Origin of the sequence: Pseudobutyrivibrio ruminis CF1b (assembly GCF_000424005.1) — a bacterium.
GTDB lineage: Bacteria > Bacillota > Clostridia > Lachnospirales > Lachnospiraceae > Pseudobutyrivibrio > Pseudobutyrivibrio ruminis_C.
The window spans coordinates 57,672-173,014 of record NZ_AUJB01000010.1 but is presented as its reverse complement, the minus strand read 5'-3'; the positions used below and the strand labels follow the sequence as shown (position 1 = coordinate 173,014).

Below are 115,343 nucleotides of genomic sequence, written 5' to 3'. Positions count from 1 at the left end.
GGATTGCATAAGCTGTCATTGCAGAGAAGTATGTTGCAAGACCTGCTGTCAAAATTGCAATAACAAGCGAATTAATTAATCCATTAAATATAGGAAGTGTTCCATTTCTTAAGTTAGTCCAGTTCTCTACCAGGTGTGTACTTGGAAGTGGAGTAAATCCTAAACTAAGTTCTGAATTACTTCTTGTTGCATTAATAAATAATACGTAAAACCAAAACAGGCACAAGAAGGAAATTAAAATAAGCACTACGTATGATACCACACGTCTAGCGTGAACAGAAGCTCCATTGTCTTTCTTTCCCGCTATAGTTGCGTTTGCTGCCATATCCATAATATATTTCTCCTTATTTCTATCTAAACATTACAATAGAAGTTTCTACAAACTATTTCACTTTATCTGAATTTGTAAACTTGAATACAATCAAGCTCAGGATACCAGTTATGATAAACAGGAATACTGAAAGCGCACCAGCTAAACCGTAGTTCTTGCTGAACAGATGCTTGTTCAAGTACATGATAAGTGTCATTGATGAACGCATTGGATCTCCAGTTCCGTTTGTTAAAATCTGTGGAACATCGAACATCTGCAGACCACCAATAAGTGATGTAATCATAACAAAAATAAGAATTGGTCGAAGCAGCGGTAATGTAATTCTATAGAAAATCTGAGTAGATGTAGCGCCATCTACCTGTGCAGCCTCAAAGAGTGATGGGTCAATACCCAACATTCCGGCCATCAGAAGAATTGTCGTATTTCCAAACCACATAAGGCAGTTCATTGTAGCTACCAGTGTTCGAACTGTCCATACATGACTCATAAATTGATAAGCCTTACTAATAACTCCAATCTGTAAAAGCATTGAATTAATTGGACCGCTATCTGCAAACAATGTAAAGAATAACATCGCAAAAGCAGATGCCATGATTAAGTTAGGTAAATAGATTACTGTCTTGAAGAATGTCTGACATTTCAATCTAAGAGATGGATCTGTAAACCATGCTCCCAACAGTAATGAAAGAAGAATCTGTGGAATGAATCCCATTAACCACATAATCATTGTGTTAGCAAAATATGTTGGCAAATCACCGTTTGCGATAATTGTGCCATAATTCTGAAGCCCTACGAAGTTAGGGCCAATCTGAGTAAGACCTGAACGGTAATTCTCAAAAAACGAATTGTAAATAGTTGTAGCCAATGGCACCAACTGGAAAATTAAAAAGATTACAGTAAATGGTATTAAGAAAATGTAGCCCCATTTGTTGTAGCTTACTACTTTGCTCTTCTTGTTCATAAGTGCTCCCTTTTGTATTTCTTTAATATAGGGCGCACAGGCCTAACCCATGCGCCCCCATTATTATATTTCCCGCAATGTAATTTTCGAATTACTCTGCTGTAAGCTCTGGATACTTCTCAACAACTGCCTTCTTGAACATATCAAGTGCTTCGTCCTTTGTAGCGTTGCCAAGGAAGTAATTCTTAACTGCCTTCTGAAGCTCTTCGTTACATCCCTGGTCATATGCAGAAATGTTTGAAAGATCTACCTTCTCAGCACCATCAGCAAGCTGCTTGTATGGGTTCTGTCCGCCAAGAAGATCAAGGTTACCTGAATCATCAGATGCAAGTTCTGCAAGAACTGACTTGCTGTTTACACAGTCAGCATCCTGCTGAGCGATATCCTTAAGGATACCCTTATCTGTTGTCATCTTAAGGATGATATCCTTAACAAGGTTTGCATTGTCTGTACCTGTTGCAGCGCAGATCCATGTACCACCACAGTAGTAAGACTGTGGTCCTACACAGTATCCCCAGCCACCCTGGCCAGCGATTGAAGCAGGATCATCTGCGTTAAGGCAGAAGTTGAAGAACCAAGCTGGTCCGAAGTAGCAGAATACCTTTCCTTCAGGATTCTTACCCTTTGCCCAGTCATCACCCCAAAGGTCTGTTGTGCTCTCAGCCTTTGCGTCTACAAGCTCCTTAGAATCATCAATCCACTTCTCGATGTTCTTATCAATTACAACCTTACCATCCTGTACCCACTTGCCAGATACGTTGTTAGAGTATGTACGGAATGTATCGTTTGCTGAACACATTGTGTAACCAGCCTCTACAGCCTTAGCTGCTGTCTCATTGAACTTGCTCCAATCAGATACAGCTGCCTGTACTTCATCAGGATCATCTGTTCCGAGAATTTCCTTAGCTGCTTCTCTGTTGTAGATAAGACCAGCTGAGCAAGCCTGCCATGAAGAACCCTTTAACTTACCCTTGCTATCTGTAACGATGCTCTGTGTATATGTGTACTGATCTGCAAGATCTGCATCTGTAATGCCGAGGTCTGAAAGAGCCATAGCATAATCTGTATCAACATACTTAAGAGCGTAATCAGCTTCTACTAAGAATAAATCAACCTTATCATCAGCTGCTGCTGACTCCTGAGCGAGGAGTGCCTCGTCAAGGTTGTTCTGGTATGCGTTGTCTGTTGAAGGAGTAATTGTCCAAACTACCTCAACATCACCAATCTTACCATGAGTAGCGTCAACTTCCTCATATCCTGGATAGTGTGACTTAAGTCTTGACTGGAACTCATCATTCCAGCACTGGATATTAAGTACCTTACCTGTGTCTGCAGGTAACTCTGCTGCTACTTCAGCATCCGCTGTCTCTGCAGCTGCGCTGTCTGCTGGAGCTTCTGTGTTAGCTGAATCAGAGCCGCCACAGCCAGCAAACATTGTTGCTGTCATTGTTGCTAATACAAGCAAACTAACAATTCTTTTTTTCATTTTGTGTTCCTCCCAAAATTTTTACGTGTCTCTCACGTATTTTTTTAAGTAACTGCATTTATTTAAGTTGATTTCTCAACTAAATGCCTAATTTAGTTTCTTAAGAGTATCACCCTCAAGCAACCAGCCCTTCACCGTAATCTGCTGAATCAATGTTGTCTTAGGCTTTTCAATTAACGCAACCAGGCTCTTCGCTGCCAGAGTGCCAAGCTCCTCAGTATTCTGTCTGTAGGTTGTTAAACGAGGTCTGATATGTCTTGCAACTTTAATTCCATCAAATCCTATTACCGAAATGTCATCCGGAATTTTAAGTCCTCGTTCTGCTATAGCTCTCATGCCGCCGTATGTAGCGTAATCGTCTGGATAAAAAATACAGGTTGGTCTAGTTCTAAGCTTAAGAAGCTCTAGCGTTCTTTCGTAAGCACCGTGAGTATCTCTATAAGGAGATTCCTTGATGTATTCTTCAGGAACTTCTATCCCGTATTCTTCAAGTTTTCTATTAAATGTAACTAGTCTTAGATTTGTTGTAGCAGATTCAGCGCCGTGAATATATGCTATTCTGTTATGTCCATTCTGCACTACAAAATCGACCAAATCTGACATTCCGCCAACATTATCGGAAAGGATTGTTGTTGTTTCATTATAGATATGATCAATTGTGACCACCGGAATGTTGCTCTTTACCAGTTCAACTACCTCCGGATCATCAAAATGAACGTTTGCTATAATTACTCCATCAAATCGTCTGTATCTTGCATGTTCAAGATAAGATGCTCTTCCCGGTCTGCTTCTATCATTCGATATAAATGTTATATCGTACCCCTCTCGTTCTACTTCCCTCTTAAAGCTTTCCAGAACTCCTGCAAAGAAATCATGTGTCAATCCGCTGTTCGCATCATCCATAAAAAGAACTCCTATATTATGGGTGCGATTTGTTTTCATTGATTTCGCAGCTGCATTAGGAACATATCCCATATCTTTAGCAGCTTTTCGAATTCTGGTCTTTGTTTCTGCACCAATATCGCTATGGTCGTTCAAAGCCTTACTAACAGTAGCTATTGATACGCCACACTCAGATGCAATGTCTTTCAGTGAAACCATTGCTCTCTCCCAGCTGTATATTTTGTTTCTCCCTTAATCGTTTTCGCAACTTAAATATAGCTCGATTTAAGTAGATAAACAAGTCTTTTTCGAAAATTTGGATTTTCGTTAGATTTTCTTGCTACAGTTTAGTGCATTTTGCACAAAAATTCAATATGTATTTGCTTTTTAAGCCCGTTATGATATTCTTTAAGTGAAATAACCATGTTTATTTACTTAAACGTTTTAGGTTATTATATCTCGAAAACGGCTTATGTATAGGCTCTCAGCTACTTAATCGTTTACTTAAATTTTATACAAGCCGTGCTTTGAGATAATATAAATTAGATTACTAAAAGGGAGGAAAACATGAAATACGGATTTTTCGATGATAACAATAAGGAATATGTTATCACAACTCCAAAGACTCCTTTGCCATGGATTAACTATCTGGGCTGCAAGGATTTCTTTACATTATTATCAAACACTTGCGGAGGTTATACCTTCTACAAAGATGCAAAGCTTCTTCGCATGACTAGATATCGTTACAACGATACTACACCAGATACAAATGGTAAGTATTTCTATATTAAGGATGGTGATACAATCTGGAACCCAGGTTGGCAGCCAACAAAGACTGAACTTGACTCTTACGAGTGCCGCCATGGTATTGGCTACAGCAAGTTCACAGGTGTTAAGAACGATGTCGAAGCAGCTCTTGTTACTTTCGTTCCTTATGATGATCCTGTAGAGCTTACTAAGGTCACTCTTACAAATAAAGGAAATGCAAAGAAAGATATTACTCTTTTCTCATATGTAGAGTGGTGCCTCTGGAATGCTGATGATGATATGAAGAACTATCAGCGTAACCTTTCAATCGGTGAGGTTGAGGTAATTGATTCTACAATCTATCATAAAACAGAATACAGAGAGCGTCGTAATCACTACGCTGTTTACTCTGTAAACGCTAAGATTGATGGTTTCGAAACAAGCCGTGATGAGTTCAGAGGAGCTTACAATGGTCCTGATAAGCCAGCAGCTGTTATCGAAGGAAAGCTTCATAACACTATCGCTTCTGGTTGGTATCCAATCGCTTCACACCAGCTCAACGTTAGCTTAAATCCAGGCGAGTCAAAGACATTTGTATTCGCACTTGGTTATGTAGAAAACGCTGAGGATGACAAGTGGGAGAAGCCAGGCGTAATCAATAAGAAGAAGGCTACTGCTCTTCTTTCTAAATACCAGACTACAGAGGATTTCGATAAGGCTTTTGCAGCTCTCAATGCTTACTGGAATGACCTTCTTAGCAAATTCCATATCGAGTCTAAGGACGAGCATGTAAACCGTATGGTTAACATCTGGAATCAGTATCAGTGTATGGTTACATTCAACATGTCACGTTCTGCTTCTTACTACGAGACAGGTATTGGTCGTGGAATGGGATTCAGAGATTCTTGCCAGGATCTTCTCGGATTCGTTCACCTTATTCCAGACCGTGCAAGAGAGCGTATCATTGATATCGCTTCTACACAGTTCCAGGATGGTTCAGCTTACCACCAGTATCAGCCACTTACTAAGAAGGGTAACTCTGATATCGGTTCTGGATTTAACGACGATCCACTTTGGCTCATCGCTGGTACATCTGCTTACATCCGTGAGACAGGTGATACATCAATCCTTAATGAGACTGTTCCATATGACAATGATATGTCAGTTGCAACATCTCTTATGGAGCACTTAAAGCGTTCATTTGATTACATCGTAAATCACAAGGGTCCACACGATCTTCCACTTATCGGTCGTGCTGACTGGAATGACTGCTTGAACCTTAACTGCTTCTCTGAGCATCCAGGCGAGAGCTTCCAGTGCTTCGGCCCTTCAGAAGGACCAGTTGCAGAGTCAGTATTCATCGCTGGTATGTTTGTAAAATATGGTCGTGAGTATGCAGATCTTTGCAAGCTCATGGGCGACAATGCTGAGGCTGAGAGAGTTCTTGCTGAAGTAGATAAGATGATTAAAGCTATCGAGAAAGATGGCTGGGACGGCGAGTGGTTCGTACGTGCTTATGACGCTTACAGCCACAAGGTTGGTTCTAAAGAATGTGATGAGGGACAGATTTACATCGAGCCACAGGGTATGTGCGTAATGGCTGGTGTTGGTGTTGAAGATGGCAACGCTAAGAAGGCCCTTGATTCAGTTAAAGAGAAGCTTGATACAAAGTATGGTGTTATGATTCTTCAGCCAGCTTACACAAGATATCATCTCGAGCTTGGTGAAATCACATCATATCCACCAGGATACAAGGAGAATGCAGGTATCTTCTGCCACAACAATCCTTGGATTTCTATCGCTGAGACTTGCATTGGTCGTGGCGACAGAGCATTTGAAGTTTACAAGAAGACATGTCCATCATACATCGAGGACATTTCTGAGATTCATAGAACTGAGCCATATGTTTACTCACAGATGGTTGCTGGTGCTGACGCTAAGTTCCATGGTGAGGCAAAGAACAGCTGGCTTACTGGTACAGCAGCATGGACGTTTACAAACATCTCTCAGTACATCTTAGGTATTTACCCAACACTTGAGGGACTTTCAGTAAATCCATGTACTCCAGCTGAGTTTGGTGATTTCAATGTTACACGTGTATACCGTGGTGTTACATACAACATCGAAATCAAGAACCCTAACAAGGTTCAGAAGGGTGTAGCAAGCTTACTTGTTGATGGTAAGGAAATCGAAGGAAACATAATTCCATTCGATGGTAGCAAGAAGACAGTAAGCGTAGTTGCTACTATGAAATAGTTTCTTTTCATTTTCTTCATATATATTAATTTATTCTCCTTCGAAAAAAGAGCCGACGTTGACCGTTCGGCTCTTTTGCTGTTTAATGATGAGTATGAATCGAACACTTACTTACACAATCCCAACTGAATATGATGGATTTCAAATAGATAAATTTCTTAAAACCCAGGGCTATTCTTCTGCCAATATCACCGCAATTAAGAAAATGCCAAATAACGTAGTTATAGACGGCGAGTGGGTTCATATGAACCGCAAGCTAAAGGCTGGAGAAGTTTTAACTGTGAACATTTCTGAGGAAGAGTCTTCTGAAAAGATTCCACCAGTAGAAATGCCTTTAGATATTGTTTATGAAGACGAAGATATTATTGTGATTAATAAACCCGCTGGCCTTTCCATACATCCAAGCCTGAATCATTATGAGGATTCTCTGGCTAATGGTCTGGCTTACTACTATGAGGTCCAGGGGAAACCTTTTATATTCAGATGTGCAAACCGATTGGATAAGAACACGTCTGGTCTCACCGTTATTGCCAAGCATCTTGTCAGTGGCAATATTCTTTCTACAATGGTAAAAAAAAGAGAGTTTCACAGGGAGTACTACGCAATTGTGCGAGGCCACCTAGAGCAATCAGAGGGCACTATTGATGCTCCTATCGGACGTGTCAGTGATTCCATCATCACCAGACAGGTTGATTTTGAATATGGAGAACGCGCCATCACCCACTATAAGGTTATAGAAGAAAAAAATGGGCACAGCCTCATCTCAATTCATCTTGAGACAGGCCGCACTCATCAGATTCGTGTTCATTTTAAATATATAGGACATCCTCTTATTGGGGACGATCTATATAATCCTGATTATGAGTATATGCAGAGGCAGGCTCTTCATTCTCATAGAATACAATTCGAACACCCTATAACAAAAAAGGTAATGGAGTTTGTGGCTCCATTACCTGATGATATGTCTACAATATTTAGTTCATCTGAGACTTAAGGTCCTCGTACTCTCTGTTGATTTCAGCTACTGTAGCTGTATCGCCAGCATCTCCATCTGGATGATAAATCTTAATGAGATCCTTGTAGCGCTTCTTAAGAGCCTTCTGAGTAGATACACCAGAGAAGAACATTTCTCCGTGGACAATATTGTCTGATGTTGTGACAGAATAGGATTCCTGCGCATTATTAGCCTGAACCTGATCATAAAATTTCTTTTTGCGTTCAAACTGTTTTTTGTCATCAGCAAGCTGTTGAGTCTCGCGAATGAGCATTTCCCATTTCATCTCAAACTGCTTTTCCTGCTGCTCGAGGGTGTGAATTCTAGCTTCCACCTCTCTCTTTTCTTTTAATAAATCGTTCCATGCTTTTTCTAACTCTTTATGTCGCTTCTCAAGTGCCTGCATGTCGATCTTATCCTGACATGTGAGATTCTTCGCCATAATATTTCTCCCGCTTAAATTACCATTAACTTGGTTTGCTTTATTCTAACATGGTAACTTAAGCATTGTAAATTAGAACATTGGTCAAGTATTTTTAAATTCTTTTGTACACTATGCCCGAATATGGTCCAAGTGCAATATGAAGATTTCCACCCTCAACAGTTATATCGGTCGGCATGATAGAATACCCAACCTCATTACTTAAAATCAATCGTTCAAGTTGACAATTTAATGGAACGCCAGCCATCCAAACAGGCACATCTACGCTGATTTCATTGCCATTTGAATTAATCAAAACAATGATTTGTTCATTGCTGGTAAATCTTCCGTAACTGATAAATCCCTGTCCACAATTCAGGAATCTGAATGAGCCTTCCTTAATGGCATGGCTCTGCTTGTGAATCATGATAATGTCTCGGGTATAATCAATCAAATCGTAATTTGCACTGCCCCAAGGATATGTACGGCGGCTGTCAGGATCTGTAAATCCGCACACACCAGCCTCATCTCCATAATAGAGAGTAGGGGCACCCGGCCATGTAAACTGAATCATCTCCGCCAGCTTCATTACAGGGATGCTGACACCGTCTTCTGCAGCCTGTGCTCCCTTTGTAGCAATTCTTCCCACCGTATGATTGGTTCTGGTGAGGAAACGGGAATGATCATGATTTGAAAGCTGATTCATAGCACATAGCAACGATGGTGTCTTAAGTCTTGCCATGAAATGAAGCATAGTATTTTTAAATCTGTCACCATCTCCCAAAGCACTTGGCTGGAATTCATCGGAATGCTTTTCCATACCTGTCAGGAAATAGGTGAGAGGCTCCATAAAAGCGTCATAATTCATTACAGTATCCCACTGGTCACCTGAAAGCCAGGCGGTAGGATTTCCGTAATGTTCAGCCAAAATAATAGCATTAGGATTAGCGCTTTTTACAGCATTTCTGAAATCACGCCAGAACTTGTGGTTAAATTCCTCGGAATGACCCAAATCAGCCGCAACGTCAAGACGCCAGCCATCACAGTTATATGGCTCGCTAACCCATTTCTTGCCTATATTCAAAATATACTCATACAGCTTAGGTGAATCCTCATAATTTAGCTTAGGAAGGGTGTCATGGCTCCACCAGCCGTCATAGCTCTTATTATCTGGCCAGCTGTCCTCATAGAACTTAAAGAAGCTGTTATAAGGGCTGTCCTTACTCTCATAGGCACCAGGGGCATAGCCTTCGTCCTTTGAGTAAATCTTCTCGCGATTCAACCACTTGTTGAAGGAACCGCAGTGATTAAATACGCCGTCGATAATTACACGTATACCTTTCTGGTGAGCCTCATTAACAAAGTCAGCAAAGAATTTGTTGCTGGCCTCAAGGTTCTCCTTGTTGGTAACACGCAATTTATACTTTGTAGCGTGAGTATTGTCATAATCAGATGGATCAAGACATTCTCCGCCATCATTTTTAATTACTGTAAGGTGTGGATCAATATAATCGTAATCTGAAGTGTCGTATTTATGATTTGAAGGCGACACAAACAGTGGATTGAAATAGATGACCTCCACGCCAAGACTCCTCAGGTAATGAAGCTTCTGGCGTACGCCCTCTAAATCTCCACCGTAAAATCTGCCTATATCAAGATTTGCTGGCAGGGAACTCCAGTCCTTCACGCCCTCTACAGGCGCGCCAACATAATGATATTCGTTTGTCTCCACATCATTTGAAGGGTCTCCATTGTAGAATCTGTCCACAAGGATTTGGTACATAACCGCACCTTTAGACCAGGCTGGTGTGGAAAAACCTGGCATAATAGAAAATTCGTAGTGCTCCCTGTAATCTCTCCACAGACCTACACGGTCATAGTAATAGTGATCAAGGCCCACTACGAGCTCAAAATAATATCTAAATTCCTTTTCGCCCAGTTGTACTGTACAGGAATAGAAATCGAACTCACCACGGGTTCTGTCCAGGTGCATTCGCTGACTAAGATTGTCAGTTTTTGACATCAAAAAAACATCTACATCTTCCTGGTGATAAACTCTGATGCTGATAGTTACCAGAGAATTCTCATCCGGCTCCATGGGATATCTATATTCAGCTGTTCCATCCGAGTATATTGCGTGGATATTCATGTGAATCCCCCTGGCTGAATAGCAATATTTTTAGATAGTAAAAAAGACAGCAACGATCGCTGTCTTTTTAGGAGAAGGTATTTTTACTATGGGGTTAGTAAAAATTATATAATGTATTGGGGGGTTTTTACGATGTTTATTATATGGCGATGCAACACTCAAGTGTGCACAAACATACCAAAACTCCACAATATTTTTTGTGCATATTGCACTAATTTTCCCAATTAATACCTTCTACAGCGACTCCCTCGAGGCTTTCTTCGGTATCATCATCCTTTAATTCATCACCAAATAGAGCTTCGAACTCACTTCTGCTAATCTTTTCTTTCTCTAATAATAGATTAGCACATTTGTGTAGGATAGGTTCATACTCTTTCAAAAGTTTCACAGCTTTTTCATAACATTCATCGATGATCATCTTTACCTCATCATCAATGGCTTTAGCTGTGGCATCTGAAAATCCCTTAGTATGAGCCAAATCTCTTCCGATGAAGACTTCTTCGTCATCATCGCCATAATGAACCATACCAATATTCTTTGAGAAACCAAATTTAGTAACCATATTTCTGGCTGCCTGAGTAGCCTGCTTAATATCCTGTGATGCACCAGTAGTAATATCATCAAAGATAAGCTCCTCAGCAACACGTCCACCTAACGAAACAATAATATCCTGAAGCATCTTGCCCTTGGTATTGAACATCTCGTCATTTTCATTTATAGGCATTGTATATCCTGCTGCGCTAGCGCCGGTAGGAATAATAGAAACTGAATAAACAGGGCCTACATCTGGAAGCACATGGAATAAAATCGCATGTCCACTCTCGTGGTAGGCTGTAATCTTCTTTTCTTTGTCAGAAACCACACGGCTCTTCTTTTCCTTACCAATACCAACCTTTACAAAGGACTTCTTAATATCGTCATTTGTAATATATTGTCTGTCTTCACCTGCTGCAAGAATGGCTGCCTCATTAAGAAGGTTCTCCAAATCTGCACCGGTAAATCCAACTGTAGTCTGGGCAATCTGATGTAAATCTACATCTGAACCAAGCATCTTATTAGATGCGTGAACCTTGAGGATTTCCTCGCGGCCCTGAACATCTGGACGGCCAACAAATACCTTTCTGTCGAAACGTCCTGGACGCATAATAGCATGATCCAAAATATCAACACGGTTTGTAGCTGCCATAACGATGATGCCCTCATTAACACCAAAACCATCCATCTCAACAAGAAGCTGGTTCAATGTCTGCTCACGCTCATCATGGCCGCCACCCATACCTGTACCACGGCGTCTTGCAACCGCATCAATCTCATCAATAAATACAATACATGGTGCATTCTGCTTTGCCTCAGCAAAAAGATCTCTAACTCGGGATGCACCTACACCGACAAACATCTCCACGAAATCAGAACCTGAAATGGAGAAGAATGGAACACCTGCCTCACCTGCGATAGCCTTGGCAAGAAGTGTCTTACCTGTTCCAGGAGGGCCTACAAGAATAACTCCCTTAGGGATACGTGCTCCAAGCTTAGTATATTTCTTAGGATCCTTGAGGAAATCAACAAGTTCCTCAACTTCTTCCTTTTCTTCCTTAAGACCAGCAACATCATTAAATCTGGTGCTAATGTCTTCTTTTGTAGACATCTTGGCACGACTCTTGCCGAAATTCATCATTTTGGCATTGGCGCCGCCACCGCCTGCACCCTGAGCATTCATCATTATCATGAAAAGGATGAATACTGCTCCAAGGACTATTAACATAGGTAAAAGCTCAGAAAGCCAGCTGTCATGTGGAATATCACTGACGTTGTAGGCAATATTAGCCTCTGTAAGTATCTGCTGTAAATCATTTACATCTGATACATACAATGTGACAGTATCTCCAGTAGATAGTTTGATAGTAGCGGCACCTGTAGGTACCTCCTCATTCTGAGTAATGTTAACAGCCTTAACCTGCTCCCTCTTGATTGCAGATTTCAACTCCGCCATTGAATAGGTGGTAGTTTTGTTGCCCATACTGCTATAGAGAATAGCTAAAACAACCACAACAAATAGGGCATAGATTATCATTCCTGAAGCTCTGTTTTTCTTCAAAATGTCCTCCTAGTCTAACTCTACAATGCCGATGTATGGAAGGTTGCGATACTTCTGGTCATAATCAAGACCATAACCAACTACAAACTGATCTGGAATTGTAAAGCCTGTATAGTCAACATGAACATCAACTTCTCTGCGGTCTGGCTTATCAAGCATTGTAACCATGCGAACTGACTTTGCACCGCGGTCCTTGAAGAGCTGACCGAGGTAGTTAAGTGTATTACCACTATCAATAATGTCCTCAACAATGATTACGTTCTGACCTGTTGGGTCTAAATCAAGGTCCTTCTTAATCTTAACTACTCCGGATGATACTGTGCCTCCGTCATAGCTTGATGTAGCCATGAAATCGATGATAACTGGCACTGTAATTCTCTTAGCAAGCTCACATGCAAAGAATGAAGCTCCCTTAAGGATGCAAACCAAAAATACTGTCTCACCCTCGTAGTCCTTACTAATCTGTGCTCCAAGCTCAGCAATACGTGCTGCTAATTCATCCTCTGGTAAAAGGACTCTGATGTTCTCACTCATTTCCTGTTCCTCCGTAAACTATCTCTAATACACGAGTGGTATTATTAGAGATTTTATAATATTCGCTGATTCTATAGCCTACCACCCACATTACATGGCTGCCATCACACACCAGGATGATTTTATCCCTCTTGTGACGAGGTATTTTTTCATCCACAAAGTAGTCCTGAATGGACTTGTGATTTCCAGCCGAATCGATAGTAAGATAATCCCCTTCAGCGCGGGTTCGTATAACAACATTATCCGATATTTTATCACAATCAAACCATTTAGTATAGGTTCCTGTAGGGTATTTCATGCCCGGCTCAAGGTCGAATTCTCGGTAGGAAATGGTACCTTTTGGCTCATCATCCTCCTCATCAATCACATATAAATGCTCATAGGAAATGACAAGAGTTTTTTTGTATGGAAGCTGCACCTGGCGTTCTCCCTCCTCCTGTAGGAGTCCCAGAATGCTTTCTATATGAACTGCGCTTACATCCTTCTGATTTGGCATAAATCCGCTGAGATACTCCTTCAATGCCTGGCTGGCAATAACACGGGGTGCGGTAATGAACGCCCGCTTTCTCAGCTTATCACCTTCATCTTTAGCGATAGCTAAAAGCCCTTTCGCCTCAAGTGAGATATAATCCGCAACTTCCATCAATCTGTTAGTCATATCGGTAATATGCTCCAGGGCCTTAGGATTTATTTCTGAAAGTTCTGGTAAAATATTGTGTCTTATCCTGTTCCTGTCATAGGTCACCTCAGCGTTGGTTTCATCCACGCAATAAGCAATCTCATTATCATGGATAAATTCAAGGATTTCCGCTTTTGGAACCTCAAGCAGTGGCCGGATGATTCGGCCTCTGGTAGGAACAATTCCACACATTCCATCTAGTCCTGTACCTCTTGCCATATGGAAAAGTACTGTTTCTGCGTTATCGTCCGCATTGTGGGCTACAGCGATTTTTACCGAGCCCTCTTCTTCCTCTGCTTCCAACTCCATGGCGTAGGCTTCAAAGGTCTCATATCGGGCCATACGGGCCTCCTCTTCGGTAGAGCGGCCTGATTCTGCAACCATAGCCGGTATATCCGCTCTGACTACCTTTAAAGGCACTTCAAAGTCCCTGCAAAGGCTCTCCACATATGCCTGATCCTCATCGGCATCACCTTCTCTTATGCAGTGATTTACGTGAATGGCATGAATATCTAAGTCGTACTCCTCCTTTAGAGCAAGGAGTACAAAAAAAAGGCATACAGAATCAGGTCCTCCGGATAAACCTAAGACCACCCTGTCGCCTTTGTTTAACATATTATGTTTTTGAATATAATCTCTAATCTTCTTTTTGTCTAAAAATGATCCAATTGTCATGTGTCAATCCAAGCTTCTGTGAAGCCTCATTTTCTATGTATTCGTCACTACCGACGTATTCTTCCTGTTCCTTAAGCTGCTGACTTTTTTCGTTAGCTGCATCCAGCTGAGTCTGTAGAGTCTCCTCCTTCTTCTTGAGCTCCTCATTCTTATCGTAAAGGCGCACAATCTGAACTGTCATTACGCCAATCATAAAAAGCATAATGACGGCTACATATATTCTACCTGTGGAGGTTTTCTTTCGTCTTCTAACTTGTTTTCTTTTTTTTGCCATAACTATAAATACTTAAAAAGATCTGCAGCTGCATCCTTCTTTGTAGTGTCCTGAATATCAAGGACCTCAACTTTCACATTTTTATTTCCAAATGCTATTTCTATTATATCACCAACTTTAACGTCGGTGGAAGCTTTCGCAATTTTTCCATTAATTTGTACACGACCGCTGTCGCAAGCCTCATTGGCTACTGTGCGTCGTTTAATCAATCTACTTACTTTTAAATACTTATCTAGTCTCATAGCGTACCTCTTATCTCAACATAAGCTGGTAGGAAACAAGCTCTTAGGTTTCTGAATGAAGCATTCTTAGCTGAATGAAGAAACACTAAGGCTTGTATCCGTAACCAGCGTAGGCTTTAGAATAAATAAAGGGGCTCGGAAACCCGAACCCCATAATGATTCTAAAAATCAAGAAATTAATTAGTTGATAGAATCCTTAAGAGCCTTACCAGCCTTAAACTTAGGAGCCTTAGATGCAGGAATCTTCATCTCAGCGCCTGTCTGTGGATTTCTACCTGTACGAGCTGCTCTCTTAGAAACTTCGAATGTACCGAAGCCAACGAGCTGAATCTTCTCCCCCTTCTTAAGCTCTTCAGCTACAACCTCTGTGAAAGCCTTTACAGAAGCCTCAGCATCCTTCTTAGAAATGTTAGCCTTGCTAGCGATAGCTGCTACTAATTCTGTCTTGTTCATTACTTATTCCTCCTCGAGAATTGTTATTTTTATTTTAGGACCAAAATCCTTAATAACTACAATATCCTTTATAATTGTTTTATATAACAGTGTCAACACAAAAACCCCAAAAAATCCCGATTTTATAAGGGTTTTATGAAATATTACAAATTTCTAACGTGATTTTTAACTATAATTACTATTTACAAACCCTTGATTTTCTAGGATGTTCACATCTTTTTCACACAAATTAGTTCATTAAGTTGCTTATAAGGTCGGAAATCGTTGATAAATAGTCAACTTCGTAGTCATAATCACTCTTAATTGAGCTGCCTGCAGTCTCTTCTTCTGGACCATTTGAAACAGTTTCGTCAATAATTTCCTGCGCCTGTTCAGACGCCTCTCCAGCAGTTTCATTTGAAGTCTCATTTGTAGTTGTTCCGCTTTCAGTTTCAGCTTCCATGGCTAGTGTTATCTCAGCTGTCTCTGAATTGACCACCAGGGTCTTCCTCCAGGCTTTGTAGCCGGAGCATTTTACAACCAGTTTATGGCTTCCGTACTGGACATACTGAGGCTCGTTTGTATCCACAATCTTTCCATCTATATATACGTAGGTTTCCGGCACAGTCACAAGGAATGTCATCAGACAATATGACGGGCCATCTCCTTTCATTAAGTCCAAATCAACCAGAATGTTCTCATCACGGTTAACAGTTATTTCCTGAGAACCGCCCCAACCGTTGTTTGCCACGGTAACAAGGTAAGTTCCCTCAGGCACCTCGATAGTCTCGTTTCCATTTACCATGGAAACAATCTTGTTTCCTATAAATATCAGACTGCCATCAAAAACTGAAGTATTCACAAGGCTGATAAAGCCGTGTCCTGTAGTTATTGCAATAGAAAGAACTTCCTTATCCTTTCCTGTTACAGTAATGGCGTCATCTTTTCCTATATTCTCCAAAAGAATCTTGGCACTGTCGGAATAGACTTTGGTCTTATCCGTAATCTTGTAGTTCTTGCCATCGATAGTTATTAAATTTCGTGATGCATCAATAGAATACTTTGAAATATCCTCGTACATCCATACATCTGCTGATTTCTGCACCTGACTAAGTGCTCCGGAAGCCGGCAGAAAATCCCCGATAGAAACAACCGTGCCGGTGGTAAACTCGGCCCAGGTGTCGGTGCTGCCGTATTTATTTAAGAATTTAGTGGTCATGTTATATTTGTAGCGAAGCTGCTGGTCAGAATCTATAGAATAGAGAGCTATCGTCTCATCTGTCATATCCAGATTCTCGACAATATACAGCTCAAGTGCCTCAGGCTCTGCTTCAGTCTGAGCTTCCTGATTCTCCACCTCTCCAGTATCCTGACTGGAATTCTGCAAAGCGGACCCAGTATAGTTAGTAACAGTGGCATTGTTACGATATCCACATCCCAGCAATGCCCCTGCACAAATAACTGACAACACTATTAAATTAGACCATTTTTTCGTAAAAATCCCTCTCATGGGATTATTTTATCATACTTTTAGCCATGTTTAACAGAGTTTCCCTCTGATTAAGTTCTGGATTTTCCACAACTGAGTCGAAAATAGTGGATAAAACCTCTCCAATTCTCTGTCCCTGTGGAAGGCCCATGGCAATTAAATCCTTGCCATTTATCTCTAAATCTTTGATTCGAAGGCAATCACCTGCTGCAACCACCTCATTAAATACCTTTTCAAGCTCATCTATATAAGAAAGCTTTTCCTCACGATGATACATGCTCTGAGCCAGAGTATCTGCTCTTTTAACAGCTAGAAGATCATTGAAATTCTCCTGACCTACACGAATAATCATTCTGCGAACATTGCGATGGTTAATCTCAGGTCTATCATCATGATTCTTTACAAGATTACAAACCTTGTCTGTAGTGTCATTATCAAACTTCAGTCGACGAAGCACAGTACGGGCCATATCTGCGCCCTTTACTGGGTGTGTCTTGAAATGATTCTGGCCGTTTTCATCGGTAGTCTTGCATACTGGCTTTGCTATATCGTGAAGCATCATTGTAAGACGAATCACCTTATCATCAGGAGCCAGCCCCATAGAAACGATAGTGTGCTCTCCTACTGAGTACATGTGGTGTTTGTTCACCTGGTCGCATTCCATCATGGCGTCAAACTCTGGGAAGAAAATCTTTGTAAGGCCTGTGGCATACACATCTCTGATGCGCTCTGGATGAGCAGATGTCACAAGCTTTACCATCTCCACCTGAATACGCTCAGCGCTGATTTTCTCAAGAGTAGGCGCAAGAGTCTTGATAGCCTCGTAAGTATCCTTCTCAATCTCAAAACCAAGCTGTGCAGAGAAACGAAGAGCTCTAAGCATACGAAGGGCATCCTCTGTGAAACGCTCGATAGGATTTCCTACAGCTCTGATGATACCAGCCTGTAAATCAGCCTCTCCACCAAACAAATCCACCAAACCCTTTGTATCATTATAGGCCATGGCATTGATAGTGAAATCGCGGCGCTTTAAATCCTCCTCTAAAGAAGCTGTGAATGTAACCTCCTTAGGGTGGCGGCCATCCTCGTACTTTCCGTCTACACGGTAAGTAGTGACCTCGTATCCAATGCCGTGCATCAAAACTGTCACCGTGCCGTGCTCGATTCCAGTATCAAAAGTGCGCTCAAACAGAGCCTTCACCTGTTCTGGCAAGGCCGATGTGGTAATGTCCCAGTCGTGTGGAACTTTCCCCAGAATGCAGTCACGGACACAGCCGCCTACTGCATAGGCTTCGTGTCCGTTAGATTCTAATACCGATATAATATTTTGAACGTCTGCTGGTAAATTCATATTAATAAGCTTTACCCCAATATACTAATTTCTTAGCTGGCTTGCCGCAGCATGCACATACGTCAGAAATCTGCTCCTGATCCTTGAATGGCATACAACGTGAAGTAACAGCTAAATCTTCTTTAATCTTGTTCTCGCAAGCTACATCACCGCACCACATAGCGCGAATGAAGCCTGGCTTGTTGTTAGCGATTTCTGTGAACTCAGCATAGTTGTGAGCATCCCAGATATGGCTATCACGGTGAGCCTTTGCTCTTTTAAACATATCCTTCTGGATTGTCTCAAGAAGCTCTGCCACCTTTGTCTCCACCTGATCAAGTGGGCACTCGATTTTTTCACGTGTATCACGGCGAACAAGTACGCACTTGCCTGCATCGATATCCTTTGGTCCAAGCTCTACACGAACAGGGATACCGCGCATCTCTGCCTCAGAGAACTTCCAGCCTGGTGACTTGTCTGAATCATCAAGCTTAGCACGCATAGTCTTGCCAAGCTTCTCACAAACCTCTGCAGCCTTTTCAAGTACGCCTTCCTTCTTCTGCTGAATAGGAATAACAACTACCTGTGTAGGTGCGATACGTGGTGGAAGTACAAGACCACTGTCATCACCATGTACCATAATGATAGCACCAATAAGACGTGTAGTCATGCCCCAAGATGTCTGGTGAACATACTGAAGCTGATTGTTCTTATCTGTGTACTGAATACCAAATGGCTTAGAGAAGTTCTGGCCAAAGTTGTGTGATGTACCAGACTGTAAAGCCTTACCGTCGTGCATAAGTGCCTCGATTGTATATGTAGCCTCTGCTCCTGCGAACTTTTCCTTTTCAGTCTTCTGTCCGCGAACTACAGGCATAGCAAGAACTTCCTCACAGAAGTCTGCGTAAAGGTTGAGCATCTGAACTGTACGCTCCTCTGCCTCCTCAGCTGTAGCATGAGCTGTGTGGCCCTCCTGCCATAAGAACTCTCTAGAACGAAGGAATGGACGTGTCTCCTTCTCCCAACGAACTACTGAACACCACTGGTTGTAAACCTTTGGTAAATCTCTGTGAGAGTGAATAATATCTTTATAGAAATCACAGAAAAGAGTCTCTGAAGTAGGACGAACGCAAAGACGCTCCTGAAGCGGGTTAAGACCACCGTGTGTAACCCAAGCTACTTCTGGTGCAAATCCCTCTACATGGTCCTTCTCAACCTGAAGAAGACTCTCCGGGATGAACATAGGCATGTAAACGTTCTGTACGCCTGTCTCCTTGAATCTTCTGTCTAACTCGTGCTGGATATTTTCCCAAATAGCATACCCATCGGGCTTAATGATCATGCATCCCTTTACTGATGAATATGCAATCAAATCAGCCTTAACAACTACATCGGTATACCACTGTGCGAAATCCTCTGACATGGAGGTAATCGCTTCTACCAGCTTTTTTTCCTGTGCCATTTTTTTCTCCTTTTCAATTCTTTAAAAATCTTTTCAAGCTTCACTATTATAAAGGATTATACAAAACAAGTCCACCCCTTAGATGGAGTGGACCTGGAAGTATTTTTATTAATTTTTCTACAAATATAATTCCTCGAACTTCTTAACTGGAAGTGGCTTGTTGAAATAATAGCCCTGAAGATAATCAGCACCAGTTCCCTTAAGGTAATTCAGCTGATCTTCATTCTCAACACCCTCGATTGTAACCATCATTCCAAGGGCCTTTGCAAGAGTGATTATGGTATTTACAATCTTGCGGCCTCTGGTGATATTTTTATCCATAGCCAGGAAAGCCATGTCCATCTTAAGAATATCAGCAGGAACCTCCTTAAGCATATTCAGTGATGAATATCCGCTTCCGAAATCATCGATTTCAATAAGGAATCCATAATCCTTCAAGCTGGACATAATGTCAATCTGACGTTCCTTCTCCGTCATGAAAATGGTCTCTGTGATCTCAAGCTTCAATCGTGATGGCTCGATGTGATACTTTTCAACAATTGAAACCAGGGTCTCATAAATATCCATGTAATAGAAATCCTTAACAGAGATATTTACTGAAATGGATAACTCCTCATGTCCAAGGGATGTCCAGTAAGCAAGTCTCTTTGCTGCCTGCTCCCAAATGTACTGATCAAGCTTGTAAATGTAACCTGTCTTCTCCAAAAGCGGAATGAAAGAAAGTGGAGCAATGATTCCTCTGTCAGGATGTATCCAGCGAACCAGAGCCTCTGCCATGGTAATTCTGCCATCAACAGTAACTACTGGCTGAAGGAACATAGCAAACTGACCAGTCTGAAGAGCTGTCTCAAACTCAGCCAGAATCTTCTGCTCTGTCATATATTCGTGGCGCAGCATGTCGCCGTAGTAAGCAATGGCATTCTTAAAGCTGTCCTTGATTGATTCAATGGCAAGGAATGCACCATCACACATTGAAACAATAGGAGCATCTCTGTCGTAGATGTCATAAACACCTGCGAGAATTACCATTCGATACTGGGAATTATCCAGAGAATGACTGATCTGGTTCATTCCTGTCATAAAGATTTCTTCACTGTATCGGCTCTTTGGAACCAATACTGCGAAGCGGTCCGCCTCAAGTCTTGCAAAGGTAGCGCCCCCTGCAATTCTGTCACGAATGGTATCAGCACAACGAACCAGAAGTTCATCGCCTTTATCTACACCAAAGACATCATTTATAAGCTTAAAGCCCTTGATGTCACAGCAAACCATTACATAGTCAATCTCAGGATTCTCATCCAGAATATTTCTTGCTTCCTCGTAAAAGCTCTCTCTGTTAAGAGCGCCTGTAAGAGCATCGTGGCTTGAACGATATTTCTCCTCCTCGTATGCAAGGAAATCTCCAGTTACATCGTAGAATGAGAAATAGCATCCGCAGTAGAAGCCCCTCTTATCGTAAATTTTATTGAAGTGGATATCAAAGCGATATTCCTCTCCATTAAAATTATAAATCTCGTTCCAGCTGGTATTGGAAATGGAGTTGGTCTCTCTTCCCTCTCTCCATCTCTTGAATCTGTCCTCAATAAGCTTTGTATCTCCACCTGGAGAAAACATTCTGTTAGCCTGCTGATTTGAATAGATACAATTGTCATTCTCATCAAATGAAACAAGAGCACATTCCATTCTCTCAGTGATGGTACTAAGCATGTATTCAACGAAGGTCTTTGGATTATACAGTAGCGTGTAGTAGCTTACGAATATCGACGCAACTGAATACAGGCAAATGGAAATATCCACCGGATAATCAAAGAACAAATACACCACATCAAGCAGAATAATACCCACAAAGATAACCAGGATTGAAAGATATCGGTTTCTATGGAATCCGCTTGTCAGGTATGATTTCTGAATAAAAATCATAATTATCATGGCTACAATTATGTAACAGAATACAAGATGCACCACGTAATAATCGTTGATTTTAAATACGTAGAACCATTCTCCATCAAATTCTTTTTTTACCAGGTAAAATGCATGATGCCATTTGTAGTTGAAGAATAAACTGATAGAATCAAGAACTGCAATGGTAGCCGTAATCAGGGCTGATGCATACTGATCAATCCATATTCTCGTGTACTGTCTGGAATAAAAAAGAAATGTGATAAGAATCCAGTCTATGCTTATAAAATAAAATGCATAACCAAATTCAGCTGCCAGCTCTGTACGCACGGAAATAGCGTGAGTGTAAGTCAGGCACGCAACAATTCCCACAGCTAGCAACTGCATAATTGAAATATTAAGTTTGTTTTGCTTTATTGTGTGTTTGGTAGCTATGTAGACTCCACACACAAGCATTATAAATGCTGTAAGCAAAAAAACTGCTACGTAGAGTTTAATCAATTGAAACCCCCTGTTTTGTCAATTAATTTGCAACCTTACTATCTAAAAAATCCTCTCCCTTTGGCTTAACCTGAAACTCCACTGGAGCCCCAGACTTAGGATGTGTAAATCCAATTGAATATGAACACAGCGCTAAATTATGTCCTGTAGAAACTCCGCCATATTTAATATCCCCTAAAATAGGCGCTGTTCTGCTGGCAAGCTGTATTCTAATCTGGTGATGACGGCCTGTAAAAAGCTCTACATCAAGAAGCTTTCTGTCATCCCACTCATCAACTGTATGATAACGAAGAGATGCCTTCTTTGCTCTAGGATCGTTCTGTGAAACCACCTTAGAAAGATTAGTGCGATTGTCCTTTACAAGGTAATCCACTAAGTCGCCCTCGTCCGGGAAAGACTCTCTTGTAATGATTGCATAATAATGTTTTTTTAACTGATGCTCAGCAATCTGTCTTGTAAGATTGTTGGCTGCGGCCTTTGTCTTTGCAAAAACCATAACACCCTCTACTGGCTGATCCAGACGGTGAACCACGTGAATCTCAGGGCTCTCCCCCTTGGCCTTGAGATAGTTGGAAAGCTCACTTTCCATATCCTTTTCACCTATATTTCTGGTCTGTGTAGCCAGCCCTGCAGGCTTATAGCATACTACGATGCTGTCGTCTTCAAATAATACTTCCATTTCATTACACCCCCTCAAGTGATAATTAAAGTTTATCACACTTTGAAGCGGTACCCCACCATTTTATGTGATTTGCAGGCAAATCACACTTTAAAGCGGTACCCCACTCCCCAAATTGTCTCAATATACTGAGGCTTTGAAGTGTTCAACTCAATTTTTTCTCTAATCTTATTTACATGAACTGTAACTGTGGAGATATCTCCAATTGATTCTTCTCCCCAGAGCGTCTCAAACAACTGCTCCTTAGAGTAAATCACATTAGGATTCTCTGCCAAAAATGCCAGCAAGTCGAACTCCTTGGCTGTGAAAACCTTTTCCTCACCGTTAATCCAAACCCTGCGGCTGGCCTTATCAATTCTAAGACCACGGATGCTGATTTCATCTTTCTGAATATTTGGCGACTGCACCAGTCTCTCATATCTTGATAAATGTGCCTTTACGCGGGCTACAAGCTCACTTGGTGAAAATGGTTTTGTAATGTAATCATCTGCGCCAAGGCCAAGACCTCTAATCTTGTCGATTTCTTCTTTCTTTGCTGTAACCATAAGAATTGGTACATTTTTAACCTCACGGATGCGCTTGCATAGCTCGAAACCATCAATGCCAGGAAGCATCAAATCCAAAATGTACATATCATAGTTTCCAGCCAAAGCTTTCTGCAGGCCCTTCTCGCCATCTCCCTCAATATCTACTTCGAAATTGGAAAGCTCAAGGTAATCCTTTTCAAGCTCAGCAATGGATTCTTCATCTTCGATAATAAGTATTCTACTCACTGTAAACCTCCTCCAGGTATTTACGTATTACAAAGTACATTGTTGTACCTTCATTTTCTTTGCTGGTAACCCAAATCTTACCGCCGTGGTCTTCCACGATTTTCTTTACTATTGAAAGACCTATTCCACTACCACCTGCTGCAGAATTTCTAGACGCATCAGCGCGATAGAATCTGTCGAAAACATATGGCAGGTCGTGGGTGGCAATACCCTTGCCATTGTCTGAAATCTCAATCTGAACGAAATCACCAACATCCTTAACCAATATGCTGATTCTCGATGCCACATCTGCTCTCATGTATTTCACTGAATTGCTGACGATGTTGTGAATGATACGACCAAGCTGCTCTGGATCTGCGATAATCTGCACATCCGGATCAACAAAGTTGGAATAATCCAGGCGGATATGCTGATTCTCCAAATCCATTCCAAGCTCCTCGATACAATCTGAAAAATATGCGCTGAGATTCAGCTTCTGGAAATTGTATGGAATCTTGTTGGTATCAATATTTGAATACAATGTAAGCTCATTGATGAGTGTGTTCATCTCGTTGGCTTTATTGTAGATTGTGCGAATGTATTTTGCCTGCTTCTCCGGAGTGTCTGCCACGCCGTCAAGCATCCCCTCTGCATAACCCTTAATGGCTGTGATAGGGGTCTTAAGATCATGGGCAATGTTTGATATCAAAGCTCTCTGCTCTGCCTCATCCTCCAGACGATCCTTGGCATTATTTTTAAGACGAACTCGCATATCCTCAAAGGAATTGCAAAGCTCACTCATCTCATCTGTTCCTGCACTGGCAACGCTGTAATCCAGATTGCCCTCTTTGATATTATTAGCTGCTCTTATCAGCTTTTTTAGCTGGATAACAACACCACTGTAAATCCAGGTAACCATCATAAATGCGGTAAAAGACATGATAAATAATTCCGCAATTACGAATTTAAGTAAAGTGCGGTCAAATCTTCCACTCAAGAGTAAAAGGACATACATGATGATTGGAACGACAGCGATTATAAAGAATGAAATTATTAGTCTATGTTTAAGTTTCAAAATTACACCTCATCCACCGCTAAATAACAAAAGCAGCCCTATATAGGACTGCTTTCATTATATCATATTGATAATTTTAAAGATATTTCTTTAATGCTGCAGCTTTGTCTGTCTGCTCCCATGGAAGCTTAACATCTGTACGGCCAAAGTGACCATATGCTGCTGTTGGACGGTAGATTGGACGACGAAGGTCGAGCATCTTGATAATTCCAGCTGGACGAAGATCAAAGTTCTCGCGAACGATCTCTACAAGCTTTGTATCTGATACCTTTCCTGTACCAAATGTATCTACCATTACTGATGTTGGCTCAGCTACACCGATAGCGTATGAAAGCTGAATCTCGCACTTGTCAGCAAGGCCTGCTGCTACGATGTTCTTTGCAACATAACGTGCTGCATAAGCACCTGAGCGGTCTACCTTTGTGCAGTCCTTTCCTGAGAAAGCACCGCCGCCGTGACGAGCATATCCACCATAAGTATCTACGATGATCTTACGGCCTGTGAGACCTGCATCACCGTGTGGGCCACCGATAACAAAGCGGCCTGTTGGATTGATGTAGAACTTTGTCTTATCATCAATCATGTCCTTTGGAAGGACTGGATCGAAGACATATTTCTTGATGTCTGAGTGAATCTGTTCCTGAGTAACGTCTTCATCATGCTGAGTAGATAAAACTACTGCCTCAAGTCTAACTGGCTTGCCAGCTTCGTCATACTCTACAGAAACCTGTGTTTTTCCGTCAGGACGGAGGTACGATAATGTACCGTCTTTGCGGACATTTGCAAGCTGTAGAGCAAGTCTATGAGCAAGAGAAATAGGATAAGGCATGAGCTCTTCTGTTTCGTTTGTAGCGTAACCGAACATCATACCCTGGTCACCGGCGCCTGTATCCAGGTCGTCTGTAAGTGAGCCTTCCTTTGCCTCAAGAGCCTTGTCAACACCCATTGCAATGTCTGCGGATTGTTGATCAAGAGCGACCATAACAGCGCAAGAGTTTCCATCAATGCCTTTCTTTCCATCGTCATAACCGATTTCAAGAAGAGTCTTGCGAACAATAGCTGGAACATCGAGTGTAGCCTTTGTAGTGATCTCACCTGTAACAAGTACGAAACCTGTACATGAGCAAGACTCACAAGCTACTCTACTCATAGGATCTTCAGCTAAGCAAGCATCGAGGATGGCATCAGATATGGCATCACATACCTTATCTGGATGGCCTTCTGTTACTGACTCTGAAGTAAAAAGTAACTTTTCCATTTTCGACTCTCTTTCTATATAAAATTAAAAATGAAATACACCTAAGCGCATACTTAGGTACGTTAAGTATACTCCCAATTTACCTACTTAACAATAGTATTTTTTCCTAATTTGTCTTTAATCACGGACAAATTCATACGTTTTAATTTTGTAAGTACTGTGAACTATATTGTCTTTAGATTTTTCAATCATTATAATTAAATTGTATATACAATAGATGAGGTCTAAATATGACAACTTTAACTGTAGACAAACTTGAACCTAATATGATTGTAGCCGAGCCAGTGGTCACCAAACGAGGTCAGATCATTATTAAAGCTGGTGAAAAACTTACTCCTCAGATGATTGCAAAGCTCACTTTTTATAAGATAGAGTCTGCCACTGTTGAGGATGTGGAAGAAGAGGCTCCTGTAGAAGTAGAACCAGAGCCAGCTCCTGAACCTGAAAAGCCAAAGGCTGCCCATAAGGAGAAGAAAAAAACAGACCTTTCAAAACCAAAGGAAACTGTAAAGGCATCTAACTCCCAGATTCCTTACACTCAGAGATTAAAGGCATCACCTCAGTTCCAGAAATTCCAGTCAGATTATGCTATCAATATAGCTTTTCTTCAAAAGAATTTTGATGACATCCTGGCCGGAAAGAAATGTTCTACCGATGAGATGCTGAAGAATTGTGAGTCTCTATTTAAGTCCAAGACTACAATCGAGCTTTTAAATATGCTCAGCAATATGAGAAATCTTGAGGATCCTATTTATTCTCATTCTTTAAATGTCGGGCTTATCTCACGTGTCATTGGAAAATGGCTGAAATGGCCTCTTGCAGATGTTAATCTTTTAACTCTTGCAGGCTTGCTCCACGATATAGGAAAGACTCAGATTCCTCTTGAGATTCTTAATAAACCGGGCAGATATACTGACGAAGAATTTGCCGTAATGAAAACCCACACAACACTGGGCAAAAAGATTCTTAACGATAAGGGCTTTGACCCACGAATCCTGTATGCCGCATTACAGCATCATGAAAGATGTGACGGCAGTGGTTATCCAAGAGGTTTGGAGGAAGATGAAATAGACGATGTAGCCAGCATCGTAGGCATCGCCGATGTATACGACGCCATGACTTCAGCCAGAGCTCATCGCGATCCACTCTGCTCTTTCCAGGTAATCAGTGAATTTGAACACAAGGGTCTTCAGAAATTTAATACGAAGTTTATCCTTACCTTCCTTGAGCATATAGCTAACACCTACAACAACAGCAGAGTCATGCTGAATAATGCAAAAACAGGCCGCGTGGTTTATATCAATAAATCTAACCTTTCACGACCTGTAGTTCAGCTTGATGAAGGCGAAATCATCAACTTAGCTGATAGCGCCTATAGCGATATATTTATAAAATCGATTCTCTAAAGGCTTCCTCTATCCTGTCCTTGAGACCAGAATAGCGCTTAGCCTGAGAAACATTATCTATCATTGAATAGAAAACATCTGCGTCGCCTACCATGGTGACGCATTTTTTTGCTCTGGTAATAGCTGTGTAAAGGATGTTACGATTCATCAGCATCCTTGGTCCCTCCATAATAGGCATTACCACAGCGGGATACTCAGAGCCCTGTGACTTATGGATGGTGATGGCATATGCCAGCTCCAGCTCATCCAGATTGGCAAAAGGATAAACTACCTTTCTGCCTTCTTCAAATTCTACTGTCACAGTCTTTGCCCAGTCATTTATATCTTTAATGATTCCCACATCACCATTGAAAACACCCACACCTTTTTCCAGCGTGATGTTGTAATTTCCAGTGACTTCCCACTCCAGCTGATAGTTATTCTTAATCTGCATAACCTTGTCGCCCTCGCGGAAAAGACGGGTTTCACCCTTCCACTCATTCTTACCAGGAGCTTCCGGATTAAGGAATCGCTGCAAAATAGTATTCAGTCGCTCCACTCCAATCAATCCCTTTCGGGTAGGAGTAAGCACCTGAATCTCACTGATTCCCGCATCTACATACTTTGGCATCTTGTCCCTTACAAGCGTGAGCATAACATTGATGATTGTGTCAGCTTCATCTCTCTTAAGGAAAAAGAAATCCTTTGATTTATTATCCAGTACCACATGCTCGCCCTGATGAATCTTGTGAGCGTTCATGACAATATCACTTTCCTGAGCCTGACGGAAAATCTTCTCCAGAGTAACGGAGCAGAATTCTCCCGAAGCCAAAATATCCTTTAAAACATTTCCAGGACCGACACTTGGAAGCTGGTGCTCATCACCAACAAGGATGAGTCTTGTTCCAGGTGAAACAGCCTTTAAAAGTGCGTACATAAGAGAAACATCTACCATGGACATCTCATCGATAATGATAACGTCGCACTCTAAAGGGTTATCCTCATTTCTCTCAAACTTGGCAAAACTGGTAACGTCATCGTCGTCATCTCCCACTCTGCCGGAAACCTCCAACATTCTGTGGATGGTACGGGCCTCATATCCTGTGGCCTCGCTCATTCGCTTTGCCGCACGGCCAGTTGGTGCTCCAAGGAAAATGTTGTAACCCTCTTCCTCGAATATATGAATCATGGTGGTGATAGTGGTGGTCTTTCCTGTACCAGGTCCACCAGTTAAAACGAAAAATCCTCGCTCCACTGCTGCAAGCACTGCATCCTTCTGGAGCTCATCCAGCTGGAATTCTCCGTCCTTTTCAATACGGCGGATGACCTTTTCCAAATCTTCCCTGTCCACCTTATAGGTCACATTCAAATCCTTCAGCATTCCTGCGATGGATTCCTCCATGCGATAAAATGCTCTGGAATAAATCTGGCGATTGCCCTCTGGGTCACGCTTGATAATAAGCTTTTTATCCATGGCCAGATTCATAATCTGTGCAGATATTGATTCAGCATCCACCTTAAGCAAATCCACTGACATATCTACCAAAGTATCCTCTGGAAGATATGTATGACCAAAGCTGGCGCCCTGAGTAAGGACGTACATAATGCCGCCCTTGATTCTAAACTCTGAATCTACCTTTATTCCCACCTGGCTGGCAATCTCATCAGCAGTCTTAAATCCGATTCCTGAAACCTCGTCTGCCAGCTTATATGGATTACTCTGAATGATGTTGTAAATCTCATTTCCAAAGCGATTGTAAATCTTGATAGCCTTGTTACCATGAAGCCCATATCTATCAAGGAAAATCATGGCATTTCTGATGTCCTTTGCGCCAACAATCTGGTCGGAAATCTCCATAGCTTTATTAATGGAAATTCCCTTTACCTCTGCAAGACGCTCAGGCTCTTCCTCTATGATTCTGAAGGTGTCAGCGCCAAACATCTTTATGACTCTGGAAGCAAGCTTTGGTCCGATTCCTCTGATTGCACCTGAGCCTAAATATCGTTCCATAGATGCTGCATCTGTAGGAGCCACTGCGTCATAGCTTGATACCTTAAACTGCTTTCCGTAAGTAGGATGGTCTACATATTCACCTCTTAAAAGAAGGTTCTCTCCCTCACCTACTGTTGGAAACAGGCCTGTGCAGGTAATCAAAAACTCGTCTACCACGAAATCCAGCACTGTGTAACCATTGTCCGCATTTCTATATATTATATTTTCAACGTATCCTGTTATTTCTTCCATGGGATATATATTAACACATTACTTCTTTTTATTGGCAAAAGATGTAGTGCAATCTTTCTATTGTTTTTTAGGGGAGTTTATCGCAAAGCAATGAACTTCCAAGAACACCTCGGCATACAGCGATATTTTGAAATGAAATTTTTAAGTCCTCTTATCGCAAGGAAACAAGAATATACTAGCTTGAGGTTTTCTTTGCGATAAAAATCTGTTTAAAACTCTCTTTTTAATTAAGATTTTAAAGATTTTTTGATGTTTTTTATCACAAGGCCTCAAGCAAATCCATTGTTTTCAATAGTTTGCGATAGCATTACATTTATGATGTTGACATTATCTATCGCAGAGAATTATCTAACAAGCTATGGTTCATGTTTTTGCGATAGTAACTACAATGATAAAGTAAGACAATATACTAAAGTCACATTTTTAACTGCTTTAATGTAGCCTCAGCATCAAAATATGTGAAAGGTTTAGACTTAGTTTCAAATGTCATAATTAGATTCTCTCCCGGAATCAATCCATGATTATAAAATAGCTTTAATTTGCTGAATGCATTTCTAGCATAATCCTCATCATCCATCATTCCAAAATGCTCCCAATAGATGATTTCTCCATTAGCAGGATTGAAGATTGTAAAATCCGGATAGAATATATGATTATCAATTACCAGCTCGCACTCATATCTAAACGGAACTCCATGTTGAGTCAGAGCCATATCTATGAACACTTCAGATTTTGATCTAAGATAATTTCCAGATGAGCCAAGATTTGTCAATTGCTCCGGGTATTTTGGATTGTTTCGATATTCTTCATTTGCCCAAACAGACTTAGATTTTTCTGCAAAGCTATCTCCACTCAGCAAATGCCCAATCAATTGTATATAGCCCTCATTATTTAAGAACTTATGTAGCTTTTCGTTATCGTCATATGATTCACACTGCCTTTTCATAATGTTCTCTCGCTTTTCAAGCAAGGCATTCTTTTTCAATTGATAATATTTCTTTAATGCTAAGTCTTCTGCTATCTTATTCTCTTTTCTCGGAAGATACTGTCTTGCCTCCCCATCAACTAAATACCATCTATATGAATCATTATTGGGATACACCTTTATTTCCCCTGATGGAAGTTTTTGTATCTCGTCATCTATTGCTGATAGTTCTTGATTTATCGACTCTATTTGGTTTTCAAAATATTTTTCTATAGCTTATCGCCTCCTGTTATTTTGTTTTAATTTGTAAATTTTACAATGGGAAAAATTTGATTTTCTTGAAGAAATATTTTAGAAATTAATGACGTAGATTAAGATAGCATAGATTTTTTTCTGGGTCAACAGAAAGTTATATTATTGCAACCAATCGTCTTATCGCCAACTTTTAATAACTCTAGCTTCACATAATATATAGGACATTATTTTTTTCTGCCAAAAAGACTATCAATTTAAAATGGCGGCCTTTAAATAATCTGTTTTTTAAATCTATTATTGTAATGACATTAATGAATTAATTATTTTGTCATTTTACATTCCAAAAGAGTTTTTCGTTTCGCGTTATATATTACCCCCCACCAATGCAATTATAGTCAATATTTAGATTGAATTGTGTGTATTATCGTTGTTTGCTATCGCAAATTTACAGTATTTCACCCATAATAGCCATTCATGTGATAATCAGCGTCTAATTTTATTCTTATCCATATCACAAATCCACGAGGTTATACTACTTTCAAGCTACTCCGCGATAGATATTTACAATATTTCAAACTTTTCATGAGGATTTTATAAGAAAATACATAGATTTCTATCACAAGAGCTCCTATAAAACCAGTAAAGTGACTAGTTTGCGATAATATTTATAGAATCAAGACCGATATTTTATCGCAAAGTACCTCTAATGCAGTACAGCATCGTTACTTTGCGATAACTACGATATTAATGTGAAACTATTCATCTATATTTTTTGTCTCCAATCATTCCAAAACCCAAAAATGCCACCCAGAATCTCTGGGTGGCATGTAATCAAAATCATATTAACTTTGAACTGACTGCACTGTAGAAGAATTAGCCTTTGCTATATCGTCAGATACATCTTCATTGTTGAGACCTGTGTTCTCGACAGCCTGATTAACTGTTCCAGTAATTCCATAGTTTCTCATAATCTGCTCTACGAAGTCATCTGTTACCGAACCGCCTATCTGGTCCACAAGCTGTGAAGCAATATGTGTAATAGCTTGATCAAGATAAAGATCCTTGTACTGCGACATTGTTGTATCTTTATCCTCATCCTCGTTTACGAAGGTCTCCTTCATCTGCTTGATGACCTGCTCCATCATGTAGGTCTCGAAATCCTTTACCGCCTTGGTGATTTCTTCCTTGCTGGAATCCTTCGAAATGCCGTTGACAGATTTGGCAGTTGCATCAGCATTTGCCTTTGTTTGATTCGCGTATTGAGTTTGTAAATACGTGCTCATTCCTGTTACATCCATTTTTTTGTCCCCTTTCGTGACAACAACTACTATCCCTTTTTAACTACTTTTATCTCTTAAGGTTGTTAGCCTGCTCCAGCATAGTATCTGAAGTGGTAATAGCCTTTGAGTTCATTTCATATGCACGCTGAGCAATGATAAGATTTACCATTTCATCAGCTACATTTACGTTTGAGCCTTCCAAATAGCACTGAGCAATCTGGCTTCGAATAACTCCCTGAGTGTTCCATTCGCTGATAGGTTCGCCAGAAGCATCTGACTCGTCGTAAAGATTCTCGCCAATCTTATTAAGTCCTACTCGGTTAGTAAACTGATATAAAGCTATAGACTGGCCTGTCTGAATAATATTACCTGCTGCGTCCTTGTAAGATAAAGAACCATCATCAATATTTACTGCAAAACCAAGCTCACCTGCTGTTGCTGGAAGTGTTACTACCTGTCCGGCCTGATCAAGAACCTGATAGCCTTCAGCTGTGGTAAGTACCTTATTTCCACCAGGACCAATTGCCCAAGTAAAATTACCATTTCTTGTATAATGAGTTTCTTCTCCATCCTGTACTGCGAAGAAGCCCTCACCTATGATGCACATTGCTGTCTTGCTATCGTTAGCCATCTGGGCACCCTGGGTAAAGTTTGCATTCAATGATGCTACTCTTGTTCCCAAACCAACCTGTGCGCTTGTAGGCTTTGACTCGCCTTGAGCATTTGTACTTGTTGCCTCAAGTGTCTGATAGAGCAATGTCTTAAACTGGGCTGACTGCGCCTTGTAGGCTGTGGTGTTAACATTTGCAAGGTTGTTTGCAATTGTATCTACCTGGACCTGCTGGCCCTTCATTCCGGATGCGCCGGACCATAACGATCTTACCATCTAGCTACCTCCTATACATTGCCTACCTGATTACATGTCTTTTCCAAGGTCTCATCCTCAGCCTGAATCATCTTCTGTCCAGCCTCGTATGCTCTTGCGATTGTAATCATGCTAACCATTTCATCAATTACGTTTACATTTGAGGCCTCCAGCATACCCTGCTGCACTGACGCCTCACTTTCAATAATGGTACCTCCATCGATTAAATCATATAGGTTCTCACCATATTTATTTATGTAATCGTAATCCTCAATATCTACAACACCTATAGTGGTAACTTCCTCTCCGTTCTGTCTGATTGTTCCATCTGGAGATATCTGATATTTGAGATTAGGATCAATCTGTACGTAATTATCTTCTCCACCCTGGGAATTCATCGCTCCATCCTGAGTAAGGACATAATCACCATCCACTGTTCTGAGATATCCATCTACATCTACTACAAAGGCGCCGTCTCTTGTGTATTTGATAGATGTCTCACCAGCCTTGTTAGTGAATTCAATGGCGAAGAATCCTTTTCCAGCCAAAGCCACATCCGAATCCTTATCGGTAATCTGGAATGCACCCTGATCCCAATTTGTATAGGTCTCTCCAACCTTTGTTCCAAGGGAAATATATCCGATTCCCTCTGGGGCATTGTGTAAATGGGATGTATCTTTGATTTTGATTGCTAAACGCTCATCGAAAGCCTGGGCAATCATAGCTTCCTTCTTATATCCTGTGGTAGCAGAGTTGGCAAGATTGTTAGTCATAACATCCATTCGTCTCTGCTCATTAACCATGCCGGTATAGCCTGTATAGAGTCCTTTTACCATGTGAGCCCCCTACTAAAAAGCAATCTTTACAATATTCTACATCTAGGTTATCGGAGACTTTAAAATAAAAATAACCCCAACTGTTAAAAATTTTAACAATTGGGGTTATAAATATTTACCCGTATATAATTAATCTGATAAAAGCTCTACGTAACGGCCTGTACCGATAGCTACGCAAGTCATAGCCTCGTCAGCTGTCATTGTGTTGATACCTGTGCGGTCCTCGATAAGCTCCTCAAGACCACGAAGAAGTGCACCACCACCTGTAAGAACGATACCTCTGTCGGCAACGTCAGCTGCAAGCTCTGGTGGAGTCTTCTCAAGAACAGAGTGAATAGCCTCAACGATCTGCATTGTAGACTCCTTAAGAGCCTCCTCTGTCTCCTCTGAAGAAACTGTAATAGTCTTTGGAAGACCTGAAACAAGGTTTCTTCCTCTAACATCCATAGTCTCAGCCTCGCCAAGTGGGAAGCAACGACCAATCTTAATCTTAATATCCTCGGCTGTACGCTCACCAATAAGAAGATTGTGCTTCTTTCTCATGTAACGAACGATAGCCTCGTCGAAATCATCACCAGCAACCTTGATAGATGTGCTGACAACTGAGCTACCAAGTGAGATAACAGCGATATCTGCTGTACCACCACCGATATCTACAATCATGTTACCCATTGGAAGTGAAATATCGATACCAGCACCGATAGCTGCTGCGATAGGCTCTTCGATGATAGATACCTCACGTGCGCCTGCTGCAAAAGCTGCATCCTCAACGGCACGCTTCTCTACTTCTGTAGCACCAGAAGGTACGCAAACAGCAATACGAGGCTTGCGGTAGCTCTTTTTGCCCATAGCCTTCTGTACGAAGTACTTAATCATCTTTTCTGTAACTGTGTAGTCAGAGATAACACCCTGACGAAGTGGACGAACTGCCACAATATTACCAGGAGTACGTCCAATCATAAGACGTGCCTCCTCACCGATTTCCTTAATCTTGTTAGTATCTCTATCAAAAGCCACTACTGAAGGCTCTTTTAAAACAACGCCCTTGCCCTTTGCATATACAAGAACGCTAGCTGTACCTAAATCAATTCCGATATCTGAACCTGCCATTTTCTTATTCCTTTCTAATTTCTGTATATTCTAGAACTGTCCGATTTGGACAGATTTACGCATTTTTACTTTTCTATTATATACGAAATTCTTAAGGATTCAAGTATTCTTTCAGATACTGTCCTGTATAGCTATTTTTAACCTTCACAATCTCCTCTGGAGTACCCTTGGCAATCACAGTACCACCTCTGTCTCCTCCGTCTGGTCCCATGTCGATAATGTAGTCTGCACACTTGATAACATCAAGATTATGCTCAATAACCACAACAGTGTTTCCTGAATCAGAAAGCTTTCTCATGATTTCTACAAGCTTGTTTACATCATCAAAATGCAATCCTGTTGTAGGCTCATCAAGAATGTAAATTGTCTTTCCAGTAGCACGGCGTGAAAGCTCAGTGGCAAGCTTGATTCGCTGAGCCTCTCCACCCGAAAGTGTAGTAGATGGCTGACCAAGCTTGATATAGCCCAGTCCTACATCGTAAAGACTCTGAATCTTATTGAGAATGCTAGGTACATTCTTAAAGAACTCTACCGCCTCTTCTACTGTCATATCAAGGATATCGTAGATGGTCTTGCCCTTGTAGTGAACCTCAAGAGTCTCACGGTTATAACGCTTTCCACCACATACCTCACAAGGAACATACACATCCGGAAGGAAGTGCATCTCGATTTTGATAATTCCGTCTCCAGAGCATGCCTCGCAGCGACCACCCTTCACATTGAAGGAGAATCGGCCCTTACTATAGCCACGCTCCTTTGCTTCGGTAGTACCGGCAAACAAATCACGAATCAGATCAAATACACCTGTATATGTGGCAGGATTTGAACGAGGTGTACGTCCGATTGGCGACTGGTCGATATCGATAACTTTATCAAGAGCTTCTGTGCCGATGATGTCATCATGCTTTCCAGAAATCTTTCTTGCTCTGTTCAGGCGCTTTGCCAAATCCTTGTAAAGAATCTCGTTAATAAGCGAGCTCTTTCCAGAACCTGAAACGCCAGTAACAACTGTCATTATTCCAAGTGGAATATCTACATCAATATTCTTAAGGTTGTGCTCCCTTGCCCCCTTGATTGTGAGCCAGCCCTTTGGCTCTCTTCTTTCAGAAGGAACAGGGATGCAAAGCTTTCCGCTAAGGTACTGACCTGTAATGGAATTTGGATTAGCCATAATCTCTGCAGGTGTTCCGGCGGCAACCACTTCTCCACCATCCTTGCCGGCGCGAGGGCCGATATCCACAAGATAATCCGCAGCCTTCATGGTATCCGCATCATGCTCTACCACAATCAGCGTATTTCCAAGGTCTCTCAATCCCTTAAGGGACGCTAATAACTTGTCATTATCCTTCTGGTGCAGACCGATAGATGGCTCATCCAAAATGTAGGCAACACCCACCAAACCTGAGCCAATCTGGGTAGCAAGTCTGATTCGCTGGGCCTCTCCACCTGAAAGGGATGCAGTAGCTCGGCTAAGTGTAAGATAATCAAGACCTACATCCACCATGAATTTAAGTCTGTTTCTAATTTCCTTTAATACTACAGCACCTATCTTCTTCTGCTGCTCTGTAAGCTGAAGATTCTCAATCAAATCATAAAGCTCATGGATAGGATACTGAGTCATCTCAAAGATATTTTTGTCGTCGATTGTGACAGCCAGTGATTCCTTCTTCAGACGCTGACCATGGCAGCAAGGACACTCACTGTAGAACATGAACTCCTCGTACTCTCTCTTGGCAGACTCTGAGAATGTCTCCTTATATCGACGATTTACATTTTCAATAAGTCCCTCGAATACTGTAGGGTAAACACCACGTCCTCGCTGTCCTTCATAGTGAACATCCACCGACTTATCAAAACCATGGATGAACATGTGGCGAACCTTCTCAGGTAAATCCTTGTATGGTGTATCAAGGGAGAACTTGTACTCCTTTGCAAGAGCTTCAAGCAAAGCGTGGGCAAAGCTTGATGCCTTGTTGGATGACTGCCAGCCCATTACCTGAACACAGCCATCATTAAATGAAAGGCTCTTATCAGGAATCATAAGGTCCTCGTCAAACTCCATCTTATATCCCAGACCAAAACACTCTGGGCAGGCACCGAATGGATTGTTGAAAGAGAAGCTTCGTGGCTCCACCTCATCAATGCTGATGCCACAATCTGGACATGAGAATCCTTCTGAAAATCTGATAGGCTCACCATCGATAACATCTACTATCATCAGTCCCTCTGCCAGCTTTAGCACTGCCTCGATAGAATCTGTAAGACGTTTCTCGATGCCTTCCTTGATAACGAGACGGTCTACAACTATCTCGATGTTGTGCTTGATATTTTTATCTAAAAGGATTTCCTCTGATAAATCGTAAACATTTCCGTCTACGTTTACACGAACATAACCTGACTTCTTTGCCTTCTCAAAAAGCTTCTCATGGGTACCCTTTCGGCCTCTTACAACTGGAGCAAGGAGCTGGATTCTGGTACGTTCTGGAAGAGCCATAATCACATCTACCATCTGGTCAACTGTCTGCTTGCTGATAGGCTTGCCACAGTTTGGACAGTGTGGCACACCGCAGCGGGCATAGAGAAGTCGCATGTAGTCGTAAATCTCTGTAACTGTTCCTACTGTAGAACGTGGGTTGTGGTTGGTGCTCTTCTGATCAATAGAGATGGCAGGTGGCATACCTTCCATATGCTCTACATTTGGTTTTTCCATCTGGCCTAAGAACTGGCGGGCATAGGATGATAATGATTCCATGTAGCGACGCTGTCCTTCGGCGAAGATTGTATCGAATGCCAATGAGGATTTTCCTGAGCCGGAAAGGCCTGTTAGCACCACAAACTCATCACGTGGAATGTCGATGCTGACATTCTTCAGATTGTGTTCGTTGGCTCCTTTTATTTTGATGTATTTTCGTTCTTTCATTTTATAACTCCAATAACATGTTCTTTAACTCTACCATCTTGTCACGATACTCAGCCGCAGCCTCGAAGTTCAGCTCTGCTGCAGCTTTCTGCATCTTCTTCTGGATGTCTGCAATAAGCTTCTCAAGCTCCTGCTTATCCATCTCTTCTGGTTCCTTCTTAAACTGCATTTCCTTCTTGGCAATATCCTTGGAAATGGAGATAAGCTCGCGGACAGATTTCTGGATAGTGGTAGGCGTGATTCCATTGGCCTCGTTGTATGCCTTTTGAATCTCGCGACGACGCTCCGTCTCAGAGATAGCCTTTTCCATTGATTCTGTCATGGTGTCGGCATACATGATAACGTGACCTTCTGAGTTTCTGGCAGCACGACCGATGGTCTGAATAAGGGAACGCTCACTACGAAGGAAGCCTTCCTTATCTGCATCCAAAATAGCCACCAGTGTAATCTCTGGGATATCCAGACCTTCTCGAAGAAGATTGATTCCAACAAGTACATCAAACACGTCCAGTCGCAGGTCACGGATGATTTCCGCACGCTCCATAGTGTCGATGTCGGAATGCATGTATTTAACCCTGACACCAAGCTCTGCAAGGTAATCCGTAAGGTCTTCGGCCATGCGCTTGGTAAGGGTGGTAATCATTACTTTATTTTTCTTAGCTGTCTCTTTCTTAATCTCGTTGAACAGGTCGTCAATCTGTCCCTCAACCGGGCGAACTTCCACCTCTGGATCCAAAAGTCCTGTTGGACGAATAACCTGCTCGGTACGAAGCATCTCGTGCTCCTCTTCGTAGTCGCCAGGTGTGGCCGACACGAACATAATCTGGTCTATCTTTGACTCGAATTCACCAAAGTTCAGTGGCCTGTTATCAAGTGCTGATGGAAGTCTGAAACCATACTCAACAAGGGTACGCTTTCTGGCCTGGTCTCCCGCGAACATACCACGAACCTGTGGCAATGTAATATGGCTCTCATCCACGATAATAAGGAAATCATCACCGAAGTAATCGATAAGACACTTAGGTGGCTCCCCAGGCTGCTGATTGGTCATATGACGGCTGTAATTCTCGATGCCAGAACAGAAGCCTGTCTCACGAAGCATCTCTATATCAAAGTTAGTACGCTCACCAATTCGCTGAGCCTCGATTAACTTATCCTCTGATTTGAAATATTTGATTCTCTCATCCAGCTCTGCCTCAATGCTGGCGCAGGCTGAATTAATCTTGTCCTGAGGGATAACATAGTGACTGGCTGGGAAAATAGCCACATGCTCCAGCTCTCGCTTCACCTGACCTGTCATGATTTCTGTTTCGCATATACGGTCTATCTCATCACCGAAGAACTCAATACGGATACCATAGTCGCTGGTGTTGGCTGGAATAACCTCAAGAGTATCTCCACGAACACGGAAGGTACCACGGGCAAAATCCATATCATTTCTCATATACTGGATATTAATAAGCTCATGGATAACATCATCCCTGTCCTTCATATCTCCCGGACGTAAGCTAACCATCATGTTCTGGAAATCATCTGGCTCACCAATACCGTAGATACAAGAAACCGATGACACGATAATAACGTCTCGGCGCTCAGACAAAGATGCTGTAGCAGACAGACGCAATTTATCTATCTCATCATTAATAGAAGAATCCTTTGCGATGTAGGTATCAGTGCTAGGCACGTAGGCCTCAGGCTGATAGTAATCGTAGTAGGATACAAAATATTCAACTGCATTCTCTGGGAAAAATTCCTTGAACTCGGAATAAAGCTGGCCTGCCAGTGTCTTATTGTGAGCAATAATCAAGGTAGGCTTATTCAGCTGTTCTATAACATTGGCCATGGTGAAAGTCTTTCCAGAACCAGTGACGCCTAAAAGTGTCTCCATCTGATTTCCCTCTTTGAAACCACGGACCAAATCTTCTATAGCCTGAGGCTGATCGCCTGTAGGCTTAAACTGTGAATGTAATTTAAAGTCCATATTCTCACCTAAAAAAAGCTGCATTAAATGGGATAGTCCCATTATAACACAGCTTTAATATAAATCAAACATCTGTTTGCTTTGACACAATTAATTGTTTGCGCGGCTGATTTCCAAAATCGCATGAAGAATATCTTCTGTATTCTTCATATCATTCTCGCAATCCTCGCTAATTGTGATGCTGGACTCTGCTGATGCAGCAACCTCTTCTGATGTAGCAGAAAGATTACTGATTGCATCCATAACCTTTGTATTTGCATCTACGCAGGAATCAACATCCTCAGAAATAACTGTGGCACGTCTTGTTAAATCAGTTACCTTCTCAAGAATCTCCTTGAACTTATCTCCAGTCTCCACAATCATCTCACCCTGCTGATTTGCAGAATCTACGGAACGCTGCATATTGTCAGATGCGATAGTTACCTTCTTTATAAGCTCATCGATAGTGTTTGCAATTTCCTCTGCAGATTCCTTTGTATGTTCTGAAAGAGCTCTAATCTCATCAGCAACTACTGCGAATCCCTTTCCTGCCTCACCGGCACGGGCTGCCTCGATAGAAGCGTTAAGAGCAAGCAAATTTGTCTGTCCACTGATATCGAGAATCGTACTTACGATATCCTTTACTGTATCTGCTGACTGCTGCAAATCTGCTGTCATTGTAGCTGTCTCTGCATTGATAGCAGACGATTCCTCCGACTTCTTTCTAAGCTCCTGTACAAGGGAATTACCATCGCTGATATTTTCTGTAACCTCATCAGCATTTCGTCTCATTGCCCGGGACTGATGAGCTATATTTTCAAGAGACTCTGTGATATTTGCATTCATCTCCGTCTGTGTCTGTACAGCCTCTGCTGTCAATGTAACAGACTCCGAAATCTGCTGAGCACTTTCAGCAGAAGACTGAACTTTTGATGCCAATCCTTCCATTGCCTCATTGGCATCCTCAAGCTTTGATGCAATCTGCTCACCAATCTCCTTCATTACTCTTGCATTTTCTTCCTGCAGTCTGGCTCCCTCCTCAATCTCTTCTACCGACTCCGCATTATGTCTGCTGTTAAGTAGAACATAGAATACTGACATAAGTGCAATAAGAAGCGAGAATACAGTATCTGTATAAACGGCATATTGTCTGTCAGCAACCTCTACCGAATATTTAAAGAACAGTGGTATATAAATAACATTAATACCTACAACTGAAACTGCAGTTACCAGCGTCAACTTATTATCAGCAAACAGTAACACCAAAACCAAAATACCTGGTCCAAAGGCCCAGATATAAGTGATGTGAACACTACCAAGCATTACTACAAGATAACTGCCCAAAAGCGCCATCATCATTAAATATTTTCCGCGATTTCTCTTACTATAACGTAAGTAACTATAAACAAAAAAACCTGCAATCAATATTTGGCACACTAACATCACCGTCGTGGTAAGAAACCCAACTCTGGCGGCACGATAAACTATTGTGGACAATAGTTCAAAGCCCATAATGATACTACCAAACTTGAATGCAAGTTTATTTCTTTCGTATACGTGTCTATCCTTAAGTTCCATATTGCCTCCTATCACAAAACAATATGCTCCCACTTAAAGAATATAAAGAAAATTTCAATTGTACAATTGCTTTCACAAAAATTTCGTGATTATTCCATAAATTCTACTAGTTTTTCTACGGTTATCGCTGTCTGCTCCTCCACAGTGATAGATGGTTTACCATCACCCTGCTGTGGGCCATAGTCGCCAAAGTATGCATGACATCCACCCTTGATAATCACTTCTTCATAGTCTTTAGGAAGATTTTCAAGACTACTATTGTATCTTTCCGGATTGAGTACCTCGTCCTGATCACCTCTCATTAGAAGTACTTTGATGTCTTTATCTGAAATATCATCTGTGGCATAAGAAGCCAGGAAAACTAATCCCTCATATTCATCTGTATGTCTGGCTCCGTACATAGATGCCATAGCACCACCAAGGCTATGACCACCAAGATACCATTTTTCAATTTCTGGGTACTGTTCTATAATTCCTCTGGCACCATTTGCATCTAAAAGCGCCATATAATGTGGCATCCTTACCACAATACATTTAATACCATGCTCTGCCAGCTGTTCCATCAACGGCGCATAGGCATCTGGTTCTACCAATGCACCTGGGTAAAAAATAAATCCAATTTTTGCATTTTCAGGTGTAAACTCAATAGTCTTTGTTTTATCAATTATGGTAACTCCAGGTGCCGGATTTACAATATAGCTACGAGCGTTATCTGTTGCTTCATATACTGTCTGGAGAACCAGGGTAGTTTTGACAATTAAAACCGCCCATATCAAGAGAACGATAATCGCTTTTCGTATTTTGTGCTTATTAAAAAACTTGTTCATTAAACTATCTTTCCGCCAATCTATTAATCTGTGTAGCTATGTATCCCGCTCCATAGCCATTATCTATATTTACCACTGAAATCCCGTTTGCACAAGAATTAATCATAGTAAGTAAAGCTGAAAGACCTCCCAAATTCGCCCCATAACCAACGCTTGTAGGGACTGCAATAACTGGAACTCTGACAAGTCCACCTACAACTGAAGCAAGTGCACCTTCCATTCCTGCAACTGCCACAACACAGTTAGCCTGATTCAATGCATCTGTATTTGCCAATAGACGATGAATACCGCTAACGCCCACATCAAACACTCTTGTAACTTTGCTACCAAAATATTCTGCAGTCTGGGCAGCCTCCTCCGCCACCGGAATGTCTGCAGTACCCGCTGTCACAACAGCGATATTTCCAATCAGCTCCTGACTCCGTCCATCCTTAGGTGCTACTTTAAGAATTCTGCTGATTTTGTCATATGACGCATCTGGCAATATCGTATTTACGATATTATACTGATGCTCAGTAGCTCTGGTTCCAAAGACCTGACCGTCTCTGTCGTACATTTTCTTATATATATCCACCAGAAATTCATCAGGCTTTCCCTCGCAAAAAATAACCTCCGGAAATCCTGTACGGTTCTGACGATCAAAATCTAAATTCGCGTGTTCCATAGCTTCATTCCCTCACTTTTTCTCAGTATACCATAAAACGGGAAGACGCACCCATTATAATTGCACTTTGTGCAAAGTGGGGTGCGTCGTGGATAATCAAAAAGACCAGCTTTCTAGCTGGTCTTTTTAATGATCATATCATTTCCATATAAGCTTCAGCAACTCTGTTGTAGTCAACCTGGTTTGTGATTTTCTCTACCTTAAAATCTTCTTCACCAACCTTAACTCGATAAATGAAACAGCCTTCATCACTAACTGTGTCACCATCAACCAGTGCAGCTGCGACATAACCTTTGTTCTCAAACTCAAACTGGTCAATGACTGCCATTTCCACTTCATTGCCATCCTTGGTCTTCACCACAAAAGTAATATACTCTCTAAATTCATTGTTCATTGCGGGTGCCCTCCTTAAGTTTCAGGATTGTAAATCCCCCCGTTTTATGGACATTATATTACATTATAATTGTGTAAAGAGTAAGCAAAAAATATGAAATATTATAGAAATGCGCCCTCAGGTGGGGCGCATTTCACATTTTTTCCAAAGTATGTGCACAATTTAAATAATTTAGGGTAATTTCTAGCCCTTAACAGCACCGCCAGTAACACCTTCTACGTAGAACTTCTGCATGATGATGAAGAGGATAGAGATTGGCACCGCAATCATCAAACCACCGCAACAGAAATATGCGAAGTACTGGTTAACAAGAGCACGCTGTAATAAGTTGAACAGTCCGAGAGCCATTGTCCAGTCCGATGCATTCTTTGACTTAATCATAAGACGAACCATTACGAAGTCCATCCAAGGATTAAGGAAGGAGTTGATAACTGTATAAACAATCATTGGCTTTGAAAGTGGCACTACAATCTTTGCGAAGATTGTTGCCTCTGATGCGCCCTCAAGCTTTGCTGCTTCGTGAAGTGAAGTAGGAATTGTATCAAAGAATCCCTTCAAAATCAGGTAACCAAGACCTGATGCACCTGAATAAAGGATAATAAGTCCTACTACACTATCAGTAAGTCCAAGCATCTTCAAAATGAAGTACATAGCAATCATTGAAAGTACGCCTGGGAACATTCCAAGGATGAGTGAAAAGCTCATAAGCTTCTTTCTACCCTTGAATTCAATAAATGAAAATGCGTAAGCTGTCATGATTACAAATATTGAAGAAACAAGACAGCTAAAGACACCGATAATCATTGAATTCTTAAACCATGCAGGGAAATTTGCTGCTGCATCTGGCTCAAAGAAAAGCTGATGATAGTTTGCAAGTGTCCAATGTGCCGGGAAGAAGTGATTTGTATTAATTCCCTTTTCCACACCAAATGTTGTTACTACCAACCAAAAAACTGGTATCAACCAAATAAATGCAAGTACTGCAAGAACAATATGTCTTCCGACTATTTTCCATGTTTTTTTCATTATCTGTATACCCCCTCTTTATCTCCACCTATCATTCTTGAGAAAGTAAGAAGTGAAAGGGCCGCACAAACTACGAATGTTACAATACCAATTACTGATGCCATCTTGAAGTTACTGTACTCATTTGTAAGTCTGAATAACCAGGTGATAAGCAAGTCAACCTCGTTGGCATGTGAATTAGCCATAGCCATATTTGTTGTCTGGTAATTGTATGTAAGTAAGTAAATAACATTAAAGTTATTAATATTACCGATAACTGACTGAATAAGTGATGGGCCTGTAATAAACATTACATAAGGCATTGTTATCTTCCAGAAAATCTGGAACTTGTTTGCACCATCAATCTTTGCAGATTCAATCTGGTCTGATGGAATATTCATAAGAATACCTGTAGCAACAAGCATCTGATAAGGAATACCTACCCATATATTTACAAGAATAATTGTTATGTGTGCCCAACCTGGACGTGATAAAAATGGGATGCATGCATCGCCTGCATTAAGCAATCCAATATTCTTGAAGAAATCAAGTATTCCTACATTTGAACAAAACGTATTTACGATACCATTATCACCAAACATCTTACTGATAAGAAGAAGTGTAACGAACTGTGGAATACCGATTGTGATTACAAAAAGTGTTCTCCACATTCCCTTGAATTTAGTGTCCTCATGGTTGATAAACTGAGCAAGAAGAATACCGCCAAGGAAGGTTGTTGCTGTTGCAAGAACAGCCCAAATCAATGTCCAAATTAATACTCTTACAAAAGCGTAACCAAATGTGATTGTCTGGCTTGTTGTAAAAAGATTTACGAAGTTTTTAATACCCACCCATGTAAACAGATATGTTGGTGGCTGATGATTTTCATCATAATTCGTAAATGCGATACATACCATGAATAAGATAGGTATGATGTTGATAAGAATTACGCCTAAGCTTGGAAGAGTAAGGAGTGTGATATGGAATCGTTCATTTTTAAATGAAACAATGTCATCTAAAAATGTATTTAGCTTTTCACCGTTCTCCTGCATCTTCTGAATGCGATAGGTTGCCTTTATATTTCCAATATATAATGCGATAAATGCAATAATTACAAGGATTCCAATGATTCCATAAAGAAGAATCAAAAGCGAATTATCGTAATTATTTACAGTTTTTTTCATAGTTACAATATCAAAAATCTCTTCTCTCTGAACCGTTCCAAGAGTATTGAGCTTTGACATATAAGGTGCGAATACACCAAAGATTGATGCTAACACTCCAACCTGAAGTAATGTCATTAAAATACCGCGCATAATCTGCTTTCTTCCAAAGTAGCCTGCGCCCATGATTATAAGAGATAATTTTACCCAGATGTCACCGTGAGCGACAGCATGACCAAAGTCTTTAAAATACTTAGCAATTTTTTTCATAGGCTCTTCCTTAAAAAAGGCTCATGATATTCTCATGAGCCTTATGAATTTATTTATTTGGGGTTTAAACTGCTACAAATTATTCAACAGGCTGTGTAATACCTGCTACAGCATCATCAAGTACCTGCTGGCTTACCTTGCCCTCAAGGATGTTCTTTCCAAGTGACTCTGCTGGTGTCCAGTAGTTGCCACCAACTCTCTGAAGCTCTGCGAACTCAGACTGAGCTGCAAGTGCCTCAAGTGCTGGAGAAGAAGCCTTTGCAAGTGCCTCTGTGTTTGAAGGGCCCTCACCTGTTGCTTCGTAAACAGCTTCCTGAGATGTTGCGTTTGTAAGGTACTCAGCAAGAAGCATTGACCAACCTGTGTTCTCTGCGTATGCGTTAACACCTACGAACTTGTATCCTGAGTAAGAAGCCATCTGCTTAGCTTCGCCATTTACTTCGAATGTAGGAAGCTTTGTAGCTGCATAGCCATCACCATAAGCCTCTGAGAATGCGTTTACATTCCATGTACCAGATACATAAGCTACAACCTTGCCATCGTTAAGGTTTGCAAGAAGGTCATCGTTTCCGTAGCTCTTGTATGCCTTAGAAGAAGCGATTTTCTGAAGTGCCTCTGCTGCTGCAAGACCTGTCTCATTGTTCCAATCACAGTTGTTTGACTGATCTTCGTTCTCTGTAAGGTTGCAACCAGCGCCCTTGAAAAATCCATATAAGTACCAGCCGTTTGCTGTCTCACAACCAACTTCCTTGCCAAGCTCCTCAGCCTTAGCTGTAAGTGCCTCCCAAGAAGCTACGTCCTCATCAGATAACTGATTCTTATCGTAATATAAGAAATATCCGTTAGAAGCTGTGAATGGATAGCCATACTGCTTTCCATCATACTTACCAGCGTCAACTGTTGCTGGTGTATCAGTTTCATTCATATCATATGTGTACTGAGCTGCAACTTCGTTAAGTGCGCCAGCCTTTACAAGTGCCTCGAGCTGATCATCAGGGAATACGAATACGTCAGCTGCTGCCTCAACGTCCTCAAGTACTCTATCCTTCATATCTGCCTCTGAAACGGCACCAAGTGTGATATTGAAATCTACGTCTGGATACTGTGCTGCGAAATCATCACAGAGCTTCTTCATAACTGTCTGATATTCTTCTGTCTCTGAGCACCAAAGGTCAATATTTACTGTTCCCTCTGTTGCTGCAATAAGGTTTGCAATTGCATCATCTGTAGATGCCTCTGCTGTTTCCTCTGTAGCCTCTGTTGAATCTGCTGCTGGTGTTTCCTCAGCTGCTGCACCACATCCTACGAATGCAGAAACTGCCATTGTAGAAACAAGAAGTGCTGAAACTAACTTTTTCTTCATGATTATTCCTCCATTTTTTACATGTTATTTATACTCCCAGGTTGTCACTTCTGTGCAACCGGTTGTTCTACATACATAATCCTATCCTTTGTAGCGTTTTTCGTCAACATAGCAAATTGAACGACTATTGTAGATAAATTTTATGAATTTTTACTAAGTTGTGCTGTCGCGCATCTGGATGTTAAAGTCTGTCACAACCATATTTGTGACACTTTCTCCATCTAAGTTGCGCATAAGAAGCTCTAAGCATTCAGATCCCAGTCTCTTTGCATCAAAATACAAGCTGGTAATCGAAGGCTTAGATGTGGATAGTAGATTAGAATCATAAAATGAGCAAAGCTTTACGTCCTCAGGTACTGCGATTCCATCATTGTGAAGGCAATTCAAAACAGAGTTGCAAAGCATATCATCCATACAGACAATACATTCTGCCCCTTCCGAAATTGCCTCGCGCAATACTGAGTCCATCCTTGCACTTTTATGCATGTTTAAGAAAATCAGACTTTCGTCTGCCTTAAGACCTTTGTTTTTAAAGCCCTCTCTAAAGCCCTGTAGACGGCTGTGGGTTACATTGATATTTTCACCACCGCCAATAAGAGCCATACGGGTAATCCCTTTATCTATAAGGGTTTCAATCATTCTTGCTGCTGCGCCCTGGTTGTCATGGTCCACATAGAGAACTTTGTCATCCATAGGATTTCCCACAACAATATAAGGGATATTAGAATCCTTTAAAAATGAGATAACCTTGGAATCTCTCTCGCAACGGCTGACAATAACTGCGTCAATTTTGCGGTTCTGAACAGCGTGCTTAAGTGGTGTAATTCCATCGTTATCAGCAAGCAGAATAAGGACATCATAATCGTAATCCATAGCTCTGTCGCAAACTCCTGTCATAAGAGTCTGGAAGTATGGCATCTCGCCAAGAGCTGAATCTGCAGGCACTACGAGACCTACGTTGAATGTGCGATTGGCCGCAAGAGAGCGAGCCACAGCGCTAGGTCTGTAGTTAATCTCCTTGATGTATTTATTAACTTTTTGTCTTGTTTCCTCGGAAATGCGGCCTTTACCAGAAATTGCACGGCTGACCGTGGTCTTTGAAAGACCAAGCTCCTTAGCTATTGAATCTAATGTGTATCCCATATATTTTCCACCTCAGTACAAACCCTAGCACAACCTGTTGCGCTTTGCAATCGGTTGCGCTAATTTTGTAAAAAGGGCACAAAAAGAGCCCCTGAATTTCGTCAGAGGCTCTAAATAAATTATTTAATTAAAAGTCATCACGATATTCTGGAATTCCACCAGATGAAGGTGATGTTACCTTTGGGCCACCTGGCATTGTGACGAACCTTGAAGTCTTATCCATCAGGGCATTTGCCTCTGCAGAAAGCTCCTCAAATATCATCCTCATTTCATCCATATCAGTTGTCTCATTAATACCCATAGCATAGCTTTGTAAATTGATTGCTGAGAACTGAATATCTGAAATAATATCGTTGAAGGTTTCCTTGATTGAATTAACTGACTTGGCAATCTGATTCAATTCTCCTGGGAAGTTCTCAATATCCTCCACAATAAGATTTCCATTTTCCATCTCAGAAAGCACATAAGCCTGCTTGTCAATTACCTTTGACAAAGCCGCTAACACAATAGCTAGTTCATCCTGTAAATCACCAATCTCATCATTTGCTTCAGCGAAATTTAGCTTGGTAGAGAAATCGCCTTCAACGATTTTTCGCATTGCCGGATTAATCTTACCTAGAGGCTTCAGTACTCTGCTAACTGTAACTGTAATATCACCAACTGCTAGAATTGCACACAGTATTGCCACAAACAAACTAATTCGAATTCCTCGATCCACATGCGAAAGAAAGTTAGACTCTGGATAGGCCACAGCCACTGTCCACCTGCTACCCTCAAGCGTTTGAGCTGAATATACCATTCTTTTACCTGTATAGTCAGGAGCTGTTATATATTTATCCTGCTTTGAAGTGGATAAAATATCATCCAGTTCAGGCATAACATCCACTGCTGATGTTATGTTTCCATTCTTTGGATTAAAATCGGCGTTTGGATGAGCGATTATATTATTTTTGCTATCTAAAAGGAACCCATAGGAACCATTTTCAAAATCTATCGAATTAATAAAATCCTGAACAGTTGCAATATCTGCATCAACAGCAACAACTCCAACTAGCATTGTTCCCCAATAAACAGGGGTGGCAACTGTTACCATCATAATGTCTGGTCGCGATACGCTGGAATAAGGATCTATTACTACCGTATGGCCTAGCGCTTCTGCAGTCTTATACCAAACTCGTTCTCTAGGGTCTACCCCTTCAGCAAACTGAACTCCTCTAGCCATAGTCGCATTACCCAGTCTGTCTGAGAAATATACATAATAGAGCTCAGGATGATTCAATGCCACTCTGTCTACGACGGCTCGCACGGTAACCTCATTCAAATCACCTAAAGCAGTAAGAGAACTTGCCATATCTTCTGTAACAGTAGACATGTCCCTAATCCAATTCTGCACTTCGCTAGCACTCATTTGAGTAGCAAGCTCCAGCTTCATCTCCTGCTGCTCGATAATTCGTCGAGACAAATATATAAGATTAACAATAGTCATAACCGTGATAGTTATTGCAATTGCAATTACTACATGCCTAGTTATTCTTCTTCTGACTGTTGTACGCTTATTCTTTTTCATTTTTACCCTCTTTTTAAAGACACGCACACTACTTGTGTTATATATCATTGATTTTAGTATAAAAATAAGGGTATTCCGTGAACAAAAAATGCCATTTGATGAATTATACTCAAAGGCCCTTTATCTTGCGTAAACCATGCAATCGTACCTAATAGCTTTCCCCTCTAAACTGTAGCTTGGCTTTCTGTCAGCCAGATATGGTCCCTTGAGAGGACGTTTGATTACTATTCGCTTAGGTCCAGCCATCTCAGCTGCTTCTAACAGCTCATTTTCAGTGCTACATGGACTTTCAAGCCTTTGAATCAGCTGGAATTTCTTTTTAATCAGCCCGCTCTTCTGACGTGCTGGAAACATTGGGTCAAGAAGAACAATATCCGGCGTATAATCCAGATTCTTCATGCCCTCCACACTGTCTCCACAAATAAGCTCCATGCGACCTACTGCCGCCTTTAGCTCTGGAATTTCCGCTGCTCTTTCCATGCAATCCTGCAGCAACACTGCGATTATTTCATCAAATTCATATAGACGAACCTGGAATCCAGCGGCCGCTAATATAAGGGAATCCTCTCCAAAGCCTGCCGTGGCATCCACTAGAGTCTGAGGCATCTCCTGCCCCTTTATCCTTGCAGCCTTCACAAGCATTTCTCTTTGAAGATTACTCTGTTTTAATCTAGGAAGCATTTCCCTGAAATCTGCCATTATTTGAAGCTTGCCATCAGTAAGGCAAAGCCCTTGGTCCGAAAACACAAGGGCTAAATCATGCTGCGCAAGCTTTTTATTATATTCTTTAATCTGTAAATCTGATATCAATATTATTTATCCTCTTCACGTAAGAGTTCCATCTTCATGTTGTAATATGCTGGAGTCATATCCAAATAGTGCTTATGAGGATTCTCGAAACGCTGCTCTTCAGGCCATACACTGGTCTCCAGCTGTTCCTTTACTCTAGCACGAATTATCTGAATATCCTCATCTTCAGCTACTGACTTGCCATCTCTGATAAGAGGCTTCTGAAGAAGCTCTGCTGTACAATTTTCAAATACGTGAGTGCTCTTCCATGGCTGCTCTGGATCCACGAACTTATATCCACCTGCCACAGACATATCTACCTGCTCACCCTTGATTGCAAGCATATCTGCAACAGCTCTACCGTGCTCATCCTTGATTCGATATACATCCTTGAGGCCTGGATTTGTAATCTTTTCCACTGTCTCAGAAATCTTAATCTTTGGAATAGTCTTTCCAGTCTTTGCATCAGTAACAGCACAAAGCTTGTAAACTGCACCAAATACTGGCTCTGATTTTGCTGTAATAAGGCGCTCGCCAACACCAAATGAGCTTACCTGTCCTCCCTGCTGGAGAATAGATGTGATGGTATACTCATCAAGAGAATTACTTACGATAATTTTTGCATCTGTAAATCCTGCTGCATCAAGCATCTGACGAGACTTCTTTGTAAGATAAGCCAAGTCACCTGAATCGATTCTGATTCCAAAGCTCTTTGACTGGATACCAGCATCCTTCATCTCCTGGAATACCTTTATAGCGTTTGGCACACCACACTTAAGGACATTGTAAGTATCCACAAGAAGAATACAGTTGTTAGGATAGCTCTTTGCAAAGCTTCGGAATGCCTGAAGCTCAGACTTACTATAATCATTATTATCACTTGTAAAATACATTACATAGCTGTGAGCCATTGTTCCGCCGATAGGAATATCAAAATACTGACCTGCAGAAACTGTAGCTGTACCTGCTGCGCCACCAATGTAGGCAGCTCTTGCGCCGTAGATTGCTGCGTCATTATTATGTGCACGTCTTGCACCAAAATCAGACACTGGACGGCCTGCTGCAGCTCTAACAATACGGCTGGCTTTTGTGGCAATAAGAGACTGATGATTTACCTGAGCAAGAATCTCTGTTTCCACAAGCTGTGCCTCAATAATTGGCGCTGTAACTGTGATAATAGGTTCATTAGGATACATGATAGTACCCTCTGGAAATGCATCCACATCACCTGTAAATTTGAAGTTCTTAAGGTACTCCAAAAAGTCCTCTGTAAAATGTCCCACACTTCTAAGATAAGCAATATCCTCATCTGTGAAATGCATATTTAAAAGATAATCCTTTATCTGCTGAAGACCTGCAAAGATTGCAAAACCGCCTCCATCTGGATTCTTTCTGTAAAATACATCAAAACTTACCCTTGTCTTTGGGTCGATGGTAGGATCATTGAAGTATGCGTTGGCCATTGTCAACTCATACTCATCCATCATCATGGTAAGGTTTCTTTCTTTATCCTGTGTCTGTTTCATTACTCCATTCTCCTGTCCTATCCTAATCTGCCACATCTACGTCAGCGGCAATCTGAATATCGTATTCTGGGTACTCTGCAAGCACCTCATTATGTATAATTTCAACACCTTCGGTGTGATTGATTTCAAAGCTAAGTACAACGTCAAAACGCATCTCTTTTGTCTCTGTATTAACGTAAAATCCGTGGAGCTGAAGAGCCCAGTCATGCTGCTTTACAATTTCAAGCACGCGATTTCTAATCTGAGCAGCCTCATCATTCTTTGTGTTAAATGAGTATACGCCCACGCCTGAGAGAACAACACCGGTCTCCTTGAAGACCTTTGCCTGGATACGTCTTGTAATGACATCCACCTCTTCTACTGTCATAACATCCGGAAGCTCCACATGAACAGAACCGAAAAACTTGTTAGGACCATAGTTGTTAAGAACTAAATCATAAGCTCCGCGAACCTCTGGTTCCTCACAGATAAGTCTCTTGATTCCTACTGTAAGCTCTCTGTCAGGACGACGACCAAGGATATCATCAAGTGTATCTGACATCATTTCCCAACCAGCCTTAACGATGATTAAGGAAATAATAACGCCTACGTATGCCTCTAAAGAAATACCAAAAGCAATATATACAATAGCTGAAAGCAAAACTCCTGTGGAGATGATAGCATCGAAGCTTGCATCTGCACCTGAAGCTATAAGTGCGCTTGAATTTACCTTTTCACCTGTAGATTTTACAAATCTTCCAAGGAAGAACTTTACAAAAATAGCTGCCACAAGAACTACTAAAGTGAGAGTTTCGTATTTAACCTCTGTAGGATGAACAATCTTAAGGATTGATTCATTTAAGGAAGTAAGACCTGCATAAATAATAATCGCAGCTACCAAAAGAGCACTCAAATATTCCGCGCGTCCATGTCCCATAGGATGCTCTTTGTCTGGCATCTTTCCTGCCAGCTTGGTTCCTACTATAGTAACTACAGATGACAGGGCATCTGATAAGTTGTTAACTGCATCAAGAATAATGGCAATTGAACCTGATAAAACTCCAACTAATGCCTTGAATCCCGCCAGTAAAAGATTGGCAATGATTCCAATGATACTTGTTTTTACAATGACTTGGTTTCGATTGTCTACAGCGTCCGCAACATTCATGTTAGTATTTTTCATCTTTTCACCTCGTACAATAAAAAAACCTTGAGCAATCAAATTGCTCAAGGTTTATTATACCATTTCTTGATTTAATTCACATTATTTTGCTGAAGCCTTAAGAAGAGCTACAACCTCAGCCTCTGTTGAAAGGCTAAGAGCCTTCTCAGCTAAAGCGTCTGCCTCAGCCTTAGACCACTTAGAAATAATGCTGCGGGCTGTGAGTACGAGAACTGGGTTCACTGAGTACTCATCAAGTCCGAATGACATAAGAAGTGGAATCATGAGTGGATCTGCTGCTGCCTCACCACACATACCAACTGGAATACCAGCTGCGTTACCAGCCTGAATGATGTTCTTGATTGAACGAAGAACTGCTGGCTGGAATGCTGAGTAAAGGTATGCAACGTTAGCATTTCCTCTATCAACACTCATTGTATACTGAGTCAAGTCGTTTGTACCGATTGAGAAGAAGTCTGCTTCCTTTGCAAGAAGATCTGCAATAAGAGAAGCTGCAGCTGTCTCTACCATACAACCAACTTCGATGTTCTCATCGTACTTGATACCCTCTGCCTTAAGCTCCTGCTTGCACTCTTCAACGAGAGCCTTAACAGCACGAACCTCATCAACACAAGTAACAAGTGGTACCATGATCTTAACTTTTCCATAAGCACTAGCTCTGAGGAGACCTCTAAGCTGTGTCTTGTAAATATCCTTATTAGCTAAGCAGTAACGAACTGCTCTGTATCCTAAGAATGGATTCTCCTCTTTCTCAAGACCGAGATAAGGGATATCCTTGTCACCACCAATATCAAGAGTACGGATGATAACTGTCTTTCCAGCCATAGTCTCAACGGCTTCTTTGTAAGCCTCGAACTGCTCATCCTCTGTTGGAAGATGTGGCTTGTCCATAAATAAGAACTCTGAACGGAAAAGGCCGATACCTTCGCCATCACATTCGATAGCCTTCTTAGCGTCCTTAGGTGTTCCAATGTTGCAGAAGAGCTCTACTCTGTCGCCATCAGCTGTAACTGTCTCCTTACCGAAGAAGTTCTTAAGCTCAGCCTGAGCGCGGATAAACTCCTCACGCTTGATAACGTACTTCGAAACTACGTCACCATCTGGATTAATGTATACATCACCCTCTGTACCGTCGACGATAGCAGTATCCTTGTCCTTAACAAGCTCAGTAATTCCAGGAACTGAAAGAACAGCAGGTATCTCTAAGGCTCTTGCAAGAATAGCAGAATGTGAAGTCTTACCTCCAACCTCTGTGATAATACCAACAACATTCTCTTTTACAATTTGAGATGTCATAGAAGGTGTCAGATCGTGGGCAACTAAAACTGTGCCTGGTGCAACCTTACTAATATCAACATCTTCAACCCCAAGTAAAATCTTAAGCAAGCTAATCTTAATATCAGAAATGTCTGATGCACGCTGACGCATCATATCATCTTCCATTTTAGAGAACATGCCAATGAACATGTCGCAAACAGCTGTAACTGCAGCTTCTGCACACTGACCAGCCTCAATCATCTTTGTCATCTCACCAGCCATTGTTGGATCGTTGATCATAGCTAAGTGACCTTCCATGATTTCAGCCTCTTTAGGACCGATGTTCTTTCTAATATTTTCAGCCATCTCGGCTGTCTCAGCCTTGAACTTATCGATAGCTGAGTTAAATCTTGCTTTTTCTGCATCTGTGTCATCAATGTGCTTTGACTCAAAAGATAAGTCGCGCTCTACGATGAGGCAGATACTTCCAATACCTATTCCTCTAGATGCTTCTATGCCCTTGTACATAGATGTTCCTCCCTCTAAATATGAATAGTGTAACGATTAGTCTCCTAAACCGCTCTCAACGAGCTCAACAGCCTTAGCAAGTGCTGCTTCCTCATCAGAACCATCGCAGATGATCTCGATCTCAGCACCACACTTAATGCAAGCTGCCATAAGCATCATAACGCTCTTTCCATCGTACTGCATACCATTGTAACCAATCTTAACATCTGACTCGAATGGTGTAACAGCTGCGCTGAAAACTGTAGCTGGACGCATGTGCATACCCTGCTCGTTTGTAACCTTAACTACTTTTGAAACCATAATAAAACTCCTTTCGTTTCAATAAACGTAATTATCCCTAAAAAAGTACTTATATACTTTATAGAAAAACAACCCATTTGTCTATAATTGTTTCTCTAAAAAAAATACAAGTTTTTTCAAAATTCTAACAAATATAAACAAAAATCCACTCCGAGGGGTCACCCCCTCGGAATGGTGTTTAAATATACGAAGTTAAAAATTCATTTAATCTTCTACTGTCTTCTTTAATAAGCCAAGAAGTAAGCAGCTTACTAACGAGCCGATTGCAAGGGCTACAAGGTAAAGTACAGCATGTCCAACTACTGGGAATACGAAGATTCCACCATGTGGAGCCATAAGTGTACACTTGAATGCCATTGAAAGAGCACCTGCCACGCCTGAACCAACCATAAGTGATGGGATAACGTGGAGTGGATCTGCTGCTGCATAAGGGATAGCACCCTCTGTGATGAAGCAGAAGCCCATGATAAAGTTAACAGGACCAGCCTTTCTCTCAGCAACTGTGAACTTCTTAGGGAAGATAAGTGTGGCAAGAGCGATAGCGATTGGAGGAACCATACCACCAACCATAACTGCTGCCATAATCATCCAGCCTACTTCGTTCTGCTCTGCAAGAGCAGCTGTACCGAATACATATGCTGCCTTGTTAAGTGGACCACCCATATCTGTAGCCATCATAGCACCAAGGATGATTCCAAGAGGAATAAGTGATGTTGTTCCCATTCCTGTAAGAACACCTGAAATCCATGCGTTAAGGGCACCAACGATTGGGTTGATTGCGCACATTATAATACCGATTACTGTGATACCGCAAAGTGGGTAAATAAGTACTGGCTTGATACCTTCAAGAGACTGTGGAAGTACGTCGCAAACCTTCTCGAGCCACTTCATAAAGTAACCAGCTGCAAAACCTGCTACTAATGCACCAAGGAAGGCTGATGGAATAGCTCCACCTGGGTTAGCGAAAGTGGCTCCTGTTGATGCAAGAAGACCACCTACGAAACCAACTGCAAGACCTGGTCTGTCAGCAATTGACTGAGCAATGAAACCAGCAAGGATAGGAAGCATAAATCCAAATGCTCCACCACCAATTGTCTTGAACCAAGCAGCTACAGGTGTATTAGAACCGAAGTTGCTAGGATCAATTGAATAATCATCAAGCAAGAATGCGATAGCGATAAGGATACCACCACCAATAACGAATGGAAGCATGTGAGATACACCATTCATTAAGTGCTTGTAAAGCTGACGTCCTAATGTCTCATTAGAATCATCTGCCTTCTTTGTAACAGCGCCTGTATGATGATAAACAGCTGCTGTCTCAGCCTTCTCGAAAAGCTTCTCTGGTGTGTGAATAGCATCCTTTGTAGATGCAAGCACAACCTTCTTGCCATCGAAAACGCTCATGTCGATATTTTTATCGCATGCTACGATAACTGCATCTGCCTCAGCGATTTCAGCTGCTGTAAGAGGATCCTTAGCTCCTGCAGAGCCGTCCTTCTCTACTCTGAAACCAATGCCGAGCTCCTTAGCCTTAAGCTCAAGAGCCTCTGCAGCCATAAATGTATGAGCAATACCTGTAGGGCAAGCTGTAACTGCAACAATCTTCTTGTTTCCAGAAGTAGCCTTAACGCCTGAAGCAGCGTCCTTCTCAGCTTCCTTCTTGTCAATAAGTCCAAGGAACTCATCAACTGTCTTTGCCTCTACAAGAGTCTTGCAGAATGATGCATCCATAAGCATTGTCATAAGCTTAGAAAGCACCTCGAGGTGAGTATCTGCACCACCTTCTGGAGCAGCAATCATAAATAAAAGATTGCTTGGCTTGCCATCAAGCGCCTTATAATCAACACCTGCTGGGCAAGTAATAGCTGTAACAGCTGCCTTAGCTACAGCTGCTGACTTTCCGTGAGGAACAGCAATACCATTTCCGATAGCTGTTGAACCCTTTGCCTCACGAGCAAGGATAGCTTCCTTGAACTGTGCTACGTCTTTCAAGTTACCTACAGAATCGTGAAGTGCAATAAGTTGATCAATTGCATCGTTCTGGTCTGCTAACGCAACCTGAAGCTTGATCCCTTTAGGATCGATAAACTCTGAAATTTTCATATTCCCTCCTACATTAAAACATTAATAAATTTTTATATAAACATTTATTTCAATGTTTTATACAACGCCTCAATATCAGCTGCCTTTGCGAGTCCGTCTGAGAATGCTGTTGCTGAACCTGCTGCGGTTCCCATCTTAAGTGCTGTGTCGTAGTTCTTCTCCTTCATGTAGCCTGCAACAAAGCCTGCTACCATTGAATCTCCGGCACCTACTGAATTTCTTACCTGTCCCTTTGGCACACCGATGCGGTATCTCTGGCCGTTTTCATCAACCAGCATAGCGCCATCACCTGCCATTGAAATAAGAACATTTCTAGCTCCCATTTCCTGAAGCTTTAAAGCTCCCTCGTATATCTCATCGTCTGTTGTAAGCACCTTTCCCACAATCTCACCAAGCTCGAAATTATTTGGCTTGATAAGGAATGGATGATACTTAAGAACGTTTGTCAGCAAATCTTTTGTTGCATCAACGACAAAATTGATTCCCTTTCCATCGAGGGATGAAAGGATTCTTTCATATACATCATCTGGAAGTGAATTTGGAATAGAGCCTGCAAGGATAAGTGTGTCACCCTCTACTAATTTTGAAAGCTTGTCAAAAAGTTCTTTCTGAGAAGCTTCGTCAATCTTAGGTCCCTGCGCGTTAATTTCTGTTTCCTCTGTAGCCTTGAGCTTTACATTAATTCTGGAATTGCCTTCTTTAAGCTTAATGAAATCTGTATCAATGCCCTGCTCTTTAACACCTTCCTCGATTGCACGGCCTGTGAAGCCTGCTACAAAACCAAGGGCTGTGCTCTTTACGCCAAGCTCAGCTAAAACCATGGATACATTGATACCCTTTCCGCCAAAATAATACTCCTCGCTAGCAGAACGATTTGTCATACCTGGGAGTAAATCCCCATCCATTCGTACTACATAATCGATTGCAGGGTTAAATGTAACCGTATAAACCATCTTCGTACCTCCGTATTCTATTTCCTATTCGCTACAGATTTTCACTGTAGTGTTGTTCATGTAATCCTTTGATGGAAGCTTGTCTGTGATGATGGTGCAATCACCAATCTCTGCAAATGTCACAGAATTTACTTCATCAAACTTAGTGTGATCCGCCAGGATAAATGACTTATATGCATGTCTGATGGCGGCTGTCTTAATCATTGCCTCGTCAGCATCAGGTGTAGTAAAGCCTGCGTGTACGGAAATACCATTGGTACCCATAAAGGCTTTTGTAAAATGATACTTACGAATGAACTCTGTACAATCTGGACCAACAACTGCCTCGGTGGAGGCTTTTAGTCTTCCACCAATCATAACAACCTCAAGCCCCTTTTCCATAAGGATACGTGCGTGCACAACACCATTTGTGATGTACTTTGCTTTGTGGTTATTAATGTATTCCAGCATGGCAAGTGTAGTAGTACCAGCGTCAATATAAACAAAATCATTATCCTGAATAAGGCTTGCGGCATATCGGCTGATGTTGCCTTTTTCTGTGACATTCTTCTGAGCCTTTTGCTTTACGGCATCTTCTTTGGTAATAACATCCTTCGCTGAGATTGATGTAGCACCACCAAACACCTTTATAAGCTTGCGAGAACGATTTAACTCGTTAATATCTCGTCTGATTGTGGCTGCCGATGTGTCCAAAAGCTCAACCAGCTCATTAACTGATACAGCCTTCTTTTCATTGACGATTTCGATTATTCGTGTCCTTCTCTCTTCAGTGAGCATCTGTCCACCACCCCTTTGAGCATTTCTGCTCATTTATGATTATTACAATCAAAATATAACATTACTAAATCGCGGTGGCAATCATAAACAATCATATTCAATCACAAATAATCAAATTCCGTCATAATACACATTTTTCAGGTTTTATTTTTGTACACTATTGCTCCTTTTTGTGTTGTTCCTTCTCTGCATACATCTCTTTGTCAGCAGCATCCAGACAGTCTCTCAAATTTCCATAATTTGAATAGACTGCAACACCAATTGACAACTGAACGCTAATGGAAGTGCTTGCCATCTGATTAGCTCGATTCAATTCTGCCAGGATTTCCATCTTTATACTTTCAAGCTCAGCTTCGTTTTTATGCTGGTGGAGAATAACAAACTCATCACCGCCAAATCTGAATACTACGCTGTTGTCGGATGCAACATGCTTCAGAATGTAGCTGACTTTTGTAAGTACCAAATCACCATAATCATGGCCGTACAAATCATTAATCTGCTTGAACTTGTCGATATCTACCATCAGCAGTGCAAAATCTGTTCTGTCGCTGGCATACTGATTCATGAACTTTTCAACGACTTCTGCAAATGCTCGGCGGTTGTATAATCCTGTAAGGGCATCTGTCATTGTAAGCATTTCCAACTTTTCCTGCTCTTTCAGCTCATCTGTTACATCCTTGAAATAGCCTACGAGACCAACGATTTTTCTATCAACAACGTATGGCTGCTTGCTGGCTACGATCTTTCGAACACTGCCTTTTACAATGCACTCACCTCGTACATTCTCGATGCTTCGTCCATTGTTAATAACATCCATCTCATCCTTTTTAAATGGCTCCGGATTGATATGCCAGCCCATATCTTCGTCGGTCTTTCCAAGAATCTCCTGAACAGACTGAAGACCGTAATAATCCAAAAACATCTGGTTGGCGCCAAGGAATCTTCTCTCCTTATCCTTCCAAAAAACACCTACCGGAATAAGCTGAAGAATATTTTCGAAGGTCGGGTTTAACCTTGTTGGAATCTCAGTATTTTCCGCATCTGTACTTAGACATCTTTCATGCTGGCTACTTGCCATACGTCGAGCAATCTCATTAGGAGCCTCGTTTACACAACAAAGGACACACTCATTATTCTCAAAATGCATTAGAGAGATAGTTACCATCTTCCAAACATAATTATGTTTGGAGTTGAGAATTCTGTAGAATCCCACAGCTGCTCCGCCGGGCTCTTCTGCAATACGTTGTTCAATTGTGTTCATATCAAACAGCTGTCGGAAATAAACACGGTCATCTTCATGAACAAGGTTCTCACAAATTCCTTCTATTACTTCTCGAGACTTTCCCTTTCCCTCATCAAATTCCACATGCAGTCTGCTGTCGCTAAGGTAAATGTTCTCATAAAAATCATCATGTATTCCGAACAAGTCTACACTTTCGTACAAAGAGAACATTGAATGACTGATTGCACTAATTCTGTTGTCATAATCAGAATTTCTAAAACGTGATAACAGTCTGTAGGAAACCATGTAAGCATCACGCTTGCCTTCCTTTGACTCTCCTATATGGCGAACACGCATGTTTACAATTCGTCCGTTTATTATGTAATCCATGCTCTCGGAAATATGTTCTTGTTTACTGTGGGCGCATATATCTATAAAGTGATGATACTGAAGCCAGCGGGTATGTTCCTTGTTCAGCATCAGCTCAATATCAGCTTCATCTATATAGCCAAAAAGTTTCATGATATTCATGAACTCTTCATTGAAATATTTGAAGCTCCAAATACCATCCTCATTTACCAGTACTGCAAGAGGAAGAGCGCTGTCATCATCAGGATGTTCAACATTTTGCAGTGGATTTTGCCTTAAGATATCAATCTTACCGATTTCATCGTTGAAGAGACGTTCCTCATGTGTTTCCAGAGTTCTTCCGTTCTTTTTAATACTGTCGAGACCCTCCAGATATGGCATAGGTCTGGCGATAAAATAACCCTGAATCATTTCGCAGCCGATGCTCTTCATGAAATCAAACTGCTCCTGGGTCTCTACACCCTCGATAAGCGTGTGTGAACCAAGGTTTTTAATCATTGAAACGATATGCTTGAGAATGATTTTATCGTTCTCAGATTCCTCAAATTCACTAAGGAAATCCATATCTATCTTTACAAGGTCAAACTGGTAATTCTTTAAAAGGTTAAGAGACGAATATCCACTTCCGAAATCGTCCATCCACACTTCAAAACCGTTCTCACGGAGCCTTGTAATCTGATTCATGATATGCTCTGTGTTCTCCATCAGGGCACTTTCTGTAATTTCCAGGTGGAACAGGTTCTTAGGGCACTTGTATTGGCGCACCTTCTCTTCGAAGAACTCAACAATGTCCATAACCTCAAAATCAATTCTTGAGAGATTAATAGACACAGGAACTGCAGGCATCTTTCCTTCAACCTCGTGATGATATCGGGAAAATACCTCTTCAATTACAAACATATCTATCTTTTGAATCAGTCTGTATTCCTCAAGAACAGGGATAAATTCATTAGGATATACAACACCTTTTATTGGATCCTGCCATCTTACCAGTGCCTCCCAGGCGCAGACTTCGCCTGTAAATGAGCGGACGATTGGCTGGTAATAAACCTTGATATATCTCTTTGCGATAGCCTCATCCAGTCTGTCAAGAATCGACTGTTTACGCTGGATGGTACCACCCAGCTCCTTATCGTATACACGATATCCAACATCATATTTTTTCTTGATGCTGATGCAGGCCATACGAGCCTTGTCGCAGCATTTAATTACGTCCTTTTCCTCTCCGTCGTATAGGAAAATGCCCGCTTTAAGCTCGACACTTACGCTCTTTCTTATTAATTTAATTCTGTCGCGAATAGATTTGATTGATTGAATAACCTGAATTGTGTTAACGCAAGCCACAAAATGATCCCCAGTAAAGTGGGCGAGCAACTGGCCTTCAAATTCGTCTTTGAGAATATATGCGATGGATATTAACAGTTCATCACCTATTTCATATCCATAGTTGGCATTAAAGATTTTGAAATTTTCCAGGTCAAAGAAAATGAATGCATATTCCTGACCTTCGGGGGCTGTATCTATGAGATTTTGGGCGCACTCGAAGAAGGTCTGCTTGTCCAACAAACCTGTCAGTTCATCTGTTGACATTCTGAACTCACGAAAGTCCTCCATAAATTTATCCCCTAATTGTTCCATTCTGAGTCATTTCATTCTATCACTCAATTGTGAACTTTCTATCTAATAAGTGTGTTGAGATTGGGTGCCTAAAGAATTTACTAGTTGGCTGAACAATAAGAGAGCTGCCTTACGGCCTCGGTATTCGAAGTCGAAAAGCAGCTCTAATCAAATTTAGAGATATTCATTTGTAGGTCCTTTCTGCCGAATCATCGTTCAAAGTTACTTTCCCTTCGCATCATCCGATAAGACCTCTGCCAAACCTGATAACGGAGAATTGGTCCGCTTGCTTTGATGGATAATTCATTTTTGTTTTGTTACTTATATTATCGGATGATGAATCGGAAAGTTTATATATAACGGAAAATTATTTTCTATTTTACTAATCATCACTTGGTGGGCCTGGTTCATCAGAATCGTCTGGTGGCGGTGGTTCCTCGTCTACCGGGGTTTCCTGGCCATCGGCAGGTGATTCTGGTGTAGTATTTGCCTGAGGTTCTGATGTGTGCTCTTCCTGTACTTTGTCAATTTCTGGAATAGTTGCATCTGGTGTAGGCGTTGGGTCTGGATCAGGTTCTCCTGGTTCCTCGTATGGCTCTGTTTCAAGAATCTCATTGTATATTTCTACTTCAGGTGCTTTCCCCTCTGGGAGTACTGGCTCCATGTTCCAAGTCAACGTTACGCGAGGAGCTACATATATATCCTGCCATCTTCCAAGTGGATTGCAGTAGCCAATAAGCCCGAATGAATACTGATCCACAGCTGCCATCTCTGTCTGGATAGTGACTGAACCATTATCGATAAGTGGTCGCTCATGGCCTTCATTGTCCACCACCGCCATGTACATGGTGCATGCTTCACTGTCACCGAAGTATGGATTGTCCACCATGTCTATTTCACCGAGATTGGTCATCTGAGCTGTAACAGTGACAACTACAGGCACGTCACTTTGGTTGATAACCTCAAATCTATCGCTATAGCGGGAGAAATCATAATCTCCCTCGTAATTTCTAAACAATATAGTAGCTCCGCTATCTACCCTGCCTCCGCCGTAGGCTTCAGCATCAGTAAGATAAACCAGCTGCTCTGGATCAATAAGGAAATCCAGTGGTGACTCACCATCTTCTGGAAGGGATGGGAAAATCACAGATACTACAGGTTCTCTATATTCTGGTGTTTCTGGAAGATTTTCACCAGATGTCTGCTGAGCTGATGGCTCCGGAGTGGTTTCCAGAATCATGGTTTCTATTTTAGACTCTGCAGGAGCCTCTGTTGGCGTTTCAGCGGAAGGTTCATCTGTCTTCTCTTCCACTGGCTTTTCTTCTGGCTCACCGGCAAGCACATTAACTGGAGCTGCCAAAATTGCAGCCAGCATCAATGCCTCTATTCCCTTGATAAATCTAAATTTCTTCATAGCAATGCCTCGCAGATTAAAAAACTACATAAATCTGTACCTTGCATTATACTCCCTATGTGTTAAAAAACTTTGATTTTCTTTTTTATTCCATTCCTGAATTTACAAAAACTTCGTACATTTTTTGATATCTATATCCCTTCTTCATTACACTTGGATCTCTTATTAGTATTCCTAAATCAACCAACTGTTCAATAATTCTAGATACAACATTTACAGAAACACCTGAAGCATCTACTATCTCCTTCTTTGTAAATACTATCTGCTTATAAATTACAGGCATAATCTTATATACAGAATTGCCTCTAATTGCCTTTATTAATTCCATGTCTTCTTTATATATTTCTTTAACCTTTTCTAGCTTATAGATATAGGATGAACACTGGTCTATTGTACATTGTAGGAAAAATTTAAGGTAACCAATTATGTTCCCACGTCGTAATTCCATTAGACTTCTTTGATATGAAGGTTTATATAATTCAATTATTTCAGACATAAATAACAAAGGTCGTGTATCGTCAAGCACTGACATTTGCACTGGAATCAAAGCTCTCCCTAGTCTTCCGTTTCCATCTTTATATGCATGAATAGTCTCAAACTGAGCATGAGAAATAGCTACATTTATCAAAAAAGGATCAATAAACATATTATTCATGTACTCATATAGATTGATAAGAAGTCCATATACCTGTTCTGGAACCGGTGGAACAAAGGTTGCTGTTTCAAGAGTACATCCTCTTGGTCCTATCCAATTCTGAGTAGTTCGAATTTTGCCAGGTGTTTTCTCTGAACCTCTAACACTATCAAGTAATATCCTATGCATTTCATTAACCAGTTCATAATTAATACCGGTGCCTTTGTTTTCCTCAGCATAAGATAAAGCCTTCTTTAAATTCTGTATCTCTTTCTTATCATCAGTTTCATCTAGATATTTTAAATAAAACATCTCATCCTGAGAGATTTGTGTTCCCTCAATTTGAGTTGACTTATAACTCTCAGTAAGAATAACTGAATCTAAGAAATAGGATGCATCAAACTCAAGAGTATTAAGAATTGCTTTATATTCTCCATACCTAGAATTCGCTTCAGCAATAAGCCTCAGAAGCTCCTTATCCATTTCATATTCTAATGGCATATTTTTTGCTACATATGGTTCCATTTTGATATTTTTTAATACTCCTAACTTAAATTTTTCACTGTTTTTGATTATATTATAGTATTTCTAAAGCAAAAAATCACTGTTTTTCTAAAAAACAGTGATTTTTCATCATTAAGATACCTAAAACAAACTACTGCATAATTATTTATTTTTACGTACTTCCTGTATTTCAGCATTAATTTCTTCTAAAGACATATCGGCAATTCCGTTCTCCTCAGCCCTTTTGCTAATTTCTTTCATTACTCGAATTGCATCATTATCATCTATTTCTGCACTATTTCTCATGTTTATACTATCCATATTGAATCTCCTTTCTCTTAATCCTCCCTTTTATAATTCCGCAAAACACTTAGCTCCAAAATCCTCAAACTTCACCCAGTAATTATCCAAGTGATTATTTCCATTATTCTTTTTGATGTATAGGTCGAAATCCATTTTGTCCATCCCCAATGCCTTGAGATGTTCTCTGTAAAACATGCAACCCTCGCGCATAGTTCTGCGTTGAAAAAACTGATTAAAGCTTCCATAGGATACACCAAGCTTGGCTAATTCCCATGGATATAGCTTACCATTGCTCAAATCTTCAGCCTTTACAAGCTCGCGGTTCTTTATCTCAAAATCCATTAGTGGAGTGTCTATGTAATAAAGGATTCCCTTTAAATTATTTATTAATCTAACTTCTGCCATAACTGCTGCATCCTCCTTTCGTATTCTTCAGCAAATGGTGTGTGCAAAATTTTTAGGTAATGAATTTCCTCCACTCCCTCATAAATTACCTTTAGATGATACTTTTTATTTAACTCATGTAAGAAATCAAAAGGATCCTCTCCATATGGCGAAACATACACATTGTTCATTGCTTCCTCGAAGCTCTTATAATTGTCCCTGTAATAGTCATGCTGAAACAAGCCCATACCATTATCAAACACTAGTGGAATCGAGTATTCACCTTTGTTTGAATTAAAGAATAAACCGAAGTTTCTTGTATGCCTGTCCACATTTCCAACCAGGCAATCTATCACTGCCAAATCTATCATGTATTTTTCGGCCTTGGCGCATGGAATTCCACCTATTCTTGCAAGCTGATTAGCACACCATTCTAGTTTTTCCAGACTACCCATTCTTATAAAGGCATCATCTTTAGTAGAAAGATGCTCTGTTGATATCAATGATTCAAATGACAAGAATGTGTACCCATCAATCTCAAAATTCTTTGAATATACACCTTCCCACTTTCTATTTCCGAAAGCAAATTTACACTGATGTTGTTTAACACATGGAATTCCCAACTGATCTGCCAAATCTGACGCTATTATCTCCACTGCCCAATCCTGCATTTCCACTCCTGAAATCACTGCCTGAGATTTTATAAATAACCTTCTATCAGAAGACATAGCTTTCATCTGGAAGCCGTCAGTATCTGTTCTGGTGAGAATAAGGTCTTTCTTTTGAAATTCGAAAACTGGGATTTCTCCTTGGAAATCTTCGGGCAAATCCAAAACATCATCAACCGCAAATCCTTTTCCATCGTCTATAACCAGATATGTTCCAGGTTCATCAACACCGTGTTCTTTTAAGTATTTTTCTTCCAATAAGCTAATGAAATTTTGCCAGGTTGGCTGGACATTAAATCCAAAAGGCAGCTTAGATATTTCCACAGCATAATTAGCAAGAACTATACCTCTCCTCTTGAAATCAATCTGCATAGAGGATACACATTCTCCATCCTCAATCCAGTCAATTTTCACTGGCTTATTGGATTTATCCTGCAATCTTTTATGAAGCGCCTGCCGTGTAACACCATACTCCTTAGCCAAAGTGCTAAGACTTTCGCCGCTATTGTATCGTTCTTCTATTTCATTTATCTGCTCTTCGCTTATTAATGGCTTTCGCCCTGCATTTCTTTCATTAGACATAAAGATAGCCTCCATAATTTGATTATGGAGGCCGGAAAGCCATTTGTCAACTTATTAATTAATTTACATATTCTACAACACATCCACCATCTTCGTCATCCTTCCAAAAAATGGATCTTCTACCACAAGCTTCCTAAACTTGCTATCTGTTATCTCAAGCTTGCCCACCAAAGATAGCATGGCCTCGTCTAGTTGCTTATTAATCACACGCTGTTCCTCTGGCACGATGCTCAGATAATCATCTACATACTCCAAAATTCCTTCCTGCATCCGCTGAACACATAATAAGTTCTCCTTGCTTCTTGTTTCTGATGCATAAACAGGGTTCCCTTGCTCATCAAACTCATCAACCGATGGCATCGGCGAAGTGAGAATGGTTTCCAAAATATAATAATTATCAAAAATTACGCTCTTATCTCGCTCTGCTTCTGTATAGAAAGATTCAATATTCAATCCCTTGTCAGACATAAACTCTGGTTCAAGCTGTAGAAAATACATCCCGTATAGCTCCTGCGTCATCAACTTTTTCAAAAAGAGCTGAGTGGTTCCCTTCGCCACGAAGTCAAACACTGTTGAACGCCCTGATAACAAATTAAGATTATCTATATATTTCTTGTAATTCCTCTTTTGAACCAAAGATTTATTCAAAATCGCCTGACTCCTGTCTTCTCCAGGTTCAAGACTAATCCCAAATCTAATGCTAAGATTCTCATCATCGGTTCCAAAGAATTTCATGCTATCCACATAGTCCAAATCTTCCTGACTATCTATACCAGCTCTAATAGCTGCTGTTCTGGATGTAAGAAAATATACAACCCTCCCCTGCACATCAAGCGAAAGCCTCTCAAAAATCTTCTCCATCAGATAGCCATCTCTTGCACATAGCAATACATTGACCATTTCGTTTTTCTGAACCTTTTCTCTGAACCAAAAAGCGAAATCTAAAATCATAGGTCCACAGATAAAATACCCAATATTCTTAGCATCTTCTATTTTGATTCTTTTATCTTCTTCCTCAAATAAAAATGGATTATTAAATAATTTCGAGAGCAACAAGCCAATTTTCACTTTATCAGCAAAACTGTCTCCACAGCCAGCCAGTCCTAAACAACCTACTGCGTCATACAAATCCTTTGCACCGTATATACGATAATCGTCCACTCCTGCTTCTGCAGCTTTCTCCACATCCACATATTCATCATCACCGGTATGGAGAATTCTTTTGCCTGTAAATTGGTCTTTTACAACGCCAAACAGACCATCTGCCTTTGATTTTCCATATTCTGAAGATACAAAGATTTCATCAAAGACATCCAAGTCAAATCTTCTAAGCATCTCCACAAGCTGTGATTTAGCGTAATAGCAGTCTGTTGTGACTACTACCTTTTTCCCACTATCCTTGGCGTACTTAATTACTTCTAACATGCCGTCTCTAGGAATAAATAATGATGAATCTATTTCCCATTCCAATTCTGCCAATTCACCATCCGTTATTTCTTTGACAGACTCCTCAGCCAACAGCCTTTCATAAATATCTGAAAGCTTTGGCGCAGCTCCCACAGAAAGCTCTTTTTCAGCAGCAATTCGTTTTGACGCAAAATCATCTATGACTATACCGTTAGCTTTCAATCTGGATTCCACCAGTTGAAAAATATCAGTGTAATACAACACTTTTCTCACAATAAGTGTGTCAAACAAATCAAAACTTGCTACATCCACATCATCAATAGCAGCTAGCAGACTCTGCTTCGTATATACGTTAATCCCACTAAAATCAAATTTAGCTTCTTTCTCTTCTAATAAATCATTGCCACGGACATCATAAACAGAAATCCCGTTTTCACGACAGACTTCTCCTATCCTCTTGGCAATAACTTTACAAGACCCTGGCCTAGCCACAACAAGAATCTGCTGCACCCCTGCTTCCACCGCCTGCTGCAGTGAAATAATTGGATAGCCATAAAGCTCCCCTTCTTCTCTAAACCCATCTAACAATCCAATAATTTTAGGCCCACCTCCCCACTGGGAAATGAGCCTTTCAGTTTCTGTACCTAGACCATATAATGCAATTTTATCTGAAGTAATCTTCCAATTCTGCATCAGAGCCATTATTCCATCTCCAATATCCTCTCCACAGCCTCATGCCATCCACTACAGCATTCGACACCTTTAACCCCTGCTGCATCATCACCAAAAAGTATTCCTGTTACAGGAGCCTCTTTACATATGGCCAAATCTCGCATCTTATCTCCAATTGCAAAGCTTCGATTCATGTCTATATCAAAATCTTTTTGTGCCTTCCAAAACAGCTCTGTTCCAGGTTTACGACATTTACAATTACGCCTATATTCCGAAACATCAGCCGAAGGATGATGTGGGCAATAATAGGAACCGGCCAACTCCACTCCCTTAGATAAAAGATCAGCCTTCATCCACTCATCTATCTTTTTATAATCTTCTTCTGTATAAAATCCCCTGGCAATACCTGACTGATTTGTTATTACGATTAGCAAATAACCTTCGTCAAAAAGTCTTCGCATCCCCTCTACAGCCCCTGGTATATATTCAAAATCCTCAACTTTATACAGATAATCTTTATCGATATTTATTGTCCCATCTCTATCCAAGAAAACTGCTTTATTCATAATCTTCCTCAGCAATTTCGCAAATAATATGTCCTATCATAATGTGGGATTCTTGAATTCGAGCTGTGTTATCACATGGTACAATTATTGACACATCGGCTACATCCTTAATCTTTCCACCATCTTTTCCTATTAGCCCAATTGTCTTACTGCCATGTTTCTTTGCCTCAACTATAGCTCTATAAACATTTTCAGAATTACCACTAGTACTTATTCCAATCAATACATCCTTCTCGTGAACAATACCACTGAGGATTCGCTCGAAGACCTGATCATAGCAATAGTCATTAGAAATCGCAGTAAGTGCGGCGACATCCGCATTAAGAGACAATGCCGGTAATGACTTTCTCTCTTTCTGGAACCTTCCTGATAACTCAGCTGCTATATGTATTGAGTCAGATGCCGAGCCACCATTTCCACAGAGATAGACCTTTCCCCCTTCAACAAATGTCTGCTTAACCAATTTGCCTGCCTCTTCAATTTTCCTAAGCAAGTCCTTATCCGCAAGAATACTCTGCTTTACCTCAATGCTTTCACTAATCCTAGCTTCAACAAGCCCCATACCTAGCTCCTTTTCATTTTCTCAACAATACTGGTAGTAGATTTTCCTTCTACAAAATCAAGTATCTTTACTTCCCCACCATTAGCTAAAACAAAATCAGCACCAGCTATTTCTTCTGGTTTATAGTCTCCACCTTTCACCAAAACATCTGGAATTATTTTTTCAATCAATCCCGCAGGTGTATCCTCTTTAAATTCAACTACGTAGTCTACAAAATCCAGAGATGATAAAAGAACCATTCTGTCTTCACATGTGTTAATTGGACGAGAATCCCCTTTAAGTCTTCTTACAGACTCATCACTATTCACACCAATCACTAAAATATCGCCCAATCTCTTTGCTTTTCTCAAATATGTAATATGCCCAACATGTAAAATGTCAAAGCATCCGTTCGTAAATACGATTTTTCTTCCTTGGGCCTTGGCTCTGGCTAAAGGTTCCAAACCACCGTCTGTGTAATAATTCAGTATACCTGCGGTCTTAGAACGGCCATCTTCCTGCATAGCTGCACAGACTTCTTCTGGATATACAATACTTGTGCCTACCTTTGAAACCTGTACACCTGCTGCATAATTAGAAATAATCATTGCACGCTCAATATCCGTTCCCTTAACCAACTCTGCTGCAAGATATGCGATTGAGGTATCACCAGCTCCTGTTACATCGAAAACTTCGCGAGCCATACTCTTAATCCTTCGGATAAGACCATTTTCATTAACCAATATCATTCCATCTGCTCCAAGAGTTGCTAATACGTATTTGCACTCAGCCTGCTTACATAGTTTCATGGCAGCTAATATTGCAAAGTCAAGCGTATCAGTATTACATCCAGATAACTCTGCTAACTCTTTTCGATTAGGTTTCAAAATAGTGGCCTTTTTATATTTTGAAATATTCTTATCTTTTACATCCACTATAACTTGGATTTTTCTTTTTAACCCCAACTGAATAATTCGTTGTGTTATTTCTTCTGTTAATAATCCCTTCAGATAATCTGATACAACTATTAGATGGTATTGATCAATCTCCTTTTCTAATTTATCAAATAACCCTTCTAGTACAGATATCTTTTCAGGAGTTGTATCTTCTGTATCAACACGCAAAATCTGCTGGTTCCCCGGCCCTATATATCTAAGCTTTGATATTGTTCGATAATCGTCACGTACCTGCAAATATTCCGTACTGATTCCACTTTTTTCAAGCTGTTCTTTTAATATTTTTCCATAATCATCATTTCCAGCTATTGCAAAAAGTGTTGTATCCATTCCTATTGCAGCTATATTTATTGCCACATTAGCAGCTCCACCTGGAGAATACTTCTTTTTACCAACTTCCAAAAAAACAGGTACTGGAGCCTCAGGCGATATTCTTCTTACATCACCAAAATGATATGAATCTAGCATAGCATCGCCAATTACCAAAATTTTCTTCCCCATCTTTGCCCCCAAATTAAATAAAGTTTAATACTGTCTCCACATTTATTTCCGTCATACATTTCGGACATTCATAACCCTTTGGGCAATTTGAAAGCCAGTCTGAACTAGTCCACTCACAAGCTTTACAAACTATTGAACTTATATAGATATTTTCCGGATACGCATGATTTTCTTCTGAAGATGGTCCCATAAGAACAACACTTTTCCCACCAACAGAATGATTCACATGAACAAGCCCTCCATCATAATCAATATGCTTTTCAGCATTTTTCAAAACAATCGCAATTTGCTCTAAATTTGTTCTACCGTTCAAATGTACATCTGCAACTATGTCATCATCTTCTTTAAGTTTTAATCCAACTTGCACAACAAGTTTTTCCGGATATTTCTTCTTTATTTCTTCTGCCAATTGATTCCATTTTACAAAAGGCCATTCTCTAGTATTTTTCTTCTTAGAATATTCTGTATTTAATCCTGTGTTTATAGTTATATACTTTTTCCCAAAAAGCCCCACTTGTTTCAAGTATTCTTGTTCGTTAATATTGGCCGCTGATAAAGTTGCTCTATCATCTAGATCTGCCCCCAACTCCCCAAAGATATCATATGCAGTATGATATACAACGTTCTTTTCTATTAGGTATTTGGTAAGTGTCTTGTAATATTTCTCCGAAGTAAATAATCCCCTGTTATAACCTCTTATATTTTCATCAAATATTCTTTTTACATAAACATGAAAGTCATCATTACTTTCTACAATTTCCTTATAAAACTTTAAAACTTCCGGAATAATACAAAAACGAAAAATAACACTAAATTTATCAACTATTTCACACCCAGCCAGTTCGTTTATGATAAAACATCTGTCTTCAGCAACTAAATCATTAAATATAAATCTACCATCTTCCAAATTAGATTTTGAAAAAAATAAACTAATCTTATCCGGAGAAAGCTTGTATATGTTGATCAGTTTATTTATCCATAGCTTAGCAACTATCAAATCACCCATTCCGCCATATAAAATGAAGGCATATTTATAACTAATATTCATATTAATATTATTTATCTTGCCTTTAGTCCACTCTTCAACAGGAATTCTATCGTAGGCCTCTTGTAGGGTAATTATCTTCTTTCTCTCAATACCTTGATTCGATAAAGATTCTATAATTCCTTTATGATTTGCTGGTGTTATGACCACATATTGGTATAATTGCTTAGGAATTGATGTTATCTTTTGAGCTACATGACCATAAAAACTTTCCCCAATCTTTTCTTCAGATGCATCAGAAACAGCCACAATATCATAATACTGTGACAGCTCATAATACGAAAAAATAAAATTGTTTCCTAGACCATATACTACCACTCTATCCATAGCCAACTATTTCTTATAGAAAGATTCAACTCCTTCTATTTCTTCTTGATTACCATCTCAATCTGATACTCACCATCACTGTGGATCAGAGGATCTGTAATAGTGTGCCCTTCGTCACAAACCTTTGCATAAATCAAATCATATTCTGAAATACTTTGTTTAACTTCCTCCTCTAAATCCAAAGTATCAGGGGCTTCGGCCACTCCTAATAGGAACATGTGCTTATGGTCTCCATTCCAGCGAGATGGGAGGCACTTTCTTTTCTCATATAGGTCTCTGTGTGGAACTGCAATAATCAGATACCCACCTTTTCGAACCACCCTATACCAATTTTTGATTGCCACTCTGACATCACGCATATGTTCAAGACAATGAGAAGAATAGACATAATCAAAACTCTCATCATCAATTCCATTTAAATATTGGGCATCACCGTTTAAAATATCCCATCCAGAAACACCTGGCACTATAGGATCTTCACCGCAGCCAATATCTAGTCCTTCTCCCTGACAATACTTTTCAAAAAACCCTTCACGTTCCCTTCTGTCATGACTTTTTTCAGTCTCACCTTTACAACCTTCTCTAGGTGTAATCTTATTTTTTTCGAATTTAACTTCATATTCAAATTTAGGAATCTCAAATAATTCGTCTAAATCACTTTCACAAAACCTTATAAATGACGGATCATAAGAAAACTTTATCTTTTCTCTTGGTACTCCAAGACTATCTAATTGATTTATCAATTCAATTAGTGCTCCCCCATTGCATAACCCCAGAAGCACTAGGTCATAATTAGTTTTCAGAATTTCTTCCAAGGGAGTAATCCTATATCCGCATATCTTTTCCCCCCATTTTGCAGAATCATTATCACAAACAAAGGGAATCTCTACTCCTTTTTTTGTTTTGTATTTTAAAAACTGTTCAGCGGTCTTCCCCGCCCCAACTATAATCAGCTTCATTTTTTCTCCTTCTCATCATGTAAGAAGTTCTTTTGCTGCAATTACTACATCTTCTGGGCTTATCTGATTTATACAATGAGAATCGTGCCTACATACATACTTGCAATCTTCTAAGCCCTTCTCTGGCTTAAGTATAATATTTTTAACGCAGTATGGCCCAGTCCATTCTGCTGCACCGGAATAAGATTTCGGGGTGTTCTTCATTATGTGTGATATTTCGACGATTGGCACTCCATTGGCTGATGCCATTTGCATTAACCCTGTGTCAACACCAATATATAATCTGCATCTTCTAATTATTTCCGAAGCCTCCAGCAATGATGTCTTACCAGTCAAATCTAATATATCTACTTCGTTTTTTATAACACTAGCAGCCTCTTCAGCGTCACTACCACCAAGTATCACAAACCTAAATTCCGAATTATAACCTTTTAATTCTCTAATTACTTGAACAAAATATTCCGGATTCCATGCTCTATTTCTTGTGCTACCTACTGGAACAATTCCAATCAGTTCTCCATCAATATTTGACAGAAGCTTGTCTACCGATTGTTTTTCATCCTGGCCCACCCACATTTCCATGGGTATATCTTTAGTCTCTACATTCACTGTCTCCAGTAATCTCACATACTGTCTTGCGACATGCTCTGGATTCTTTTCCACAAGCATTCTTGTAAAAAAAGGTCTGATATAATCCACAACACCTTCCACTATAAGATCTGACATGTACACATGCCCAAACCTATATTTGGCATCGACTAATTCCATGAGTAGAATATTTTCCCATAAATCCATATCGTCAAATGGAATATGCCTAACCAAAAAGACTGCATCATAAGACTGCCCCAATAGATTGTTTGTATAAAAATCAGTTATATCATCTATCATACCTTTTGATAGTCTTCTATCACGCTGCACCTTATCATATTTGTATATATTATTTATATATGGGCAATGTTGAATTATTGCTTCATGTCGTTGATTAATAACCATGTCGATTTGCGCATAATCAAAACTCTCCCTTAAACTCCTTAGAAATGCACTTGCCCATATAACATCCCCGTACGTTACTTCAATCTGAATAACAAGTATCTTCTTTAATGCTTCCTGGGTATATGATAAGTAATATCCCTCAGTATTACTAAACTCTACCTCTTTTAATCGACATTTTAATAACTCAAGTTCCCCCACACACAACGTGTCACAATTAAAAGAAACGCTCTGCAACACTTGCAGCTGATTCTCATGAGTCATGGCTATAATTATCCCAGTATCTCTTTCAATATTCGACTCTATGTCAGCATATTTACATACCTTCACCCCGTTAACTATTTCTTCACCTGATGACGATACAAAACCTGCAAAAACCTCATCACTAACGTATTCACTACAAGCCCTTCCATATTTTCCTGCGCCATAAATATATATTTTTTTGTGTTTCCTGCAAAAGTCATCTATTAACATTACTTAAGACCCTTCTCTTCCATCTTTCCCAATCCACAAAGCCTCGTTTACCTTGCATATCAGAAAATCGAATAATACTTTCTCCTGTTATCTCCCAAGAAATATATATATTCTCCTCTGGAACCCCCTCGCTTAAAAGTTCTGCCGTAATCTCATCCCACTTAGATGACGCTACGATAACAATATAGTTCCTATATTTATCTATATATTCAGATTCAGAAATAACATTTAAACCATCTATTAGGGTTCCAATTTTCTCTTTATCTGTATCAATAAATGACTCTGGCTCATACCCATTACTTCGCATATACGATAATGTTTTCGTTCCATATAATCCAGCGCATCTAATATAAAATTTTCCATCTGGCATAATAGATGATTCGGAATATAATTTAATGTCATCCAATGTAACGGCTTCATTAATCAAATCATATCCATACATATCATCTATTTCTTCAATTATTTTTCTTCCAAGTGAACGCCAGCTATACTCTTTCTCAAGCAATTTTCTTGCATTATTTGATATCTGATCTTTTTTTTCTTCAGACTCATTTAAATAAGTATTTATATCTTCTATATATGTATCAGGAGTTGTAATTATTCCATTCACTCCATCTTCCATGTTTATTCCTCTGGCTCCATATGACGTTGTAATTACAGGTATTCCATAAGCAAAATACTCAAACATCTTCACGTTGATACCTGCACCTGTCTCCATTAAATTCATCGCGAAATCACAACTAGATAATAGATTTATCTTTCTTTCGTCAGAAACAATTCCTGTAATTTCTACATTCGAAGGTAGGTCTTTCTCGTTTTTAAATAAAAAACAGACACTTCCTACTATAAACATCTTTACAGTAGGATTGCTTCTTGCATATTCAACACAGTATTTGGCTGCATCGAATGCATTTACTGTAGCAGATGCTATATAAAGACCATGATATTTACATCCATCATCTATCCTGCGTTTCGATGGCAAAATTGGTGATACACTGTCTGCATCATACCCCGATTTAATATCCATAAAATGTGAAGCCACATCTTCAGGACATTGGTATAACTCAATGAATCTATCTGCTTCAAGCTGTGATACTGTCATTATCTTTTCGCAGTTATAACAACAATCTTTTTCAAAATCGTACAAAAACTTCAAATAGTTATCTTTACAAAACCTATTTCCATATAAAGTTTTTTTATAATCATACTCAACATTATTCGCCCTATACCATAAATGCTTATCAGGACAGGATAATTTCACTAATTTCCATGTATAAACATGTTCTGCAATTACTAGTATCGAATCCTTTGATAGTCTCCTTATCTCATCAATTATCTTAATATTTTCATGATAATACCGAATTATAATCTGATCCCAGTCAACATCATCTACATCCCTTATCCCCTCACTATCCATAAATCTTTTAAGTAAATCATCATCAAACTCTTTAGGAACTTTTATAGGTATGATTTTTATATGATTATTAATAAAGATTTCATCAGCATAGGAATCATCCCTAACCAATGTAATTAAATTAACATCAACCCATTCGGACAGCGCTTTATAAAGGCCTCTTATTCCTAAAGAGCCCCCGTGATTAAAAGGATATACATCATAATGATTTACTGCCGTAATCTGTTTTCTCTGCACCTTATTCGCTCCTAAATAGTTATATAGTGCTCCCCCCGTATAAATCCGTTTATTACTAAGTTTTCTTCCATCTGTTCAACATATTCTTTTGTCTTTGTAGCTATAATAATAAACACATTTTCTGATGGTTTTAGCTGCGAAAGCTTCAATACGTCATCACCGTCTTGTTCCACATCATCTGAAACTACAAATCCTACATTTTTATCAAAGAATTCTCTGAAAGCATCATATAAAATCTTGGAAACCTTCCCTTTACCATATAAATAAACCTCTTTATTATTTTTAAAGGCACTAGCTATTCTTCCACCAGTTTCTCCTCCAATTTCTTCAATCCTTAACTGCGTACGAATAATTTCTGATAGTCTATAGTCATCATCTTCAAGAATTCTTGAACACTTTTCCAATACTACTTTTATAGTACAATCTCTACCTTCACTATCAGGACCACTATAAAAAATCATTTTGTATGGGAAAATATTAAATCGTAAACAATCTCGGTACAGCTCCAAAAAACTCCTTGTAGTAAATACCCAAATATGAGGACTGTCTTCAGGGTAGAAGATATCTTCCCCTTCCATAATCTCTTTACTTTTTTTTATTCTATACTCTTCTCCAATCAGTTCCCCTATAAATGAAACATCCTTTCTTTTAAACTTTTCGATGTCAGAACCACTAAATAGAGGAATTGTATCTAAGCCACTTTCGGATATAAAACAGTTTAGAGATGCCCCTTTATATACACAGTATGCTTCACGAAAAGTAGTCGGCTGCCTAAAATAATCAAACCAACAACTTCCGTCCGGAATTTCAATTACATACCTTCCTACTTCCTTTAAAATACTTGCCACGTCCATAAGATGCCCAATGACATCATATGTATGTTCAATACAATGTCGTGAATATACTCCATCAAATCTTTGATTCCCTACAGTTTCTTTATAACTTCTACTTCCTGTGGCATAATCTATATCTACTATTCCACTTACATCTGCATAAGAACCTTCATAGGTCGCCTTAACTTCTTCAGTAGTTCTAAAATCCAAATATCTTACGTTATATTCTCCCTTTTTCAACATTGGATTATAAAGAGGCCCTATTTCCAAATATTCTTTATTTGCATCCGTATCAAAATAGTCTTGCAACTTCATGACACCCATTTTTATTCACACCTCTAAATTATGAATTTGAATCAATAAATTTATTCCTTCGTATAAATTTGACACGGTATAATCTTGCCCATATCTTTTTCTTGTATCATCAGCGATAAGTATTGTTTTACATCCAGCCGCTTTTCCAGCCAAAACGTCTCGCTCACTGTCTCCAATCATCCATGATTTTGACAAATCAATATTGAACTTTTCAGCTGCACTTAATATCATCCCCGGTTTCGGCTTTCTACAACTACAATTTACTTTTAGTTCTTTAACTTCACCTTTGAAGCCTTTATCAGGATGATGAGGACAATAGTAAATATCGTCTAAGTATGCACCATCTGCCCCCAACAATGTCTCCATTTTATTATGGATTTCTTCTAGACCCGTAAAACTTATTTCACCTCTAGCAATTACCGGTTGATTTGTTATAACTATTGCCAAAAATCCGCTTTCATTTATCTTCCTAATAGCTTCTGAAACTTTCGGCAATAATTCAAACTGTTCGATATTACTAAGGAATCCTTTTTCAACATTTATCGTGCCATCTCTATCTAGGAAAATTGCACATTGCTTACTATGTAAATTCTTTTTTTCTATAATCCCTCGCTTATAGTCCTCGCTCACCTGGTAATAACGTTCAGGAGTTCCCATATCCTTTACATATTCTGGGCTGTCATAACAATATAAATCTTCTGACTTAACCAATGGCTGTAATATTTGTTTATCTAAATCTACTTTTTCCGTATTTGGACGTTCATTCAATAGTTTGGGTGAAAGTATATGTAATCCAGCATTAACTCTATTTTGATAAAACTTAGGATGTTCCTCATCTTTCATTATCCAATCAGTTACTTTTCCGTCCTTTGCAATAATAAGACTGCTATCATATGGATGTGAATTGGGATGTGTGAAAATTGTAGCCTTTCCACCTTTTCTATTGTGGTATTCAATAAATCTCTGAAAGTCTACATTAAAAAGAGAATCTGCATTTAGTAATAGAAAATCTTCTGTGAGCTTACTTTTTATTTCATATAAGGCTCCCGCATTCCCTAATGGTTGCTCTTCCACATAATACTCAATATTAACTCCATATTTATTACCATCTCCGAAATATTCTATTATTTTTTTTGCTTTATAACCTACAGTTAATATTATTTCAGTAATATCCTGTTCTCTAAGAACAGATATCTCACGTTCTAGAACAGGCACTCCCTCGATAGGAATCATAGGTTTGGGAATATCCGGAAAAATTTCTGAAATTCTTTTTCCCTGTCCACCTGCCATTATTACAGCCTTCATACTGCCTCCTGAAATTATTTATATTTCTTGTATCTCAGGAGAATAATGAATCACACGAGTTCCTCCATCTTCAAACATAAATGGTATGGACAATAAATTAGACATTTTCTTTCTTACATTCTCCTGCTTATCTTTTTCAACATAAAAAACTAAAAAGCCTCCGCCTCCAGCACCTAAAAGTTTGCCTCCAATAGCACCAGCCCTAATTCCTTTATCATACAATTCATCTATCCCACTAGTTGAAACAGCACCCCCAGTTTTTCTCTTTAATTTCCAGGTATAATCCAATAATCTTCCAAACTCATCTAATTCAGTATTGTTATCTACTAGTATTTTCTCAGCTTCGTCTACCAGTGAAAGCATCTCCTTTAAACTTTCAATTTTAGCCTTTTCGTCCTTAACCGATGCGGCATTAGCTTTTTGCACATCTGAAGAAAGTCTGGTAAATCCTGTAAAAAACATCATTAAATTACTATTTAGTTTTTCTTTTCTCTCAGGTGATATAATTATTGGTAATACTTCATACCCATTCGCATTAAAATTAATTCTATTAAGCCCTCCAAAAGAAGCTGCTATCTGATCTTGCCATCCTCCAACTTCATCACATAATTTTCGCTCCAAATATATAGCATCATCTGCTAGCTTTTTTTTACTTACATATTTTCCTTCTAATGCATAAAATGCATTCAACATTCCTACTGCAAAAGAGCTTGACGTACCAAGGCCTGAACGCGCCGGCAAATCAGCTTCATAAGTTAACCTAATATCCTTCATATTGAGCATCTGCATTGCATTTCTGATAGCTGGATGAATTATTTCCTCTATATCAGACACTCGCTCCATTTTTGAATATGCCAACTCTGTTGAATAGTCAAAAAATGGAGGCAAATGACGTACATTCACATAACAATATTTATCAAATGTGGTAGATATAACAGCACCACCATATTCACGGAAAAATTCTTCCATATCTGTGCCGCCACCAAAAAAGGACATTCTAAAAGGAGTTTGTGTAATTATCATATTTTATCCCCACCATGCATCTATTTATGTAATAATTATATTAAAACTAGTATATATCTACAATACAATTACCTCTTGAACACCGAATTGTCACACATTATATATTCAAATTGAAATACTGACATTAATTCTAAATTATTATATTGAAATAATGACATTTTGGATTTATTATTATATTGAAATTATGTCATTTTTATGATTTAGATTTAATGAAATTTTACGCAATTTATGGAGAAAAATATGTCTAATAAAACTATTTTTAAAAGAAAAGCTATCGATGATTTAAAAATATGGAAAGATAAATATGCGCCTAATTATGCTGCTCTACTCGAAGGCCCTCGTCGTGTAGGAAAATCAACTATCGCTGAAATTTTTGCTCAGGAAAACTATAAATCCTATATTAAAATTGACTTTGCAAATGTTACAAAAGATTTATTAGATGTATTTGAGGATATTGCATCACTTGATGTATTCTTCTTACGTTTACAAACTGTAACAGATATCACACTATATCCAAGAGAATCCGTTATTATTTTCGATGAAATTCAACGTCAGCCAAAGGTTAGACAGGCGATAAAATATCTGGTCGCAGATGGTAGATATGATTATATAGAAACTGGCTCATTAATTAGTATTAAGAAAAACGTAAAGGATATTGTTATTCCTTCAGAAGAACACAAAATTGCTATCCATCCTATGGATTACGAAGAATTTATGTGGGCTGCAGATAATGACACATATGGAAGATTACGTGAGCTTTATAAACTTAATATTGAAGTCGGTAATGGAACAAACCGAAAGCTTATGCGAGATTTTCGTATATATATGGCCGTTGGTGGTATGCCTCAGGCTGTAGATGCTTATGTTAGAGGTGAAAATTTCTCGGAAATCGACAGAATAAAGAGAGCTATTATTGATCTCTATATAGATGATTTTAAAAAGATTGATTCTTCAGGATTAATCGGTAAAATGTATGAGTCAATACCAAGCCAATTAGCAACTGACAAGAAAAAATACCAAATATCTCAGGCCACACAAAAAAGAAAAACAAACAAGGATGTTGAACGATTATCTGACCTATTAGATTCTAAAACCGTTATTCCTTGTTATAACTCCACTAATCCTAGCATAGCATTATCACAAACAAAAGATACTTCCACATACAAATTATATTTATCAGATATCGGTTTATTTACAACTCTTATATTTAAAGCTGCATCGAAAACTGATGAAAATATCTATAGTAAATTATTAAGTGATAAATTACCAGCAGATTTAGGATACATGTACGAAAACGCTGCAGCTCAAATAATTACAGCAACAAATACAGACCTTTATTACCATACCTGGCAAAGTAAGACCAGCACACATTCTTACGAGGTGGATTTCATACTGCAAAAAAAAGCTAAAATTGTCCCATTTGAAATCAAATCTTCCGCCTCTAAAAAGCATGTCTCTATGGACATTTTTTGTGAGAAATATTCAAAATATGTTTTAGAATCATTCTTGTTCTCACAAAAAGATGTTGGTCATGATAATGCTTTGAAATTCAAACCTATATACATGCTCCCATTTGTACTGGAAGAATTTTAAATCTTCAAAGTGTCTAGACGCCATAAAAATCCAAAATGTTTCAAGAGTATATATTACTCTTGAAACATTAATCTTTACATATGTTTTAATTATGTCAGTAGATTGTAACAATACATTCCTTCTGTACATCATACATACTTAGTTTTGTTAAAATATCTTCTATAACATCTTTAGATATTGCAGCAACTAATACGGCATCATACTCAGCGTTTCTTATACTATCTGGAGAACTTACATCCTTCAGCTCTTTATATCTCGAATCAACCCATAGGACTACTTCACAATAGTTAGTCTTATTAAGTTGTTCCACAAAATTTTTTCCCACCTTTCCAGCGCCATAGATAACCAGCTGTGATCCTTTAGGGATTTTTTCATACGGGAACTTATAATCCATATGTGCTATATCATTTTGATATAAACTCTGTACTGCCAATAGTTCTCCATTTTCCTTATATAAAGTATACCAATTATCCCATATTTGATGTTCTAGCGACCTTAATGAAATAGAAATGTCTTTATAAGGACTTTTTTTATAATATTTCAAGAATATATCCGAGAAAAATTGGGTGTAATATTCCCATGGTTTATAATTTGCAGAAAGATGCAATATCACCATATCGTTTAATAATTCATCGTAACTAGTATATCTTGATTCAAAGAACAATGTATTAATTTCATCAAAGTTTGCTTCATAAAACAAAGGAGCTCGAAAGTTAAATTTATAAGAAAGTTCTAATATCCTTTCATGCATGCAATAATTAAAAGCATCTTGATCCATAAAATAATTTATCTTATTTATTCTATAATCTAACAATTTCTCTCCAACAGAATCCTTCCTCATCTCTTTAAGATTCAAAAGCATTAACCCGGAATTGTAATACTTTTCGCCTTTCATTTCTATCCTATCAGAATGAGACGGCTCTCCCTTGTAACAAAACATAAGATTACCCATGTCTTCTACAGCAGCCATATAGTATCCTTCTAAATCAATATCAAATAGATTTTTTATACTTTTGTTAACTATTATATCGCCGTCTATATATAATATTTTGTCAACATCTTTAATTAAGTTTGGAATGCTAAACTTATGCAATGCAGCACGGGAAACATGTGTATTTGTTTTATCCTTTAACTCCTGCTCTAATTCAATATATTTTTCAGAGTCAACATTAATAATTTTTATATCCCATCTATAAGTTTTTAAATTTAATATCTTTTCAAGTTCTTTAGCAGTGCACCCTTCACATATTACATAAATAGTACCAAATGCCTCCTTATTGTTTTCTATTAATGAAACTATAGATACCGTCGTTGGCATTATATAATATTCATCTGTTATATAAACAACATCCATACCATTTCCCCATTACATTATTTATAAGTAAGCAATAAATTAACTTCCTCTACCAAAAGCTTTTCATATGTATGATTATTGTACAAAAGATTATTTCTTAATAAATTGAAATAGTCTTTGGTTTGTATGGCTACATATATAATATTTGCATGGAACAGCTCTTCATTTGTTACAATCCTTCCCAAATATAACTCCAATATTTCATCCATGCCATAATATTTCTTTCCTATATCATAATAAAAATTTACCAAATCAAACATTGGGTCAGACATCCCTACCCATTCCCAATCGTACATTACTATTTTATTATCAAGCATACCCATATTTTGTGAATAGGCATCTCCATGACATAAACAAGCTTCATATTCTTCTAATTCTGCGTATATGATATTGTGTAAGACGTCTAAAAAGTCATCTGATATTTCAGCCTTTTTCCCCAATATAAATTGCTCTTTACTTTGTAGTTTTTCTTTAAAACTATGTTTTACATTGATAACGTTCCCAGATAAGTGTATATCTTTTAAAAGTAAAACAGCGGATTCCACCAACTTTTTACTCCAATTTATAGGTTTACAATATTTTTCAATAACTAATCCTTCCTCATCAATATATATAATAGGCGTATTTATTTTTTTTATATTTTTAATTGCTAAACAACTATTGTATATAAATGTTTTGGAAGATTGTGAATATTCTTCTCTAAATACAAATGCAGGTATGTGAAACACAATATCTTCATTTTGACCAAGCGTTCTAAAACACAAACGTGTACCCGAGTATAATGGAATAAACACAACCTCGCCTTTGAAAAAATCTTTTGTAATTTGTTTAATTTTATCTATATAATACGGAATCTTAAGAGAAATATTTTTTTCTGAAATCTCCTTAAATAACCTGGGATCCCAAAACAACTCATCTAGCTCATTATAGCCATAAATCAAATTTTCTATGTCGTCACATACAATTACTTTTTCACCAAGAATTGTATTAATATCTTTCATTATACTAGCTTTATAATCTGTGCTACCAATCAAAATGAAATATTCATTTACATTTTCTTTTCTAATAATTTCCGGAGCTAAAACCGTGTATTCTTTCCCGCAAAGGATTAGACTTGTACCCTGTTTTTCTGGATTACCATCAACTACACAATCAATGTTATTTAGTTGATATTCAATACTAATTTTCCTAGAATTAAATCCGGCTGACCATAGAACCATCCTTCTATCAGATACATCAATATATTCAGATTTTTCCTTGATAAACACTCTTCTCATAGATTCACCTACACAAATCACAATTCTTCTAGCATTGTAATCGCTAACTTGTAGTCATCCTCATAAATTGCATCATAAAAATCACTTGTACATGCAATCTCTTCTTGTTCAAAAATCGTATACAAATCTATTATTTCCAAGCCATCATACAATCCTTGTCTGATTTCATCATATATAAAACATCGGTTATGATAACTTGAGATAAGTATAGCTTTACAATTTTTTATTCCCTGTTCTAAAAAATCTTTTTGGCTTAATATCTGCTTTCCCTGACCATTACATACACAATCTGCATTATTATCTATAATTAAACTTATTTTCTTTTTTGCCCTTGGTGAAAGCATTTTTAATAGCATAAATGAATGTACTCCACCCATACGTAAAACTATCTCATTATTACTATAATTAAAAAAAATCCTTTCTATAATCCCCAATCTTTCTGACAATCTATCCATATATTCAGCATAAAGAACATGCATTAACCGAGAATATTTAAATTTATCATCCATCAATATTTCATTAGGAAAAGCTTCATGAAGGCCCCTTATCCTTAAGCCCAACGCATATATTTGCTCCTTTGCAGAATTATCTGGTAAATATTTATCGTAGCACTTAAGAGGTGCTCCCCACTTAATCCCATTTGAGAAGCTCTTTCTAACATATTTTCGATCCAAGTCTCCTACATAGCCAAAATTTAATGGACTCATATTGACTCGCGACTCTAAATTTTTTCTAACATTATTCTTGTTGTATATATCAAGAACTTCTATAGGTACAGAATCCCTATATATTTTACTTTTCAATTCCCCATACTCAGCCAAATCTTTTATTACATAATAAAAATCAATTATCGAAAAAAACTTACTTATTCTTTTTTTCGTTATGCTGGAAGAAACGATATCAAAATTTATATGATGATCCGACAAATCTCTCCCTTTTCCATGATCACTCATATAAATTCGTATTGCATTGTTTGGCATAAATCGCTCATAAAAAGTGAGTTGCTCATCAATTTTTTTCTCCCCTGCATCCTTTCTAATTTGCTCGTCATTATCATATCCATATTTACCAAGTGATAAATATGGATAATGAGTTTCAATGAAAAAATGAGATATAATGAACTGATTCTCATCTGAATTTACTAACTGTTGCACAAGATTCCATAAAATTAAAGACGCCTGAGCACGAAATCCAAATTTTCTTTTAATTTCAATTTTATCTGCCAACGTGCCATAGTAACCACTAATAGACTTTACTCTATACCCAGAATTCTCCAAATATCTTATCAGAGGACTGTTTTCCTTATTAATTTCCTTTATTTTATATCCCCTATCTGATACTTCTGTTTTTTGACAAAACATGGCCCTAAGCGTCGGTTTTGTATTAGGCGTTACTGTGTAAGCATTTTCAAAAGTTAAAGCATTTTCTTTTTTCTTATTCCAAAATGATATTAGACTCCTATCTCCATACGCAACTGCATCTATCCAAAAAACTAATATGTCATCCGATAGTTTTGCTTTTATCTTTTTTTCTATCCCCGATAAAATTTTATTAATCTCTTCTTGTAATATCGCAAATTCTTTTTTTATCTCATCATAATTAGCTAATGAATTAAATAACACAAAATCCCTCGCCAGCAAAGCGATAAATACACATCTAATTAAACATTCCTTTCTTTCTAGCAAACACTCTGCTTCCTCATATTTCTTATAATGCATATTAAATTCATATTGATATAATTCATCTTTTTTATAGTTAGTATCATTATCCCATTCTGCATAACTTTGTTCTTCATCAAAAACATGATAAAAATCATTTCCAAACTCAAGATTAGCATTTTTAAATATGTCATATATATCAACATATACTATTCCATCGTTTTTCATCTTTTGTTTTATATTTGTTGAATCTTTTAATGATGTCCAAAAAACATGGTTGTATTCACTTACTGATACTCTACTATCATTTTCACTTGGTACAACAGCTTTTGTAATGGAAATATTATCATTTGCTATACACTCACATACGTGATCAACATCATCTTGACTCTCGCCTAGTAGGTGTACGATTTCTCCATGAGGTAACTGAGCAAAAATTTCCGTTAATAATTCTTTCGCGAATATACTTTTTCTATAATTAGGATAAAATCTATCCAGATTATATTTTAGGATTAAACTATCTATTTCATCGCATACTATCATATGTTTGTCCATTTTCTTTTAACTTTATTTTTATAAGCTACAATAATATTTGTTATCTATTGATGTACAGATGGAAAAACTCTTTTTGCCTGTGTACTTTCCAGTACAATATTCAATTTTGTTTCGTGTTAATATATTACATATTTTTAGAAAAGTATTACTTTCACCTTGTCTATTGGTATCGTCTATCATTATTATGAAAGATTCTTTCAAACAATTTGGTAATAATCTCAATATATCAACTCTAGAATCATCTTCCATATCATACCCTGGAGGACCATCAATTGAAATAATATTAAATTTCTCTCCCTTTAATTCCTCCTCAAATCCCAAATATATTCTAGTTTTACAATCTTCATCATAACCAGTCTCAAGTCTAATAATCTTTGTTTGATTGGAAAGATTTAGCTCCTTATTAGAAAAATCAATCCAATTCACGTCATTTTCTACACATATATGCTTCTTAGAGGTATTTCTAACATACTGACTAATCAATTTTGTTGTTTGTCCCATTCCAATATCCAATATAGAATCAAACCTATTTGAATCGAGCGCTTTTAACAAAACATATAAATAGTAATAACCAACTGCTGCATGATTAGCCCTAAAATCTTTTTTTTCAATCCATGAACAATTCTGAGCCGCCGATAAAAAAATCATCCCATTCAATATCTCACTTGCTTCATTTTTATATGCTGTATACTTGCTTAAATCTTGTAGTGTATTTTTAATACTTAGCTCAGACTTCATGAATTCATATAACTGCGTTGTCATAGAATATACATGCTTAAACCCAAGGTGTTTTAATAATTCTTTTATTTCCGTTTGTTTATCTTCTGATGTTGCAATTATCACAAGACATTCTTCTTTCATTTTTATATATTCAGAAATTTCCTTTACATCCTCATCTTCATTACTTTTAACACTAACTGCTACATATATTCTTTTCTCTACCAATTCAGAGCATAATCCCATCCATTTGCGGCATATACCTCCATACTCACCAGCTCCATAAATGATTATATTATTAAAATTCTCAGCTATTTTAATCAGACGCATTAGTCACACCTCCATATTTATAGGTTTTAATCTACTGGCTAAAGGCATTCAGTCATATTCTTTATACTAAAATACTCCGTTTCATGAATTATTTTTTTCAATCTACATATTTCCTCAAAACGTTTCTCTTTTAATATTTCTCCTCCTTCAACTAATTCAGACATTTTAACAGAAAAATCTTTCTTGCTAATCAAAACCATTGTCTCCATATCCGAACATAAAGCCACAATATAATTTTGAATTTCATAAGAATAATAAAAAGGAAATAAACAATTAGTTTCAAATAGCTCATTAACTAATGATATCGTTTTCATATCACCATTATTGCAATTCAACAATGTAATTGCGTTTGCTTTTGCTGGAATAAAAATCGCGTATTCTTTAACAAAATGAACCGATAAAAATGGCTGTCTTATTTCTTCACAGTAATACTCTAATGGAAAATTTTTATAAATTTTATATTTGTTGGTTTCGCAATTTAGTACACCTATACCCCCTCTGCCTCTTTTAACAAACAATACATTATCTTCAGCGTCTTTTGCAACTAATGCGCTCAACAATCCCTCACCTGTGTCTATTACTTCATATTTATTATTTTGATTGTTTAATACGTAAATATCACTATTAATCCCTGGTATATAAATTGTCCTATTCAAGACATTAATCGTTTTATTACCTATATGATTATTAACAGAAGACTTTTCCTCAACAAAAAATTGTGCAACATTGTCGTATACATTTTTAAGTATTCCCTTAGTGCCTATTAAAAAAATATATTTACCATTATTACCTAACGCAAGTATATAATTACCACACTTAAAAGTTGCTTGGCAGTTAAAATAGTCTTCTTCATCTAAAATACCCTCTAGTTTTATATAATCAATTCTATTTTCTGATATGTTATATACGGCTACTTTTTTTGCATTACACGGGAAAAAGAATATCCTATTTTCTAGGTATTCTGCTCTATTATGTAAACACACTGATTCCAAATCCTCTTCTGGAAAACATGATAAAAAGGAAATTGTTCCCATATTTTTACTAATTTTATAAAGTCCATTATGCCTCGGGTGGGAAAAAAATATATTTTCGTCTACTTCTACCATAGCAACAATACCATACATGATTAATCCCCTATTCTTTCTGCCATTACAATTTGTTGCATTCGCTTAAGTACATCTACACAATTTGTAACATATTTTCCAACAGCAGTTTCTTCAGACATTTGTACTCCATAAACGCCAGATTTCATAATGTCATATAAAGCCTCTATTTCCCCTATCGTAGGAAGCGGTTTTGTTTCCATACTCTTCAATATCTGAGTTGCTAAGAACACCTTCACATCAAAGAACAACCCTTTATTTATTATAAATCTTTGATATCTAGGTATATTTTCAACTCCAACATCAGTTGACAAATCACCCCTGTCAATTAAGATATATTTTGTCAACGGTAATATTTCATTTATATTATTAACTGCATCTAAAGTTTCTATTTTTGTTATTACTTCTATATTCTCTTTCAGTAGTGATGTTGCTTCCTTTACATTATCAGCTTTTCTAACAAAAGACAGGCCGACAAAGGATATATCCCACTTATTTGCCACTTCAATAAGCAGCCGATCTTTTTCAAATAGAAAAGGAATTTCATCATGTATTCCTCTTACATGAACGCCTTTATTATTTATTAATATTCCATCAGATTTAGATAAGAATACTATTTCTTCTTCATTTGCTGCTATAACTTCAAATTCAAAAATACTGTCATTTGCCCAAGCGGTCATTCCTGGCTTTAAATGTTTGTAAAACTCCCTGTAATTAAAGCAATCAGAACTTATGATAAACTCTTTTCCCTTTTCTAACCTAACTCCTCCATTATCTAGATTGCATGTTCTTACTTTATTTCCAGGTAAATCTATTAATATATCTGCATCAGGTACTTGAGCTTTTATATTCTTTATATAGTTTTCAATATCAGATATATCTCCATGTGCACCATTTATTCTGTATATGTTTTCTTTTGAATGAACATCAGTTAGTGGTACTTCATGTAATAGTGCTGGTCCAGTTGTAAGTATTAAACGTTTCATAGAATCCCCTCCCCAAACTTCTTATACGTCCTTCGTTAATACCATAAATACACTTTTGTCCTTCTGTAATTGGTATCTAAGCCAATATCCAGCTATAAGAGACGACAACATTGTGGTAAGTATTAATACCGTAAAAAACTCAAGGTTAATAATTTCGTACGCGTATGCTGTTGTGGCTAAAACTATACCAGGTCCGCCCCGTGCATTCATTGTTATCGCAAAGTTAATTTTGCTTTTAGTATTCAGATTAGATAGATTTGCAAACAAATATGTGCCCATTCCTTCTAGACAAAATGCTATCATAAAAAAGGCTATGAATCTAAATAATGAAAAATTATTAATTAAATCTAACTGAATTCCCACCAATGCAAAATAGATCGGTATAAAAAATGCAAAACTAACCTTTCCCAAATAATCTATTTTTTCTTTTGCATTAATACTATCTCCTGTAAATTTTTTAATAACGTATCCTACTAAAAAAGCAGAATACATATTATTGATACCAATTCTTGATAGTAATGCACAAACCAACAACAGAATTGCTATTGATCCAGCATATAATGTAATACTATTGATTTCCTTTAAAATTTTAATAATATTATGTTCTGCTATTATTTTTACAACTACAAACATACCTATTGTCGCAAACACTACAATAAGCAAATCAACAATATCTATTTCTCCTGTTGATGAAATTCTTAGTGCTACATTTAACATTATCCATAAAAGCAAATCTTGAAATGTAGACACTGTAAGTACAGTGTTTGAAAAATGCGTATTCATAACACCTAAATCAAAAAATATCTTTGATATTACTGGTATAGATGTAATAGCAATCCCAATAATAAAAACTATTGAAAATGAGATGTAATTACCTTTTTCACCTATGAAATCATTTATAAAATATGATACAAAAAATAAACCTACCGACATCGGTAATAAAGTTGAACCAACAAATATACTCGCTATCGTTCTTATATTCTTTCTATCAAATTCTATTTGCGTATTATATCCTGATAAGAACATCAACAAGATTAATCCTAGCTGATAAAAAATGTTAAGCACTTTACCCTCATTCTCATATCCTGAAAAAATACTTTCTATCATGTTTGGAAATAATCTCTGTAAAAAAGTTGCACCTAATAAAATGCCTCCAGTAATTTCTCCAACAACTCTTGGCGCTTTAATTTTTTCCATTACATTTCCTGTCAAGAAAGCAAATAATAATAACAGTGCTAGGGCAACAAAAGTAACAGCTATCTCGTTTTCTGAAAGTGTTTCTAATTTCATTACATAACCTCCTTATAAATTCACGTCCTCACTTTCATTTTCGGATATAGTTGTTACTAACTTATGTTTTTTGTACTTATTTAGCTTTTCTCTTAGAAAACAGGAATCTAATACTTAAGCGTTATATTCTAATTATCATTCCCTTCTTTGAACAATTTTATATACTCTGGAAATGCTTAAATCATACTTTAACGCTAAATCTGATATTTCATATTCGCCACTGTAATAATCTTCCCGCAATTGTACATCTCTAACTGATTTATTTTGCCACTCAAAACTCTCAGGAAAGTAAACTGTTGATCCTGCAACTTGTTGTAATATTTCCATATATGAGTCTTCTCCAACTATTTTTCGTATTGTTTCCAATGCATCTTTTGAGTTCATTTCATTTTTACCATTTACATTTTTAATCTATAAAAATATCACCACACTGAATAATAGCTTCCAAAATATCTCTTCGCATAAATCTTTCATCTGGCATTGTTTGTTCCGTGATATATTGCCTTATTTTTGTCCCACTGATTGATACACGACCAGTTTCATAATGACCGCATGTCCTATCAGTAACAATTTCATTACAAACAGAACAATAATAAGGTTCTCTAGTTAATATTAAATTAATCCCTAAATCATACTTAGATTCTATTTCTTTGGCAAACTTATGTGCATCGTATTCACCATAATAACCTCCTACACCAGCATGATCTCTTCCAATAGTAAAATGAGTACATCCTAAATTTCTGCGTATAATAGCATGAAAAACAGCTTCTCTTGGACCTGCATATCTCATCTGTGTTTTTAACCCCGCTATATACACACGATTCTTAGGATAATAATTATTTATCATCACCTCATAAGCCGACATAACTGCCTCTTCAGAAAAGTCCCCTTTCTTTTTCCAGCCTACAAGTGGATTTATAAATAGTCCGTCACACATTTCTAATCCTAATCTTTGGATATATTCATGAGCCTTATGAATAGGGTTTCTTGTCTGAAACCCTACAATAGTTTCCCATCCTCTATCCAAAAAGACTTTTTTTGTATCTAAAGGCTTTAGTGCATTATCAAGAATTGTTTCATCTACTACTTCTATCTGGCCACCAACTCTCTTTCTGCATTTCTCTATTTCCTTTTTTACGCCTGGATGATTATAATCTCCCGTCCCAAAAACCTTTTTCCAATCAGCATCTGTTGTTTCAAAGATATCTTCAACACTTATATTCGCTATATATTTCCCATTAAAAATTAAAGATATTTTTTCGCCACTTTGTATCTCGTCCCGAAGTGTGTACTCTAAGGTAATAGGGATAGTAAAAACATCCCCATTTACCAATGTATTTTTTTCAACTACACTATGATAATCCTCCTCACACATAAATCCTTTAAGTGGAGCTAAGACTCCTGTAGCTATATTTATGATATCTTGAAAAGATTCTTCATCGATTTCCATGTACTTGTCGTCAGCATCATATTTGTCTGATAGCATTATTCATACTCCTCTCCATATTTTCTAACTAAATAATCTTTTATAATTTTAAAAGATTCATCTTCTGTCATATCGTCTACCTTTATTCGCAAATCGCAGGTAATCGGATCATCAAATCTTTGCCCAATTCCAACAATATCGGTTTTTCCTATATTATTTTTATACATTCCCTTTACATCGTTCCTAACACTTATATTTAAATCTTTATCAAGAAAAATCTCGTTATAATCCTTAATCTTATCTCTAGCCAAATCCCTTAATTCTTGGAATGGTGAAATGTTGCAAATAATCCCTATAATGTCATTCTTATCCAATAAATAAGCGCCTAATATAATTCTTTTTATATTTTCCCGTCTGTCTTTATCTGTATATCCTAAATCGTTATTAAATAACGACCTCACTTCATCTCCATCGACTAGATAGCATTTTTTGTTACATTCTTTTAAATGTTGTTCCAGTAGTTTTCCTAATGTAGTTTTTCCTGCTCCCGAAATCCCTATTAACCAAATAATCACGTGTTATTCCCCTTTCATAATATTATAAAAAACGCCCTCGCCAGCTTACGCTGACGAGGACGTCAATTACTCTATATTTAATTTGTACTACTGAACGATTGTAATTGTTCCTGTAAGTGTCTCAACCACTGTTCCATCCTTTGTTAACTGAACCTTAATTGGAACATTAGCTGTAGCACCGGTCATGAAACCAGCTGACTTATCAATAGTAACTGTCTTGCTAGTCATATTAACTGTATACTTAGCTGTGTTAACTGCTGTATCACTAGCACCCTGTAACAATGTTACACCATTTGCATCCACTGCCTTATCGCCAGTACCAAGTGTAAATGAAATTACTACATCTGCTGGTGTTGCCTTTGTGAATGATGTTACGCTACTAATAACTGGATCTGAAGCATCAGCTACATCAACTAATCCACTTGTTGCATCTACATCACCATCTGCTAAATCTGTAAAGCTCCATGTAACTTTAAGCTTAGGTGCTGTGGTTGTATCAGATATTGGTGCATTACCAACTGCTCCATCTACTTGAAGCTCAATACCCTTCCAATCTGCCAGAGTTGCCTTCTTAACATACTCATATCCGCTCTTATCGTCTTTAAGCTTAATCTCATAATTATCGTCATTTCCAGGAACAATAACTGTAACTGAAGCTGCATCATCTCCAACTACTTTTGTTTGTCCAGCACAAACCAATGCTAGATATAAGAGTGGGTTATCATCACTATCCTTTAGCTGAGCTGCTGCGTTTCCAGCTGCAAGTCCAATATCTGTAGCTGCTCCTACTTTTTCAATACCAACTGTTATCTTCTGAGAAACAGCACCCTTATTTACAACCTGAAGTTTTGTGCTTGAATTTTTATACTCGGTGCCATTTTTAAAATAAACACCTGTGTCACCTGTCTCGGCAGGGAATGTAAATCCTTCATATTTTGCATTTTTACCAACTGTGGCCCTAATTAATCGCTCAGGATCCATAATAAATGCAAATGGAGAATCTTCACCAGTTGTATTTGTTGGTAATACAACATCTTTTATTTCTTTATCAACATGTCCTTCTGATGCTCCATCACCTTCTGATGCTCCACTAGTTGGAGTTTCTGCTAAAGCTGTGAGTGACATACCCATAATCATAGTTGTTGCCATTACAACTGCAAAAATTCTTTTTAACTTCATATAGTTTCCTCCTTGAAAACATAGCCTTCCCCCGCCATCCATGTCGAGGTGCTTGTTAATACGTTCCCCAATATTAAATTTTCAAACTTATTGGTTCACTACTATAGTGATACCGACGCGAAGAGTACTAACTGTTTTCTGATTTTCATCTACCAAATGGTATATGCAAACACAATCATAAGTACCAGCGTCTAATGGAGTATCCAGAGCAATATTATCAAGTTCACTTCCTCTTGGTAGTACTGGTGACTTGTATATTACCTGTTCTTCGTCCTCTGCTAAGACAACATCAAAATACACATCATTGGTGTTTCCTTCCTTATTCGCAACATATGCGTCTTCTGAAACGTCAGATCCCGTAGCAAACGTCCATGTTGTGCTCATCGATGCCTCGTAATATCCTGGTTGGATATACTCTTCCTCTGCCAGTTCTTCTACAACTGTTTCTACATTGTCTTGAGTAACTACCACATTCCTCTTTTCAGGCTCTTCTGCCTTGCCCCTTCCTACTAATAGGAAGATTACTACTCCCAACAAGGCGACTATAACTACTACACCAACTGCTATCGCAATTTTCAAACCGTTATTTACCTTGCTGTTTGTATTTTCTGACACGACTAAGCCCTCCAAATTCTTCTGTGTTCATGCTCCATTCTTACAATATTTAGTTGTTGCTGTTCCGCGCGACTCACCCCCTTATAGTATCTATATCGGTGTGAGTGTGATTATAATAAACCCTATCTGTTAAAAAACTGTTAATTTTTTTATCTCTTTTAATCTTTTGTAACAGTTCACAAAAAAGCGGTAGCTGTTTTTGTCATTTTGCGAGAAAACTTTGTTCTGTTTTCTGGGAAACGTTTCAAGGAGTTTTTTGGCGCCCTATCTATATTCATTTATCAAGCTGCGATAAACCATTTATAACCTATTTTTGTGCTACTATTTTACCGCATTTTGTCGGAAAATACTCCTCTTTTCACAGATTGTTGCGAATTTTCTTGAAACTATCAGATTTTTAGGGTATAAGAAATGCCAGCCGCATTATCATATATATATTTCGTCCTTTCCATTCCTTACTCAAACATATAAGCTTTTTATCATCTATATTTTTTCGATATATTTAGCTTGTAAACACTATATTATACCGTTCACAGCTGTTTATCCTGCACTTTTATGTGGATATTCAGCTGTAAAGCCAGTCTATAATAATGAAAATCATTGAAACTGTGGTTAAAAAAGCACCGCCAACCGGCGGTGCTACAACTGTTTATTAAAAATCTTGTTTCAGGCAAAAAGATCTTCCAAAGTAATAACCCTCTCAAACGACCATTTATACTCATTGTCCTTAACTCCATATGTTGTAATAAGAGTATTATGTATCGCGCTCTTCTTAGGAAGTTTCTCATACAGTAAATTTTGTCTATGCCTTAGCGTTGCATCGTAATCTTTGTCAACCATGAAATAATCACTATAAAATTTCATTTCACACATGTTAACAATGTTATCTTTTCGAAGTATTAATAAATCTATCTGAGTACCTCTCTCACCATCTCCTGTTTTCGTCCATGCTGACTCAGAAGTGTTCACTCCACTTATTCCCAAAGCACGCTTAATCTCAGGAATATGATTAAAACATACATTTTCAAATGCATATCCTCTCCATGTTATGATTGACTGAGCCTCAATATTCTGTAACCAAAATCCATTTTCTATTGAATCCTTATTTTCCACAAATCTTATATAAAAAATACAAAACGGATCAACTAGTTTATAATGTTCTTCCCTTTTACCGCATTCAAATGGTGTATATTTTATGATAAAGTCGCTTGCAATCAACGCGTTAAGACTCTTTGATAGAGAGCCTCCATCTGACAATCCAGCCTCACTAACTATTTCCTTTCTGGTAAATCCTTTACTACGCTTAGAAAGCAACTTCACAATAGTCTTTACCGCATCAGGGTTAGTAAATATAGATGAAAATAGTCTATTATACTCTTGTGATAATTTTGCCCCTTTTGAAAAAAACAAATCATCCACATTTTGTGCTAAACTATTTCCACGTTTAAAATAGTTCAAATAAAATGGTATTCCGCCAAATATCATGTAGCTTTGAACAATATCATATCTAGAAAGTGATATTCCGCGCTCTTTTAAAAGCATCTCGCTCTCCTTAAGCGTGAATGGAGAAAGTTTTATTTCATATGTAACACGCCCATATAAGCCACCATGATTATTTATAAGCTCATTTTCCATCCAAGAATTAGCACTTCCAGATATAATAACCATAATATTTCTGTGGCAAGCCCAGCTATTCCAAAATGCTTCGAAGCCAGTGATAAATCCTGATTTAGGTGTATCCATCCATGGTAACTCATCCAAAAATATAACCTGTCTGGCGCCATTATCTATACTTTGCAAATGCATTTCCAGCATAAAAAAAGCTTCGAGCCAATCCTTTGGACAATGGCTTTTTTTCATCCCCTGCGTTATTAGAGAATAATAAAACGCTTCCAACTGTTTTTTTAACGGTTGATTCTTTTGATGATCATTACTCATTTCCACAGGTGAAAGACCAGCATGCCTAAAGGTTATTTTATCCCTAAACGTCTCGTCTATAAGGTATGTTTTTCCAACACGACGCCTACCATAAACCGCAACAAGTTCAGCTTTATTCCCAGCATATAGTTCAAGCAGCTCAGCAACTTCTTTATTTCTTCCTATCATATCTATATCCTCATTTACGCTATCATAACACTATTTCTTCTTGTTTTTATTATAATTCGCGTTATAATCAGCTGTCAATTATATTTTTATGCTGTTAGCAGCCGTTTATCTTTCACTTTTTATATGATATTCAGCTGCGAACAAATGTAAACAAAACATTTCTTTTTTAGAATGAATTACCCTTATTCATATTCTATAGTTAAAATCATTACATGTCATTGAACCTATAATTTAAAATGGCCAGCCGATTTTAGCGGCTGGCCCTGAATCATCTTTATCTTACTACATCATATCTTGTAGCTCTTCCATGTCCCTCAACTTGTATAATCCCTTGATTTTTCAATGAATTCAATGTTTCTATCGTCTTATTTCTCTCAATTCCCAGTTCAGACACAACTTGTCCACTGGAGATTGGTCCATTTTCCCTTATATATTTGAGAACAATAAATTCGTTTTCTGTTAAATCAATACTATCTATAGTCGGTAACGTAACCATTATAGATCCTTCATTAACCACAAAACTTGGTTGCGCAATATAGTCTGAATATAATGATTTTATTCTAATTATCCCTGTTCCAAATTTTTCTATAAGGTTTAGTCTCAAGAATACATCTGCCAATATAGGATTTCTTAGAAGAGAATATCTTCCATTGATATATTCCTCTTTTGTTATCCCACTTGGCAAACCTCCTGGCGAAACAATTTCTATTCGATTATCAAACATCGAGATTTGAACATTCGCATTTATATTCCACTGTCTGTGCACAAGTGCATTCGCAACTGCTTCTCTGAACGCTGCTCTTGGTATTTTCTCAACTATCTCACGCCTTAAACCTTCTATTTTTTCAACAACATAATAGTCTTCATATATTTCTTCAATTTTATCAAACTGCTTCAAAATTGATCCATTAGTTAGTGTAATCCTTTTAACGATTTCATTAATGGACTGGCCAAACTTTATGGCATCAATTCCCACGCCCTCAAGATTATCAGACAGTAAGTATGCTGCCATATTAAAACCGTCTTTGTCGTTGAAAAGTCTTAGTGTTTTTAACACATCCTTATTTAGTCCTTCTATCTTTAGCTCTTTCTTAAATGCGTTTTCCAAGTATAAGAATTCTAAATTTTGATTTCGTGATTTGACCTCTTCAAAATCTATATTAATACCTTCAATAATTAGATTCTTTAATTCAAAGGTATCCATCTCTACTGTTGAAGTATCACTTCTTTTATATGCTTTATTTTCATAGAAATAAGGTTTGTTTTTTCCAGGTTGAACCTCTAGTATTACACTTTTATTATGTATACTTAATTCATATTCTGGTATAGGTTTTAAATTTGAGTTAATCATCTCTTCTATTTTTAATTTTTCAGCAACAGGTTCTTCCAACCCAAGCTCTTTTCCATTATCATCTATCCCAAAGATGATTTTTCCTCCTTCGTAATTTGCAAAAGCGCTAACTGTCTTTAAAAACCTTTTTGTGACTGATTCTTTATATTCTAAGTATTTGTTTTCCATTTTTTATTTTCTCCTTTTCATCCGAAAAATAAAATCATATCTATATAATCGTCTGTTTTAATCCAGATGATTTCCTCTAATCGTCTTAAATTATAAAACAAAAAATTTATTTTGTCATCTAAATCATTGATTTTTCAAGCTTTCTTAATATATATAAATCGTCTTCTCCATATAAAAATGTTATTTTACGCGCGTCAAATAACGACAAAACTATACAAAAAAGCGCCACCCTCCGGTGGCGCCCACTCATCGCTCTCTGTAACCTTTAGCAAACCAGCCTCACTGCTCCCACATCACTTTGACATAAGGCTCTGTTTTATCCCTCATAATCTCAAAGCCATCCACTATGTTTTCCAAATCATATCGATGTGTAATCAACTTCTCTGGGTGAATCCTGCCCTGCTGCAACCTGTCCAGCACGTAGTGCCAGTCGTCATCCACCTCATGTGTAAATGATGAGTTCCAGGTCCCCGTCACTGTTAACTGATTCCTAAGTATCTTCCAATACATATTTCTGTCCAGCGACATATCTGAGTGAGGATTTCCCACTGTACATATTCTGCCAAGTGGTGCTGCTGCATCCAGTCCCACATTTAACGACTCGTTCTTGCCAATACATTCAAAGAACACATCTACTCCCTTTGAATTCGTATTTACGATAATCCATTCTACTGCGTCACCACTACTTGCGTCAAAATAATGTGACTCAGGAATGCCCATTTCCATCACTAATTTCTTCTGAGACTCCTTGTTTCCTATCGTATATACGTTATCTATTCCCATGTCCTTCAGGAACATTGTCACCAACAATCCGATAGTTCCAAGCCCCATGACCGCCACATTTACATCAATCCTATCCAGCGCCTCTGTCCATACCTGTCTTATAGCATGCACCGCTACAGCCATAGGTTCCAACATTGCCGCCACTTCAAAACCAATTCCTGCTGGAAGCTCTAAAAGGTTCCATTCAGGAACCGCTACATATTCTGCAAATCCTCCGTCTCTACGAGAGCCAAGATAGGAATAATTCTTACACATTTCATATTTTTTAATCTTACAACACTCACATTTTCCGCAAGGTATCAATGGGAAAACTCCCACATTCCAGGTTCTATCCTTATCCTCCACTACCCCAGAAAATTCATGCCCGATAACAAGTGGCATATTGTGAGCACCATCTTTATAAGCCCTCGGGATGTCTGAACCACATATTCCGCAAGCCTTCACATGCACTAAAACCTCCCCCTGCTTTGGGGAAGGTTTCTCAATTTCCTCTATTCCAATTTTTCCAACATCTCTTAGCACTAAAGCTTTCATGATTTTTGTTCCTCGCCTAAATCTCCCTGCTTTTTGCTATTTCCTCGAATCTCTCCAAATCGGTCTTGGTTGTTATCTTGAAATTTCTCTCGTCACCATCTATCAGATGCATTCTCATTCCCGCCATGACTGCCGGTTCTGTGGAGCCCTTAATATTTGCAATCTCACCTGATTCTTCCAGTGTCTTATTGGCCTCGAAATATTTTCCATAAATGAATGTCTCCGGCGCCTGTCCAGCGAAAATCTCATCTCGCTTCAAAAGGGAATCGATGCACTCGCCATCCTTGCTCATGTATACCGTATCCTTCATTGGAAGCACTGGTATCACCCCATCATATCCTTTCATTCCGTGAATGGATTCCTCTATCATTGCAAGCGTCAGCAGCGGTCTTGCCCCATCATGAACAAATACGAAATCGTCATCTGACACTACTCGCCTAATGTCCCTCAAGCCATTCAAAATAGATTCCTGACGGGTAGCTCCTGGAGCTGAAAATCCCAGGAATTTATCCTCCAATCCAAACTGTGACAGCCAGCCAATAATTCCATCATGCCACTGTTTGTCCGCCACAATCTGAATCTTATCTATGTATTCACTTTTGTTCAGCGTCTTCAGGCAATAGACCAGAATCGGAACCCCCTCCACGGTGATGTACTGCTTTGGGATATCTGTCCCCATCCTGCTGCCCTTGCCCCCTGAAAGCAAAATTGCAACCGTCATACTCTCATCTTCCTGATATCTGCCAAGATTTCTTTATATCCTCGTCCTCTACCAAAAAGCAATGTGGTTCCCAAAATGAAACCATCCACACCCTTTGGTGCAAACTCCAAAATCTTACTTCCCGAGCATGCTCCATCCCAGTATATCTTAAAGCCATAGCGCTCCTTCAGTTTCAGAAGCTTATCGATTTTCTCGCCAACATAAGGCAGGTACATCTGGCCCGCATTACCTGGATTTACTGACATTACCAGCACCTTATCTACAATCTTCAGCATCTCCTTAACCGTCTCGATACTGGTTCCAGGATTGATAGCGATTCCTGGCACCATTCCCGCATCTATTACTTTCTGCAAAGTTGTCGAAGGATGGTACTCGGCCTCAGGATGAATATAAATGGTGTCGCCTTTACGAAGATTCCTGATGAACAGCTCGATGGTGTTATTAGGATGTTCAACCATGAGATGCACATCCATCGGCTTAAATGTCACGCTTGCAATATAGCTCAAATCGTTCAGCGACATTGCAAAGTTAGGCACAAATCGACCATCCATAATATCGATATGGAACGAATCGATTCCTCCCTCCTCCAGCTCGTTTATCTCCCGCGCCAAGTGACCGTAGTTTGCGCACATCATTGATGCATTTAACTCAAACTCCATAGCTCCCCTCTCCTAAATGCAATTACTGACATAACACTTCCGGGTTCTGTATCATAATTGGTTTTTCCAGCTTCTCGTATAGCTGGACGATGCTGCTGCCATCCCCATAGTAGGCATCGCTTATAATTATCGCCCTGTTCATGTCCGGGCTATCGTCATAAATTCCCCAACCCTCTTCTTTGTATTCTTTTACAATCTGGCGGTACTGCTCTAAAATCTCCGGCACCATGCTCTGTAATGTAGCCTCAATCAATGGATGTGGCCTCCAAAGCAATGCCACATCATCCTTGTTCTCTTTAAAAACTGCAAAGACATCCTTGATCTTATCAATCATCTTTTGTTCCTGATTTAAAATCGCCACAACGCCAGTGTTGTAAAAGACAATTTTCTTTCTTGTGCCATCAGGCTTCATGATAATCTTCTTCCATTCCTCTGGAATATCCTGCTCCTCTTCTTTTGCTCGAAGAAGCCTTTCAAACTTAGGTGATCCTGTGCCCTTTATCTTGTTTTCCCAGACATCCCTGCTATCTTCACCAAAGTGTTTCACTAGGCACGCCACATAGGCCTTCTTCATATTTTCCGACTGCAGAATCACCTCATCGGAATAAACTACTCCCGGAGTCAACGCGAAATTAAAAATATGATCCATCTCTGCTTCGTTATCCAAATTCGGCTCCGACAAAACAAAATAAGGAATATAAATCAGCTTATCTGTAAACTTCTTTAAATTCTCCGTATAGAAAAACGGATGCACACTTGTCACGTAGTTCGCATCATCATACGGATTATGAATATAGATTTCGTCAGGGTGCACTCCCTCAAAATCAAATTTCTGAAAATCAGTAACTGGCACATACTTCGGATACTGATTCCCCTCGTAAAACATCTCCTTCAATCCACCCTCAGCATCTCGCTCAAAGTAAGGAATAGGTATTACAAAATCGTCGACATTCTCGTCATCCCTGGCCTTCATCCACACCGACTCCAGCGAATCCCACATGGAAGCCTTGTACGGCAGGAAAACTGCCACCTTTTTGATTTTTATGTCTGAGTGCGCACTTTTTTCGATGTTGTTAACGCAGTGCTCGATTCTAACCTTCGCCGAAGACGCAGAAAGTCCTCTGTCAGATTGAATTTCTTCATGTATCTGAAAGAGAACTTCACAAAATTCTTCCAGATGAGATACCGTCTTATGTCCCTCACCTTCAGTTTCCTCTATGTAATTGCCCAAATCTATAGCCTTTTGCTGTGCCATTTCCAGGTACTCGCATGCCTTTTGAATACCAGGGTCCTTCCTATCCAGCTCCTGATAAACACCTTCACAAAGCTTTCGAAACAGCTCAATATAATTCTCTACCTGCTTGAACCTGCTTTTTCTCATCTCAACTCCCCACGAATAGACAACAAAAGCGAAAATACCCAAATATTATTATATGAATATTATAGGTTTAACCGTGGCCATATTCAACGATTTGCCAAGATTACACGGAATTATCACAATTACTGTAAATGCTGCTCAATCAGGGTTTTTATATTTTTAGAGCTAATTGGCTGCTGAGAAGTTTCAAAAGATGCTATCATATTTTCCCCGAGATAATATCCATTCTGCTGATACATGTTCAGCTTAGAGATATTTTTATTAGCATACTCACCATTATCCATCATCCCGAAGTGCTCCCAAACAAACTCTTTCCTCTCTCTTTTGTTCAAGCAAATGAAATCAGGCCTGACATTTCCCAATCCTCGCAGCTGTATAGGTCTCTCATACTTATAAGGAATCTCATACTGCTCCAGTAGATTAGCTATTATCAGCTCTGACTTTGATCTGACCCTGACCCCATTGTTGGAATAAAACTCAGTATTATCCATAAACCCCATAGGGTCGTAGGTATCATTTAGCCAATTTTTAATATAAACCTCATCTACCTCTTCAATAGGGGTAACTAGTGCTTTCTTACCTTCAGACATCTTATTGTAAACAGCATATATTTCATCGATATCATACTTATTAATAAACTTTTCTAATGTGCTCTTCAGGGAGCATAATTTGCGGTTAACCACTTCCTCATAATCCCTTTGAGCCACATTTCTTAATAGCCTCTTTTCTGATACTGATACGTATTTTCGCTCCTTTGTCTTCCAATCTACCCAATAATACTGTGTACTTCCATTACTCTTGCTTACCATTATTTTTTTATTAGGAGTATCCTTTAGTCTCTCTAATGTTTTATTGGATTTAGTTATAAGCCTGTCTATTTCTCTTAGTTGCTCTTCCATTTTTACTTTCAAATTTTCCATATTACTTCCTTTTCTTTCTATTTCTCTCGTAGTTACGTGAGGTATCGCATTTTCCTTATAATCCTCACGTAGGTTTTTGCTCTATTTCTTGACCGGTTACGTGAGGTAGGGCGTTTTATTGGTTAACCCCACGTAGTGAAATCCCTTTTTCGCTGGAAATCCTACGTGAGGTTTAGAACAGTTCTTTCCCACCTCACGTAGCAAGCAGTTTCACAAGCTCCAAACACTACGTGAGGTCAAAGCATTTTGTCCTATATCTCCCGTATTAATCCTTAAATCGCAGCCCTAAACCTTGCATTTAACCTGCAATAAGCCCCATAACTATCAATTTATTTCTATAAAACTATGAAAATGTGGGAATTTATCTGCACGCGAACACCGCAGACATCAATAAAAAGAATTTCCTATGAGATTTCTTTTAAATCGCGTTATATATTAACACGCGTAAGTAAATTTGTAAACACTAAATAACATAAAATCCAAATCAACCTGCTAATATTCCAAGAACAACTATCTTTATACCCCAAAATACTACAACCTAATAATTCCCCACCAATCCCGCACACAAAAAAAGGACCCCTGACAAAAGCAGGGGTCCAATAAAAATCTTCTATTTAACTATTTCATCCAATATAGCCTGGGCTACGTCTTCCTTGGACATGATTGGAAGCTCTCGGGCATCATCAGCAGTAATCAGAGTCACTACATTGGTGTCGGTGCCGAAGCCTGCGCCTGCAGTGCGCAGGTTGTTGGCTACAATCATATCTACGTTTTTCTTCTTAAGCTTTGCCTTGGAATTCTCCAGCATGTTTTCCGTCTCCATAGAGAATCCGCAGATAAACTGGCCTGGCTTTTTATTAGCCCCAAGGAATGACAAAATATCTTCTGTACGTTCAAGCTCAATAGAAGAAGCTTCACCATCTTTTTTCTTAATCTTCTCAGCTGCCACAGTCGCTGGACGATAGTCCGCCACTGCTGCACTCTTGATTATTATATCCATCTCCCCGGCTCGAGACTTCACTGCTTCAGCCATCTCTGCCGCGCTCTTGATATTCACTACATCTACAAACATAGGTGGCTGAATAGCCACTGGACCGCTTACAAGTGTAACCTCAGCTCCCCTAAGCATTGCCGCTCTGGCGATAGCATAGCCCATCTTGCCTGTGCTGTGGTTGCTAATGTATCTTACTGGGTCAATTGCCTCCTGAGTAGGCCCTGCTGTTATCATAACCTTCTTCCCATCGAGGTCGTGGTCGAAAGCGATTTCTCTAAGTATGTACTGTAATAAAACCTCTGGCTCAGGCATCTTACCTGCACCAGTGTCGCCGCATGCTAAATAGCCGCTGGCTGGTTGAATTATCTCGAATCCATATTTTTTCAAAATCTCTAAATTGTCCTGGACAATAGGATTTGTAAACATGTTTGTATTCATGGCTGGGCTCACAAGCTTCTTGCACTTTGCAGCAAGAATGGTAGTAGTAAGCATATCGTCAGCGATTCCATGTGCCATCTTCCCTATGACATTGGCGCTGGCTGGTGCCACCATGAAAATATCTGCTCTCTTTGCGAGGGCCACATGCTCCACATTAAACTGGAAATCCCTATCAAATGTGTCCACAAGACATTTATTACTTGTTAAAGTTTCAAAGGTAATTGGGTTGATAAAATTAGTGGCATTTTTAGTCATGATGACATTAACATCAGCGCCCAATTTCACTAGAGCTGATGCAAGATTTGCAATCTTATATGCTGCAATGGAGCCTGTTACTCCAAGTACCACACATTTACCTTTTAACATAATTACCTCCGGACTGTCGTATTGCTGTTTTATATCTTAGCTTAGCATACCAAGACTTCCCTTTGAAGGGAAGCTGTCTGCGGTAGCAGACTGATGAGGTGTTTACTGTGCCATCTGGCGAGCAGAATTTACCTCTGAAACTGACTGAATCTTATTATTCTTCTTTCCTGAATATACACCTGCTGGCTTAATCTTGTCTAATACAATACCAACAAGGTAAACGATTACCGCACCAACGATAGCTTCGATAACACCGTTGAAGCTGATGATTCCGCCAATTACTCCCATGAGAGCACTTGGGTCGATCTGAAGAACCTCTGCGTATGGGATTCTGTAGAATGCATAGATGCTTCCCATAACAAGAAGTGTATTTGTCATAGCACCAGAAATACCAGCTGTGATAAATCCAAGTGCCTTTGCGTCCTTATTCATAAATAAATACTCGATAGCCACGAAAAATGCGATTCCAACAACAGCGCCGATAATCTGAGCAGCTGTAACTGAGAATCCAACCTTGCCTTCAGAAATCATTTTATTGAAGAAAGCAAATACACCAAATCCCATGATGAAAGAGATGATTACGTTGATGATTGAACCGTAAACAACCTTCTTCTCTGAGCTGATTGCCTTCTTGATTCCTACGTATACAAAGTAAGGAACTACACCAATAAGAATTCTAGGAACGATTGCAATGAATGTACTCTTGAAAACAAGTCCGATTGCCTGTCCTACAGTATCATGTGGAAGCATAGTAAGTGCAGCCACTGGTGAGAATGCGAATGCTGATGGAGTAGGTGTAAGTGAGCTCTTAATAAAGCTTGTGATACCAAATACTCCGCCGAGGCAAGCTCCCTTCTTTGGTCCTAAGAATAAAGAACCAATGATAACTGGAATATGAAGTGTTGTTGCATTAATAACTACGAGTGGAATATATCCGAGTGGGGTTGAAGCCATAACTACAATAATGGCTACGAATAACGCTGTGAGCACGAGCTCATAGGTCTTAGAATTGTTGCTTTGCATATTGTTTCCTCCTTCTGGTAGAAGCCCTTAGGCGGGTCTCCTCCTGTTAAAACAGTTCTTTGCAAGCTAATTTAATTGATAAAAATTTAACAGCACATGAATTCTATCACATAGATTCATATGTGTCAAAAGTCCGGTACAAGTCGCTGTGGATCTTGTCTGGACTTCTAACACACATCTATAGAATAGAATCATCAGCTACTCCGACAGTCCATCAGTGTAGTAGCTGTTACCATATATATCGGTAAAGACATAAGAAACCAATATATCTTTATCCTCAATTACTAAATTTGTTATCTTCATGTCGCTCATGGCTCCGCTTACAGTGTAATCTCCCTCCAGCAAATAGCTGTCAGTATAATTACCGCTGTAATCATAGTAATCAGCGATGAAATCAATCTTGTCTCCAGCCTGGAGCTCTGTAAGATTCTTTGCAACTACCTCAGTTTCGCCGTCCTTGTAATCATAGGTAGCACCTGCTACATAGCCATCCTCGTTGGTACTGTCGAATACAAGAATCAAATCAGCTCTCTCATCATTTAAAAGAACAGGCACGCGACCAGTAATTGTGTAATTGTTGGCGTCACCAGTAGTATCGATGTGATAGTAAGCCACAATGTGGTCGTCGATAGCAAGCCAGCTTCTATCTGTATTTGCGATGAGATTGTTGTCATCATCCCACTCAAATACATTGTCTAATCCAAGGTCGATGTAACCCTGACCGTCATCTACAAATGTAGAGAATTCGATGCCCTGAACGTTCTCCCACTGAGCCTCAGTCAACGCGATTACATTGTCCCCGTTTCCATTCATCTTCCAAGCTAAATCCTCAGGAGCAATATTGTTATCAGAGATATATGCTGCTGCATCATCCACTGACACACCGCTATTCAGGAATCTAGGTGATGCCTGTGAGCTTGCTGAAAGCACTGCGTTCAAAATCTGAGCCACTGCTTGGGCACTATCAAGACCAGATGAGCTAGAGCTGCCAGAACCTGTTCCAAAGAGCATGCTTGCTGGATTACCGTTTCCTGCGCTCTGGCTTGTAGCCTGTCCATAGTAAGCCATAGATGCAAACTTCTGGATGCAGTTCTTATAGCTTTCATCCATGCCGATTTCATCGTAAGTATCTGACATGGTATCTACCTTGCCAGTCTGACGATATGGGAAATAGATTGAAAGGCCGTAAGCATTGGTCATATTTGAAGAGGTCTTGTTATATTTAACAGCTCCCTTCAATGAGTCAGCCAGCTCCTTACCGGCATCGTTATCCATCTTGATTGCAAAATCGATTAAATCTATCTGGTCAATCTTAGAAGATGTGGCAAACTCTCTTGTGCTTGAACGGGCATTTGAAACTACCTTGTATTCCTTCTTATCGATAAGGCTTGTTGTAGAATCTGCAAAGCTCTTCAAATCCTCAGGAACGGTAGCTGTAAGCTCAGCCAAATCAACCACTGACAATGTAGTCTTCTGGCCTGCGCACTGCTGTCCGCACTGAGCGACAAAATCATCTACGATAATCTTTCCAATTTCGAGAGTAGAAAGTGATGGATTCTTGCTAAGCTCTGTTAGCCAGTTTGTATAATACCAGCCAATACCAGGCTCTGTCTCCTCTGAGGCAATCATGTAATCACTGTGGGCATCAAGCATAAGACCAGTCTCAACTGTAGCCATAAGACATGCATCAAATCCCACAAAGTCATATTTCAATCCGCCATCAGTAAGAGCCTTATTGATTTCTGCAAGGTCCATTGAACCTGCGCTCTGATGCTTCTCATCATAGCCGTAACCAGTTACTGAACCGCCGCCGTGATCCCAGAAAATAAGGTCGTAGCGGTCTGCAGGGAAATTCTCACCGCCCCACTTGATGAAGCTTGAAAGAGTCTTTGGATCGGTCATTGGTAGATCACCCAGATTATCCTTCAAAAGAGCCATCTTTCCATTTTTAATCTGGTAAATCTGGTTTGTCTTATTACTGATTACAGTGTTCTGCCATCTAGCGCAGCCGCCTGTATAAACAATCAGATTGATATTGTCCGCAACTGTAGCATTCAGCATCTCCTGCATATCCTTCGAAGCCATAGCTCCTCTAGACTCCAGGTCAGTTCCGCACATGTAAACCATGATGGTAGTTGTGTCCTTACCATCACCCTTCATTACTGTATATTTTTCTCTGGCACCAGCAGCTACAGTTTCATCCAATACTCCGGTGTTGGCCTTGCTGCTCCAGCTGGAATTTCCACTGGCAGCCGTACTCGTATAGCCTCCACTACCTAGAAGCAGAGACGCCATCGTACCAATTGTATTTATGGTACTTGTAGCACTATCCCCAGAAAGAGAGCCTGTACCAGTTCCGCCTGAGCCGCCCCCAAAGAACGCACCAAGACCGCCTCCACCGCCTAGTAATACTACTAGTGCAATGATAATAAGCTTTCCAAGACCACCGCCTCCGCCATAGCCTCCATCACGATTTCCACTAAAACCTCCAGAGCCAGAACCTCCTGGCACATGGCCTCCATGGCCACCACCTACTGGACCACTGCCCAGTCCGCTACCACGTCTGTTAACCGAACCCGACCCGGTTACAGTCTTCTTTCTCGATACTGGTCTGTCTGCCATACGTATTTCCTCCCAACACGAATAAATGGATTATGAGGTAATTCTACTCTAATATAAATAAATGTGCAAAATAAAAGCACTGTAGCTATCAATCTCTGAGTGTTACTCAAGGAGAGCTTTCTTCAGCTCGATGGAGTAATACCTCAGGATTGAGAGCGTAACAGTGCCTTCTCAGTGTTCATTATTTAGTTTACTTCAGTGCCATCTCTTCCATATCTTTTGCAATCTTATTGATTACCTTAAGAGTCTCATTCATATTTTTAAGGGCATCCATTGCATCATCACTTACTGCACCTACTGTATCAGCCGCTGCAGCAACCTCCTCAGATGTTGCAGAAAGATTTGTGATGTTATCCATAATCTGTGTATTTGCACTAAGTACTTCGCTAACAGATCCCTTTACCTGAACAACACCATCTCTAAGTTCATCCGAACCTTCCTTGATAGCATCCAGCTTAGTTCCAGTTTCTGCAATAAGATCATTCTGTTTCTGAGCATACTCAGCAGATTTCGACATTGCAGCCGATGCTGAGCGAGCATCACTTGTAAGCCTTTCAATAATTCTTGAAATTTCTTCTGTAGCTTCTCGTGTACTTTCTGAAAGAGCACGAATTTCATCAGCTACTACTGCGAAGCCCTTGCCGGCCTCACCAGCTCTTGCAGCTTCGATTGATGCATTTAATGCAAGAAGATTTGTCTGACTTGAAATACCAAGAATTGTCTCTGTAATTGCTTGTACATCCTGAATACTTGTATTTAATGCCTGTGTTGTTGAGGCTGTCTCCAGGTTAATCTTTGCTACTTCCTCAGCCTGACTCTTAAGCTGATTAATAAGATCAACACCTTCGTTAACAGATTCCTCTACACGGCCAGAAACATCATCAATATTGTTTGCTTCCTGCTCAACTGCCTGAATGCTTTCCTGAATTACAGCAGTTTTATTTGTCTGATTTTCGATAGCCTCAGCTGTATTCTTTGTACCCTCTACAATTTCATTTACTGATGAATGTGTAGCCTCCATTGACCCGTTAAGTCTATCAGATACATCATTTGCCTCAACAAATTTCTGATTTAGCTGTTCTGCCAAATCAACAATCGTATCAGATGTTTCCTTCAGCTCTTCCGCATGTTCTTTGATTGTATCAAGTACCTCTGTTGTCTGACGTCTCTGCTGCTTACATACTACAACCGAAATGGTACATGCAATAAGACTGAATACCATCTCCGTAACAAGCTCACGGCCTGTAATATTACCTTTTCTGAGTTCCATAAAGCCCGAAGTGATTAAGCAAAAGTTTGCGATAAAGCAACCAATTCGTACTGTATTGGCCTCACCATATATCATTACAATCAAAATGATTGTATACATAAAGATATACATATTGCGGTCATTTGGTGCATATATGTTAAGAACAAACATTGCCACCATTGAAAGCGTCACCACATATTTATATCTATATTTCTCTCCATACATTTTATATGTTACTTGGAAGAGAATTATATCTATAATGGTAACAGCAAGTCGAATTAAATCCAGCACATTCATGCCATCTAACACTAACGACCTCACCGTACAAAATATCAAAGCCAGACAAGTAATTGTTCCACAATATCTGGCCAGCCTATTTTTCTCCAGCATCTGTTTAGTTTTCAAATCCATAGAATCATCACGAATTTCTTCTCTTTCTGGCATAGGTTCTGTCCTCCATTTATAAAAATAAAAAACATATTATTCCCCTACTCTAGTAGAATAAGTATATCAACTTTTTCTGTCATTTTAAAAATTTTGGCAGAATTTTCACAAAACTTTCATTTTGCTTATATTCCAACACGTCTTTCTATTAGTAGCATAATTCTTCTAATACTAAAAAAGGACATCTCAGAATTTTATTCTGAAATGTCCTAAAACTATTCGTATTTGTTTTTATTCTCCTGGAGCACTGTTAATAACCTTACCTGTGTTCCAAAGCATTGCTGATTTCTCAGCTGCCTGTAAACGACCATCTTCATTTTTGTAGCTAACAGTTCCTGTATAGCTTCCGCAATCGAGGCAAGCTACGTAGTATCCGTGATCTTCCTCTTCAATAAGGCCTGCCCCTCCGCAGATTGGGCAATCATCAAGTTCAATCTTTTCTGTAATATCCATATTAGCTCACCTTTAATTTAAATTTCTGTAAATCCCTCTCGGAATCAATCTCTTCCATAACAGCACCAAGCTTGTTGAACTTACCAACGATATCCTCGTATCCACGCTGGATGTACTTGATATCATCGATGATAGTAATACCATCTGCAGCAAGACCTGCAATGATAAGTGCAGCGCCGGCACGAAGGTCTGGTGCGCAAACCTGAGCGCCTGTATATCTCTCAACACCAGTAACGATAGCTACTGTGCTCTCTACCTTGATATTAGCTCCCATGCGTGCAAGCTCATCAACATACTTGAAACGATTCTCGAAAATCGATTCTGTAACAGTACTTGTACCATCTGCGATACCGAGAACTGCTGTAATCTCAGGCTGCATATCTGTAGGGAAGCCTGGATAAGGAAGTGTAGTAACGTGAGTCTTTGTAAGCTTACGTCCCTTTGCGATAACGCGAACTGCATCATCATATTCCTCAATAACACAACCAGCTTCGATAAGCTTAGCTGAAGTAGCCTCTAAATGCTTAGGGATAACGTTCTTTACAAGAATATCACCGTGAGTGGCTGCTGCCGCGCACATATATGTACCAGCCTCAATCTGATCTGGAATAACTGCATATGTAGTACCGTGAAGTGCAGAAACACCAACGATACGGATAACATCTGTACCTGCGCCGCGGATGTTAGCTCCCATACTGTTAAGGAATGAAGCAACATCTACAACGTGTGGCTCCTTAGCTGCATTCTCGATAGTAGTCTTTCCTTCAGCAAGAACAGCTGCAAGCATGATATTGATAGTAGCACCTACAGAAACCTTATCAAGGTAAATGTGGCTACCAGCAAGCTTATCAGCGCGTGCTGACCAAAGACCATAAGATACATCCACGTTTGCACCAAGAGCCTTAAGACCCTTAACGTGTAAATCGATAGGACGAGCGCCGATAAGACATCCACCTGGAAGTGCTACCTCGGCATTCTTATACTTTCCTAAAAGTGCTCCCATTAAATAATAAGAAGCACGAATCTTCTTAATATATTCATAATCCACTGACAGTCTTGATATGCTAGAACCGTTAATCTTAACTGTGTGCTCATCAACGCGAGTAATAGAAGCTCCAATATCCTCAAGAGCTCCAATAAGTACATTTATATCTTTGACATTTGGCAGATTTTCAATTGTAACAGTTTCGTCTGTCATTATGGCACCTGCAAGAATTCCCAGTGCCGCATTCTTAGCGCCACTGATTTCCACTTCACCAGAAAGTGGTGTGCCGCCTTTTATCACATACTGTTCCATATTGTCTCCTACAATTCTCTCAAAATCTCTATAAGCCAAAAAAGGGCATAGTTATCCCTATGCGATTTGACTCCGATATAATTTAGCATAATATCCGTCTTTCTGCAACAACTCTGTGTGATTACCCTGCTCAACAATCTGACCATCTTTGACGAATAAAATCACATCAGCCTCACGGATAGTTGAAAGCCTGTGGGCTACAACAAAGGTAGTACGGCCTTTCATCATCTTATTAAATGCTGATTGTATCTTTTGCTCGGTTCTGGTGTCGATTGATGAGGTGGCTTCATCCAGAATAAGCATTGGCGGAATATTTAACATTACTCTCGTGATGCACAATAGCTGCATCTGTCCCTGGGAAATAGATCCGTTCTCAGGAGATATAATCGTATCATAGCCATAAGGCATTCTTTTAATGAAACTGTGGGCATGTGTTGCCTTGGCAGCTTCAATAATCTCCTCGTCTGTGGCATCTGGACTGGCCATCTTCAGATTTTCCTTGATGGTAGTATTTTTCAGCCATGTCTCCTGAAGCACCATACCGAAGTTTCTTCGAAGATTATCTATATCAATGTCCTTTATATTGACGCCGTCAATGAGAATTTCTCCACCATCAATATCATAAAATCTCATCAAAAGATTAATGATTGTACTTTTTCCTGCACCTGTAGGACCAACAATAGCCACTCGCTTTCCTGGCTCCACTTTAAGGTTCAGGTGCTCAATAAGTCTCTTGGTCTTATCATATGAAAAGCTTACATCTTTAAATTCAATCTCACCCTTTGCACTGTCGATGTTGGCTGAGCCGTTATTTAACTCTTCCTCTGCATCAATCATCACAAAAAGACGATCAGCACAAGCCAGGGCATTCTGGAACTCAGTGATAACGCCGGAAATTTCATTAAATGGCTTTCCATAACTGCTTGCATAATATAGGAAAGATGTAAGTCCACCGACTGTAATTCCGCCGCCGATAGCCATCAGCGCTCCAAAAACTCCGACTGCAGCGTAAATCAAATTATTTATAAGACGTGTGCTTGGATTTACTGTTGATGAATAGAATGTAGCGCGCATTGACGCATTTGCAAGCTTTTCATTCATATCCTCAAATCTCTCTAACGCACGGTCCTCGTAGTTCATGTTTCGAACTATATTTTTATTAATGATTATTTCTTCTATATAAGAAGTCTCTTCCCCTCGAAGCTTAGCCTGCTCGCCAAAATACTTGTAAGTCATTTCAGAAATAAACTTGGCTAAAAGCAGAGAAAATGGGGTGGCAATGATAACTACAAGGGCAATCTTCCATGAAATCATTAACATGAAATAGATAGTACCTCCTATAGTGAGCACGCCTGTAAACAGCTGTGTAAATCCCATTAACAATCCATCTGAAAATGTCTCCGCATCTGCAACAATTCGGCTTACAAAATCACCATGTGGATGACTGTCAATCTCAGCAAGCTTCATATGCTGAAGCTTTGCAAATGCTCGGTCTCTAAAACTCTTGGTAATGGTATATGTAATGTGGTTATTAACCCTGTTCATTATCCATTGGATAACACCAGTAGCTACCACATTCATGGAAATCTCTTTTAATACGTAAATCAATCCATCGTAATCTATCTCAGAAGGACCAATTATACAATCTACAGCTCTACCAGTAAGAATAGGAATTCTTAAAGAGAGAACCACAGTAGCCAGTGCGCATAAAACTGAGATTACTATTTCCAAATCATATTCTCTTAATTCTATTAAAACGCGATTTAATATCTTAGATTGTGACTTATTTTCCACTACTTTGCCTCCTCTCTAGGAAATTGGCAATAATAGATTTCCTGATAAGTTTCACATGATTCAAGGAGCTCATCATGGGTTCCAAGTCCCACACACTTACCATCATCCAGTACAATTATCTGATCTGTGTCCCTGACAGCCGAAGCTCTCTGGGATACTATGATGATAGTTGGCTTCCAGTTCAACCTTCTCAAAGCCGCTCTAAGCTTGGATTCCGTAGCAAGATCAAGAGCCGATGACGCATCATCCAAAACTAAAATTCTTGGTTTTCCCACCAATGCTCTTGCTATTGTAAGACGCTGACGCTGACCACCTGAAAAATTACTTCCTCGACCAATCACCTCAGCATCAATTCCTCCGTCTTTAGCTTCTACAAAATCTATAGCCTGCGCAATATTTAATGCTGATTTAATATCAGTCTCCGACATCGATATATTCTTCATCGAGAGGTTGCTTCTTACAGTGCCATGAAACAGTGAAGCACGCTGTGGAACCACTCCAAAGTACTCTGAAAGCTGTGAATCTTCTAATCTTTTAACGTTTTCTCCGTCAATCTCGATTTCACCTGCTGTAGCATCATAGGTATGGTTCAAAAGCTTAATAAGTGTGCTTTTTCCAGAACCTGTACCACCGATAATTCCTAAGGTAGATCCTCCAGGAATTACCAGATTAATATTCTCTAAATCATATTCACTTCCGCCGTTGTAGCTGAAGCTGACGTTTTTAATGTTAATAGTACCTGGCTGTTTTGCCCCGTCCAGCAGATTATTTTTCGTGTTAAACTTGTTCTGATGGCGCTCATCAGCCTTCATTTCCATAAGTTCCTGCACACGAACGGCTGAAGGATATGCCTTCATTAAAAGCACAATAAGATTAGCCAGCTTTATAAGCTCTATGAGAATCTGGCCCATATAGTTTACAAGGGCTACCACTTCTCCCTGGAGAATAATACCTCTGTCTACCTGGCCCATAGCCACATAAATCAGCGCCACTATTCCTATGTTTACTACTACATAGGTCACAGGATTTAATAAAGCCGAAATCTTTCCTGTGCTTATCTGCATTCCAGTAAGCTCAGCTGTTCTGTTCTGGAACTCAACATTTTCATTATCTACCTGACAGAAAGCCCTTAAGACTCTGGCGCCCTCCAGATTCTCTGATGTTAAATGGAGCACCTTTTCCAGCTTTGCGGCAATAGCCTTATATCTAGGAAGGGTATTTTTCATGATAAAATACACAATCACTGATAAAAGAGCCACTACAACTATAAAAATTAATGCTGATTTAACATCTACAACAAATGCCATAAATGTAGCGCCTGCCACAATAAATGGAGATCTAAGAAACAGCCTCAAAACCATGTTAAT

Annotated in this window: 92 protein-coding genes and 1 pseudogene (2 of these 93 cut by a window edge); 4 read left to right on the top strand and 89 right to left on the bottom strand. The window is 39.0% G+C overall.

Annotated features, from left to right (window positions below):
• From G592_RS0109375 to G592_RS0109360, 4 genes are all read right to left on the bottom strand, one after another.
• Nucleotides 1-325: the start of a carbohydrate ABC transporter permease gene (locus G592_RS0109375; RefSeq protein ID WP_028247597.1), read on the bottom strand. It extends 548 nt beyond the left edge of the window; the window shows 325 of its 873 coding nt (coding positions 1-325); it begins with the start codon at nt 323-325; its stop codon lies off the left edge, out of view.
• A 58-nt stretch (nt 326-383) separates the two neighbouring features.
• Nucleotides 384-1,292 carry a carbohydrate ABC transporter permease gene (locus G592_RS0109370; protein ID WP_028247596.1) on the bottom strand — a complete coding sequence of 303 codons (909 nt, stop codon included), beginning with the start codon at nt 1,290-1,292 and terminating at the stop codon, nt 384-386.
• 91 nt (nt 1,293-1,383) lie between these two features.
• Nucleotides 1,384-2,778: an ABC transporter substrate-binding protein gene (locus tag G592_RS0109365; RefSeq protein ID WP_028247595.1), complete on the bottom strand. Its 1,395-nt coding sequence runs from the start codon at nt 2,776-2,778 to the stop codon at nt 1,384-1,386.
• 87 nt (nt 2,779-2,865) lie between these two features.
• Nucleotides 2,866-3,879, bottom strand: a complete 1,014-nt coding sequence (locus tag G592_RS0109360) for a LacI family DNA-binding transcriptional regulator (protein ID WP_028247594.1) — start codon at nt 3,877-3,879, stop codon at nt 2,866-2,868.
• A gap of 348 nt (nt 3,880-4,227) precedes the next feature.
• Here G592_RS0109360 and G592_RS0109355 point away from each other — a divergent pair, with 348 nt between their 5' ends.
• Together G592_RS0109355 and G592_RS0109350 are read left to right on the top strand one after the other, a co-directional pair.
• The gene (locus G592_RS0109355) at nt 4,228-6,663 is read left to right on the top strand and encodes a GH36-type glycosyl hydrolase domain-containing protein (protein WP_028247593.1); all 2,436 of its coding nucleotides are present in this window, start codon (nt 4,228-4,230) and stop codon (nt 6,661-6,663) included.
• Between the two features lie 94 nt (nt 6,664-6,757).
• Nucleotides 6,758-7,657 carry an RluA family pseudouridine synthase gene (locus G592_RS0109350; RefSeq protein WP_028247592.1) on the top strand — a complete coding sequence of 300 codons (900 nt, stop codon included), beginning with the start codon at nt 6,758-6,760 and terminating at the stop codon, nt 7,655-7,657.
• On the opposite strand, the gene G592_RS16150 is transcribed toward G592_RS0109350, so the two are convergent.
• From G592_RS16150 to metK, 16 genes are all read right to left on the bottom strand, one after another.
• Nucleotides 7,638-8,099: a J domain-containing protein gene (locus G592_RS16150; protein ID WP_051194851.1), complete on the bottom strand. Its 462-nt coding sequence runs from the start codon at nt 8,097-8,099 to the stop codon at nt 7,638-7,640. The two genes, G592_RS0109350 and G592_RS16150, sit on opposite strands and share 20 nt — an antisense overlap.
• Nucleotides 8,100-8,193: 94 nt before the next feature.
• Nucleotides 8,194-10,227, bottom strand: a complete 2,034-nt coding sequence (locus G592_RS0109340; RefSeq protein WP_028247591.1) for a glycoside hydrolase family 13 protein — start codon at nt 10,225-10,227, stop codon at nt 8,194-8,196.
• A 211-nt stretch (nt 10,228-10,438) separates the two neighbouring features.
• Complete coding sequence (ftsH, locus tag G592_RS16145) at nt 10,439-12,298, bottom strand: ATP-dependent zinc metalloprotease FtsH (RefSeq protein ID WP_051194857.1); 1,860 nt, start codon at nt 12,296-12,298, stop codon at nt 10,439-10,441.
• Nucleotides 12,299-12,331: 33 nt separating this feature from the next.
• A complete protein-coding gene (gene hpt / locus G592_RS0109330) occupies nt 12,332-12,856 on the bottom strand; it encodes a hypoxanthine phosphoribosyltransferase (RefSeq protein ID WP_028247590.1) in 525 nt (174 codons plus the stop codon).
• Entirely contained in the window at nt 12,849-14,210 is a 1,362-nt protein-coding gene (gene tilS / locus G592_RS0109325; protein ID WP_028247589.1) for a tRNA lysidine(34) synthetase TilS, read from the bottom strand. Before tilS ends, hpt begins: the two co-directional genes overlap by 8 nt.
• On the bottom strand, nt 14,173-14,484 hold the full coding sequence (locus G592_RS0109320) for a septum formation initiator family protein (protein WP_028247588.1): 312 nt from the start codon (nt 14,482-14,484) through the stop codon (nt 14,173-14,175). The genes tilS and G592_RS0109320 overlap by 38 nt, the downstream gene beginning before the upstream one ends.
• 2 nt (nt 14,485-14,486) lie before the next feature.
• Complete coding sequence (locus tag G592_RS0109315) at nt 14,487-14,726, bottom strand: RNA-binding S4 domain-containing protein (protein ID WP_015548569.1); 240 nt, start codon at nt 14,724-14,726, stop codon at nt 14,487-14,489.
• A gap of 180 nt (nt 14,727-14,906) precedes the next feature.
• Entirely contained in the window at nt 14,907-15,179 is a 273-nt protein-coding gene (locus G592_RS0109310; protein ID WP_015548570.1) for an HU family DNA-binding protein, read from the bottom strand.
• 229 nt (nt 15,180-15,408) lie between these two features.
• Complete coding sequence (locus G592_RS0109305; protein WP_155942186.1) at nt 15,409-16,629, bottom strand: hypothetical protein; 1,221 nt, start codon at nt 16,627-16,629, stop codon at nt 15,409-15,411.
• 43 nt (nt 16,630-16,672) lie between these two features.
• Nucleotides 16,673-18,004, bottom strand: coding sequence for a CCA tRNA nucleotidyltransferase (locus G592_RS0109300; RefSeq protein ID WP_028247586.1), 1,332 nt, complete (start codon nt 18,002-18,004; stop codon nt 16,673-16,675).
• Complete coding sequence (gene proS, locus G592_RS0109295) at nt 18,000-19,439, bottom strand: proline--tRNA ligase (RefSeq protein WP_028247585.1); 1,440 nt, start codon at nt 19,437-19,439, stop codon at nt 18,000-18,002. Before proS ends, G592_RS0109300 begins: the two co-directional genes overlap by 5 nt.
• Before the next feature lie 117 nt (nt 19,440-19,556).
• Nucleotides 19,557-21,839: a GGDEF and EAL domain-containing protein gene (locus G592_RS16140; protein WP_051194850.1), complete on the bottom strand. Its 2,283-nt coding sequence runs from the start codon at nt 21,837-21,839 to the stop codon at nt 19,557-19,559.
• Between the two features lie 22 nt (nt 21,840-21,861).
• On the bottom strand, nt 21,862-22,518 hold the full coding sequence (locus G592_RS0109285) for an RluA family pseudouridine synthase (RefSeq protein WP_028247584.1): 657 nt from the start codon (nt 22,516-22,518) through the stop codon (nt 21,862-21,864).
• 83 nt (nt 22,519-22,601) lie between these two features.
• Nucleotides 22,602-23,291 (bottom strand): response regulator transcription factor, encoded by a 690-nt coding sequence (locus tag G592_RS0109280; protein WP_028247583.1) that lies wholly within the window; start codon nt 23,289-23,291, stop codon nt 22,602-22,604.
• Complete coding sequence (locus G592_RS0109275) at nt 23,284-24,345, bottom strand: sensor histidine kinase (protein ID WP_028247582.1); 1,062 nt, start codon at nt 24,343-24,345, stop codon at nt 23,284-23,286. The genes G592_RS0109280 and G592_RS0109275 overlap by 8 nt, the downstream gene beginning before the upstream one ends.
• A 76-nt stretch (nt 24,346-24,421) precedes the next feature.
• Nucleotides 24,422-25,603: a methionine adenosyltransferase gene (metK, locus tag G592_RS0109270; protein WP_028247581.1), complete on the bottom strand. Its 1,182-nt coding sequence runs from the start codon at nt 25,601-25,603 to the stop codon at nt 24,422-24,424.
• A 230-nt stretch (nt 25,604-25,833) separates the two neighbouring features.
• On the opposite strand from metK, the gene G592_RS0109265 reads away from it, so the two are divergent.
• Nucleotides 25,834-27,009, top strand: a complete 1,176-nt coding sequence (locus G592_RS0109265; protein WP_028247580.1) for an HD-GYP domain-containing protein — start codon at nt 25,834-25,836, stop codon at nt 27,007-27,009.
• On the opposite strand, the gene G592_RS0109260 is transcribed toward G592_RS0109265, so the two are convergent.
• From G592_RS0109260 to G592_RS0109055, 42 genes and pseudogenes are all read right to left on the bottom strand, one after another.
• Nucleotides 26,990-29,233, bottom strand: coding sequence for an ATP-dependent RecD-like DNA helicase (locus G592_RS0109260; protein WP_028247579.1), 2,244 nt, complete (start codon nt 29,231-29,233; stop codon nt 26,990-26,992). The two genes, G592_RS0109265 and G592_RS0109260, sit on opposite strands and share 20 nt — an antisense overlap.
• A 415-nt stretch (nt 29,234-29,648) precedes the next feature.
• Nucleotides 29,649-30,335 (bottom strand): hypothetical protein, encoded by a 687-nt coding sequence (locus tag G592_RS17055; RefSeq protein WP_051194849.1) that lies wholly within the window; start codon nt 30,333-30,335, stop codon nt 29,649-29,651.
• Between the two features lie 920 nt (nt 30,336-31,255).
• Nucleotides 31,256-31,711, bottom strand: a complete 456-nt coding sequence (locus G592_RS16130) for a hypothetical protein (protein ID WP_051194848.1) — start codon at nt 31,709-31,711, stop codon at nt 31,256-31,258.
• Nucleotides 31,712-31,760: 49 nt separating this feature from the next.
• Nucleotides 31,761-32,579: a flagellar hook-basal body protein gene (locus tag G592_RS0109245; RefSeq protein WP_028247578.1), complete on the bottom strand. Its 819-nt coding sequence runs from the start codon at nt 32,577-32,579 to the stop codon at nt 31,761-31,763.
• Nucleotides 32,580-32,590: 11 nt separating this feature from the next.
• A complete protein-coding gene (locus tag G592_RS0109240; RefSeq protein WP_028247577.1) occupies nt 32,591-33,394 on the bottom strand; it encodes a flagellar hook-basal body protein in 804 nt (267 codons plus the stop codon).
• A 129-nt stretch (nt 33,395-33,523) separates the two neighbouring features.
• Nucleotides 33,524-34,504, bottom strand: a complete 981-nt coding sequence (locus tag G592_RS0109235; RefSeq protein WP_028247576.1) for a rod shape-determining protein — start codon at nt 34,502-34,504, stop codon at nt 33,524-33,526.
• 91 nt (nt 34,505-34,595) lie between these two features.
• Nucleotides 34,596-37,424: an excinuclease ABC subunit UvrA gene (uvrA, locus tag G592_RS0109230; RefSeq protein WP_028247575.1), complete on the bottom strand. Its 2,829-nt coding sequence runs from the start codon at nt 37,422-37,424 to the stop codon at nt 34,596-34,598.
• Between the two features lies 1 nt (nt 37,425).
• Entirely contained in the window at nt 37,426-39,405 is a 1,980-nt protein-coding gene (gene uvrB, locus G592_RS0109225) for an excinuclease ABC subunit UvrB (protein WP_028247574.1), read from the bottom strand.
• A 90-nt stretch (nt 39,406-39,495) separates the two neighbouring features.
• Nucleotides 39,496-40,962, bottom strand: a complete 1,467-nt coding sequence (locus G592_RS0109220) for a methyl-accepting chemotaxis protein (RefSeq protein ID WP_028247573.1) — start codon at nt 40,960-40,962, stop codon at nt 39,496-39,498.
• 89 nt (nt 40,963-41,051) lie between these two features.
• Nucleotides 41,052-41,789, bottom strand: coding sequence for an alpha/beta hydrolase (locus G592_RS16125; RefSeq protein WP_051194847.1), 738 nt, complete (start codon nt 41,787-41,789; stop codon nt 41,052-41,054).
• A gap of 4 nt (nt 41,790-41,793) precedes the next feature.
• Nucleotides 41,794-42,459, bottom strand: a pseudogene (gene larB / locus G592_RS0109210) (nickel pincer cofactor biosynthesis protein LarB); the annotation flags it as partial.
• Nucleotides 42,460-42,586: 127 nt separating this feature from the next.
• Entirely contained in the window at nt 42,587-42,847 is a 261-nt protein-coding gene (locus G592_RS0109205; RefSeq protein WP_028247571.1) for a DUF1292 domain-containing protein, read from the bottom strand.
• A gap of 183 nt (nt 42,848-43,030) precedes the next feature.
• Nucleotides 43,031-43,873: a sugar ABC transporter permease gene (locus G592_RS0109200; RefSeq protein ID WP_028247570.1), complete on the bottom strand. Its 843-nt coding sequence runs from the start codon at nt 43,871-43,873 to the stop codon at nt 43,031-43,033.
• On the bottom strand, nt 43,873-45,285 hold the full coding sequence (locus tag G592_RS0109195) for a carbohydrate ABC transporter permease (RefSeq protein WP_028247569.1): 1,413 nt from the start codon (nt 45,283-45,285) through the stop codon (nt 43,873-43,875). The genes G592_RS0109200 and G592_RS0109195 overlap by 1 nt, the downstream gene beginning before the upstream one ends.
• Before the next feature lie 79 nt (nt 45,286-45,364).
• A complete protein-coding gene (locus G592_RS0109190; protein WP_028247568.1) occupies nt 45,365-46,648 on the bottom strand; it encodes an extracellular solute-binding protein in 1,284 nt (427 codons plus the stop codon).
• Between the two features lie 153 nt (nt 46,649-46,801).
• Nucleotides 46,802-47,791 carry a LacI family DNA-binding transcriptional regulator gene (locus tag G592_RS16120; RefSeq protein ID WP_051194846.1) on the bottom strand — a complete coding sequence of 330 codons (990 nt, stop codon included), beginning with the start codon at nt 47,789-47,791 and terminating at the stop codon, nt 46,802-46,804.
• Between the two features lie 127 nt (nt 47,792-47,918).
• Nucleotides 47,919-49,358 carry a cache domain-containing protein gene (locus G592_RS0109180; RefSeq protein ID WP_028247567.1) on the bottom strand — a complete coding sequence of 480 codons (1,440 nt, stop codon included), beginning with the start codon at nt 49,356-49,358 and terminating at the stop codon, nt 47,919-47,921.
• Between the two features lie 120 nt (nt 49,359-49,478).
• Nucleotides 49,479-50,168 (bottom strand): class I SAM-dependent methyltransferase, encoded by a 690-nt coding sequence (locus G592_RS16115; protein ID WP_242830160.1) that lies wholly within the window; start codon nt 50,166-50,168, stop codon nt 49,479-49,481.
• A 2-nt stretch (nt 50,169-50,170) separates the two neighbouring features.
• Nucleotides 50,171-51,673, bottom strand: coding sequence for a nicotinate phosphoribosyltransferase (locus G592_RS0109170; protein WP_028247566.1), 1,503 nt, complete (start codon nt 51,671-51,673; stop codon nt 50,171-50,173).
• Between the two features lie 22 nt (nt 51,674-51,695).
• Nucleotides 51,696-52,835, bottom strand: a complete 1,140-nt coding sequence (locus G592_RS0109165; protein WP_081660368.1) for a cation diffusion facilitator family transporter — start codon at nt 52,833-52,835, stop codon at nt 51,696-51,698.
• Between the two features lie 81 nt (nt 52,836-52,916).
• On the bottom strand, nt 52,917-54,620 hold the full coding sequence (gene ptsP, locus G592_RS0109160) for a phosphoenolpyruvate--protein phosphotransferase (RefSeq protein ID WP_028247564.1): 1,704 nt from the start codon (nt 54,618-54,620) through the stop codon (nt 52,917-52,919).
• Nucleotides 54,621-54,656: 36 nt separating this feature from the next.
• A complete protein-coding gene (locus tag G592_RS0109155; RefSeq protein WP_028247563.1) occupies nt 54,657-54,920 on the bottom strand; it encodes an HPr family phosphocarrier protein in 264 nt (87 codons plus the stop codon).
• A gap of 204 nt (nt 54,921-55,124) precedes the next feature.
• On the bottom strand, nt 55,125-57,026 hold the full coding sequence (locus G592_RS0109150; RefSeq protein ID WP_028247562.1) for a PTS fructose transporter subunit IIABC: 1,902 nt from the start codon (nt 57,024-57,026) through the stop codon (nt 55,125-55,127).
• Between the two features lie 44 nt (nt 57,027-57,070).
• Complete coding sequence (pfkB, locus tag G592_RS0109145) at nt 57,071-57,979, bottom strand: 1-phosphofructokinase (RefSeq protein WP_028247561.1); 909 nt, start codon at nt 57,977-57,979, stop codon at nt 57,071-57,073.
• A gap of 24 nt (nt 57,980-58,003) precedes the next feature.
• The gene (locus tag G592_RS0109140) at nt 58,004-58,756 is read right to left on the bottom strand and encodes a DeoR/GlpR family DNA-binding transcription regulator (RefSeq protein ID WP_028247560.1); all 753 of its coding nucleotides are present in this window, start codon (nt 58,754-58,756) and stop codon (nt 58,004-58,006) included.
• Nucleotides 58,757-58,913: 157 nt separating this feature from the next.
• Nucleotides 58,914-61,961 (bottom strand): EAL domain-containing protein, encoded by a 3,048-nt coding sequence (locus G592_RS17050; RefSeq protein WP_051194845.1) that lies wholly within the window; start codon nt 61,959-61,961, stop codon nt 58,914-58,916.
• A gap of 385 nt (nt 61,962-62,346) precedes the next feature.
• Complete coding sequence (locus G592_RS0109130; RefSeq protein ID WP_028247559.1) at nt 62,347-63,378, bottom strand: hypothetical protein; 1,032 nt, start codon at nt 63,376-63,378, stop codon at nt 62,347-62,349.
• 85 nt (nt 63,379-63,463) lie between these two features.
• Nucleotides 63,464-64,537, bottom strand: coding sequence for a Fic family protein (locus tag G592_RS0109125; protein WP_028247558.1), 1,074 nt, complete (start codon nt 64,535-64,537; stop codon nt 63,464-63,466).
• Between the two features lie 141 nt (nt 64,538-64,678).
• A complete protein-coding gene (locus G592_RS16105) occupies nt 64,679-64,837 on the bottom strand; it encodes a hypothetical protein (protein WP_176754491.1) in 159 nt (52 codons plus the stop codon).
• Between the two features lie 30 nt (nt 64,838-64,867).
• Nucleotides 64,868-65,224 (bottom strand): hypothetical protein, encoded by a 357-nt coding sequence (locus G592_RS0109115; RefSeq protein WP_028247557.1) that lies wholly within the window; start codon nt 65,222-65,224, stop codon nt 64,868-64,870.
• Nucleotides 65,206-66,453, bottom strand: a complete 1,248-nt coding sequence (locus G592_RS0109110; protein ID WP_028247556.1) for a helix-turn-helix domain-containing protein — start codon at nt 66,451-66,453, stop codon at nt 65,206-65,208. The genes G592_RS0109115 and G592_RS0109110 overlap by 19 nt, the downstream gene beginning before the upstream one ends.
• A gap of 72 nt (nt 66,454-66,525) precedes the next feature.
• Nucleotides 66,526-68,562 carry an HAD family hydrolase gene (locus tag G592_RS0109105; protein ID WP_051194844.1) on the bottom strand — a complete coding sequence of 679 codons (2,037 nt, stop codon included), beginning with the start codon at nt 68,560-68,562 and terminating at the stop codon, nt 66,526-66,528.
• Nucleotides 68,562-69,098 carry a D-glycero-alpha-D-manno-heptose-1,7-bisphosphate 7-phosphatase gene (locus G592_RS16100; RefSeq protein WP_081660365.1) on the bottom strand — a complete coding sequence of 179 codons (537 nt, stop codon included), beginning with the start codon at nt 69,096-69,098 and terminating at the stop codon, nt 68,562-68,564. The genes G592_RS0109105 and G592_RS16100 overlap by 1 nt, the downstream gene beginning before the upstream one ends.
• A complete protein-coding gene (locus tag G592_RS0109095; RefSeq protein ID WP_028247554.1) occupies nt 69,091-69,660 on the bottom strand; it encodes a D-sedoheptulose-7-phosphate isomerase in 570 nt (189 codons plus the stop codon). The genes G592_RS16100 and G592_RS0109095 overlap by 8 nt, the downstream gene beginning before the upstream one ends.
• A 2-nt stretch (nt 69,661-69,662) precedes the next feature.
• Nucleotides 69,663-71,096: a D-glycero-beta-D-manno-heptose 1-phosphate adenylyltransferase gene (gene rfaE2 / locus G592_RS0109090; RefSeq protein ID WP_036952446.1), complete on the bottom strand. Its 1,434-nt coding sequence runs from the start codon at nt 71,094-71,096 to the stop codon at nt 69,663-69,665.
• A 13-nt stretch (nt 71,097-71,109) separates the two neighbouring features.
• Nucleotides 71,110-72,468, bottom strand: coding sequence for a glycosyltransferase family 9 protein (locus G592_RS0109085; protein WP_028247552.1), 1,359 nt, complete (start codon nt 72,466-72,468; stop codon nt 71,110-71,112).
• A 35-nt stretch (nt 72,469-72,503) separates the two neighbouring features.
• Nucleotides 72,504-73,427 carry a class I SAM-dependent methyltransferase gene (locus G592_RS17045; RefSeq protein ID WP_051194843.1) on the bottom strand — a complete coding sequence of 308 codons (924 nt, stop codon included), beginning with the start codon at nt 73,425-73,427 and terminating at the stop codon, nt 72,504-72,506.
• A 15-nt stretch (nt 73,428-73,442) separates the two neighbouring features.
• Nucleotides 73,443-74,891 (bottom strand): glycosyltransferase family 9 protein, encoded by a 1,449-nt coding sequence (locus G592_RS0109075; protein WP_028247551.1) that lies wholly within the window; start codon nt 74,889-74,891, stop codon nt 73,443-73,445.
• Nucleotides 74,878-76,542: a glycosyltransferase family 4 protein gene (locus tag G592_RS0109070; RefSeq protein WP_028247550.1), complete on the bottom strand. Its 1,665-nt coding sequence runs from the start codon at nt 76,540-76,542 to the stop codon at nt 74,878-74,880. The genes G592_RS0109075 and G592_RS0109070 overlap by 14 nt, the downstream gene beginning before the upstream one ends.
• Before the next feature lie 11 nt (nt 76,543-76,553).
• Complete coding sequence (locus G592_RS0109065; protein ID WP_028247549.1) at nt 76,554-77,699, bottom strand: hypothetical protein; 1,146 nt, start codon at nt 77,697-77,699, stop codon at nt 76,554-76,556.
• Between the two features lie 6 nt (nt 77,700-77,705).
• Nucleotides 77,706-78,995 carry an HAD-IIIA family hydrolase gene (locus tag G592_RS0109060; RefSeq protein WP_028247548.1) on the bottom strand — a complete coding sequence of 430 codons (1,290 nt, stop codon included), beginning with the start codon at nt 78,993-78,995 and terminating at the stop codon, nt 77,706-77,708.
• An 18-nt stretch (nt 78,996-79,013) separates the two neighbouring features.
• Complete coding sequence (locus G592_RS0109055) at nt 79,014-80,018, bottom strand: kinase (protein WP_028247547.1); 1,005 nt, start codon at nt 80,016-80,018, stop codon at nt 79,014-79,016.
• 240 nt (nt 80,019-80,258) lie between these two features.
• Between G592_RS0109055 and G592_RS0109050 the strand changes: the two genes are divergently transcribed.
• Nucleotides 80,259-81,611 carry an ATP-binding protein gene (locus tag G592_RS0109050; RefSeq protein ID WP_036952443.1) on the top strand — a complete coding sequence of 451 codons (1,353 nt, stop codon included), beginning with the start codon at nt 80,259-80,261 and terminating at the stop codon, nt 81,609-81,611.
• 94 nt (nt 81,612-81,705) lie between these two features.
• Here the strand turns inward: G592_RS0109050 and G592_RS0109045 are convergent, their stop codons facing one another.
• From G592_RS0109045 to G592_RS0108915, 27 genes are all read right to left on the bottom strand, one after another.
• Entirely contained in the window at nt 81,706-82,965 is a 1,260-nt protein-coding gene (locus tag G592_RS0109045) for a glycosyltransferase family 8 protein (protein WP_028247545.1), read from the bottom strand.
• 17 nt (nt 82,966-82,982) lie between these two features.
• Nucleotides 82,983-84,242: a phosphotransferase gene (locus tag G592_RS0109040; RefSeq protein WP_028247544.1), complete on the bottom strand. Its 1,260-nt coding sequence runs from the start codon at nt 84,240-84,242 to the stop codon at nt 82,983-82,985.
• A gap of 17 nt (nt 84,243-84,259) precedes the next feature.
• Nucleotides 84,260-86,443 (bottom strand): sulfatase-like hydrolase/transferase, encoded by a 2,184-nt coding sequence (locus G592_RS0109035; RefSeq protein WP_036952439.1) that lies wholly within the window; start codon nt 86,441-86,443, stop codon nt 84,260-84,262.
• 30 nt (nt 86,444-86,473) lie between these two features.
• Entirely contained in the window at nt 86,474-87,502 is a 1,029-nt protein-coding gene (locus G592_RS0109030) for a hypothetical protein (RefSeq protein WP_028247542.1), read from the bottom strand.
• A gap of 38 nt (nt 87,503-87,540) precedes the next feature.
• A complete protein-coding gene (locus G592_RS0109025) occupies nt 87,541-88,626 on the bottom strand; it encodes a hypothetical protein (protein ID WP_028247541.1) in 1,086 nt (361 codons plus the stop codon).
• A 2-nt stretch (nt 88,627-88,628) separates the two neighbouring features.
• On the bottom strand, nt 88,629-89,591 hold the full coding sequence (locus tag G592_RS0109020; RefSeq protein WP_028247540.1) for a pyruvate kinase: 963 nt from the start codon (nt 89,589-89,591) through the stop codon (nt 88,629-88,631).
• A gap of 21 nt (nt 89,592-89,612) precedes the next feature.
• A complete protein-coding gene (locus G592_RS0109015) occupies nt 89,613-90,881 on the bottom strand; it encodes a cation:proton antiporter (RefSeq protein WP_028247539.1) in 1,269 nt (422 codons plus the stop codon).
• 135 nt (nt 90,882-91,016) lie between these two features.
• Nucleotides 91,017-91,265: a Mor transcription activator family protein gene (locus tag G592_RS0109010; protein ID WP_081660364.1), complete on the bottom strand. Its 249-nt coding sequence runs from the start codon at nt 91,263-91,265 to the stop codon at nt 91,017-91,019.
• Between the two features lie 22 nt (nt 91,266-91,287).
• Complete coding sequence (locus G592_RS0109005) at nt 91,288-92,367, bottom strand: sulfate adenylyltransferase (RefSeq protein ID WP_028247537.1); 1,080 nt, start codon at nt 92,365-92,367, stop codon at nt 91,288-91,290.
• A complete protein-coding gene (locus tag G592_RS0109000; RefSeq protein ID WP_028247536.1) occupies nt 92,367-92,882 on the bottom strand; it encodes an adenylyl-sulfate kinase in 516 nt (171 codons plus the stop codon). The genes G592_RS0109005 and G592_RS0109000 overlap by 1 nt, the downstream gene beginning before the upstream one ends.
• An 87-nt stretch (nt 92,883-92,969) precedes the next feature.
• Nucleotides 92,970-94,061: a hypothetical protein gene (locus G592_RS0108995; protein WP_028247535.1), complete on the bottom strand. Its 1,092-nt coding sequence runs from the start codon at nt 94,059-94,061 to the stop codon at nt 92,970-92,972.
• An 87-nt stretch (nt 94,062-94,148) separates the two neighbouring features.
• Nucleotides 94,149-94,676, bottom strand: a complete 528-nt coding sequence (locus G592_RS0108990) for a hypothetical protein (RefSeq protein WP_028247534.1) — start codon at nt 94,674-94,676, stop codon at nt 94,149-94,151.
• 666 nt (nt 94,677-95,342) lie between these two features.
• Complete coding sequence (locus tag G592_RS0108985) at nt 95,343-96,782, bottom strand: AAA family ATPase (protein ID WP_028247533.1); 1,440 nt, start codon at nt 96,780-96,782, stop codon at nt 95,343-95,345.
• Between the two features lie 274 nt (nt 96,783-97,056).
• Complete coding sequence (locus G592_RS0108980) at nt 97,057-98,301, bottom strand: ATP-binding protein (protein WP_028247532.1); 1,245 nt, start codon at nt 98,299-98,301, stop codon at nt 97,057-97,059.
• Nucleotides 98,302-98,580: 279 nt separating this feature from the next.
• A complete protein-coding gene (locus G592_RS0108975) occupies nt 98,581-99,618 on the bottom strand; it encodes a galactitol-1-phosphate 5-dehydrogenase (RefSeq protein WP_028247531.1) in 1,038 nt (345 codons plus the stop codon).
• Nucleotides 99,619-99,634: 16 nt separating this feature from the next.
• A complete protein-coding gene (locus G592_RS0108970) occupies nt 99,635-100,339 on the bottom strand; it encodes an IspD/TarI family cytidylyltransferase (protein ID WP_028247530.1) in 705 nt (234 codons plus the stop codon).
• Nucleotides 100,336-100,998 (bottom strand): ribulose-phosphate 3-epimerase, encoded by a 663-nt coding sequence (locus G592_RS0108965; protein ID WP_028247529.1) that lies wholly within the window; start codon nt 100,996-100,998, stop codon nt 100,336-100,338. The genes G592_RS0108970 and G592_RS0108965 overlap by 4 nt, the downstream gene beginning before the upstream one ends.
• A gap of 22 nt (nt 100,999-101,020) precedes the next feature.
• Entirely contained in the window at nt 101,021-102,379 is a 1,359-nt protein-coding gene (locus G592_RS0108960; protein WP_028247528.1) for a CDP-glycerol glycerophosphotransferase family protein, read from the bottom strand.
• Nucleotides 102,380-102,498: 119 nt separating this feature from the next.
• A complete protein-coding gene (locus tag G592_RS17040; protein ID WP_028247527.1) occupies nt 102,499-103,296 on the bottom strand; it encodes a hypothetical protein in 798 nt (265 codons plus the stop codon).
• Nucleotides 103,297-103,906: 610 nt separating this feature from the next.
• Nucleotides 103,907-105,094, bottom strand: coding sequence for a bifunctional phosphopantothenoylcysteine decarboxylase/phosphopantothenate--cysteine ligase CoaBC (gene coaBC / locus G592_RS0108950; protein WP_028247526.1), 1,188 nt, complete (start codon nt 105,092-105,094; stop codon nt 103,907-103,909).
• Nucleotides 105,095-105,196: 102 nt separating this feature from the next.
• Nucleotides 105,197-106,117: an ECF transporter S component gene (locus G592_RS0108945; protein ID WP_028247525.1), complete on the bottom strand. Its 921-nt coding sequence runs from the start codon at nt 106,115-106,117 to the stop codon at nt 105,197-105,199.
• Between the two features lie 198 nt (nt 106,118-106,315).
• On the bottom strand, nt 106,316-108,739 hold the full coding sequence (locus G592_RS0108940; RefSeq protein WP_028247524.1) for a clostripain-related cysteine peptidase: 2,424 nt from the start codon (nt 108,737-108,739) through the stop codon (nt 106,316-106,318).
• Between the two features lie 190 nt (nt 108,740-108,929).
• Entirely contained in the window at nt 108,930-110,432 is a 1,503-nt protein-coding gene (locus tag G592_RS16085; protein WP_036952435.1) for a methyl-accepting chemotaxis protein, read from the bottom strand.
• A 231-nt stretch (nt 110,433-110,663) separates the two neighbouring features.
• A complete protein-coding gene (locus G592_RS0108930) occupies nt 110,664-110,885 on the bottom strand; it encodes a Lar family restriction alleviation protein (protein ID WP_028247523.1) in 222 nt (73 codons plus the stop codon).
• A gap of 1 nt (nt 110,886) precedes the next feature.
• Nucleotides 110,887-112,182 carry a UDP-N-acetylglucosamine 1-carboxyvinyltransferase gene (locus tag G592_RS0108925; RefSeq protein ID WP_028247522.1) on the bottom strand — a complete coding sequence of 432 codons (1,296 nt, stop codon included), beginning with the start codon at nt 112,180-112,182 and terminating at the stop codon, nt 110,887-110,889.
• 57 nt (nt 112,183-112,239) lie between these two features.
• Entirely contained in the window at nt 112,240-113,976 is a 1,737-nt protein-coding gene (locus G592_RS0108920; protein WP_028247521.1) for an ABC transporter ATP-binding protein, read from the bottom strand.
• A protein-coding gene (locus G592_RS0108915) for an ABC transporter ATP-binding protein (RefSeq protein ID WP_028247520.1) crosses the window boundary here: on the bottom strand, nt 113,976-115,343 show its 3' portion. The gene runs 378 nt beyond the window's last position; the window shows 1,368 of its 1,746 coding nt (coding positions 379-1,746); the start codon falls outside the window, past its right edge — the gene reads right to left on this strand; its stop codon occupies nt 113,976-113,978. Before G592_RS0108915 ends, G592_RS0108920 begins: the two co-directional genes overlap by 1 nt.

What these genes read in the sequence shown, in the direction of transcription:
- G592_RS0109165 (WP_081660368.1), bottom strand. Translation starts at nt 52,835, where the DNA reads ATGAAAAATACTAACATGAATGTTGCGGACGCTGTAGACAATCGAAAC.
- G592_RS0108960 (WP_028247528.1), bottom strand. Translation starts at nt 102,379, where the DNA reads ATGAGAAAAAGCAGGTTCAAGCAGGTAGAGAATTATATTGAGCTGTTT.
- G592_RS0109235 (WP_028247576.1), bottom strand. Translation starts at nt 34,504, where the DNA reads ATGGCAGGTTCAGATATCGGAATTGATTTAGGTACAGCTAGCGTTCTT.
- G592_RS0109350 (WP_028247592.1), top strand. Translation starts at nt 6,758, where the DNA reads ATGAATCGAACACTTACTTACACAATCCCAACTGAATATGATGGATTT.
- metK (WP_028247581.1), bottom strand. Translation starts at nt 25,603, where the DNA reads ATGGAAAAGTTACTTTTTACTTCAGAGTCAGTAACAGAAGGCCATCCA.
- uvrA (WP_028247575.1), bottom strand. Translation starts at nt 37,424, where the DNA reads ATGAAAGAACGAAAATACATCAAAATAAAAGGAGCCAACGAACACAAT.
- G592_RS0109125 (WP_028247558.1), bottom strand. Translation starts at nt 64,537, where the DNA reads ATGGAACCATATGTAGCAAAAAATATGCCATTAGAATATGAAATGGAT.
- G592_RS0109130 (WP_028247559.1), bottom strand. Translation starts at nt 63,378, where the DNA reads ATGAAGAAATTTAGATTTATCAAGGGAATAGAGGCATTGATGCTGGCT.
- G592_RS0109085 (WP_028247552.1), bottom strand. Translation starts at nt 72,468, where the DNA reads ATGGATAGAGTGGTAGTATATGGTCTAGGAAACAATTTTATTTTTTCG.
- G592_RS16085 (WP_036952435.1), bottom strand. Translation starts at nt 110,432, where the DNA reads ATGCCAGAAAGAGAAGAAATTCGTGATGATTCTATGGATTTGAAAACT.
- uvrB (WP_028247574.1), bottom strand. Translation starts at nt 39,405, where the DNA reads ATGGACTTTAAATTACATTCACAGTTTAAGCCTACAGGCGATCAGCCT.
- G592_RS0108985 (WP_028247533.1), bottom strand. Translation starts at nt 96,782, where the DNA reads ATGATAGGAAGAAATAAAGAAGTTGCTGAGCTGCTTGAACTATATGCT.
- G592_RS0108925 (WP_028247522.1), bottom strand. Translation starts at nt 112,182, where the DNA reads ATGGAACAGTATGTGATAAAAGGCGGCACACCACTTTCTGGTGAAGTG.
- G592_RS0109285 (WP_028247584.1), bottom strand. Translation starts at nt 22,518, where the DNA reads ATGGAAGTATTATTTGAAGACGACAGCATCGTAGTATGCTATAAGCCT.
- G592_RS0109045 (WP_028247545.1), bottom strand. Translation starts at nt 82,965, where the DNA reads ATGGATGTTGTTTATATAACAGATGAATATTATATAATGCCAACGACG.
- G592_RS16100 (WP_081660365.1), bottom strand. Translation starts at nt 69,098, where the DNA reads ATGAATAAAGCAGTTTTCTTGGATAGAGATGGGACAATAAATATCGAT.
- G592_RS16125 (WP_051194847.1), bottom strand. Translation starts at nt 41,789, where the DNA reads ATGAACAAGTTTTTTAATAAGCACAAAATACGAAAAGCGATTATCGTT.
- G592_RS0109050 (WP_036952443.1), top strand. Translation starts at nt 80,259, where the DNA reads ATGTCTAATAAAACTATTTTTAAAAGAAAAGCTATCGATGATTTAAAA.
- G592_RS0109025 (WP_028247541.1), bottom strand. Translation starts at nt 88,626, where the DNA reads ATGTATGGTATTGTTGCTATGGTAGAAGTAGACGAAAATATATTTTTT.
- G592_RS0109030 (WP_028247542.1), bottom strand. Translation starts at nt 87,502, where the DNA reads ATGCGTCTGATTAAAATAGCTGAGAATTTTAATAATATAATCATTTAT.
- G592_RS0109180 (WP_028247567.1), bottom strand. Translation starts at nt 49,358, where the DNA reads ATGAAAAAGAATAAGCGTACAACAGTCAGAAGAAGAATAACTAGGCAT.
- G592_RS0108980 (WP_028247532.1), bottom strand. Translation starts at nt 98,301, where the DNA reads ATGGAAAACAAATACTTAGAATATAAAGAATCAGTCACAAAAAGGTTT.
- G592_RS0109005 (WP_028247537.1), bottom strand. Translation starts at nt 92,367, where the DNA reads ATGCTATCAGACAAATATGATGCTGACGACAAGTACATGGAAATCGAT.
- G592_RS0109075 (WP_028247551.1), bottom strand. Translation starts at nt 74,891, where the DNA reads ATGTTAATAGATGACTTTTGCAGGAAACACAAAAAAATATATATTTAT.
- G592_RS0109190 (WP_028247568.1), bottom strand. Translation starts at nt 46,648, where the DNA reads ATGAAGAAAAAGTTAGTTTCAGCACTTCTTGTTTCTACAATGGCAGTT.
- G592_RS0109110 (WP_028247556.1), bottom strand. Translation starts at nt 66,453, where the DNA reads ATGTCTAATGAAAGAAATGCAGGGCGAAAGCCATTAATAAGCGAAGAG.
- G592_RS0108975 (WP_028247531.1), bottom strand. Translation starts at nt 99,618, where the DNA reads ATGAAAGCTTTAGTGCTAAGAGATGTTGGAAAAATTGGAATAGAGGAA.
- G592_RS0109040 (WP_028247544.1), bottom strand. Translation starts at nt 84,242, where the DNA reads ATGAGAAGAGTGTTTATCAAGGAAAAATCTGAATATATTGATGTATCT.
- G592_RS16105 (WP_176754491.1), bottom strand. Translation starts at nt 64,837, where the DNA reads ATGGATAGTATAAACATGAGAAATAGTGCAGAAATAGATGATAATGAT.
- G592_RS0109365 (WP_028247595.1), bottom strand. Translation starts at nt 2,778, where the DNA reads ATGAAAAAAAGAATTGTTAGTTTGCTTGTATTAGCAACAATGACAGCA.
- G592_RS0108945 (WP_028247525.1), bottom strand. Translation starts at nt 106,117, where the DNA reads ATGCAAAGCAACAATTCTAAGACCTATGAGCTCGTGCTCACAGCGTTA.
- G592_RS0109060 (WP_028247548.1), bottom strand. Translation starts at nt 78,995, where the DNA reads ATGAAGGCTGTAATAATGGCAGGTGGACAGGGAAAAAGAATTTCAGAA.
- pfkB (WP_028247561.1), bottom strand. Translation starts at nt 57,979, where the DNA reads ATGGTTTATACGGTTACATTTAACCCTGCAATCGATTATGTAGTACGA.
- G592_RS16150 (WP_051194851.1), bottom strand. Translation starts at nt 8,099, where the DNA reads ATGGCGAAGAATCTCACATGTCAGGATAAGATCGACATGCAGGCACTT.
- tilS (WP_028247589.1), bottom strand. Translation starts at nt 14,210, where the DNA reads ATGACAATTGGATCATTTTTAGACAAAAAGAAGATTAGAGATTATATT.
- G592_RS0108970 (WP_028247530.1), bottom strand. Translation starts at nt 100,339, where the DNA reads ATGACGGTTGCAATTTTGCTTTCAGGGGGCAAGGGCAGCAGGATGGGG.
- G592_RS0109310 (WP_015548570.1), bottom strand. Translation starts at nt 15,179, where the DNA reads ATGAACAAGACAGAATTAGTAGCAGCTATCGCTAGCAAGGCTAACATT.
- G592_RS16120 (WP_051194846.1), bottom strand. Translation starts at nt 47,791, where the DNA reads ATGGGATACACATTAGATTCAATAGCTAAGGAGCTTGGTCTTTCAAAG.
- G592_RS0109105 (WP_051194844.1), bottom strand. Translation starts at nt 68,562, where the DNA reads ATGGCTCTGATGCAGAATTGGAAGATTACTTCAGATAAAATTGCATTA.
- G592_RS0109245 (WP_028247578.1), bottom strand. Translation starts at nt 32,579, where the DNA reads ATGGTAAGATCGTTATGGTCCGGCGCATCCGGAATGAAGGGCCAGCAG.
- G592_RS0109065 (WP_028247549.1), bottom strand. Translation starts at nt 77,699, where the DNA reads ATGGGTGTCATGAAGTTGCAAGACTATTTTGATACGGATGCAAATAAA.
- G592_RS0108940 (WP_028247524.1), bottom strand. Translation starts at nt 108,739, where the DNA reads ATGGCAGACAGACCAGTATCGAGAAAGAAGACTGTAACCGGGTCGGGT.
- ptsP (WP_028247564.1), bottom strand. Translation starts at nt 54,620, where the DNA reads ATGTACAAGGGCATAGAAGCATCTAGAGGAATAGGTATTGGAAGTATC.
- G592_RS0109010 (WP_081660364.1), bottom strand. Translation starts at nt 91,265, where the DNA reads ATGAACTCAAAAGATGCATTGGAAACAATACGAAAAATAGTTGGAGAA.
- G592_RS0109360 (WP_028247594.1), bottom strand. Translation starts at nt 3,879, where the DNA reads ATGGTTTCACTGAAAGACATTGCATCTGAGTGTGGCGTATCAATAGCT.
- rfaE2 (WP_036952446.1), bottom strand. Translation starts at nt 71,096, where the DNA reads ATGGGGAAGAAAATTTTGGTAATTGGCGATGCTATGCTAGATTCATAT.
- G592_RS0109240 (WP_028247577.1), bottom strand. Translation starts at nt 33,394, where the DNA reads ATGGTAAAAGGACTCTATACAGGCTATACCGGCATGGTTAATGAGCAG.
- G592_RS17050 (WP_051194845.1), bottom strand. Translation starts at nt 61,961, where the DNA reads ATGGAGGACTTTCGTGAGTTCAGAATGTCAACAGATGAACTGACAGGT.
- G592_RS0109170 (WP_028247566.1), bottom strand. Translation starts at nt 51,673, where the DNA reads ATGAAACAGACACAGGATAAAGAAAGAAACCTTACCATGATGATGGAT.
- G592_RS0109195 (WP_028247569.1), bottom strand. Translation starts at nt 45,285, where the DNA reads ATGAAAAAAATTGCTAAGTATTTTAAAGACTTTGGTCATGCTGTCGCT.
- coaBC (WP_028247526.1), bottom strand. Translation starts at nt 105,094, where the DNA reads ATGTTAAAAGGTAAATGTGTGGTACTTGGAGTAACAGGCTCCATTGCA.
- G592_RS0109205 (WP_028247571.1), bottom strand. Translation starts at nt 42,847, where the DNA reads ATGAACAATGAATTTAGAGAGTATATTACTTTTGTGGTGAAGACCAAG.
- proS (WP_028247585.1), bottom strand. Translation starts at nt 19,439, where the DNA reads ATGGCACAGGAAAAAAAGCTGGTAGAAGCGATTACCTCCATGTCAGAG.
- G592_RS0109115 (WP_028247557.1), bottom strand. Translation starts at nt 65,224, where the DNA reads ATGGCAGAAGTTAGATTAATAAATAATTTAAAGGGAATCCTTTATTAC.
- G592_RS0109315 (WP_015548569.1), bottom strand. Translation starts at nt 14,726, where the DNA reads ATGAGACTAGATAAGTATTTAAAAGTAAGTAGATTGATTAAACGACGC.
- G592_RS0109220 (WP_028247573.1), bottom strand. Translation starts at nt 40,962, where the DNA reads ATGGAACTTAAGGATAGACACGTATACGAAAGAAATAAACTTGCATTC.
- G592_RS0109340 (WP_028247591.1), bottom strand. Translation starts at nt 10,227, where the DNA reads ATGAATATCCACGCAATATACTCGGATGGAACAGCTGAATATAGATAT.
- G592_RS0109095 (WP_028247554.1), bottom strand. Translation starts at nt 69,660, where the DNA reads ATGGGGCTTGTTGAAGCTAGGATTAGTGAAAGCATTGAGGTAAAGCAG.
- G592_RS0109055 (WP_028247547.1), bottom strand. Translation starts at nt 80,018, where the DNA reads ATGATAATTACACAAACTCCTTTTAGAATGTCCTTTTTTGGTGGCGGC.
- G592_RS0109020 (WP_028247540.1), bottom strand. Translation starts at nt 89,591, where the DNA reads ATGAAACGTTTAATACTTACAACTGGACCAGCACTATTACATGAAGTA.
- G592_RS17045 (WP_051194843.1), bottom strand. Translation starts at nt 73,427, where the DNA reads ATGAAGCTGATTATAGTTGGGGCGGGGAAGACCGCTGAACAGTTTTTA.
- G592_RS0109035 (WP_036952439.1), bottom strand. Translation starts at nt 86,443, where the DNA reads ATGATAGTATGCGATGAAATAGATAGTTTAATCCTAAAATATAATCTG.
- G592_RS0109355 (WP_028247593.1), top strand. Translation starts at nt 4,228, where the DNA reads ATGAAATACGGATTTTTCGATGATAACAATAAGGAATATGTTATCACA.
- G592_RS16130 (WP_051194848.1), bottom strand. Translation starts at nt 31,711, where the DNA reads ATGGATGTAACAGGAATGAGCACGTATTTACAAACTCAATACGCGAAT.
- G592_RS0109015 (WP_028247539.1), bottom strand. Translation starts at nt 90,881, where the DNA reads ATGAAATTAGAAACACTTTCAGAAAACGAGATAGCTGTTACTTTTGTT.
- G592_RS0109260 (WP_028247579.1), bottom strand. Translation starts at nt 29,233, where the DNA reads ATGGAAGAAATAACAGGATACGTTGAAAATATAATATATAGAAATGCG.
- G592_RS0108930 (WP_028247523.1), bottom strand. Translation starts at nt 110,885, where the DNA reads ATGGATATTACAGAAAAGATTGAACTTGATGATTGCCCAATCTGCGGA.
- G592_RS0109370 (WP_028247596.1), bottom strand. Translation starts at nt 1,292, where the DNA reads ATGAACAAGAAGAGCAAAGTAGTAAGCTACAACAAATGGGGCTACATT.
- G592_RS17040 (WP_028247527.1), bottom strand. Translation starts at nt 103,296, where the DNA reads ATGGAAAATTTGAAAGTAAAAATGGAAGAGCAACTAAGAGAAATAGAC.
- G592_RS0109150 (WP_028247562.1), bottom strand. Translation starts at nt 57,026, where the DNA reads ATGAAAATTTCAGAGTTTATCGATCCTAAAGGGATCAAGCTTCAGGTT.
- G592_RS0109140 (WP_028247560.1), bottom strand. Translation starts at nt 58,756, where the DNA reads ATGCTCACTGAAGAGAGAAGGACACGAATAATCGAAATCGTCAATGAA.
- G592_RS0109155 (WP_028247563.1), bottom strand. Translation starts at nt 54,920, where the DNA reads ATGGTTTCAAAAGTAGTTAAGGTTACAAACGAGCAGGGTATGCACATG.
- G592_RS0108995 (WP_028247535.1), bottom strand. Translation starts at nt 94,061, where the DNA reads ATGAAGTTAAAAAGAATTTTTGCAGTTGTAATGGCAACAACTATGATT.
- G592_RS0109320 (WP_028247588.1), bottom strand. Translation starts at nt 14,484, where the DNA reads ATGGCAAAAAAAAGAAAACAAGTTAGAAGACGAAAGAAAACCTCCACA.
- hpt (WP_028247590.1), bottom strand. Translation starts at nt 12,856, where the DNA reads ATGAGTGAGAACATCAGAGTCCTTTTACCAGAGGATGAATTAGCAGCA.
- G592_RS0108965 (WP_028247529.1), bottom strand. Translation starts at nt 100,998, where the DNA reads ATGGAGTTTGAGTTAAATGCATCAATGATGTGCGCAAACTACGGTCAC.
- ftsH (WP_051194857.1), bottom strand. Translation starts at nt 12,298, where the DNA reads ATGATAATCTATGCCCTATTTGTTGTGGTTGTTTTAGCTATTCTCTAT.
- G592_RS0109265 (WP_028247580.1), top strand. Translation starts at nt 25,834, where the DNA reads ATGACAACTTTAACTGTAGACAAACTTGAACCTAATATGATTGTAGCC.
- G592_RS0109200 (WP_028247570.1), bottom strand. Translation starts at nt 43,873, where the DNA reads ATGAAAAAAACATGGAAAATAGTCGGAAGACATATTGTTCTTGCAGTA.